This is a genomic window from Phyllobacterium sp. SB3, from assembly GCF_040009165.1.
Classification (GTDB): Bacteria; Pseudomonadota; Alphaproteobacteria; order Rhizobiales; family Rhizobiaceae; genus Phyllobacterium.
Window position 1 is genome coordinate 112761 of record NZ_JBDYKI010000005.1, and the last position, 114460, is coordinate 227220.

The following is a 114460-nucleotide window of genomic DNA, read 5'->3' on the forward strand; positions in this document are numbered from 1 at the left end:
CGACGCGGCGCGGCAAGCCTTCGATGACGGGCCGTGGTCGCGCATGCCTGCCTTTGAGCGTGGGCGCCTGCTGACGCGCCTCGGACTGCTGATTGAAAAGCATGGCGACGAACTGGCGGCGCTCGAAGCGCGCGATACGGGAAAACCTGTAAGACAGGGCCAGGCTGATGTTGCCGCGACCATACGCTATTATGAGTTTTATGGCGGTGCGGCAGACAAAATCCACGGCGATACGATCCCGTTTCTGGAGGGTTATACAGCGCTGACATTGCGCGAGCCGCATGGCGTTGTGGCTGGCATCATCCCATGGAATTATCCGATGCAAATCATGGCGCGTGTGGTTGGAGCTGCACTCGCCATGGGCAATACGCTCGTGATCAAACCCGCCGAGGATGCATCGCTATCAACGATCCGTATTGGCGAACTGGCCATCGAAGCAGGATTTCCTGATGGTGTGCTCAATATCATCACAGGTTATGGAAATGAGGCGGGGGCGGCGTTGTCGGCTCATCCCGGCGTTGACTATGTGACATTCACCGGCTCGCCGGTTACCGGCACGGCAATTCAGCAAGCCGCAGCCATCAATAATCGCGGTGTTACGATGGAACTGGGCGGAAAGTCTCCGCAGATTGTTTTTGCCGATGCGGATATTGAAAAAGCGCTGCCGGTCCTCGTCAATGCAATCATCCAAAATGGTGGGCAGACCTGTTCGGCAGGCAGCCGCATTCTCATTGAACGCTCCATTTATGATGAGGTCGCGGCGGCACTGGGTACAAGGTTCCGCGATCTTGTTGCCGGACCGCACGATGCAGATCTCGATCTTGGGCCGATGATCAATGCAGCGCAAAAGCGCCGGGTGGAAAACTATATTACTGCCGCCGCCGAAGCTGGCATAGAGGTCATTGCACGCGGTTCAATCCATGTGGATGCCCCGGTCTCAGGTTTTTATGTTGCCCCTGTTCTGTTTGGAGCGGTCGAGCCGTCAGCATCTTTGGCACAGGAAGAGGTTTTCGGCCCTGTACTTTCGCTGTTTTCATTCGACAGTGAGGAGGACGCAATCCGTCTCGCCAACAGCACGGAATATGGGCTTGTCGCAGGTGTTTGGACAAAGGACGGAGCAAGGCAACACCGCGTGGCTAAGCGGGTGCGTGCGGGTCAGGTCTATGTCAACGCCTATGGCGCTGGCGGAGGTGTGGAATTGCCGTTTGGTGGTTTCAAACGCTCTGGCCATGGCCGCGAAAAAGGCTTTGAGGCGCTTTACGATATGTCTGCAACCAAGACGATCGTTTTCCGCCACGATTAAAGCTCACAAACAAATCACGTAAAATGGAGGATGAAATATGGCCCGTTTGGCAGGCAAGACAGCGATCATTACCGGCGCAGCATCAGGGTTTGGCGAGGCAATGGCGCGTCGCTTTGCAGAAGAAGGTGCGAATGTCGTCGTGGCTGATCTCAATCTCGTCGGAGCGGAGGCCGTTGCGCAGTCCATCGGTGAAAATGCCCTTGCCGTGCATACGGATGTTACCCGTAAGGAAGAAATTGATGCGATGGTACAGGCCACCATGGAAAGGTTCGGCCGCATCGACATCATGGTCAATAATGCCGGTTATTCTCATCGCAACGGCTCGATGCTGGGTGTCGATGAAGATACCTATGAACTGATTGCAGCCATCAACATGAAGGCAATCTACTACACAGCTCTTGCTGTTGTTCCCATCATGGAGCGGCAGGGCAGCGGATCGATTATCACAACAGCATCAACCGCTGGTTTGCGCCCGCGTCCTGGCCTGACCTGGTACAATGCTTCAAAAGGCTGGGCGATCAGCGTTACAAAATCCATGGCCGTCGAGCTTGGTCCAAAGAATATCCGCGTCAATTGCCTTTGCCCTGCGGCAGGTGAAACGCCGATGCTGGGGCTTTTCCTCGGCGAAGACACGCCGGAGCGTAGGGCACAATTCAAGGCGACAATTCCTCTCGGCCGTCTTTCTGTTCCGCTCGATGTTGCCAATGCTGCGCTTTATCTAGCCTCTGACGAAGCCCAGTTTATCACCGGCGTTGCGCTCGAAGTGGATGGAGGACGTTGCATTTAAGCATTGGAGTATCTGCTGTTTTAGTGTATTAGCTAACTTAGCTAAGCTGGAGCAGTATTATGCGGGTAAACGTACATGCCGCCAAGACCAATCTGTCGAAACTCATTGAAGCGGCGCTGAACGGCGAAGAGGTTATCATTGCCAAGGGTGATAAGCCTGTGGTGAAGCTCGTTCCTATTCCAAAAAACCGCCTGAAGGCAGGCATGTTGTCGATTGGCGGTGAGCCTCCGGATTTTCTTGAACCTATGTCGGAAGAAGATCTCCGGCTTTGGGAAGGTGGCGAGTGAAGGCTCTGCTGATTGATACCCACGTTCTGGCTTGGTTCATGATAGGCGACAGGCGACTGCCAGCCTCACTTGTCAAAATGATCGAGCATGCTGATGAGATATATGTTTCCGCCATGAGCTTTTATGAAATGAGCCAGAAGGTGCGGATGGGTAAGTGGCCAGAAATGGAGCCATTTATAGAAAAAGTGCAGGAAGCTTTGGAGAAGAGCGGAGCCCATATCATTGCTGTGGGCGCTGAAATAAGTTTGCTTGCGGGAATGATGGATTGGACTCATCGTGATCCTTTTGATCGTATGCTCGCTGCCACCGCAATCCACCTCCAGTTGCCGTTGGTTTCCGCAGATTCTGCATTTGACGAACTTGCCGATTATAAGGGTTGGATTGGTCGCATTTGGTAAAGTATTAGATTCGGACCTGCGTTCACCTTGAATCGCCAGCCAGCAACTCTACATCTCTGATGTATTCCCCTTTTAATAAGCGCTGCCCGGCCAAGCTGCCGCTCTGGCGTTATGCTTTTTCAAGGAAATCATCATGACATCCAAACCTGTCTGGTTCATCACTGGCTGTTCAACCGGCTTTGGCCGTGAACTTGCCCAACACACTTTGACGCTTGGTTATCCAACTGTGGTAACCGCGCGTAACCCCGCACAAGTTGAAGACATTATAAAGGGCCATGAAGACAATGCACTTGTCCTCAAACTCGATGTCACCAAGCCGGATGAAGTTGCCGCTGCGGTCAATGCCGCCGAAGAGCGCTTCGGGCGGATAGATGTACTCGTCAATAATGCGGGCATTGGCTATTTCGGCTCGCTCGAAGAAAGCGAACTGAGCGAAGCCCGCAAGATGTTCGATATCAACATCTGGGGCCTCATGGATATGACCCGCGCCGTACTGCCGATCCTGCGCAAGCAGCGTTCGGGTATGGTGGTCAACATCTCATCAATCGGTGGATTGCGCGGCTTCCCGGCAGTGGGCTTTTATAACGCGACGAAGTTTGCAGTTGAAGGATTATCGGAATCACTTTCCAAGGAAGTGGCTCATCTTGGCATCAAGGTGCTGATCGTCGAGCCAAGCGGATTCCGCACGGATTGGGCCGGGCGTTCTGCCAACGAAGCGCCGGAAACGATTGAAGATTACCGCCCATCCGCAGGCGAGCGTATGCGCCAGATCCGCGAAGCCAGCGGCAACCAGCCGGGAGATCCGGTGAAGGCAGTTCAGGCGATCGTCCAAGCCGTTGAGGCAAAAGACCCGCCACTACGCCTTTTACTCGGTAAGATTGCCCTCGATGGCGGCCGCGAGAAAATCAAGGAAATGCAGCGCGATTTTGATGCATGGGCAGAAGTAAGCTCGGGCGCGGATTCACCCAAGCAATAATGCAGGAAGCTACGCGGATATTACGGCAGGTATCCGCGTGGTTCCGTTCACCATCTTGCTAAAACAATTTTCTCCGCCCAGCCTCCCATCGGTTTGTTTTATGCGCTATCATTCTGTCACCGCAATAAAATCTGGTGATTGATGCCCTCCGAAACTCCTGAAAAAAAACCCGCGCGGACCACAGCGACACGGCGGCGTACGCCCGCTTATGTCAAGGCAACCCGGGGAGTGAAAAACTGGCGTGAAGCAGCTGAATGGCTGGCCTGGCGGGACATCGAAGACATAGAATGCATTACCCCTGATCAGGCAGGCGTTGCTCGCGGCAAGATGATGCCGTCGAAGAAATTCACTTCCAACACATCGCTGGCACTGCCTTCCGCTGTTTTCATGGCAACGATTTCCGGTTCTTATCCGGAAGATGGCCATGGCTTTTCTTATCCGGAAGATGATGGCGACCTGAAGCTTATGCCCGATCTTTCAACCCTGTCGGAGGTTCCTTGGGAAAGCGACCGTACAGCTCAGGTCATCTGCGATCTTGTCAACAAGGACGGGCAGGCGGTCGAGTTCACGCCGCGCAATGTTCTGAAACGCGTTGTGGCTGCCTATCATAAAAAGGGCCTGAAGCCGGTCGTTGCTCCTGAAATCGAGTTCTATCTCGTCAAGAAAAATCCCGATCCGGACTATCCGCTCACACCGCCGGTTGGTCGCTCAGGCCGCGCTATTGGCGGCGGGCAGGGCTATTCGATTGCAGGCGTCAACGAGTTCGACGAACTGATCGATGATATCTATCACTTCTCCGAAAGTCAGGGACTAGAGATCGATACGCTGATCCATGAAGAGGGCGCAGCACAGCTGGAGATCAACCTGCGCCACGGTGATCCCGTTGAGCTTGCAGATCAGGTGTTTCTGTTCAAGCGCACAATCAGGGAAGCAGCGCTCAAGCACGATATGTATGCGACCTTCATGGCAAAGCCTATCCAAGGGCAGCCCGGGTCGGCCATGCATATCCATCAATCCATCGTAGACAAGAAGACAGGGCGCAATGTGTTTTCCAACCCTGATGGTACGGAGAGCGAAGCATTCCGGCACTTCATCGGCGGTATGCAAAAACACGTTCCGGCGTCGCTGGTCATGTTCGCTCCCTATGTGAACTCCTATCGCCGTTTGACGCCTGCCGCCTCGGCACCGGTCAATGTCAAATGGGGCTATGATAACCGTACCACCGCATTCCGTGTTCCTCGTTCAGACCCGGCAGCGCGGCGCGTGGAAAACCGTATTCCGTCTTCCGACGCCAACCCATATCTGGCACTGGCGGCATCGCTCGCATGTGGCTTGCTTGGTATGAACAATAAAATCGAACCTGATGCACCTGCTTCAACCACGGTCAATGATAACCTCATCGAACTACCGCGCGGTCTGATAGAAGCCACTTTGCTGTTTGAGCAGGACAGGGATTTGATTGCGATGCTGGGCGAATCCTTCGCCATTACCTACGCTGCAATCAAGCGCGCCGAGTTCGAAACCTTCATGGAGGTTATCAGCCCTTGGGAACGTGAATTTCTGCTGCTGAACGTCTGAGTTGGATAGCACCACTATCGTGCGTGGTTCGCCCTCCTGAGCTTGTCGAAGGGCGAACCACGCACAGGGCCTTTGCCGCAAAATAAGTGAACAAGATTGCAAAACGACATGGCATATCAATCCCCCATTTCGCCCGGCATATCATGGTACGAATCCACCATTGTCGATCGCACTGAATATCCTGCTCTGGATGGCTCGCGCAGCGCTGATGTCGTTATCATAGGCGGCGGATTTACGGGTCTTTCGGCAGCTGTTCATCTGGCATCGGCAGGTGTCGATGTTGTTCTGCTCGAAGCTTTCCGGTTTGGCGATGGTGCTTCCGGGCGCAATGGCGGCCAGCTTGGCACAGGTCAGCGGGCCTGGGCGGAAGAGCTTGAAGCGCAATATGGTTTCGCGCGGGCCAAGGCACTGTTCGATCTTGCTGAGGAAGCGAAAAGCCACCTTATGCAATTTGCTGAAACGCACAAAATCGACATTGAATATGTACCCGGCCAGATGTCGGTGGTGCACAAGAAGCGTTATCTGACAAGCTATCGCGAGCATGCGGAACTGATGACGACTCGGTTCAACTACCCGCATATTCATTACATGGAAGCGGACGAAACTGCCGAGCGTCTTGGCTCAACTCGGTATCTTGGCGGTCTCTACGACAAGGGCACGGGGCATATCCAACCGATGAAACTTGTTGTGGGCACTGCTCGTGCCGCGGCAAAAGCCGGTGCGCATCTTTATGAAAACACCAAGGCAACCGGCATCAAGTCTGAAAACGGCAAGGTGACAGTCACCACTGCCAGCGGCACTGTCACTGCGGCAAAAGCCTTGATTGCCGTCAATGCCTATGGCGGCAATCTCGAACCCGTCAGTGCATCGCATGTCATGCCGATACGCTCATTCATTGGCGCAACTGTGCCATTGGGAGATGACAGCCCGGTCCTGCCCGGAGGAGAGAGCGTCGATGATTCCCGTTTTGTCGTGCGTTATTTCCGCCGCTCGCAGGATGGCCGGCTTTTGTTCGGTGGACGTGAGGCCTATACGGCCGACAATCCGCTAGACATCAGCACCCATATCCGCCGCCAGATTGCGGAGATTTACCCCGCACTTGCCAATGTGGAAATGACGCAAGCCTGGGGTGGTTCTGTCGGCATCACCATGCCGCGCCAGCCATTCGTGCGTGAGGTCATGCCCAATGTCATTTCTGCCGGCGGCTATTCCGGCCATGGCGTGATGCTGTCGAACTTTGTCGGCAAGCTCTATGCCGAGACTGTAGCGGGTAATCGGGATCGGTTGAAACTTCTGGAAGATCTGAAAGTCCCGGCATTTCCGGGCGGACGCACATTCCGCGCGCCCATGCTGTTCCTGGCGCTTAGCTGGTACGCGCTGATGGACCGGATTTAAGCGGCGGACTGCAACCTTTTTACGACCGGCTGCACTTTCTCGTGTGCTTTTGCCAGCTCATAATTAGTCTGCAGATTCATCCAGAATCGTGCAGTGCTAACACCCGCCTGCTCCAAACGGATTGCCAAATCAGGACTAATGCCTGCGTGTCCGTTAATGACGCGTGACAAAGTTGTTCGCGAAATTCCGAGTCGCTGTGCTGCGTCCGTTACCTCAATGCCAAGCGGCAGCAATACATCTTCGCGAAGCAATTCACCGGGATGTGGATGGTTCTTCATCATGATGTCGATCCTTCAATGGTAATCTTTGTAGTCAACCAGCTCCACATCGGAGCCAACAAATCTGAAAGTTACACGCCAATTGCCATTAACCCAAACAGACCAGTGGCCTTTCATGTTGCCCTTGAGCGGGTGAAGTTTATACCCTGGATGGTTCAATTCATCGGGTGATAGTGCGGCATCCAGTGCTGCCAGAATACGTATCAACTTTGGAACTTGGGTGGCTTGCACGCCTCGAGTTGAGCCGGTCCGATAGAGCGTTTCGAGCCCTTTATGACGGAAGCTGATTATCATTGATCGTATGTAGCATGTAGCGATACGCGCTACAAGTAGCTATAGCTAAATCTTGCGCACAATCACGCTGCCGACAGAATATCCCGCCCCGAAAGAACAGATGACGCCGAGGCTGCCGGGGGCAAGATCATCGGAATATTTCGAGAATGCGATGATCGAACCTGCCGAGGAAGTATTTGCATAATCCTGCAAAATGTTCGGTTGTTCGCCGGGCTCTGGCTCGCGGCCAAGCACTTTGACGCCAATCAGATCATTCATGCCTTTGTTGGCCTGATGCAGCCACAGCCGCGATAGATGCGCCGGTGCGATATTCTCATCTGCAAGGTGGGTCAGGATCAGGTCGGAAACAATCGGCACGACCTGCTTGAAAACCTTACGGCCTTCCTGCTTGAAAAGCATGTCGCGGCGGTCCGTCATGTGACCTTCCCGCGTCCGGCGCAGAAAGCCATTATTGTTGCGGATATTATTGGAGAACTGGGTGAGGCAGCGCGTCGAGACGATCTCGAACCGGTCTTCCGCTGTGGCAAGGTCGTCGCGCTCGAGCAATACCGCCGTGCATACATCGCCAAAGATGAAATGGCAGTCGCGGTCGCGCCATTCGAGATGCGCCGAGCAGATTTCCGGATTGACCATCAGGATAGCGCGCGCCGATCCTGAACGGATCATGTCTGCTGCCGCCTGAATGCCGAAAGTGGCAGATGAACAGGCAACGTTCATGTCAAAGCCGAAACCCTCAATACCAAGTGCCTGCTGTACTTCAATGGCGATGGCAGGATAGGCGCGTTCATGGTTCGAGGCAGCGCAGATGACCGCATCAATCTCCGATGCGTCGCGGCCAGCTTTTTTCAGCGCCAATGTTGCCGCGTGCACGGCCATTTGTGCCATGACAGAAATGTCTTCGTCGCCGCGCTCCGGCAGAACTGGATGCATGATATCAGGATCGAGAATACCGGACTTGTTGAGGACATAGCGGTTTTCGATGCCCGAAGCGCGGACAATGAAATCCTCATTGGACATGGTCATCGCTTCGCGCGTGCCCGCGGCGATTTCGTCGGCGTGAATTTCGTTTTGCCGCGTTGCATAGGTGTTGAATGCCGCGACCAGTTCGGCATTGCTGATGGACTGGTCAGGCGTAAATACGCCAGTGCCGCTGATGACTACCTTATGCATGAACGTTTCCAGAGTTTCTCTTCTTTAGAAAAGCGATAGAGCAAAGAAGAATCAAATGGAACCCATGCTGTCATCAGAGGTTCACGCAGCAGTCCTAGCTTTTCCTTCTTTGATGAGGGGATTTTGCCATGACGATCACCAGCACAACCGATACAGGGCCCATAGGGGCCGACCACCCGCTCGGTAAACCCGGAAAACTGGGCAATCTGCCAAATTATGCGGTCGTAGCAATCCTGATCGGCGGCCTGTTCTATGTTGGCTGGTCACTGACGCAGGATTTGACCAGCTCCGTTGCAGTGCCATGGATACTTTTGGGCTTGGCTCTGGTCACGGCTCTTGGTTTTGAGTTTGTAAACGGCTTCCATGACACGGCCAATGCCGTGGCGACTGTCATCTATACCAATTCCCTGCCAGCTGAAATCGCCGTCATATGGTCCGGCTTTTTCAACTTCCTTGGCGTCTTAACTGCAAGCGGTGCAGTCGCCTTCGGTATTATCTCGCTCCTGCCTGTTGAACTCATCATGCAGGTCGGCTCAAGCGCGGGTCTGGCAATGGTGTTTTCGTTGCTGACAGCCGCTATTTTATGGAATCTCGGTACTTGGTACCTTGGCCTGCCATCATCCAGCTCGCACACACTTATCGGCTCTATCGTCGGCGTTGGTCTCGCCAATCAGTTCCTTGCGCCCGCCGGAACTGCAACGAGTGGTGTCGACTGGTCCAAGGCGACGGAAGTCGGCATGTCACTTCTGGTCTCGCCGATTGTGGGTTTCGGGGCTGCTGCCCTGCTGCTGTTGGCGATGAAGCTTTTCATCCGTAACAAGGCGCTCTACGAAGCGCCAAAGGGCAGCACACCACCGCCGTTCTGGATCAGAGCCTTGCTCATTTTCACATGCACCGGTGTTTCCTTTGCCCATGGCTCGAATGATGGTCAGAAAGGCATGGGCCTGATCATGTTGATCCTGATTGGCGTCGTTCCGACCGCCTTTGCCCTGAACCGCACACCGGATGTCAATTATCTCGAAGCTTACAAGTCCGCCTCTGTTGCCGCTGCCGATACGCTGCAGAAATATGAGAAACCTGGAATCATCGTGTCCGACTCCAGAAAAGTGGTTGGCGATGCGGTTCGCAACAAGACATGGAGCGACGAGACGACAGTTGGCCTGCGCCAACTTATCACCGATACGCATACGAATATTTCGCCCTATGGCTCAGTTGCCAACGTGCCTGACGGGATGGTCAGCAATACCCGCAACGATATGTATCTGACCGGTGAAGCATTGAAACTGATTGAAAAGAACAAGCTGCTGCCCGTTGAACAGGCCGATCTTGCGGCCATCAAGACCTATCACAAGGCTATTGATGACGCGACAAAGTTCATTCCCACATGGGTGAAGGTTGCCGTTGCGCTGGCGCTCGGGCTTGGAACCATGGTTGGCTGGAAGCGCATCGTTGTTACCGTAGGTGAAAAAATCGGCAAGACGCATCTGACCTATGGGCAGGGTGCTTCCGCCGAACTAGTGGCAATGGGGACGATCTTCACGGCTGACACGCTGGGCCTGCCGGTGTCCACGACGCATATTCTGTCATCCGGTGTGGCTGGCACAATGACCGCTAATGGCTCTGGCCTGCAAATGTCGACAGTCCGCAACCTGCTGATGGCGTGGGTGCTGACATTACCCGTATCCATCGGCCTGTCGTTCACGCTGTTTATAATTTTAAGGCAGCTGATTTAAAGACGGCACCGGTTATCTCCCTCTATACCCTCTCCGTCATCCTCGGTCCTCGGGTTAAACCCGAGGACCGAGGATGACGGAGAGGTGAGGTACTATCCGAAATCCTGAAAACAAAACCGCCCGCAATTGCTTGCGAGCGGTTCTGCGTGCCGTGCTGGTCCCAGACCGAAACCAGAGAAGGCCACAGCAAACCCTACTGCCTGGTGACAACGACCGGGATCAGAAGATCGCCCCAGTTGCCGTCGCCGCCATGGTGACGGGCAGAGCGAACCAGCTCCACGGAAACCCCGGCATCAACTGCCTTCATGACGGACTGGTTGAGGCGGTGCAGATCATTGGCAACCATACGAATGACAGCCTGCTGGTCCGCATTCATGGAGGAAGCCTGTTCCTCGGCCCGTTCTTTTACGCGTGAAATGGAAGCCATGATTGTTCTCCTCTCGTTATTTCTATTCGGCAGCCGGGCGGAATTGCGCGGTTTCCGTTGATTCCTTCATTGCAGTGGTCGATGACTGACCACCGGTGATGGCGAGCGAAACCGCATCGAAATAGCCGGTTCCGACTTCGCGCTGATGCTTTGTGGCTGTGTAGCCATTAACTTCAGCGGCAAATTCTGCCTCCTGCAGCTCCGAATAGGCGGACATCTGGCGGTCCTTGTAGCCACGTGCCAGCTCAAACATGCCGAAGTTCAACTGATGGAAGCCTGCCAGCGTGATGAACTGGAATTTGTAGCCCATTGCGCCCAATTCGCGCTGGAACTTGGCAATCGTTGCTTCATCCAGATGCTTCTTCCAGTTGAAGGAAGGCGAGCAATTATAGGCGAGCAGCTTGCCCGGATGTTCCTTGTGCACGCCCTCGGCAAAGCGCCTTGCCTGTTCCAGATCGGGCTTCGATGTCTCGCACCAGATAAGATCCGCGTGCGGCGCATAGGCCACGGCACGGGCGATACAGGAGTCGAGGCCGTTCTTGACCTGATAGAAGCCTTCCGTCGTGCGACCGGCATCATAATCAACGAATGGTTGGTCGCGCTCGTCGATATCCGAGGTCAAAAGCTTTGCAGCTTCCGCATCGGTGCGGGCAATAACCAGTGTTGGCGTTCCCATCACATCGGCAGCAAGTCGTGCCGCATTGAGGTTGCGGATATGTGCAGCCGTGGGGATCAAAACCTTGCCGCCAAGATGCCCGCACTTCTTTTCTGAGGCCAGCTGGTCTTCATAATGAACACCGGCTGCACCAGCTTCGATAAAGGCCTTCATGATCTCGAAAGCGTTGAGCGGTCCGCCGAATCCTGCTTCCGCATCCGCGATGATCGGTGCAAACCACGTGTCAACTGAAAGGCCCTTACCCTCAGCGGTTTCGATCTGGTCGGCACGCTGCAATGTCTTGTTGATGCGCTTGGCCAGCTCAGGGGCAGCATTTGCCGGATAAAGCGACTGGTCCGGATACATGGACGAGGCTGTATTGGCATCGGCGGCAACCTGCCAGCCGGAAAGGTAAATCGCTTTCAGTCCGGCGCGAACCATCTGCATGGCCTGATTGCCGGAAAGCGCGCCTAGCGCATTGACGAAATCTTCTTCGTGAATAAGCTTCCACAACCGGTTTGCGCCGTTCTCCGCAAGCGTATGTTTGATCTGGACCGAGCCGCGCAGCCGCTTTACGTCCTCAGTAGTGTAGGGACGCTCAATATTGTCATAGCGGCCAGCAGGCGCATTCGGTACAAGGTTGTAAAAATCAGTCATTGTCATCTCCAAAATATGTTTTCGCACTCGCGGCGGTCAGATCGGGAGGTGTTCATCGCCGTTTCTGTATGACTAAATTTACATTGCACTGCGATGAAAGCGAGAAATATTGCCATTTTATGTTGATTTATCGAGTTATCTTGTAAGATGATTTACAATGCGCAATTGTAAATCTGTAAAAGTTGTAATATCTCTTTTGAAGGCGTTCTAATGTAAATCTTGTCACAAGTGGTATTGTGCGTGGTTCGCCCTTCGACAAGCTCAGGATGCTAACCCATGAGGAAGGTGGTGTGCCGGAGACTTTAAAGACGGGGGGCTGCAGTTGAGCCTATGCGCGTCCCGATGCAAGCTAATGCAATAACCACTTTCCTGATGGTGAGCTTATCGAACCACGCACAGTTGAATTGCAAGTCCTAGGGGGCGATTGGAAACATTATGGCTGAAGGCAAAATCTTCGCAGGTCCGCGTATAAGGCGCATTCGCAACGAGCAGGGCTTGACCCAGACCTCCATGGCGGAAGCGCTTGGCATTTCGCCGTCCTATCTCAATCTGATCGAGCGCAATCAGCGCCCGCTCACCGTGCAACTGTTGCTGAAGCTTTCCTCCACCTACAAGATCGAACTGGACACGCTGCAACTTGAAACCGGCTCATCCATGGCGGCGCTCAAGGAAGTGTTTTCCGATCCACTGCTGAATGGTGAACTGCCGGGCGATCAGGAGTTGATCGAGATTTCCAACGCTGCGCCCAATGCCGCGACGGGGATGATCAAGCTTTATAGGGCTTATCGCGAGCAGCAGGAGCGCCTGTCTGATCTGTCCGAGCTTCTGGCGAAGGATGGGCATGCACCATCGCTTTCCGGCACACGGCTGCCGCTTAATGAAGTGCGTGAGGTGATGGAACGCCGCGCCAATTATTTCCCGCGCATCGAAGGAGAGGTCGACAGCTTCCTCAGTTTGATAAAGCCCGGCGATGATCTTTCCGGTGCTCTGAAAACCTGGCTCAAAAGCGAATATGGCACCACTGTCCGCATCCTGCCGGTCGCCACAATGCCCAATTGGCGCCGTCGTTATGACCGGCACTCGCAACGCCTGTTTCTCTCAGAGCGCCTGTCGCCTTTCGACCAGTTACGGGAATTGGCTATGGAAGTGGCATTAATTCGTATGCAGGTTGTTATCGCTGCCGAAATTCAGGATTTGAAGCTTTCTTCTGATGAAGCACGCCGCATTGCCCGTTTTGAGTTTGGCCGCTACGCCGCCCATGCGTTGATGATGCCCTATCAGGCATTCCAGACAGCCGCGACTCGCGCGCGCTATGATGTGGACGTGCTGCGCTCGCGTTTTTCGGTGTCTTATGAGCAGGCGGTAAACCGGCTTACGACGCTTGCCGCACCGGGAAACGGCATTCCTTTTTTCATGCTCGAAGTCGATCATGCGGGTAACCGTTTCCGCAGGGCAGGGGCGCAGGGCTTTCCGCAGTCGCGCTTCGGTGGCGATTGTCCCAAGCTTGCTGCATATGCCGCCTTTTCACAGCCCGGCCAGATATTGGTCGAGGCGGTGGAAATGCCGGATGGTGCCGAATTTCTAACCATTGCCCGCACGCTTGAGGGGCCGCAAGGCGCGTTCAATGAACGCCCGCGTCGCACGGCACTTCTTCTGGGGTGCGATATCGGCTTTGCCGACGAGACGGTCTATGGCTCAGCGCTCGGCAATCGCAGCATCAGCGCTGCACCGCTCGGCAAATTTGTCGGCGTTACGCCGGTCGGCCCCGCCTGCCGCCTGTGCGAACGTGCAGCCTGCCTCTCCCGTGCGGAGCCACCAGTCACCCGCCCGCTCGGCCTTGATGAAATGGTTACGGGCTTGAGCGCCTTTGATTTTCAGTAAAAGCACTTGTGAAATGCGCCTTCAAAGAGCAAATTGATCAATATTTGATTTGTGATTTTCTTTCGCGATGTTTTTAATGAAATTGGCATAGGGGGAATTAAATGTTCCGTTGGTTCCGTAGAAGACTAGGCTTCATATTTGATATCTACCGAGACCCAATTATATCGGAACGCGATATCCCAACCAGCTTGGGGCAGGGTTTCTTGTTTTGCCAGCTTAGACAAAGGCGTGGCGACCAAACCCGATATATGGTGCTAAAATCAAAGGGTGGCGACGGGACCATATATGTTTCTCTAGATCGCACCGGCATTGACCAGCTCACGGCGTTTTTGAGCGCTGTTCATTGAGGAGGCACATATCAACCCCTTGGCCTTAATCCCCGAAAAAGCGGCTGCTGTTTCTCAATCAATTGGGCCAGCCGCTCCACCAGCGTGCGGATTTCCGGGCGATGTCGGTCATCATTATGCATGACCAGCCATTGCCGATGGTAAAGCGGCTTTATTTCCTCTCCGGCACGCACCAGCGCAGGATCGGTATCGCCGACAAAGCATGGCAGCACGCCCCGCCCGGCGCCACTACGCAAAAGGTCGTGCAGCATGCGCGGTGTGTTTGCCCAGATCGTTACCCATAAATCCGTCTGGGCAAGCAGCCACCTGGCCGAGGGTGCGACCGCATCGTCTGCCCCGATACCCACCCAATTGCAGTCGCGCACCATGTTGAAGTGGCTGGCGCAATAAGGAGCATAGGCAACATTACCTATCGGGCGGGCAGCGAGGCTTGTGCTTTCCGGAAAAGAATTGCGGATGCCGATCTCCGCCTCGCGGTGTGCAAGATCGAGACGCACTTCCGCTGTCTTGAAGCAAAGGCGGAAGGGATCATCCGGTGTCCATAGCTGCGCCAGGTTGACTGCCATGAAATGTGACATCCAACTTCCTGCGGATATGCGCACCGTTGGCAATTCGTTGACGCCCTCATTCCACGCGCCGATGGATTGCGCTGCTTCATTCATGGCAAGCACGTGGGTTAAAAGTGCCTGCCCGTCCTTGGTCAGGGAATAACCGGTCTGCCTTCGCACAAAAAAGTTGCGACCCATCTGGCGTTCCAGTGCAAGCAGCCGCCGCCCGATTGTCGCCGGACTGGCGCCGGTCTTTTCCGATGCACCAGTTAGTCCGCCTTCGCGGGCCACATGCAGGAAGAGCTTCAGATCATCCCAATTCTCATTTTTCATTTTTGAAAAACCCGTTTCGTCGGAACGTGTAGATATCGGCCAATACTCTGCCCATTCTCTATTTTCATGCAATCCATTTTTTATTGGAGATAAATATGAGCAGTTATTTTTATCTGTTATGGGCAATTGCGCAGCAGCAGATCACTTCTGGCCAGAAGCGACGGATGCCGGAGGATGAGTTCTATGAGAAATATGGACGGTCGCCCGGGCGAATCTTGTCCCGGCTAAAGCGCTTTTTTAAGCTAGTACGTTCCTCCTTCCTTTCGGGCAAAAATACGTGACAACAAGGAGTTGCATCCAAAAAACATCATGCCAATGCAACTTTCCGCATGAGAGTTGCCTGATCCCAGTTGACGAAGTCATCGCAATCTAAAAAGGTAGGGGAAACTCACCTGTGCGGTGCGCCTTTGCAGGGTGCACAAAGATACAGCGGAACATCGATCTGGGAACAAGCGGCATTGTTGAGATGCCGGCAGCATGGAGAAAATAATGGGTATCAAAACTGTATTGTTGACCGCAACGCTTGCGCTGGGGCTGACAACTTCCGTGTGGGCGCAGGAACGCGTCGTCAACGTCTATAACTGGTCTGATTATATCGATCCGACCACCCTTGAAGATTTCACCAAGGAAACCGGTATCAAGGTCGTTTATGACACCTTCGACTCCAATGAAATTCTCGAAACCAAGCTTCTTGCAGGCGGAACCGGCTATGATGTCGTGGTTCCGACAGCATCCTTCCTGCAGCGCCAGATTGCTGCCGGTGTGTTCCAGAAGCTCGATAAGTCGAAGCTGCCGAACCTTTCCAACATGTGGGATGTCATCAGCGAGCGTATCCAGAAATATGATCCCGGCAACGAATATGCTGTTGACTGGATGTGGGGAACCACGGGCCTCGGCTACAATGTTGCCAAGGCCAAGGAAATTCTAGGCAATGATGAACCGCCGACATGGGATGCGCTGTTCAAGCCGGAAGTGGCGGCGAAGTTCAAGGATTGCGGCATTCATGTTCTCGATTCGGCTACGGATGTCATGCCGTCCGTTCTTGCCTATCTCGGCCTTGATCCTGACAGCAAGAATCCGGACGATCTCGCAAAGGCTGGTGAACTGCTTGAGAAGATTCGCCCGAACATCCGCAAGTTCCATTCGTCGGAATATATCAACGCGCTTGCCAATGGCGATATCTGCCTTGCACTCGGCTATTCCGGGGATATTTTCCAGGCGCGTGATCGTGCCGCTGAAGCCAAGGCCGGTGTGGAAGTCGGTTATGCCATTCCGGGCGCTGCCCAAATGTGGTTCGACGTTTTGGCAATTCCCGCCGACGCCCCGCATGTTGCCGAAGCACACGAACTCATCAACTACCTGATGCGTCCGGATGTTGTTGCCAAAGCTTCCAACGTGGTCTTCTATGCCAATGGCAACAAGGCGTCGCAGGAATTCGTCAGCAAGGAAATCATGGATGATCCGGCGATCTACCCGACACCTGAGGTTTTGTCGAAACTGTTCACCGTCACACCCTACGATACCAAGGTGCAACGCGTGGTAACGCGCTTGTGGACGAAAGTTGTAACAGGCCAGTAAATCACCAAAGACCCCGGCAGTCACTGCCGGGGTCTTTCAACAAAAGCGATGGAAAATCGGGGATATCATGAAGTCATTGGGAAGTTTTCGCCGCAAGTTCGCTCCGTGGAATGATCCGGAAGCAAAGCCCTTCATAGCTATCGAGAACGTTACCAAGAAGTTCGGCGACTTTACCGCCGTGGATGACCTTTCCCTGAATATCTATAACCGTGAATTTTTCGCGCTGCTCGGCGCATCGGGTTGCGGCAAGTCAACACTGCTGCGCATGCTAGCAGGCTTTGAAACACCCACATCGGGCCGCATCCTGATAGATGGTCAGGATATGAGCGGCATCCCGCCCTATAAGCGCCCGGTCAACATGATGTTCCAGTCTTACGCGCTTTTTCCGCACATGACTGTCGAGACGAATATCGCCTTCGGCCTGAAGCAGGACGGCATGCCGAAAAACGAAATTGAAGCGCGTGTCGCGGAGATGCTCAAGCTGGTCAAGCTTGAGCAGTTTGCCAAGCGCAAACCGCACCAGCTTTCCGGCGGTCAACGCCAGCGTGTTGCGCTGGCACGTTGTGTTGCCAAGCGCCCGAAAGTGCTGCTGCTGGATGAGCCGCTGGGTGCTCTCGACAAGAAGCTGCGCGAGGAAACCCAATTTGAATTGATGGACCTGCAAATGAAGCTGGGCCTGACATTCGTTGTCGTGACTCATGATCAGGAAGAGGCGATGACCATGTCGGATCGCATCGCGGTCATGGATAAGGGCAAGGTCAAGCAGGTCGCGACGCCAGCCGAAGTATATGAGGCTCCGAATTCGAAATTCGTTGCTGATTTCATCGGCAATGTGAACATGTTCGAAGGCACCGCCGCTGCGGTTGAAAATGGCAAGATCGACATAGATGTTACTGCCGACAAGATGACAATCCGCACCGATGCCACGCGTAATTGCTCTGTGGGACAGACCGTGGGTTTTGCCATCCGGCCGGAGAAAATCCGCCTCAGCCGCAAGGAGCCAGCAAATCCTGCCGTCAATGCGGCCTATGGGGAACTCTACGATATTGCCTATTTCGGGGACATGACGGTTTTCCATGTGCGGCTTGAAAATGGCCGTATCATCAAGGCTGCGAGCCTCAATGCTGTTCGCACAGTGGAAGATCCTCTGGGTTATGACGACATGGTTTGGGTCAACTTCGATACCGATGCCGGTATTCTTTTGACTGCGTGAGGAGGGCTATCCAATGCAAAAATTGATAGCCTCAGTTACAAGCCGGCTGGTAATCAGCATCCCTTATCTGTGGTTGCTGATTTTCTTCCTTGTCCCGTTTATCATCGTCTTCAAGATTTCACTGTCTGAAGTGGCAATGGCCATTCCGCCTTATACTCCCGTGCTGGATATAGCAGCGGGTGTTCGCTCTCTTTTCAACAGTATATCGCAGTTCTCATGGGATAATTACGTCTGGCTGGTGGAGGACCCGCTCTATTACAAAGCCTATATTTCAAGTCTGGTAATAGCGGCAGTTTCAACTCTCCTGACGTTGATAATTGGCTATCCGATTGCCTATGGCATGGCGCGCGCGCCTGCGACCATCCGGCCAACGCTGCTGATGCTGGTGATCCTGCCATTCTGGACGAGCTTCCTTATCCGGGTTTATGCATGGATCGGTATTCTCAAGCCTGAGGGGCTGCTCAATCAGTTCCTCATGTGGGCGAATATCATTGATACACCGCTCAATATTCTCAACACCAATACCGCGATCTTCATCGGTATTGTCTATTCTTACCTGCCGTTTCTTGTGCTGCCGATTTATTCGGCACTGGAAAAGATGGATTACTCGCTGGTTGAGGCTGCCGAAGATCTCGGCTGCCCGCCGCTCATGGCATTCTGGAAGATCACTTTCCCACTGTCCTTGCCCGGCGTCATTGCCGGCTGCTTCCTTGTCTTCATCCCTGCAACCGGCGAGTTCGTCATCCCTGATTTGTTGGGGGGCTCATCGACGCTGATGATCGGCAAGACCTTGTGGAGTGAATTCTTCTCCAATCGAGATTGGCCCGTCTCGTCCGCTGTTGCGGTTATACTGCTGTTGCTGCTGGTCGTGCCTATTGTGCTGTTCCAGCGGTCCGAAGCAAAAACCCAGGAAAGCGAGAAATGACATGAACACCACCTGGTCACGTTTCAACATCGCTTCACTGGTCTTGGGTTTTGCTTTTCTCTATTTGCCCATCGTCCTGCTGGTCATTTACTCTTTCAATGAGTCCCGTCTTGTTACCGTCTGGGCTGGTTTCTCGACCAAATGGTATGTGTCGCTTTTCAACAATCAGGCATTTATCGATGCCGCTTGGGTAACGATCCGCGTCGGTCTGATTTCTGCGACCTTTGCGACGATCCTCGGTACGCTCGGCGCATTGGCAATGACCCGCTACACCCGTTTTCGAGGTCGGACGCTATTCTCGGCCATGATCTATGCACCGCTGGTCATGCCGGAAGTCATTACCGGCCTGTCATTATTGTTGCTCTTTGTTGCAATCGGTCTCGACCGGGGCATTTTGACAGTTACACTTGCACACATCACCTTCTCGATGTGCTTTGTGGCGGTGGTTGTGCAGTCACGGCTTGTCACGTTTGATCGCTCGCTGGAAGAAGCTGCGATGGACCTTGGTGCCACGCCTGTTACGACTTTCTTCAAGGTAACATTGCCGATCATCCTGCCAGCGGTTGTTTCAGGCTGGATGCTGGCTTTCACCCTGTCGCTCGACGATCTGGTCATTTCCAGTTTCACCTCCGGGCCGGGCGCTACGACCTTGCCAATGCGCATCTATTCGCAGGTTCGTCTTGGCGTGACGCCGGAAATCAATGCCGCCTGTACGATCCTCATTGCCATTGTCGCTGTCGGGGTAATCATAGCTTCGATCGCCAACAAGCGGCGAGAGGTCAACCGCGCCCGCGACGAACAAGCCGCCGCGAGGAATTAACGCAGATCAGAATTGGTCTTATTGGATCATACTCTGTAACGCCGCCAAGAATAACGCGAGTTATCTCCCTCACGAGGGGGAGATAAGGTGGTCCTACTCCAAAATAACCTGCATCAACTCAATGCGGTTGCCGAAAGGATCATTTACGTACCTGCGAGAATAGCCATCCAATGGCTGATCTTCGTTCGTGGGGAAGCCACTAGCCTCAAGTAGCGCTGTCAGCGCATCCAGATCGTCAACGATAAAAGCCGGGTGTGCCTTCCGTGCTGGTTGGAAGCCGACCTCAACGCCGAGATGTATTTTAACGCCATTGGTTTCAAACCAGCATCCGCCTCTTGCAGCGAGTTGAGTTGGCTTTGGCACTTCGGGTATGCCGAGCAAGCCTGCGTAGAAACCGCGCGCAGCCTGTTCTTCGCCCGCAGGCATGGCAAGCTGTACATGGTCAATCCCGGTTATGGCCACGACAGGGTCTCTCCAGGCTACTGTGAAATGATTGGAGAAATGAACGGATTGTCCCACGAACCGCCGATAAAGAACCGCGTGTGATTAAATGTCGGTTCAGGCTTCGGTGCATCGGCGGGGGCACCTTCTGCGGCAGCGGGAGCAGGTACCGGCGCTGCGAAGTCACCCGTTAGCGCAAGGCTTTTGCTCATGAGCGTCACAATGCCCGCAAAAGTAAGCGTGCCGAGCTTGTTCTGTATCTGGGCGGTTTCCAGCGCCGCAACACCATCCATGATGTTGGCTTTCAGTTCCATCTTGTCGAGAGCGAGCCAGGCGTCGGTCTTTTCATTCAAGCTGAAAAATCTGTCTGTCTTGGCCTTGCTCAGAAGGCGGTTGAGGTCAAGACTGCGGATTTGACCATTGCCAAAACGCATGGAAAGGGTGCCTTTGGCGCTGCTCAAAGCCGAAGACCAGCGGGTTATCGGGCCCTTGAGCACCAGCGAAACAGTGCCTTTGCCGAGCTCAAAACGATTGCCCAGTCCCAAGAGTGAGGCAATTGATGCACTGTTCACGTCGGTCCCGTTCAGCCGCAACTCTCCGGTTGTGCCGCCATCCGGCTCATCAGCCAGCTGGAAGCTGCCTGCGATGGAGCCGTCAAAGGCGGTTGCATCGCCAATGTCGAATATCGCACGCCCATTGCGTATCTGCGCCGTGGCAGCAACGTTCGAAAGGCTCACATTTCCCGCGGTCGCCTTCTGGGTGGAAACCCGCAGGTCGAGGTTGAGCTGTTTCAGAAAAGGCGTGCTGATCACTGTATCGGTTTCAGCAGACCCATCCGGTATGGGCATGATTCCGGAAAACACCGAGCGCAGGTCCAGAGTCTCGAAAGCCAATGTCCCGTTGATCCCAAGTGGAGTGCCGTTGGCGGGGTTGTTGAGTGTTATCTCGATTACACCCTTAGCCGGATTGTCGTTCAGTGTCGTTGTGAGACTTTCCAGTTTTACCCGACTGGCTGAACCGGTAACCGAAGCGTCCAGTGTGAAGCTGCCGATGGGTGCGGCAGGAATTTCGGCCATTCTCGACCATTCTAGCGTACGTCGCAGGGAAGGCGATGTCAGAGACAGCGTGCCTTCGAAAAACTGGTCCTTGGCGATATTGGCCGATCCATTGAATGAAAGGGTCAGGGGCGTAGAACTCAGATTGATTTGTACCGGGCTTGCTCCGCCTGCCAGAAGCAGGAGCGCCTTGCTGGCAGAGCTGTCAATTTCCGTCTCTTCGCCGTGCCAGATAGCCTTGCCCTGAAAGCTCGCCACGCCAGATGTCTGCGGCCAGTCGAAAACGCCGCTTATACTGGAAATCTGTTCCTCTGCGCCATTGATCGGACGCTTGAACGTGACCATTGCATCTTCCAGCCGCACACGGCCGAACGGCTGCGACGATACCGTGCTCATGTCGGGCTTCGCAGGGTTGGCCTCAATAGCGGCCTTTGCCTCGCGCATGACATCGCCAATGCGGCCATCGCTCTTGGCAAGTGCCTCGCCTATATCGGAAAGACTCTTGATCGGTTCATCGAGGACGAAGCGCGGCCTGACGATCTTGGTCTCGGTAAATTCGATCTGTCCCATAAGCGCTGAGAGGAGGGAGAGATCAACCTCGATCCGTTCTGCCTGCATGAAAGGTGCGCCATCCGTAGCCCATGGGTTACGAATGGTTACGTCGCCCATCGAGGCGGTGAATGTCGGAAAAAACGAGATGTGAGGCGCTTGCTTCGCTTCAACGCCATAGCCAGTCCAGTTGCTGATTTCCTGAACCAGACGTGCACGGATGAGATCGGTACTGACAAGGCTGGGCAGGGCGACAAGTATCCCACCGGCGATAAGCGCCAACACCAGGATTGTCGCCAAAAGGTTTCTTGGCCTTAGCCAGGACATGAGCGTTTCCGATATTCACTATCGTTGTGTCAGAAACCAACGAACAATATTTGCACTGCCATTCACGGTTTAGCCATCATGGATAGCAATTCAAGTCGATATAGTGATTTTCGGGCAATTTTATTGCCTACAGGCGGGAATTAGGTGTGTTTTTAAGCTGTTCACAAGGTTTTGTATCATTGACCTGCTAAAGAAAACATTCTAACAAATCGAAGATTGATAGAATGTTGGAATGTCATGCAACAGCCTGTTGGCCGCAAGGAACTAGAAGACACTGCTGCGATTTTCAAAGCCTTGTCTGACCCTGCCCGTTTGCAAACACTCATTGTGTTGGCCGAGGGTGAGCGCAATGTCGGGCAGATTGCTGATATTGAACAGGATAAGATCGGCACAGTTTCAGCTCGCCTGAAGCTGTTGCTGCATGCCCGTCTGGTCAGACGACGCAAGGACGGTAAAAACGTGATCTATTCAATTTCGGATGACCACGTTTTGAAGCTCATCGAAAATGCTATCGAGCATGCCTGTGAGCAACATTAGGACAATGCTTTTTGAAAGGAATAATTATGAGCAATTGCACCGCCCCTCATCACCATAACCACGATCACAAACACGAAGCCGGTTGCGGTCACACTGCCATACGTCACGGCGACCATATTGATTATCTGCATGACGGCCATCTTCACCATCCTCACGGCGACCATATCGATGAACACGTCATCGAGGTCAGTGAGAAGAACCCTGCGGAATGCACGCCGGAGCACCGTTGCGCCGGTCATGATGCCTCTCACGTCCACGGACCGGATTGTGGCCATGAGGCCGTGCCACATGGCGATCACATTGATTATCTTGTCGATGGTCACCTGCATCATCCGCATGGGGATCACTGCGACGATCATGGACCTCTCGAAATCGTTGTTTGATGTTTGACGTTTTGCATGCCCAGCACTCTTTCCGGCTGTGCCGGATGGAGTGCTGGTTCGATGCGGTTTACGAGACGGCCATGGAAATAAGTAAGGGCTGCTCATGTGAACGCAGCGCATCAGTTTCGTCTAGCCAATTGCGATAGCGGACGCCTGCTGATTGCAACTGTTCGTCACGCGCCTTCATTGCCTCATAGACGAAGAATGGCTTGTTCCATTGCAGGCCGCACCGGTTGGCAGTCACGCGTAGCGGATTGAGAATCTCTTCAAGCGGCATCATGTTTGCACCGGCCGGCCGGTATGCCGACGCGGTATTTCCGGCAGTAACAACCAGAAGCAATGGCTTACCTTCCAACAGACGACCTTCATTTTCGTAGTTGATGTAAAACATGCGCGTCAGGACGGCGTTTTGCCACGCTTGGAAAATTGGCGGTGCGGCATACCATTGTATCGGGAACTGGAAGACAATCCGGTCCGCAGCCAAAAGCCGCTCGACCTCCCTGTCAGTGTCGATATTGTTATCCGGATAGGCCCCCTGAACATCGAATGTTTCAACGCCGGGCAAATCTGCAATGGCATTCGCCAAAGCCTTGTTGGCGCGGGATTGGTTGAAATCCGGATGAAAAATAAGAACAAGCGTTTTAGCCATGATGAACTCCTTTGCGGTCAGGAGATTGTCAGGCTTGCACTTATTCTTCCAATTGATGATTGATATATAGTGGTATTGATATGATCGATACTACTCGGCCAGTACACGCGTGGACGGAAATGTTATCTCGACCATCGTGCCGCGGCCCGGGCTGGAATCAATGTGAAAGTTGGCGCGGTTCGCCTCTGCCATTGCCTTGGTCAGTGGCAGACCGAGCCCGGTTCCGTCACTGCGCACATTCCCCGGCGTCGTGATTTGCTTGTAGGGACGCAATGCCTGCTCGACCTCCTGCCGCGTCATGCCAATTCCCGTATCCCGCACGCGCAGGAGCACGTCTCCACTTGCTTCATAGGTGGTGGAAACAATGACCTGCCCGCCCGGACCGGTAAAGCGGACTGCGTTCGACAGAAGGTTCAATGCGATCTGCGTGATCGAGCGATTGTCCGCCACGATGTCCGGCAGGCGGGAGGTCAGGCTGGAGCGGATGATGACACGTTCGCGATTGGCCTGCGGCTGCATGATCGCGACAGCTTCTGTCAGCGCATCGTTTAGCGATACCGCCTCGAAATTCATTTCGACGGCCCCGGCTTCGATCTTGGAAATGTCCAGAAGGTCATTGACCAGCGAGAGCACGTGATTGCCTGAACGGCTGATATCATGCAGGTAGTCGCGATAGCGCTCGCTGCCGATAGGGCCGAATTTCTCGTCGGCCATCAGTTCGGAGAAGCCGATAATGGCGTTGAGCGGCGTGCGGATTTCATGGCTGATGCGTGCCAGAAATTCGCTTTTCTGCGTGGATGTGCGTTCAGCCTCACGCTTGGCGCTGACAAGCTCTTCCTCGGCGCGCTTCCAGTGGGTGATATCGCGCAATACGACACAATACCCCTTGGAGGCATCCAGTTTGCCGATTGTCATGAACAGCGGAATAAATCGCCCCTGACTTTCGCGGCCGATAACTTCGCGTCCGTCATTGAGCAGGCTGGCGACGCCATTTTCAGAAAGGCTGTTGAGATAATCCATCGCCGCCCGCTGGCTCTCAATGGCAAACAGCAGCGAGAATGCCTTGCCGCTGACCTCATCCGGCTCATAACCGAACAGAGCTGAAGCCGAGTGGTTGACCGAGCGGATAGAACCGGCGGAATCGAGCAGGATAACGCCGTCCGTTGCAGTGTCGAGAATGGCGTTCAGCTCATCGATCCGCGTTTGAAGCAGCAGGCGTTCGCTTTCATCGAAATGATTGGCTGCCTTGGTCTGCGGCGAAAGAGCCAGAAGCAGAGCCCGCGATCCGTCGCCGTTTTCATCGTTCCAGCGAACAGCCTGCAGATGCGCCTCGACACGAAGCGTCGAGCCATCATTGCGGCGCAGGTTCATGCCGCTCTCGTCTTCGTCGGCTTCATCTTCCGGGCTGTCCGCAAATAACGTACTCAACCCGCCAGCGACATTGATGGCTTCAGCATCCCCATAGGCCGTCGCATCAAGCATGGCCTTGTTGGCGTAAAGAATTTGGCCTTCACGGTGGATCAGAACAGCCAGTGGCAAGGCGGCAAGGATCGTTGTGTCTACGCCCTGACGTACCTGCTCACGAATATCACTGGCAAAATCCTTTGAAGCCGCAGCCTCAGGCCCGGCCGCTTTCGGGGCAAATCCCGGTCCGACAATCTCGGCGTCCGGCACCTTGGCTTTGGTCGAGGTGGGGGCTTTGGTCGGGATGGGGGCTTTAGCTGGGATGGGTTGCGGCGTTTCACCCGCTACATTCGCTGGCTCCATAGCCGTGGCAGGCTCGGCAAGAACCTCCTTGCGCAGCCGCTCCGCAATCTCCCGAAACGCGTTGCGCTCGGCATCATTCAACCGGCCGTCATTCTGCAGGGAGCGCTGCGTCTTCAGCGCTACGACGTTGCTTGGCTCGGGCGGTGTGATGGCAAGGGCCGGAGTTTCACCCGCAAAACTGTCGCTCTCACTGGCCGGCGACACTTGAGTTGTGGGTTCAGGTTCGTCGGCTTCCACTGCCGCGCCAAAGGCATTGGGGATTTCTGTGACATCGCCCATCTTGGCGATGCCAAAGCCGCGAAAGCCCATAAATGCCCGTTCACGCGAGTAGATGGGCAACGCTGCAAGTTCGATAGGTACGCGCAGATTGGTGCCATCGATCGGCCAAAGTACGGAGCGCCCCGACCACGTATCGCGCCGCTCAAGCAGCCCCGCTATCTCGCCGTCCGCATCAAAGCCATATCCGGCTGCAACATCACGGAAAGACTTGCCGATAACATCGGCGGAAACCGGCCCGACTGCCGCGGAAAATTCCGGTGAAATCTCGCTGAAATTTGCCTGGGCATCCACTTTCCAGACAAACCGCGCAGTGGCATCGGTTGGTGTATATTGAAATGTCTGCGATAGAGGCTCATCAGGTTTGGCGAGAGGCTCTGCTTTTTCCTCCGCTGGAATGTCTGTGGAGACTGATGGCTGAAATGGCAGGCTCGCCTGCGGTACATCATTCACCTCAGCGCCCACAACGGGCACTGCGGGAATCACGTCTTCGGCGGCGGGCGTTTGCCTGTTGTCGTCGGGCTCAATTGCCAGCAACAGATGCAGGGCAGGGCTGTCTGTCAGCCGGGCTATGCCTGTTGGGATTGCGCCATGCGATGTAGTTACGGGACGCTTGACCAGACGGTTGCGCTCCAGCCGAACCTCGCGCACCAGATCCCCAAGATTCTTGTCGCTAAAGCCCAGCCGCGCAAATCGTTGCGACGCAGCAATCACTACGCCTGCACCATCGACTATGGCAGCATGAGTTGTCTCGTCACCAAAGTTCTTGATTGCCAGTGCAGCGATCTGTGCGTCGGAACTCATGCGGTCAGTGTTGGCAATGGAAAGCAAGATCGCCTGTTCGCCTCGCGGCAGCAAAAGATCACTGGCCTGAAAAGTCAGGATACGGCTGGTCAAACCGAAAGCAGTGCGAAGCGAGATGGTCCGTCCGTGCCCGATTGATGGAAAACCGTCGAGCGCTTTCAATTGGCGCTGTGCCTGAACGCCGAATACCATACCTGCATTCAATATGTCGTCTACTGTTGCATAGCCGAGCATGGACGCGCCTTGGCCATTGGCCCAGATGACGCGCGTAAGATCAGGTGAAATAACGACGAGCGCATCGCCATTGGCAAAGTGCTCGCGAATTTCATCGAGAACGGCAATGTCGATGAACGGATAGGTTCCAGACGCCATTATTGTTTAGCAGCTCCGCAGCGGACGCCGCATCCATGCGAAGTCCTTAATACTTTATTAATAATGGGCCTAAAGGCGCGCGTCCACAGTCAGTACCCTGTCTGGCAGCTCTTTCTATTGGTTTAGTTAACTTCAGCTGCCACTTTGTAATGGTCCCCATAATAATTTTCGAGCAAAATCAATGAGAAATGGTGCGTTGCAAGAAAAATGTTGCAATGCACAATAAATGCATCTATATACGGTCCATCAAACAACTTGCAGAGACAAACATCTGCACCAAGGAAGGGCCTTATTATGAGCAAGACTGCTAAACAGACTGCCGACGCATTTGCAATTCCTGCTTTCGATGCAACCGCTGTAACCGATCAGGTTCGCGAATTCACTGAAAAGGGCGTTGCCCAGTCCAAGGAAGCTTATGCCAAGATCAAGGATCAGGCTGAAGCTGCACAGAAGACACTTGAAACAACTTTCGAAACTGCACAGTCCAACAGCACTGCAATTTCGTTGAAGGCGCTGGCTGCCCTGCGCACCAACACAGAAGCTGGCTTTGCACACATCGAAGCTCTGTTCGGCGTAAAGTCGTTCGGCGAAGTTATCGAATTGCAGACTGCATTCGTTCGCAAGCAGGCTGAAGCAATCTCCGGCCAGGCCAAAGAGCTTCAGGCTGTTGCTTCCAAGGCAGTTGAAGAAATCTCCGCACCGGTCAAGTCCGCTGTAGAGAAGGCAATCAAGGACGTTAAAGTAGCCTAATAAGGCACTTACGTTAGATATTCTCCAGCGGCATTCCTCCTCCCAGCCGCCGGAGACGCGAGAACCGGCACCTCCTCCCGCCTCGTTCTCGCAATAATGGAAAAGGCCGGGTCCTCCCCCCGGCCTTTTTTCTTTTTCATAACAGGCTGCCGCGTTTTTTTGGGAATGTCGCTGCCTTTTGTTGCATCAGGTGCTTGCAAAAAGCGTCAATCCTCCGTATGTGACGCAAGTCAAAAATCTTGACGGTGTGCGGTCGTAGCTCAGTTGGTTAGAGCGCAGGATTGTGGCTCCTGAGGTCGGTGGTTCGAATCCACCCGTCCGTACCATTCACCACTTCCCAATATTGCTAAGCAACAATACCTCGCCCGATGATCGGGGCTGGTTGGGCGTTGCACATTTTTTGTGCCGCATAACGATCCCACGGCGCCCGCTTTCGAGAGCGCTTTAGTCCTCGCGATCCTGCCAATCACTGTGCAGCAATGCCGTTACATGTTCGATCGTTTGTCTTCCGTCAGCCATGCAGCGGCTGATAACTTCACCCACGTGCCGATACCCTAATTTACTCTGCATCGCCCGGGAGTTTTCGTTGCCGTCGAAGTAGCCATTGACCAATCTTGTCAGGCCTAACTCGGTAAAAGCGAACCGGATCTTTGCCTCAAATGCTTCGCGTCCATAGCCGCGCCCCTGATACTGGCTGACTATCCAAATGCCACCCCCACCTGTCCCTGCCTCCCAATCGATCTTATTGAGACTGACCCCACCGATTACTGTTCGCTCAGGCTTGAGTTCAATTGCAAATTCGTATGCACCCGGCCGACCGCCAGCATTTGAAATCTCCTGACATCTCCTGATCCAATTTTCGGCGTGTGACGTCAAATAGGGGTGAGGGACGAAAGCCAGCCACCTTGCGAGCTTGAGATCGTTCAAGCCTTGCGTAAGTTGTTCGATGTCGTCCTCACTCCAAGGTCGCAGAGTAAGGCGCGAAGTCTCGATTTTGATGCCCACGACGTTGCCGCCTCCTTCTCCCGAAATCATCGATAGACAGTTTTTAGCTGGATGATCTCGATTCACAAAGGCCCGGCCTGTTACCCCGCAACAATAGGATTGCGGGGTGTTCCTTCATTATATTCGCCCCACGCCTGTCTGAGAATCTGCACGGCAGATGTCAGGAAAATACCTGCCATAAGGGCTGCCACCGCCAAGTCGGGCCAAGCGGTTGACGTACCCCACACGCCGAATGCAGCGGCCATCACCACGACATTGCCGATGGCATCGTTGCGGGAGCAAAGCCAGACAGACCGGACATTCGCATCGCCGTCCTTGTAGGGCCTCAACAAGAGAACGGAACCCAGATTCGCTGCCAATGCCAAAAAGCCAATCGCACCCATTACCTCAGCACTTGGCAGGCCAAGGACAAACACTTGATAGAGGGTTGAGCCAAAGACCCAAAACGCCATGGCAAATAGCGAGAGACCCTTAAACAGCGCAGCCGTGGCACGGGTGCGCAAGCTTGCTCCAATAACGGCAAGGCTTAATCCGTATGTGACTGTATCGGCAAGAAAATCCAGAGCGTCAGCTTGCAACGCCTGCGAGCCTGCCAGCTGTCCCGCAATCATTTCTGTCAGAAACATTGCCCCATTGATACCGATTACCGTCCAGAGAACACGCTTGTAACGGGGGTCAACCCCGTCGAAAACAGGCACTCCACCGGAGCAGCAAGCATCCTTGATCTCTCCCGCGTTGCCAGCTTCGCCTTTTGGCAAAACCAGTGGGGGCGGCGCACAAGCGGTGTCAGTGTCGTGTTTGCAGCAGACTTCGGCCATAGGTGCTCCTTTTATTGAAGCAGCTTAATCCCTATAGTGTCTAGAGGTTCAAGGGGCTTTTCATGGATTTTTCGATAGGCGAACTGGCGCGGCGTACCGGGGTAAAGGTGCCCACAATCAGATATTATGAACAGATCGGTCTGCTGCTGCCGCCACCGCGTACGGAAGGGCAACAAAGACGCTACGACAAAAAGGGCATGGCGCGACTGGCCTTTATCAGGCACGCACGGGAACTCGGTTTCGATATCGAAGCCATTCGTGCCTTGCTTTCGTTGCAGGACAATCCAAATCAGTCATGCAGTGTTGCCGATCAAATAGCATCAGCGCGGTTGGATGAAGTAGAGGCACGAATTGCAAGGCTCAGCTCTTTGCGTACCGAATTGCAGAGAATGCTTGCAGAATGTGCATGCGGTCGGGTGGCGGAATGCCGTGTTATCGAGACCCTGGCCGACAATAGCCACCAGCACGGTCAATTGGATGAGAAGCATGCTGGCTCGTAAGTAGCCAATGCGCTTGTGGTGCGCGGCATCGCTTGCCTTGATGGCAGCACTCTATGCAGCTTTCATAGGTTGGCGGGCGCCCGGAACGCGATCATGATTCCGAGGCCCATCGTGCCCCCATAACTGCTCAGCTATTTTACTGGGGTATCGGTGTTTTCAGCTTTGTCGCGAGATCATCGATACTATCGGCAATGATGTCCCAATCCTGCGTTGGGTGGAGATCGGTTTTCTGGTCCGCGCCATGCTCATTTGCCCGTAAGATGAAAGCGGTACGCAATCCACATTGGCGGGCCGCAGCAAGATCATTGTTATGAGCCGCCACAAGGCATATTTCCTCCGGCCGCAACGCCAGAATATCTGCGGTTCTGAGATAAGCTTCGGGCATTGGCTTGTATATCCCTGCCACTTCCGCCCCGAGAATTGCATCCCAGGGCAGGCGGGAACGCTTTGCCATATCGATCATCAATCTAATATTTCCATTGGAAAGCGGCGCAACGATGAAGCGCTTTTTCAAACGTTGAATGCCCTGAACAGAATCCGGCCAAGGGTCGAGCCTGTGCCACGCCAGATTAAGCTCATCGAGTTCTGATCGCGGGATTGAGGTTGCATCAATGCCAAGCTCTATGAGCACCTTGTCGAGATTTTCGCGATGCAGAACATCCAGCCGCACAAAGGCGCGGCGACCGCTGTTTACCTCTTCCATTGCCGGGGCATAGTGGTTGCGCCAGCAATCGGCGAAATCGTCGGGATCAATGTCCTGACGATCATGGCGTGCCAAAAATGCCGCGGCATCCCGCGAAACGCCGCTGCGCCAGTCAACAACCGTCCCGAATACGTCGAAGACGATTGCCTTGACATCCTTGAATTGCTCAACGCTCATTCGTTTCCTCCGGGACGCGATTTTTCAAAGCTCGTTCCTGCCGCTCAATCCCGTGCGCTTTGCTATGAAACGGGCAATGGCCGGGCCTGTTATCAGCACGATGAGAAATCGCGCCGTTTGCATCGCCATGACAAAGGGCAAGTCCACATCGCTGGAGGCCGCGATAATCGCAATGGAATCAGCTCCGCCCGGACTTGTGGCGAGATAAGCCGTCAGCGGATCGATATCTGCAAAGTAGACCAGCAAAGCTGCAATGCCACCGCATATGGTTATAAGCGTCAGGATTGATGCAACGACACGGGGCAGGGCGCGCGCGGCGTGTACGAGGATCGGCCGGTTAAAGCGCGAACCGATGTTCCAGCCGATCAGCGCGTAGCTTGCCGCCAGCAACCACGGAGGGAGGACGATTGTCATAAGTCCGGTATTGTGCAGGATAATTCCGAGGATCATCGGCACCAGCATGGGGCCTGCCGGTACCCGCAACCTTACCGCGAGCCAGCTGCCCCCAATTATGAGAAGTAATGTTTGCCCGAAGCCGATCCAGTCCAAGGGTGGAAACCAGATAAATTCGGGTGCCATGGCAGTCGGTCCCGTCACCCAGATGCGCGAAACCAGCGAAGCGACCACGGCGACGAAAACAACCCGAAGATATTGCATGAAGGCGACAAGGCGTATGTCAGCGCCATAGGCTTCGGCCATCAGGGTCATCGCGGCAGCGGCGCCCGGTGAAGAACCCCAGACTGCGGTTGTGCCGGGTAGCACCTGCCAGCGCGCCAGCAACCATCCAAGCGTATTGCTGGCAAAGATCACAGACGCGATCACCGTGAGGAAAATCGGCCAGTCATGCACCATTTCGGTCAGCGTGGAAGGCTCGATACTGTGGGCAATGAGACAACCAATGACACCCTGCGAAACAACAAAAGGGCGTACCGGAACACGAATCGCACCATCGGCGGCTGCAACGGCAATCGCCGCGGCCATTGGCCCAAGCAGCAGCGCTGCGGGAAGCCGCATTGCCTGAAACACGACAAAGAAGAGCAATGATAGCGCGAGAAGGATCAGCCATTGCAACCCCGGAGAGCGGCTGCCCAAATTAATTCGCATTGTCTGTCAGTCCCGCAGCATGTTTAAAGCAGCAGAATAAGCCACTGACAGCCGCCGTCCACCCCTGAAGCGCTTTTGCATTAGACTAAATGAGACTTTAGTAATGGCTGAAGCAATGTTATATTGAGGCTTGGAGTGGGGCGAACTTTCGTCCGCCCCTTTCCTCATTTCGTAAAGTGAACCCGGATCACCAGCTGCCAGCCGGTCCGGGTTCTTTTTACGATGAGGGTAACGCTAAGTGGTTTTGGCCACATAAGCTTACCTCCAAGTTTGAGCGCAAGGCTGATGCCGCAGTCGAGGAAGCCAATTTCCTCGATGCACCGGCTGGCTCAATGCTTTCTGCTTCTGCCCTCAAAACTGAATGAACCTTGTCAATCCGCTTAATCGGCAGGGTTCGCAACGAATGCAGGGTTGTATTTGTTGGCGCACTTCAGTTGAGCAGTTGCGTCCAGCGTCGCTGCGGTAATCATACCGTTTGCGAGCTTTCCGGTTTCGTGGCAATGAAACGCCATGCGTATATTGCTGGTAGAAGACACGCACGATGTGGGAGAAGCGATCGCCAAGCGTTTCGAGGCGACCGGCCATGCCGTCGATTGGGAGACGAATGGGCGCAGCGCTGCGGAAATCATCGACTTCACCGAATATGCGCTGATTATCCTTGATGTCATGCTGCCGGGCATGGACGGCTTCGAAATTCTCAGATCCATCCGCAAGTCGGGCAATTCGGTTCCGGTACTCATTCTCACCGCAAGGTCGGAAATCGACGACCGCGTGAGTGCGCTGGATCTCGGTGCCGATGATTATCTCGTCAAGCCATTCGACTTTCGCGAGCTTGAAGCCCGCGCCCGTGTCTTGATGCGGCGCCATAGTGGCGGCGAAGCGACCAATCTCATCAAATGTGGTGATATCGCCGTGGATCGTGCCACGCGTTCCGTTCATGTCGGCAAGCGCGAGATACAGCTGAAACGCCGCGAGTTGACTCTGCTTGAAGTTCTGGTTGCAAGGCCGGGCCGGGTTTTCAGCAAGGACGAACTTCTCGACCAGCTATTCGGATTCGAAGAAGCGGCAAATGCCAATGCCATCGAGCTTTATGTCGGACGCCTGCGTAAGAAGCTTGAGGGTGCGCAGGCGCACATCGTTACGGTCCGTGGTCTGGGCTATCAGCTGGTATCCGGCGATGCATCCTGAGTTGCCGATAAATCCGCCCTCGCTATTTGCCCGCCTCGCGCGGCGCATTTCGCTGGTCCTCGGCATTGGCGTGGCTTTGCTGGTCAGTGCCGCCTGGTATTATGCCGATACCGCCGCCGACAAAGCCTATGACCGTCTGCTGGTCGGCGCAGCGTTGCAAATGGCTGAGAGCCTCGCTGTCGAAGATGGTAAGCTCAGCGTCCGCCTGCCTGCATCCGCATTCGAGTTGCTTGGTCTGGCAGACAGAGACCGCATTTTCTACCGCGTTATCGATACGAACGGTCAGACCGTGACAGGATATGACGACCTGCAAAGCCCGAGCGCGTCGGACAACAACAGCGATGCAATGCGTGTCGAAGAGGGCACCTATAAGGGCGAGGCTGTTCGCATCACCCGCGCCACAAGAGTTCTTGCGGATCCGGCTGTCACGGGCCGGGCATATGTCATCGTTGCGCAGACCAATGAGGCCAGATCAGCCTTGACGCGCGAACTCACCTTGCGCGCCACTATCCTGGTCATTGTCATGAGCCTGCTGGCGTTTGTGGGTGCCATGCTCGCTATCCGTTATGCACTGCAACCCGTCGAGCATCTTGGTAGAGCGGTTCGCCGTCGCGACCCTCATGATCTTACGCCGGTCTCGGTCAATGTCCCGCGTGAACTTGATCCATTCGTCGGATCAATCAACTACTTCATGGGTCGGCTCGGCGAGCGTGTTGACCTGCTGCAACGGTTCATCGCCGATGCTGCCCATCAGATTCGCACTCCGCTTACAGCTCTTACGGCGCAAATTGATCTACTCGGCGCTGGAAAACTGAGCAAGGCAGATCGCCAGCATTTTGCCCGCGTGAAGGAACGTACCGGAGAACTTTCACGCTTGACCAATCAGCTGCTCAGTCATGCCATGGTCATCCACCGTGCGGATTCAGTGCAGCTTGAGCCGATCAGCCTAGTTGATGTCGCACGCCGTGCATGGCGTGCCGCGGTTCCGGTCACCGTTGATCCCGATATCGTCGTATCTTTTGAAACGCCTGAGAATCGCCCGATGGTTCTGGGCGATGCCGTCAGTCTGCGAGAGGCCATCGTGAATGTTATCGACAATGCCCTGCGCCACGGCGCGGAGCATCGTCTGGAGGTAAGGGTCAGCGCGATCGACACTCAGGCTTTTGTCGAGGTGGAAGATGATGGACCGGGCATTCCGCCCGAAGATTGGGAAAAGGCGATGCAGCGTTTTTCCACATCGAAATCCCATGAAGGCAGTTCCGGTCTTGGCTTTGCCATTGCACAGGAAGTTGCCAAGGCCCATGGCGGAAGTCTGAGTTTCCGCCCGCGCAATGAGCGAGGCTTTGTTGTAGTTCTTACCTTGCCGCTTTATCAAAAAGAACCATCTGCCGCAGTCCGGTAGTTTGCTGCCACCGCAAAAAAGACAGGCCCCGAAGGGCCTGCAAGGTTCCGCAGGGGAACAGTTCTGCGGGGGAAGCTGATCCCGTCAAAACCTGACGTTGAGATCGGCCTTGATGGCGTTGTCATGTGACTGGCTGGAGAACTGCCCGGTATAGCTGAGGCCGATGGTTGTGGCCCTGCCGATGCCGATATCAAAGCCCGCCTCGATGATGGCCGCATCTTTTGCAATGCCGGCACCCTCAACCGTAAAGCCTGCGCCGCCGTTCAGGGCAAGGCTTGCCTCAGGTGTCACATCGCCAAAGCCATGGGTCCAGCCAAGCATGCCGCGTGCCGTCAGTGTGGTGCTTTCATTCAAGGTGAACTGGTGCGCGGCACGAAGGCCAAGCGTCGTGATGGTCAGGTCGGTGCTTGAACCTTCCCCGCTCAAATTACTGACAGCGCCATCTTCATTGAAGCTGTTCGTCTTGACGTGCACATGCCGTGCTGCGGCAAAGGGTTCGAGCGTGGCATAGGGGGTTACGATCTCATAGCCGAGTTCGCCGAACACCTGCACCGTCTGTGCATCATAGGAAGCCTCATGTTCGTTGTTGAGACTACCGAAGCGTGCTGTTCTTTTCGTGTCGATCTCATGCTGACCGAGATTGACGCCAAGGCGCAGGCCGAGTGCATCGATCTTCGTGCCGCCATAGACGCCGACCTGATAGCTGTCGACCGATGCCTTGCCATATCCTGTCTGCAGCGAGGTGCTGCCATAACCGGCAAGCAGGCCAAAGCGCCAATCATCGGCAACAATGCCGTCAAAGCCAGTGACAAGGCCGCCGGTATTGCGGCTGTAGCCGGAAGCATTGCCATCCCCGTCCGCATGCGCCCATGAGCCATAGGCTTCACCCCAGAATGCCGTGGTGGCAGGGGCAGGCTCAACGGCAGCAAAGGCTTCACTGTGCTTTGCCTTGCTCTCCGGACCATAGGCCAGTGGCGTGGTCACTGCCTGCTCTTTGCCTGCAACACCGCCAAAGGCATTGCGCACTCGCGACGTTGCCGCATCAGCGATGAAGTGGCTATCGGCCGCCAGAACACCGGAAAGCGTCGCATGGACTTCACCGGAGAGGGTATCGAAGTCGAGGGGATTGTCGCTGCTTGAGAACAGCACGCTGTTATAAAGCGCATTGCCTTGCTCCAAGCTCTCTACTGCTCCGGATACAGCTCTTTGATTATGGGTGTTGACGCCAACCGTCCAGGCCACATCCTTCCTGTCAAAGCCAAGCACGACCTTATTTGTGTCGCTATAGTCGAGTTCAGTCCAGACATAGTTGAAATTGCCGGCCGGATTAACCGTGTCGAACGTACCCTCGACCTTGGTTCCTGCGGTTACAATGTCATAGCGTTTGCTGAAGAAGCTCTTGATCTCGCCATCACTCAGCAGAGCCGTTTTGCCCTCAAGCCGTACATTGACAGCACCGCCGAGCAGGTTTGCCGTCCCTGCAACGGCAAGCTGATCGGCAAGGCTTTGATCGGCCTTGATCTCCACTTCGAAGCTACTGCCCTTCTCGAAGGTAGTGTCTTTGCTCACATTGAGCGTGCCTACTGAATTGCCCGGCGAGACAACACCGCCGCTTTTGGCAATAAGGCTATCAAGCGTACCACTTCCTGAAACAACACCCGCATCGCCAACACTGGTCGCGCCGCTATTGCCATTGACTGCAGCCCATCCGCCAATAACCGATGTATCGCCGGTTGACCCGCCAACGGCAACGTTCAAACGTCCACCCTTGTTGACGGTCGTTGCCGCAGCAATCCCCTCAACCGTAAACAACGCAGTGTCATTGACGAACGATGCAGAGGTAATCGAGCCTTCCTTGCCGATGACCAGCTCCCCGCCATCGACAATTGTATCACCCGAATAAGTGCTGTCGCCGGTCAATGTCAGTTGGCCAGTACCAAGCTTGGTCAGTCCGGATTCGTAAGATGAAGGATCGGCAAGTTTGGCAGTGAGATAGTTTGTTCTCAGCTCTGCACCATTGTATCCAGCTAACAAAATTTCCTTTGTTACAAGAATATCTGCTGCGACGACGATATCTGCTGCTTTCAAAAAGTTCGCGAGATCAGTGGCAACACTATCGGCGACAAATTTATATGTTGGTTGCGCTCCATAGCCCTCAAGGTATTGTCCATAGGTGCTTCGGGCTACCATGCGCGACCACACCGTAGTCGCAAGTGGATTACTCTTCACTGCGTCCAGCGCGGAAGCAAACTTCTGCTTTCTGATTGCTGCTTCCAGAGAGGTAAGAAGACTGCGTACTTGCGGAACAAGGATGTCCACTTCTATCTGAGCGTCTGCAGCCGAGTATCCATTCTCCCAGCCATTGGCTTTCTTTTTTTCCTGCCAATCAGCGACTTCTTTGAGCTCTTCCACCTTACGAGCAATTAGTGCCTTATCCGAAATATCGTTGGACCAGGTATCCTTGCCAATCACCTCGTCAGAAATAATGTCGTCTTTCGAAAGATTTACTACAAACCGATCCATAAACTGCGCTGAGCCATTCATGGCAGCTTTAAGGTCCAGCTGTCCCCAGCCAAAGGCTGTATCGGGTGTGCCTTTCGCACTTGAACCAATGTGCTCAGCGGTTGTCAGAAGGACGTCACGGACCTGCTTATTGTTGAGATAGGGATAGCGTTCGATCAACACCGCCAATGCTCCCGCAACCATCGGCGCTGCCATGGATGTACCCGTTAACTTATCGTAGCCCGGTGAATCGCTGCCGCTGCTCTGTTCATAAACGGCGCTATAGATCGACGTACCGGGAGCAGAAAGGCAGTAATATTTTGCCATGCCGCAGATGCTCGAACTGGCGGAAAGCTGAGCTGCTGAACTAAAGGCCGACAGGTTGGCGACTGTGACCCAATGACTCTCAATGTCCGGGTGGAAATAAGGCAACGCACCGAGCGCATCCGGTTCCGACCCGTATTTGTTGCCCGCTGATTTTACGTACAGAATGCCTGCGCGCGCCACACTCGCGGCAGCGCCCATAGTGCCATCGTTTGGTGCGGAGTTGAATTGCGTGATAACATCCACTTTCGTGGCCTTTGGGCCTGTGGCAGTTCCCATATTGCCGAGAAATCCAATTCCCCAGCTATTGTTTATGATACGAGCACCGCTTCCGATCAACGCGTTGAAACCGGCAGTGTAAGCATTCGCATCATTGCCAGCTACTACACCATCTTCAGGGCCAGCGTCGCTGTTGTGAGCCGCGATCAGTTTGGCATCGAAAGCAACACCGTGCATACCGGATCCATTTCGATTGGCCGCAACGATGCCTCCCACATGCGTTCCATGCCTATCAGGGCTAACCAAGCCAACGCCGTGCAGCGGGTCATTGCCGTTGAAGGAAAACGCGTCGCCTGCCTTGTAATAATCATTATAGGTATAGGCATAATTGCCTTCGGTATGTAATCCGGTAAGCTTGCCATCGCCAGCAAACTCCGGATGCTTTCCATAAACGCCGGTGTCATAAATTCCAACGCTAACATTTTTGCCTGTAAAGCCCATCGCATAGGCGTATTCCGCTTTCGCATCGCCAAGCCCCGTACTCGCGATGAATTCAAGATCAGTGCGCCATGTTGTTGCAGCCGCTTCCAGATCATCGGTCTTGCTGCCGTCAGCATTAAAATACTTGCCGTCTGCCAGTGCCGCGGCACCCGTAGCAACAAGAATCAACGCAATACACGCGGAGCTCTTCAATAACTTGCGAAAAACAGTGAGGCGGTTGTAGCGTGCGGAAACAGCCGCAGCTTCGGCATAAAAAGGCATAATAAAATTCCCCGACTTATAAAAAAATTCTTACAATATTCGGGTATTAAGAATGAAACTCTTTGCTCGCGTCAAGTGCCTAATTCCAGGGCTATTATTTTGCTGCACTTTTGAACATCAATGTTGCATGTGGCATATCTGCGAAGCCGGTTTAGGAAGTAAAATGATCAAGCGTCTGATGATTTCAATGGCTGGGATGTTGGCGGGTTCGCTCGCCTTTGCTGCGGATAACACAACGAGATTTCCGGCACCCCAGGCAGAATCTGGCAGGCTGACCATTTATTCCACAACCGACCTGGCCGCTATGAAGCCGTTGATTGAGGACTTTCAAACCATCTGGCCAGATGTATCGATCGATTATATCGAATATCTGACCAACGAATTGAATGCTCTTGCAGCGGAAGCCTGTCGCGAACAGAAGCCGCTGGGTGATCTGCTGCTTTCCTCGTCAGTGGATCAGCTTGTCAAGCTGGCCAATGATGGTTGTGCCACTGCGCATACCTCGCCGGAAACCGCGCGTGTTGCCGATTGGGCCAATTGGCGCGATGAGGTTTTCGGCTTCACCTATGAGCCAGCGGTCTTCGTTTATAATAGTGTCAAGGTTCCGCCGAAGGATGTGCCGCGAACTCATGTCGAGCTTGCCGATCTCTTGCGTGAGCAACTCGATACTTATCGCGGGCGTGTGGGAACTTACGATATCCGCCTGTCCGGAATTGGCTATCTGCTGGCGTTCAATGATGCGCGCCAGACCACCGCTGTGTTTGGGCGTCTTCTTGAAGGCATGGCACGTGCCTCGGCAATTGCCCGCTGCTGCACGGGTGAGATTTTGGAGGAGGTGGCCAAGGGCAATCTCTATATTGGTTACAATATGCTCGGCTCTTACGCCTATGAAGCAGCACGACGCTATCCGCAACTGCGCGTTGTTGTTCCGCGTGACTACACCCTCGTGTTGAGCCGGGGCGCACTCATTCCAAAGGGTGCAAGACGCGTCGATCTGGCCGCAAGATTTCTGGATTATCTGCTTTCGGAGCAGGGCCGTGCCGTAGCGAAAACCAATGCGTTTTATTTTACGGAAACCGGCAGTTTGCCGCCCGATGTGGATGGACCGCAGAATTTGAAAGAGTCCGGTATTGCCCAACCGATCCGCATCGGACCAGCACTTTTGGCAGTGCAGGACAGGGCACAACGCCAGCGTTTTATTGATGACTGGTCACAATCCCTGATTGAATTAAATGGGCCAGGCTGGACCCGGGAATGAACCTGCAAAATATTCTGACTAGCGGTAGTGAACTTGAGGCTTTTTAGGAGGCAATCGAACTGCCCATCGATCAGAAGCAACTGCCTTTGAAACAATAATCACAGAAATTGCGAGCAAAACGGTCGAATTTTGCAGCAGAATTGTAATCCTAGCGGGTAAAATGGTTGTGGTTACGCGAGTTCGGCTAAAATAGTGAGCCTTGGGAGCCGCCGGTGACTGGTGGTTTTTTGACGGGAGCAGGTTTCTCGATTTTGGGCTGTTGCGGCAAAGCGTCTCCGTCTTTTGCCATAGCTTGGACTTTGCCATCCTGAAATTGCAGCGTCAGATCATCGCCTTTTGTAATGGCTGCCGCCCGTTTGATTGGCGTGCCGGATGCGTCAAAAACAATAGCGAAACCACGCTCCAGAATGCTTGTGTGGGAAAGCGTTTTCATCAGCCTTTCCAGTTCACCACTGCGGCGTTTGGCGCGATCAAGCATCAGAGAAACTGCCTGAATTTGGCGGCGGTCGAGCTGTTGGAGATGCTGCCTGCCGCGCTCTGCGAGACGTGCGGTCTGCTCAATGGAAAGGCGCCCCGCACGTCTGTGGAAGAGTGCCCGCCGGTCACGAACATAAACCTGCAAGCCACGTGGCAGCCGGTTAGCCAACACGCTGATTTCACGACGCTTTTCACGAAAGCGCTGTTCGAGAAGTCGGGGCGACAACTGCCGTGCGGCACCGTCGAATTCGCCGCGTTTCTTTTGCGTATTTGCTTGCAGTGCACGGCCAAGACGAGCTGCCGTCTCATCGAAATGCCGTCTTGGCAACGCCAGTAATTGGTCTGCCGAGGGCAGGGCCCGCGCGAGCGCCCGTTGTGCCTGACGTCGACGATCAAGATAGCGCGACATGCCCGATGAAAGCCTTGCGCCCAGGGTTGCCAGATGCGCCAACAGGTCCGCTTTTACCGGCACAGCCATTTCTGCAGCGCCGGTTGGTGTGGGTGCACGAACATCCGCAGCCAGATCGATCAGCGTCCAGTCTGTCTCATGACCAACGGCTGAAATGACAGGGATGTGCGAGGCCGCGACTGCCCGCACGACGACCTCATCATTGAAACCCCACAGGTCTTCGAGACTGCCGCCACCGCGCGCAACGATCAAAACATCAGGCTGCGGGAACAAGCCATTATTTGCCAAGTTATTGAAACCATTGACTGCATTGGCAACTTCATTGCCGGAGGTTTCGCCCTGCACACGCACCGGCCACACAAGAACATGCAATGGAAACCGGTCAGTGATCCGGTGAATGATATCGCGAATGACTGCTCCAGTTGGCGATGTCACCACGCCGATAATCCGCGGCATATAGGGAAGAAGCTGCTTGGCTGAACTGTCGAAAAGCCCCTCCGCACCAAGCTTGCGTTTACGTTCTTCGAGTAGGGCCATTAGTGCGCCTGCACCGGCCGGTTCCATTTGTTCGATGACAATCTGATATTTCGACGAACCCGGATACGTGGTCAGTTTGCCCGTAGCGATGACTTCCATGCCTTCTTCGGGCTGGAAGCGGATGCGGCTCATCGAGCCTCGCCAGATCACTGCTTCAATGCGGGCTTTGTCATCTTTGAGAGAAAAATAAGCGTGGCCGGAAGAGTGCGGCCCCCGATAGCCGGAAATCTCGCCACGAACCCGAACATGTCCGAAAGTATCTTCAACGGTGCGTTTCAGCGCCCCGGAAATTTCCGACACGGTATATTCGGCAACATTGGATGCGGTTTCGAGCTTTTCAGTCATGTTCCATTCCTATCGGGATGACTGTGGAAATCAACCTTCCATAATCTCCGATTGCATTCTTATCAGCAGACGAATAACGCCTATAGGGGAAAGAGGGAACACAATATGCCTGCCGCTGCGGATATACAGAAAAAACGCCTGACTTTACGCCATTATTTGCTGTTGGGCGCTTTGATGATCGCAGTCGCCGCAGCGATTCTCCTGTTCATGGGGCGCAACCCCATATGCACCTGCGGTACTGTAAAACTTTGGGTGGGTGATACGAATTCCTCCGATAATTCACAGCACATCGCCGATTGGTACACGCTTTCACACATCATCCACGGCTTCCTGTTTTACGGCATCCTCTGGCTCGCAGCACGTAAAAGACCAATCGGCCAGCGCCTCCTTGGCGCTATTTTCGTAGAGGCGGCCTGGGAGATATTCGAGAATACCGAAATGGTTATCAACCGCTATCGTGAGGCAACCATAGCGCTGGGATATGTTGGTGATAGCGTTCTGAACTCAGTCAGCGATATTCTTTTTATGGTGCTGGGCTTCTTCTTCGCCGCCCGTGCCCCAATCTGGCTGACGATTGCTCTGGCTATCGCGTTCGAGCTGCTGGCAGGGTGGGTTATTCGCGATAACCTCACCCTTAATATTGTCATGCTGCTCTATCCGCTGGATGCCATCAAAGTCTGGCAGGGCGGGTTGTAATTACCAACCGGGCACGAGTTCCGTTGAACGGACCTGTCTCAAACGCTGGTTGATTGGTACGGGAACTGATGCCTGAGTCATGCTAACGGGGGTTGGCATGGACAGGTTGTCGAGGCTTTCAATAATGTGCTGTACGAGCGCATCAACGATTGCCGAAGGCTTGGTGTGGCCGCGCATGATGCCGATACCGAACTCGGGCAGGCGGCCGAAACCATCAGCCTCAGTCAGAACCCGCATGCCCGGTCGCAAGGCGCATTCCGGCAGGATCGATACGGCAAGCCCCGCCAAAACTGCGGCTGCAAGAACCGTAGCGGACCAGCTGGTAAACAGAATGCGGTAGTCGTGATGCATTGAATCCAGCACATCGACAGCCGCTGCGCGCCATATGCATGTGGGGCGTCCAACCGCCAGCGGCAGTACGACTTCTTCATGAACATTATGGTTTGCAGAAGTCACCCATAGTAGCTGTTCACTACGCACAACTTCCGAACGACGCTGTTCGTCACATTGTGTGACGAGTGCAATATCCAGTTGGCCTTTCCGGATCATTTCGTCGAGATTGACCGTGGGCTCGCAGACAACGGATAATTCGACACGTGGATTGGAGCGTGAAAAACGCGCCATGATCTCGGGCAGGAATCGGTCGGCGTAATCATCTGGTGTGCCGATACGAATATGCCCTTGCAGCTGTGCATCGTCAAACGCTGCAATGGTCTCGTTATTAAGCTGTAACATACGCCGTGCATAAGCGAGGAGGCGTTCACCGTCTTCGGTCAGCCGGTTTGTCCGGCCATCGCGTTCGAAAAGCGCCTTCGAAACCCGCTCTTCCAGACGTCGCATCTGCATTGATACAGCTGACTGCGTCTTGTTGACCTTGTCTGCTGCTTTCGTGAAGCTGCCCAAGTCGGCAATAGCGGTGAATGTTTGCAGTTGATCGAGATCAAGCGGTGCGCTCATGGCGGGTTCCCAAGGTTGATGACTCATCATTATTATTGAACGTTTACATTAAAAACATTCGTTTGAATAATCAATCATTATGTATCATTCTAAGGATGTTCAGGAAACGCGGGTGCTTTCGAGGCATTTAGCGTGATGCGCGAAAAATGGTTTTCGCGCGATTTAACTTCTGATCGCTGCCGTTCAAAAGGAGTACGGGCGATGACAACAACAACGAGAATGACTGAAGTAACCGGTTTCACCGGCACGATCGCATCGCTTGCGTCGCTGGCTGCCCGCTTTGTCAACCGAATGATTGTTGCCCGCCGGAACCGCAAAACGATTTTGAGCCTTGGCGAATGGAATGATGAAATGCTGCATGACATCGGTGTCACGCGTGCGGATCTTCATTCGGCCATTGGCACGTCACTACTGGACGATCCAAGCGAACGGCTTGGAGCACTTGCAGATGTACGCTCACGCGTTCGCGCTGCTACCCGGTAGTTCGATGATTTGACTGTTTAGCAGGCGCCCATTCACGCCGGAATCCCCTCCCGGCGCTCCGCCTGCCTCCTGCCCGGCCCAGTTTGCATATGCAATCTGGCCGGGCTTTTTCTTTTTTGGTTCGAGCTACCCGTGACGATCCATGCCGCGCTTATATTGATCAAAGATGGATTCGATACCCTTCTGATACTGTTCGCTTGTCTTTTGGCCAGTATCGAACATCTGGCCAAGAATATCCTTGAGGGGATTATCGGAGGGAGGGGGAGTGGCAGCTTCCGGCTCTGCTTCTTGTTCCGGTTGCGGGGCAGAGCGCTTTTGCGCAGCGCCACCAAGCATTTCCTCAAAGATTTTGCCAAAAGGATTATCGCCGAAAGGATTTTGCCCCGCATCTTTCGGTGTTTGGGTTCGTCCCGGAGTTTGAGACGCAGCGCCGCCGGGAAATCCGCCCTTCATTATCTCTTCGAAAATCTGTCCGAGCGGGTTATTGCCGGTAGAGCCACCTTGTCCCTGAGGTTGCTGCCCCCCGCCCAGCATTCCTTCAAGAATTTGACCCCAGGGATTGCTGCCGGGAGCAGTTTGCTGGTTACCGGTGGTTTGTCCACCGCCACCTTGCCGCATCATTTGTTCAATGAGATCGCCGATGACATTGCCTCCGCCAAGGCCTGACGCGGCAAATTGGCCCGTAGATTTCTTGTAAAGCCCACCCATCATCATCGATGCAATAACGGGAAGCATCTCTTTCAGAGTTGCAGATGCAAGTCCGGTCGTAGCGGCTGCATGATCGGCAACAGCTCGTGACAAGTCCTTTGAGCCAAAGAGGTGTCCAAGGATATTATTGCCGTCGGTGATACCGGATGGATTGAATGCTGCGGAGGGATTATCGAAATAGTTTGTATGCTGGCCAGACGAGAGCGCCTGCACGAAAGCCCCCATGCCCATAGGGTCTGCGGTGTTACGTTGCAGTCCCTGCGAGAATGCAGGCATCAGCGCTTCTATCGCAGCAAGCGTCTGTTGTTGGGAAAGATTGAACTGACGGGACAGGGCTTCAATGTTCTGGCCGCCCTGACCCTTTAGAAACATATCTACGAGATTCATAACGCCGTTCCTCCCTCACGCTGATTGTTAAAGGAAGACTACCGCCGTAGTAATGTGAACATCAACTGATTTGTACGCCTAGAAGAATCGCTTGAGATTTTCTCTTATTCGCTGCAGCGGATCGAGCGCCGCATCACCGGCTTCGAACTTACGATCAGTGATTTTCTCGTAGGCCTGAATGTAAACGTTGGTCGTTGCGTCGATCACATCTGCCGGGATTGTCGGAATGTCATCCTTGTAAGGATCGCAACGCTCGACAACCCAATTGCGGACGAAATCCTTGTCGAAGCTGACGGGCCGCTTGCCCGCTTCATAGCTGTCCGCAAACCAGTAACGACTGGAGTCAGGAGTGTGAATCTCATCTGCCAGAACAATGTTTCCCGCTTCATCGGTGCCAAACTCATATTTCGTGTCGGCAAGGATCAAGCCACGGCTGGCTGCAATTTCCTGCCCCCGGGCGAAGAGCTTCAAAGCATAGGATGAGATTGTTTCCCATTGCTCTTTGGTAAGTAGTTTCTGCTCGATGATATCTTCAGCAGTTAAAGGCTCATCATGCCCACCGTCAAATGCCTTGGACGTTGGAGTGATGATCGGCTCCGGCAGCTTTTCATTGTCAAGCATGCCATCCGGCAGGGCGAAGCCGTACATCTGGCGTTTGCCAGCCTTGTAGAGCGTCAGGATCGATGTACCTGTCGTTCCAGCAAGATAGCCGCGTACAATAATTTCAACAGGCAGGATCGTAAGCTTGCGGCAAAGCAAGACATTCGGGTCGGGGTATTCGATGACGTGGTTTGGGCAGATGTCTTGTGTCTGTTCGAACTGGAAACGTGCTGTCTGCGTTAATACCTGTCCCTTGAGTGGTATCGAGGCCAGAATGCGGTCAAATGCGCTAATGCGATCTGTGGCTATAATGATGCGCGTGCCGTCGGCAAGATCGTAATTTTCGCGGACCTTGCCTTTGTAATAATTCGGAAGCTCGGGAATATATGCTTCGGACAGCGCTTTGTGTTTTGCCATGGCTCGAAAATCCGCGTGAAATGAGATGGCCCCCGCATAACACATATAGCGCGCAACGGGAGTCCTAATTATCGGGATATGAACGTTTAGCGCCCGCCAGTCACATCAAGCAATGCGCCAGTCACATAGGACGAGGCATCGCTCAGGAGCCAGACAATTGATTCTCCAACTTCATCCGCCGTTCCCGCTCTGCCAAGCGGAGCGGTAACGCCTAGTCTCTGGGCCCTATCGGGTTGCCCGCCGCTTGCATGAATGTCAGTTTCGATCAGCCCGGGCCGCACGGCATTCACACGGATGCCTTCCGGTCCGGTCTCCTTTGCAAGCCCGAGGGTGAGGCTGTCCATTGCGCCTTTCGATCCGGCATAATCCACATACTCAAATGGGCCACCGATACGTGCTGCCGCCGACGACAGGAGCACGATGGAGCCGCCATTGCCGCCACGGGAGCGAGCAAGATAACGCACTGCTTCTCGGGCACAAAGATAAGCTCCAAGAACATTCACATCTAAGACGCGGCGTATGCGGTCACTGTCCATATCCATTAGCTTGGATGCGGGAGCGACAATACCTGCGTTGACGACAACACCGTCGAGCTTGCCGAGTTCTTTTGTCTGCTCGAACATCGAAATCACGTCGGCTTCGATGGCGACATCACCCTGAATGGCCTTGGCCTTACCACCTGACGCAATGACTGCCTTCACAACTTCGTCAGCAGCAGCCTTGTTGCCTATATAATTGACCCCGACCGACCAGCCTTTTTGACCAGCAAGGATTGCAGCAGAGCGACCTATTCCGCGGCTCGCACCCGTAATCAAAATAGTCTTGGTCATCGGAAATCCTTCGCGTTGTTAGTAGGCATACTCCAGGAAAGCCGGTTCAACGGAGCTTCCCCAAGCGGTGTTATATTGAGAAAGCATCTGTTCGGCGGATGTAGTTCCGCGTGCGACTACCTCTTCCAGCGATGAGAGATAGTGGGTTTCGTCAAAACCTTCGCTGTTGAGCATTGCGCGATTCTTCAGGCCAAGCTTCGAAATTGCCAACACATCGCGCGAAATTTCGTGAACAGAACGATTGTGCAGTTTGGCTTGCAAACCTTTCCCCGGAACCTCATCACGCAGTGCCTGAACCTCTTCATAGTTCCAGTCGCGGGTCAGTGCTTCGGCAGCATTAAGCGCCTCTGCATCATAAAGCAAACCAACCCAGAATGCCGGCAAAGCGCAGATACGCCGCCAAGGACCGCCATCAGCGCCGCGCATTTCAAGGAATCGCTTCAGACGCACTTCCGGAAAAAGCGTTGAAAGATGATTGGCCCAATCACCCATATTTGGGGTGCTTTCAGGAATGGAATCCTTCAGCGCGCCATTCATGAATTGGCGGAACGTGACGTGAGTGCAATCATGGTAACGCCCGTGGCGCATGACAAAATACATCGGGACATCCAGTGCCCACTCGACGTAATCGGCAAAACCAAAATTCTGGTTGAAAATAAAAGGCAGGACGCCAGAGCGATTATTATCAGTGTCACGCCAGATTTCCGAACGCCAAGAAAGCAGGCCATTCGGTTTGCCTTCCGTGAAAGGCGACATGGCGAATAGAGCAGTGGCGATAGATTGCAGCTTTACGGAAACCTGCATCTTGCGGCGCATATCGGTCTCGGAGGAAAAATCCAGATTCACCTGAATGGTGCAGGTGCGGTACATCATGTTCAAACCATCCTTGCCGACCTTCGGCATGTAGTTGGACATGATATTGTATCGGGACTTCGGCATGCGCGGCGTTTCGGCAAGTGTCCATTTCGGGCTGCCACCCAAACCTAGAAAACGAATGCCCAGTGGTTCGGCAATTTCGCGCACTTGAGCCAGATGCGCGTTGGACTCGCGGCAAGTCTGGTGGATGGAAAGCAGTGGTGCGCCGGAGAGTTCGAACTGTCCGCCCGGTTCAAGCGAAATCGCACCTTGGCCGGTCGGCTCGACAAGTCCGATTATATTGCCTTCGTCGACGATGGGTTCCCAACCGAGCTTGGATTGCATACCTTCCAGAATGGCACGAATGCCACGCGGTCCATCATAGGGCACCGGGCTGTTATGCTCAGTATAGAACGGGAATTTTTCGTGTTCCGTCCCGATACGCCAAGCTGATTCCGGCTTTGATCCTTGCGCGAGATATCCGGCCAGTTCTTCGGTGCTGGTGATCAATGTTTCGTCTGTGGTGTCCCGCGCCATGGCTGGTGCTTTCCGTTATTGAATATTGTTGGGCGTGATTGGCCATTTTTTGAATAAGAGCGCAAGCAAATTTCGCTGATGGATCGATCAACAGAAATTGCGTCTCACCAATCTCCGATTGTCGCCTGAATCAGGGCGAGAGCGGCAACGGCTGCTGTGTCCGCCCGTAAGATGCGTTGGCCAAGGGGAATTGCTGTCACAAAAGGCAAACTGCGCAGTTTCTGCCGCTCCTGATCCGAGAAGCCGCCTTCGGGTCCGATAAGCACACCCAAGGGCGTTTTAGGGAGAGATTGCAGCAAGGACAAAGGGTTATGCGTGTCATGCCCCTCATCGCAAAAAATCAATCTGCGTGCCGGGTCCCAATCGTCTAACAGCTTTTCCAATTTTAAAGGTTCACGCGTCGTCGGAATGGCCAAAACACCGCATTGTTCAGCGGCTTCAATTGCATTTGATTCGATCCGCTCAATTCCGATGCGCGCCACTTGCGTGTGCTGGGTTATCACCGGCTGCAAAATGCCAGCGCCCATCTCAACAGCTTTCTGCACAAGATAGTCGAGCCGCCCTTGCTTCAATGGTGCAAAACAATAGATCAAATCAGGTGTGACAGGCTGCTTGCGTGTCAATTCAATGGGCTCGAGATACAGCTTTTTCTTGCTCTCAAATCGTAGTGCGGCACGCCACTCGCCGTCTCGCCCGTTAAAAACGAGAATCTCGTCGCCATCCTTCATCCGCAGCACATTAGCCAGATAGTTCACAGCCTCCGGACCGGTATCCGCTCGGCTTCCCTGCTTCAGGTCATCTGTGACGTAAAGCCGTTGCATCTTATAATTGGCGCGCATCATAGGCTCCAGTGTCAGGCGAGGGGTGGCAGGCGGCGTTTTACCGGAGAAGATTTGACAATTGCAGTGTTTGTTTCAGCTTTTTCGGCCAAGCGGTCAAGGATGCTATCCAACTGCTGCATCGTGCGAAACTGTAGTTTGCCGATAAAACAGTCGTCACCCGTAACCTTGTCGCACTCCGTAATCTCCGGCGTTTCCTGAATGAGTTTTTCGACAATGTGAAGCATGCCAGGGAGAGGTCGCACCCGCACAATTGCAGTCAAGCTGTACCCCAAGGCTTGCGGATCGACGTCTACAGTGAAGGAGCGGATAACTTTTTTCTCCTCAAGCCGCCGCAGACGTTCAGATACGCTCGGCGATGACAGGCCGACCCTCTGGCTGAGTTCCTTTAATGATATCCTCGCATCATCGACAAGAATTTCTATGATGGTTCGGTCAAGTTCATCCAACATGGTTTCTCCCTAAGGCGATACGCCAGAATCACCTGTGTTAAAAAGGTAAAATACAACTAATACCCTTTCAAAACTATATCAAATCCACGAGGCGGCGCATAGTCTATCGCCAAATCACGGAGATCTGAAATGCAGAAAGATATTGTCAGGGGCAGTTTTGAGATGACAGCTGCCATGGTTATTTCAGGTACTATAGGCTGGTTTGTTCTCATGTCGGGCCAGCCGGTTTTCTCCGTGGTACTCTGGCGTTGCGTCATAGGCGCGGTGACATTGCTGGCTATTTGCGGCGCTTTGGGCTTACTTCGTCCGAACGTCATCTCATTGAAAATTCTGGGTTTGGCAACAATAGGTGGTATCGCAATCGTATTGAACTGGGTGCTGCTGTTCGCATCCTATTCGCGTGCATCCATCGCCATCGCTACTACTGTTTATAATGTCCAGCCCTTCATGCTCGTTGCCTTGGGCGCTTTGATTTTCAAGGAAAAGATTACCTTCACAAAGCTGGCATGGCTGGCACTGGCATTTGCCGGCATGCTGTTGATCGTGCAGGCCAAGCCGGGCGGTGCCTATAACGGTTCTGGTTACATGACTGGTATCGCCTTGGCACTTGGCGCGGCCTTTCTTTATGCCATTGCTGCTATTGTGGCCAAAAGATTGAAAGGAACGCCGCCCCACCTCATCGCGCTCATTCAGGTGAGCGTTGGTATTATTATGCTCGCGCCGCTGGCGGATTTTACCAATCTGCCGCAAAGCACCGGGCAATGGATGAGTATAATAACCATCGGGATCATACATACCGGACTGATGTACATTCTGCTTTACAGCGCGATACAGAGGCTTCCGACGCACATCACTGGTTCGCTTTCATTTATTTACCCCATCGCTGCCATTCTGGTCGATTATTTTGCTTTTGACCACGCGTTGCAGCCCAGTCAGTTGATTGGCTCGGCAATCATCCTCATAGCAGCAGCGGGGACAAGTCTTGGCTGGAGTTTCCGGCGGACAATAGCAGTGGATGCTAAAGTTTGAAGGCATCACTGTGTAGTGGTTCGAAGCCTGCTTGTAGTGCTCGCACCGTTGACGGCGGTGTGAGCACGGTAGCCCCGGACGTATCGATTATAGCTGGAGAGTAGCCTTTCCACGACCACAGAAAGGTTTCGCCCTTTTTGACAAGATAAGCGTTTGCCCCGCAAGCCAGCATGGTTCCGTCTGGCAGATTCTGGATGCTAGTTTCGAGCGGGTGATGTTTCTTGTTGCACTGTCGGTCAAGTCTTTCACCATGAAGTATCGCATCCATCGCTGGGGCAGGTGGCAACCCGGTTCCATTTCCTTCAGCCCAAGCCGCCTGAAATTCCTTGGCTCGCTGTCGTTGACAGTAGAAGCAGGGCCGATGCCCTGCACTAAGGGCGGTAGCTTCATCAAGAAAGAACAATTCCGTCCAGCTTCGACGTGCCATCACATCGCGCCGGACATCCTTGAACTGACAAACGCAGATGATCCACGCACGGGATGACCACCGCTTTTTAAGAAGAGTTTTTGTCGCCGGATCATGAATAATGCCCCTATTGCCCATCATCAAGCCGCGCTGGCTAATGGCGATTATGTCGCCAAAGGGTGTGACACGATTTTGCAGGGGCATCTTACGGCTTCCGGTTGTTGATTCTCCATGCTATCCGGGAACCAGAACAATGCACATAAGAGGCGTCATGCGGGTTCTTGTCGTTCAGAATTATCAGGATACCGGCCTTGGACAAGTAGGAACCGCATTGAATGAAGCGGGTGCATCAATTGATTTGCGCCAAGCCTATCTTGGCGAGGCTCTGCCCGAAACCCATTCTGATTACGATGCGATCGTTGTGCTTGGCGGCGATCAGAATGCATTGGCTGATGATGCTTATCCCTACCTTCCGCAGCTGGTAGCTCTGATCAAGGAGTTCGGTGATGCGGACAAGGCCGTTCTTGGTATTTGTCTCGGCAGCCAGCTGGTAGCCAGGGGTTATGGCGCCGAGAATATCCTTGGCAGACCGGCTGAGTTCGGTTGGAAAGATGTAATACGCACGGCGCAAGCTGCCTCCGATCCCGTGCTTTCGGCTGTCGCGACGCAGTTTCCGATTTTTCATTGGCACAGCGATACTTTTACCTTGCCAAGCCAAGCTATACATCTGGCCTCAAGCGAGATGACGCCCAATCAGGCATTCCGGATTGGACGCGCTGTATATGGCATCCAGTTTCATTTTGAGGCGGATACGGATTTGGTCGATGAGTGGAAAGATGTTTTTCACGACCAGATAGTCGAAAATTACCCTGACTGGCTTGCGAACTACGCTAATAACGTCGCCAAAGATGGTGCCATCGCAGATGCGGCGGGGCTCGCTCTGGCGCGGGCTTGGGTAGCGTTAATTTAAAGGGTGATACCCGACTTTAGTTGCAGCTCTGCAACAGGTGGATGCTGAATTGGTCTTACTACACTCAAATATGTGGAACGTGTCTTTGATTCACTAGTTGGTAACGAGTGTGGCCTGTAGTGGGCAGCTCACAACTGGCAGCAAGCCAGATCAAGTCTAGTAACGGAAACGCTGAGATGACCACCAAGAGTGCCGCCCTTTTGACCGCTTTCATGCTGTCAGCAATCCTGTTTATGGGCGTTGGGCTGTTTTCTGTTGATGCAGGTGCGCACAAAGTGTCGAGCGATGGCTACGGCGTCAGCACTTCATTCCGCTAATCACTCTTTCTAGACTGTCGCTTCAAGAAATGACTTGTTTGGGCCATCGATCATGATGGCACTCAGTCTTCCACTCGCGTAAGCGCCGGTATCCAGATTTACTCGGTTTGGTCTTATCTCAACCTCGGTTGCAGGCGTATGTCCGTGTACGATGACTTTGGAATAACGCCGCATATCATCGAGAAACTCTGATCTGATCCAAATCAGGTCTTCCGGATTTTGGTGGTCCAGCTCAACACCCGGGCGAATTCCGGCGTGGCAGAAGAAAAAATCGCCGAAGATCATTGATCGGGGCAAGCGTCGTACAAAATCCCAATGGGCAGTCGGGACGGCCTCTTTCAATGCTTCGCGCCCGGATGCAATCGATAAATCATTATTGAAGTCGATATTCACGCCATAGGAAAGAGCTGTCTGACGCCCCCCATAGCGGGCAAAAAGCCCATAAGTGTCGCCCGTATTAAGAAAATCGAGAAAACCGACATCGTGATTGCCTGCAAGAGCAAGTATCCGGTGATTCTTGCGTTGTCCATCAATCAGGAAGTCAATGACACCACGCGACTGGAGCCCCCGGTCTACATAATCGCCGAGATGCACCACAACCCAGTCAAAGGGCGGAGATTTCTGATTTTGTAGTTGGATCAGCCGATGCATTTCCTGCAACAAGTCGAGCCTGCCGTGGACATCGCCTATCGCATAGACCCGCAACTTGTCAGGGCCCCGAGCGTTTTTAAAATCAACTGTTTTCATATCCGTCATCGAAACTGTATTCGAAATCAAATCTTTGCATGGTTTGCGATTTTGACAAATATGATTGCACTAATTTCGAGGCTGGAACAGCATGACGCAGGCAAAGCTGCCGACCGGGATGTTATAGACTAAGCGAAAAGGCGGAATTGACGCCCGGGACCGCGACAGGGGAGGAACGATGTCCGGACTTGTTATGCCCAAGGCTGATGAAGCCACGATGTCCCGCCGAGCAGCCATTGTTGCCGCGTTGCAGGCAATCGTTCCGGGTGAAGGCGTCGTCGATGCCACAAACCAAATGCGAGTGTTCGAATCGGATGCGCTGACCGCCTATCGTCAGCTGCCGCTTGTTGTGGTGCTGCCACAGACTGTGACACAAGTTTCTCGCGTTCTCAAATATTGTCACGAGCATAATGTGAAAGTTGTTCCACGCGGTTCGGGTACATCTCTATCGGGCGGCGCCTTGCCGTTGGAAGATGCGGTGCTTCTGGTCATGTCCCGCTTCAATCGCATTCTTGAAATCGATTATCCAAACCGCGCTGCTATTGTGCAGCCCGGCGTCACCAATCTAGGTATTACCAAGGCCGTGGAACACGAGGGCTTTTATTATGCGCCAGATCCGTCGTCGCAAATTGCATGCTCCATTGGCGGTAATGTCGCGGAAAACTCCGGCGGCGTGCATTGCCTGAAGTACGGGCTGACTGCCAATAATGTACTGGGCCTTGAGATGGTATTGATCACGGGAGAGGTAATCAGGCTTGGCGGCAAACATCTCGATAGTGAAGGTTACGATTTTCTGGGTCTGATGACTGGCTCCGAAGGTTTGCTGGGCGTTGTCACCGAAGTCACGGTTCGTATCCTTCAAAAACCAACGACAGCGCGTGCTCTCATGGTGGGTTTTCCCACCAGCGAGGAGGCTGGCCAGTGTGTTGCCGAGGTTATTGCTGCGGGGATTATTCCGGGTGGTATGGAGATGATGGATCGTCCAGCCATTCATGCGGCGGAGGATTTCGTTCATGCAGGCTATCCGCTTGATGTTGAAGCTTTGCTCATCGTCGAACTGGACGGGCCTGCTGTCGAGGTGGATCATTTGATTAGTATGGTCGAAGCCATCGGCCGCAAGAATGGCGCGACAACTTGCGTTGTATCGCAAAGCGAAGAAGAACGTATGGCGTTTTGGGCCGGGCGCAAAGCTGCATTCCCTGCCGTTGGCCGTATTTCGCCGGACTATCTGTGCATGGATGGTACGATACCGCGCAAAGAGCTGCCAAAAGTGCTGGCCGGAATGCGAGAGCTTTCGAAAAAATATGGCCTGCGTGTTGCCAATGTCTTTCATGCGGGCGATGGCAATCTGCATCCGCTTATCCTTTACGATGCGAATATCCCCGAAGAACTACACAAGGCTGAAAGCTTCGGTGCTGACATATTACGGCTCTGCGTAAAGGTTGGTGGCGTACTGACCGGCGAGCATGGCGTTGGTGTCGAAAAGCGCGACCTTATGCCGGAAATGTTCAATGAGATCGACTTGAACCAGCAGGTAAGGGTCAAATGCGCGTTTGACGAAAAGCATCTGCTCAACCCTGGCAAGGTCTTTCCTCAACTGCATCGTTGCGCCGAGCTTGGCCGGATGCACGTTCATCGCGGCCAGGTACCATTTCCAGACATACCGAGATTTTGACCGATGCTTTTCAAAGCTCGCATTCTTGATGGCATTGCGCGTGCAGAGATAGATTTGGCGTTCCGGCGCTGGTCAAGTCCGGCTGTCAAAGAGGGGACACTTTTGCGAACTTCCGTTGGCGCTATCGTGATCGGAAAAGTCACACCAATTGAAATAGACGGATTAACTGCTGAAGAGGCGAAGCGTGCAGGTTTCAAGGACGTTACGGCACTCGTGAATGATCTGAGAACAGGCGAGGAGCGAACAGTCTTCCGAATCGAGTTAGCCGGCGTCGAACCAGATGATCGGATAGGCCGGCAGAACCAAGAACTCACAAAGGCCGAGGCTGCTGACTTGGTCGCATTGCTTGCACGCTGGGATAAAAACGCACCCACCGCTCACTATTATATGAGAATATTGCGATTGATTTGCGAACGCCCGGGTATTGCAGCGATCGACCTTGCGACATCGCTGGGGGTTGAGAAACTCAAATTCAAACGGGATGTTCGTAAGCTCAAAGAGCTTGGACTGACCATTAGTCTCGACATCGGTTACAGGCTTTCGCCAAAAGGCGAGAGAGTGCTTGAGGAAATACGATGACAGCATTCAATCCGTCAAAGGAATCTGAGGTTGTCGAGGCGGTACAATGGTCTATCGCGGAACAGGCACCTGTTGAAATTATTGGCCATGGTTCCAAACGCAATCTCGGGCGTCCATTGCAGACGGAGCACACGATAGCTTTGTCGGAATATTCAGGCGTCACTCTCTATGAGCCCGACGAGTTGGTACTGGCAGCGAAGGCTGGAACCCCAGTCGCCGAACTTGAAGCATTGCTCGCTGCCAACAATCAGGCATTCCAATTCGAGCCAATGGATTATGGGCCGTTGCTTGGCAAACCCGCCGGACAAGGCAGCCTTGGCGGTCTGCTCGCGACTAATCTATGCGGCCCCCGGCGCTTGAAGGCGGGCTCGTCGCGTGATCATGTTTTGGGAGTCCGTGTTGTTTCCGGTCGGGGAGAGCTGTTCAAATCCGGCGGTCGTGTCGTCAAGAACGTTACTGGCTACGATCTGTCAAAAGGCATGGCCAATTCGTGGGGTACGCTTGGCATAGCAACCGAAATTACCTTCAAGGTGCTGCCTGCGCCGGAAACCGAAACAACGCTTGTGCTGTGCGGTTTGGCAGACGATGAAGCTGCCCGGGCCATGGCGATTGCCATGGGGTCGAGCGGCGAGGTTGCTTCCGCAGCGCATTTGCCTGCCAACGTAGCGAGCCGTGTGATTGGCGGGGCCCTTGAAAGCGAGGCTTCGACCCTTTTGCGGTTGGAAGGCTTTGCACCCTCGGTGGCAGACCGTGCGGCCATGCTGATGAATTTGCTCGCGTCTGCCGGTGAAATTAATCAGTTGGCCGGTGAAACATCGCGAAAACTATGGCGCGAAATCCGGGATGTCACTCCGTTTGCGGATAGCACCGAACGACCGGTCTGGCGGGTGTCCATGATACCTATGGAGGCCTATAAGCTGGTAGCCTCCTTACGTATGGGAGCGGCAGTTGATGCTTTCTATGATTGGCAGGGTGGTCTGGTCTGGCTGCGGATGGAAGGCGACCCGGAAGCGGATGCTGTACGGGCGCTCGTCGCCAAGTATGGCGGAGGACATGCAACGCTCGTTCGTGCACCCATAGCAATACGCGCTGCCGTGCCCGTCTTCGAACCGCAATCTGCTCCCTTGGCAGCTTTGTCCAAGCGGCTGAAGCAGCAGTTCGATCCAAGCGGTATACTCAATCCCGGTCGCATGGTTGCAGGAGTATAGGATGCAAACAAATTTCACTCCCGAGCAACTGCTTGATCCCGGGGTTGCTGAGTCTGAAAAGATACTGCGCAAGTGCGTACATTGCGGGTTCTGTACCGCCACCTGCCCAACTTACGTTACTTTGGGTAATGAGCTTGATAGCCCACGAGGCCGCATATACCTGATCAAGGACATGCTTGAGAACGGTCGAGCGGCCGACGAGCAGATTGTCAAACACGTTGATCGTTGCCTGTCCTGTCTTGCCTGCATGACGACCTGTCCTTCAGGCGTCAATTACATGCATCTGGTGGATAACGCCCGCGCGCATATCGAGAAGACCTACAAGCGCCCGTTCATGAACCGCTTGACCCGTGCTCTGCTGGCGCTTGTACTACCTTATCCATCGCGCTTCCGATTGGCATTGACTGCGGCCAGATTTGGCAGGCCACTTGCGCCTCTTTTCAAGTCCGTTGCAGCTTTGAAACCGATGGCGGCGATGCTGGAGCTGGCTCCAAAATCGCTTGCCGCGAAATCTTCCTATGCCGAGGCGGGCACCCACACGACGAAAGTACCGAAAAAGGGTCGTGTTGCTATTCTTACGGGCTGTGCGCAACCCGTTCTTGACCCTGGTATAAACGAAGCAACAATCCGTCTGTTGACAAGACTTGGTATCGAGGTCGTCGTACCGAAAGGTGAGGGCTGTTGTGGGGCGCTAGTGCACCACATGGGCCGCGAGGAAGCTGCATTGGAAGACGCCCGCCGCAATGTCGATGTATGGACACGCGAGCTTGATAGTGGTGGCCTTGATGCGATTGTCATCACGGCATCCGGCTGCGGTACGACGATCAAAGACTATGGTTATATGCTGCGTCTCGATCCTGCCTATCAGGAAAAAGCGGCACGGGTTTCTGCCTTGGCCAAAGATATTACCGAGTATCTGACAATGTTGGATTTCCCGGCAACAGAACGATCAACTGGCCTTACGGTCGCGTATCATTCGGCTTGCTCAATGCAACACGGTCAAGGAATTACCCGCCAGCCAAAGAATTTGCTGAAGGCTGCAGGGTTCACCGTAAAAGATCCGGCGGAAGGTCATCTTTGTTGCGGTTCGGCTGGCACGTATAACATCATGCAACCAGAGATCGCGCGGACGCTGCGTGACCGCAAGGTCAAGAACATCGAAGCCACCGGAGCCAGTCTGATAGCAACCGGCAATATCGGCTGCATCACTCAGATCGCCAGCGGGTCGAAACTGCCGATTGTACACACGGTAGAACTGTTGGATTGGGCATATGGCGGACCGAAGCCGGCGAACATTCCTGCTGAGAGGCAAACACTCGCGGCCGCTGAATAAAAAAGGGCAGCGGCTCAGAATACTGCGCCACTGCCCATTTTCCGGCATCACCCCTGATACCGGCCCCCGCTAACTTTTATCGGACGATAACTTTCGTACCGACATTGACCCGCTCATAGAGATCGGTAACGTCCTCATTACGCATGCGGATGCAACCGCTTGATACCGATTGACCAATCGTCCACGGCGCATTGGTTCCGTGAATGCGATAAAGCGTTGAGCCAAGATAAAGCGCCCGTGCGCCAAGCGGGTTCTCGACACCGCCCTCCATGTGCGCGGGAAGAATGCGCCCTTTACGCTTCTCACGTTTGATCATTTCTGCGGGCGGATACCATGATGGCCATTCTGCCTTGCGGCTGATCGTATTGGTGCCTGACCAGCCGAAGCCTTCCTTACCGACACCAACACCATAGCGTTGCGCCGTTCCACCGGCTTCAACCAGATAGAGAAACCGTTGCGCGGTATCGATGACGATGGTTCCCGGCTGCTCGGTGCCATCATAAGCTACGCTTTGTGGGAGGAACTTCGGATCCATTGCGCGTTTCTTGGGTTGCACATCGGCAGTCGGTGCGCTTGGGCGCTGAAATGAAACCTCCCGCACGGCAGGACTAGGACTGACGTTTTTACGCATAGCCCGGCGATCGCGCTGCTTGGCACGGGGGGCAGGCTGCTCATCGAAGACGACATAACCGCGAGGATTGACCGGAGCGCCAACGGGCCGCTGGCGCAATTGCATGACCCACGGGGCCGATAGGTCTGGGCTCATCACTACCGGCGGGCGCGTGGCATAGCGCTCGCTGGCAATTGCTCCGGATGTGACGGTGAGGCTAAGGCAGGAAAGCAGAAGCAGGCGCGCAAACTTCATGGGAATCAGTCTCGTAACAAAAACTCTGCTGACAGGTTTTGTCAGTTTTCGGGTTGAGTTTGCCAGCAGCGGGGTAGAAAAAAGTGAATGAGAATCAACAAAGAGCGATTTTCGGCTGAAACCATTTGGTATGGTTACTGATCTGTGCTGAAAGCTGGTTAATCACCGGTAAAATTGAAAAGGACTTCCCATGGGCGAAGATATTCCGGCGAAAACGGGCCTGATAAAGGGTGATGACGGTATCACGCGCTGTTCGTGGCCCGGGGCGTTGCCTGAGTACATTCATTACCACGACCATGAATGGGGCAGGCCTGTCACAGACGATACGCGACTGTTCGAAAAAGTATGCCTCGAAGGTTTTCAATCCGGTCTGTCCTGGCTGACAATCCTGCGCAAGCGTGAGAATTTTCGCGAAGCGTTTGACGGTTTCGATTATCGGAAGATCGCGCGCTACACGGATAAGGATGTTGAAAGACTGCTGGGCAATGCGGGCATTATCCGACATCGCGGCAAGATTAATTCAGCTATCAACAATGCCAATCGCGCGCTGGAACTCGTCAAGGAAACGGGGTCGATTGCCGCGTATTTCTGGTCATTCGAGCCACCGGCAGAAGAACGTCCCAAAACGGTCGATTATGCAACCCTGATTGCCAATCCAACCTCTCCGACTTCTGTTCGGCTTTCCAAGGATTTGAAGAAGCGCGGCTGGAGTTTTGTTGGTCCGACGACGATGTATGCGCATATGCAGGCGATGGGTCTCGTCAACGATCATGTTGAAGGTTGCAAATGCCGTCAGGAAATTGAAGCCACACGTGCAAGTTTCAAAAGGCCCAAATGACGTTGATATCCTTGCCCTTGCGGGCTTGATGGTCTAGAGCCTTTTTTGCTTAGATAGATTCGTTCTGCCGGTGGGAATTTGTGGACAAGGTCGAGGGATTTAGCGAGACCGATGTTTATCCATCGGGCGATGCTGAGGCCCGATGGATTTGATCCAAATTTGCCCGGCCCTTCGGGTTTCCGGCTGTCGGCCAACCACTTTGTCATGCGGCTTCGTTCGATGGAACCACATCGACCTCGCCACCTTCCGCGTGGATTGTCTTGCCATCCGTGAAACAGAACTGTTTCTATTTAAACAAAAAAGGCTCTAGAGCAAAACCGCTTCGGCAATCAGCTTCATTTCAGGGTATCGGATCATTATCATGGCAACCAAGGCAGACAGGGTAAAAGCGCGGCTGCCGCGCGGTTTCGTGGACCGTACACCGGATGATCTGCGCGCCGCCGAAAAGATGATGGCGGAAATCCGTAAAGTCTATGAGCTTTATGGTTTCGAACCCGTCGAAACACCTCTGATTGAATATACCGATGCGCTTGGAAAATTCCTCCCCGATCAGGACCGCCCGAATGAAGGTGTGTTCTCGTTTCAGGATGATGACGAGCAATGGCTCTCGCTGCGCTATGATCTGACAGCGCCTCTGGCACGCTACGTTGCCGAGAATTATGAGAGCATCCCCAAGCCATATCGCAGCTACCGCGCCGGATGGGTTTTCCGCAACGAAAAGCCCGGCCCCGGTCGCTTCCGTCAGTTCATGCAATTCGACGCCGATACCGTTGGCGCACCGAATGTATCGGCCGATGCTGAGATGTGCATGATGATGGCTGATGTCATGGAAGCGCTTGGCATCAAGCGTGGTGACTATGTAATCCGCGTCAATAACCGCAAGGTTCTCGATGGTGTGCTTGAGGCGATTGGTCTTGGCGGTGAGGAAAATTCGGGCAGGCGTCTGACAGTGCTCCGCGCTATCGACAAGCTGGACAAGTTTGGTGTTGAAGGCGTTCGCGAACTGCTCGGTAAAGGCCGCAAAGACGAAAGTGGCGATTTCACCAAAGGTGCAAATCTGGACGAAGCCGCCATCAAAAAGGTTCTTGATTTCACTTCCGCCGGTGGCGAGACGGGCGGCGTGACCATTGCCAATCTGGAAAATGTTGTCACAGGAAATGACAAGGGTGTCGAAGGCGTCTCGGAACTGGGTATTATAGAGGCTCTTTGTTCAGCTGCAGGGTATGACGGTCGCATCAAGATTGATCCGTCAGTGGTTCGTGGTCTCGAATATTATACTGGTCCCGTATTCGAAGCCGAGCTTCTTGCTGAAATTCCCAACGAGGATGGTCAGATCGTGCGTTTCGGCTCCGTCGGTGGGGGTGGCCGTTATGATGGCCTCGTCTCGCGGTTCCGTTCAGAGCCAGTGCCTGCAACAGGCTTTTCCATCGGCGTTTCCCGTTTGATGACGGCACTCAAGAACCTTGGCAAGCTCGACACCTCTGACAATATCGGACCTGTCGTCGTCATGATTATGGACCGCGACACGGAAAGCCTTGGTCGCTATCAGAAAATGGTATCTGACTTGCGGCAGGCTGGTATCCGCGCCGAAATGTATCTCGGCGGTTCCGGTATGAAGCCGCAGATGAAATATGCTGATCGTCGGGGAGCACCTTGCGTCATTATTCAAGGATCGCAGGAACGCGATCTTGGCGAAGTGCAGATCAAGGATTTGATCGAAGGCGCACGTCTTTCTGCTGAAATCGAGGACAACATTACATGGCGCGAAAGCCGTCCGGCGCAAATTACTGCTAAAGAAAGCGATATCGTTGCCGAGGTACGCAAGATTCTAGATGCGCAGGCCGAAGATCGCGCCAACGCTGCAAAAGTTTCGTAACGTCCCATGGTTGCTTCCCGCGCTCCAGCCTTTAGCGAAAAACTTGCCGCGTTGATTGCAGGCAGGGATGCGGAGCTTGTTGATATCCCTGTTATCCAGCCCGCTGACCAATTTCTGGATATGGCCGGCGAAGATTTGCGCCGCCGAATTTTTCTGACAGAAAATGAGACGGGTCAAAGCCTTTGCCTCCGTCCTGAATTTACAATTCCGGTTTGCCGCAATCATATCGAATTGAATGCCGCTACACCAAAGCGCTATGCCTATCTGGGCGAAGTCTTCCGCCAGCGCCGCGAAGGAGGCAATGAGTTTTTTCAGGCCGGAATCGAGGATTTGGGGGACGCAAATCGCGCTCGCGCTGATGCGCGTTCTCTGGCTGACGCTTTTGCGTCCATCCGGCTCGCAGCGCCCCACACGCAGCTTGAAACTCTGCTCGGGGATCAGGCGATCTTCGAAGCGGTTTTGGCTGCTCTGGGTCTTCCACGTGGATGGCAGAAAAAGCTTGCCCGCGCTTTCGGCAATCCCGCTCAGCTTAAAAGCCTGTTAGAGGATTTGTCATCGGATCGGCAAAATGGAGATCTGCCGGGTCACCTGTCAAAGCTGGTGGCGAATGGGGATGAGACAGCTCTTGCCGCCGAGTTGGAAAAGGATATGCAATCGGCCGGAATTTCGCCGGGTGCAGGTCGTACACCTGTTGAGATCGCTCGTCGCCTGATTGACAAGGTTGCGCTCGCCTCTGTCCGTCTGCAACCAAAGACCTTTGCTGCACTTCGCGATTTTTTGGCAATTCGCATTCCTTTGCAATCGGCGGCTGGGCATCTGCTTCACTTCGCCCGGGCAAATGAGTTCGATCTTGGTCCAGCATTGGAACAGTTCGAGGCGCGTGCAGCTTCGGTTGTCGAAGCAGGTATTGGACACGAAACCATCATCTATGATGCTTCATTCGGACGCCCGCTCGATTATTATACCGGCTTGGTCTACGAAACTCGCGCAGTAAACAACGCGGATTTAGGCGCTATCGTTGGCGGTGGCCGTTATGATCGGCTTTTGACCATGCTTGGTGCCGTCGGTTCCATTCCGGGCGTTGGCTTCTCCATATGGCTTGACCGCCTCGAACAGATATCCGGAGAGGCACAATGACAATAACATTGGCTCTTCCCTCCAAAGGACGGCTCAAGGAACAGGCGCTTGCTGTGCTTGGCAAAGCCGGACTTGATGTAATCCTCCCCAATGATCAGCGCAATTACAGGGCGCAGGTTGCGGGTGAAAGCCAGATTGATATTCTTTTCCTTTCAGCATCTGAGATCGCCCGGGAGCTTGGTTATGGCAGCGTTGATCTGGGTGTAACTGGTGAAGACCTTATTCGAGAAACACTGTCGTCAGCGGATGATCGGGTGCAGATCGAAGCCCGGCTTGGTTTTGGCCATGCGGATGTGATCGTTGCCGTACCGGAAGTTTGGTATGATGTCTCAACCATGGCTGATCTTGATGATGTTGCTGCGGATTTTCGTCAGCGTCATGGCCGCCGTCTGCGCATCGCGACCAAGTATTGGCGATTGACGCAGCAATTTTTCTCGCAAATGCACGGCATCCAGGTTTACCGCATTGTCGAAAGCCTGGGAGCGACAGAGGGCGCTCCGGCATCCGGTTCAGCGGATATCATCGTGGATATTACATCGACGGGTTCGACGTTGCGCGCCAACCAGCTCAAGATTCTTGAGGATGGTGTTATTCTGAAATCCGAAGCCTGCCTGATTTCCTCGCGAACAGCGGTGGATTCCAAGGCCGTTGCTGATCTATCGCAGCGTATAAAGACGGCTTTGGACTCGCTCTGATCATATCAACTCTCTGTGATATGACCGCCGGAATGTAACCTTTTCGGTTCTTCCTTCGTATCTCCCTGCATGAGACCGAAATAATTCGGTATAATCACACAGGGAGCTTACCCATGATGACACGTCGAACCCTGTTCGGAAGTGCTTTTGCCGCGCTTGGTGCAGTCGTTGCCACGCGCTTCATAGCTATCCCCAAGGCTCAGGCTGAGGGTAAATTCGAAGTCGAGCATACCGATGCCGAATGGAAGAAGCTGCTCACGCCGGACCAATACGATGTGTTGCGTCAGGAAGGCACGGAAACTCCGTTCAGCAGCCCTCTGGATCACGAGAAGCGCAAGGGCACTTTCGCCTGCGCAGGCTGTGATCAGCCACTTTTCGAATCGGACAAGAAGTTCGACAGCGGCACTGGTTGGCCCAGTTTCTGGCAGCCGATCAAGGGAGCCGTGATTGAGAAATCAGACAGTTCGTTCGGGATGGTCCGGACAGCAGTGGAATGCCATCGCTGCGGTGGTCACCTCGGTCATGTCTTTGATGATGGTCCGCAACCAACCGGTCTTCGCTACTGCATGAATGGCGTCGCCATGAAATTCACGCCCGCTGCGGCCTAAACGCTCGAGGAAGAACAAATGAAACTTCGTTCCCTATTGCTTGCTACAACTCTTCTATTCGCACCTGCTACAGTTTTTGCGGAAAGCGTTACGATGGTGCCGCCGCCGGCCATGGATCAGACCGTATCAGCCAAGACCGAGAAAATCGTCCTTGCCGGTGGATGCTTTTGGGGTGTGCAGGGCGTTTACCAGCATATGAAGGGCGTCAACAACGCCGTTTCAGGTTATTCCGGAGGAAAGAAAGATACTGCCAATTATGAGCTGGTGAGCGGAGGCGATACAGGTCATGCGGAATCGGTTGAGATTACGTTCGATCCAAAGGTTGTCAGCCTTGGCAAGATTTTGCAGGTGTATTTTTCCGTCGCCCACAATCCCACGGAATTAAACCGTCAGGGCCCGGATACCGGTACGCAATATCGGTCAGCGGTTTTCACAACCAATGCGGATCAGGAAAAGGTGGTTAAGGCCTACATTGCCCAACTCGATAAGGCCAAGGTCTATTCCGATCCGATAGTTACCAAAGTTTCGTCGCTTGAGGGCTTTTACCCGGCGGAGGGCTATCATCAGGATTACCTGACGATAAATCCCACACAGCCTTATATCGTCTATAACGACCTGCCCAAGATCGAAAATCTTAGCAAGCTGTTTCTGCAGGAGTACAGGGAAAAGCCAGTTTTGGTAAGCGATGCCAAACCAACAAATTGATATGAGCTAAAACAAAAAAAGGCCGCTTGAAGCGGCCTTTTTGAATTTGTGGAGATCAACCGCGTTTTGCGTCGATTGAAAGAGCACCTGCTCCATGAGCAGCAAGAATGAAGAAGCCGCCGGTGATGGCGAGGTTCTTGAAGAATTGCGTGTCTTCGAATGGGTTGAAATGGCCTACATAAGCAGCGCCGAGCGTAAACAATCCAAGCAGGATTGCGGCATAGCGGGTTTGGAAGCCAACGAGGATTGCGAGCCCACCCAGAAGTTCCACCAGTCCGACGATAACAACTGTTACTTCCGGCAAAGGTAAACCCTTGGACGCGAAGTATCCTGCTGTACCGCTGATCGCGGTCAGCTTGCCGTAGCCCGCTGGGATAAAAAGGATCGAAAGCAGAATGCGACCGATCAGAACCAGAATGCCATTGTTAGACATAGGTATTTCTCCAAAAAAGTGACTGCGCGGTCAGTACGCGATGTGTACTGTTTACTAAAGTCACTTTTTCGACAACAGATTGTTCATCAAATCCACTGCTTATTCCGGAGCGATCATCCGCTCAGGACGCACAAGACGGTCATAATCTTCTGCTGATACGTGTCCGCTTGCGAGAGCCTCTTCGCGCAAGGTTGTACCGTTCTTGTGCGCAGTCTTGGCAATCTTCGCGGCATTATCGTAACCAATGGCCGGAGCCAGTGCAGTTACCAGCATGAGCGAACGTTCCAAGAGATCCCTGATGCGAACCTCGTCGGCCTCAATGCCTTCAACGCAATTATCGGCAAAAGATACCATCGAGTCGGCTAGCAGGCGAATAGACTGGAGCACATTCAAAGCGATGACGGGCTTGAACACGTTGAGTTCAAAATGGCCTTGACTGGCTGCAACGGTGACCGTTGTCTGGTTGCCGAATACCTGCGCGGCAACCATTGTCAGTGCTTCTGCCTGAGTTGGATTGACCTTGCCCGGCATGATCGAAGAACCAGGTTCGTTTTCTGGCAATTTCAACTCACCGAGACCCGAGCGTGGGCCTGATCCAAGGAAGCGGATATCATTGGCGATTTTGAAAAGGTCGGTCGCCAGCGCATTCAGGCTGCCATGGAAATTGGCCAGGGCACCGTGGCTTGCCAGTGCTTCGAACTTGTTTGGAGCAGTCTTGAAGGGCAAGCCGGTAATATCGGATACGGCTTCGGCAAAGCCCGTGTCGAAACCAACAGGAGCGTTCAGGCCTGTTCCTACTGCTGTGCCGCCCTGCGCCAGTAGAAAAACATCAGCGAGGCTCTCTTCAATCCGCTTGCGGGCATATTCGAGTGCAGCACGGTAACCGGAGAACTCCTGGCCGAGCGTTACGGGAGTAGCGTCCTGGGTATGCGTACGGCCAATCTTGATTACGTCTGCGAACGCCTTTTCCTTTTTGGCGAGCGCTTCCGTCAAATGAGTGAGGGCAGGGTAGAGGCGCTCGGTCGCTTCAACTGCGGTTGCAATGTGAATGGCTGTCGGAAATGTGTCATTCGACGACTGGCTCATGTTCACATGGTCGTTGGGGTGTACAGGCTTCTTCGAGCCCTTAGTGCCGCCAAGCATTTCGATGGCGCGGTTGGAAATAACCTCGTTGGCGTTCATGTTGGACTGCGTGCCGGAGCCTGTCTGCCAGACAACCAATGGAAAATGCTCGTCTAGTTTGCCTTCGATCACCTCTTCAGCTGCAACGGTAATTGCGCGGCCCGTCACCTCATCCAGCTTGCCAAGGGCCATGTTGGTTTCGGCTGCAGCGCGCTTCACGATGCCGAGCGCCCGAACCAGCGGAATCGGCATGCGCTCGCCGCCGATCTTGAAGTTGTGGAGGGAACGTTCGGTTTGCGCCCCCCAATATTTGTCGGCAGCCACTTCGATTGGACCAAACGTATCGGTTTCGGTGCGTGTAGAAGTCATCGTGTATTTTTCCTGTGACAGTTGGCGCAATGACTACTGCGAAGCGTTGCGGGAGGCAAGGTTTGAGCACGCAATGTTGGTCTGGATTTCGTAAGCTGCTAGGATAAAATCGATTATAGCAATCATGGGAGGACAGTCCGTGACAGCACATGAAGCAAGAAGCCTTCAAATTGCGATTCAACGCAATTGGCAGGATGTCTACCGATACGCGAGTCTGCCTGAGAATTTGCCGGAATGGGCGTCGGGTCTCACTTCCGGCTTGCAAAAATCCGGCAATGAATGGTTAGCCGATGGCCCGGCAGGCAGGTTACGCCTTCGCTTTGCTCCAGAGAACGAGTTCGGTGTACTTGACCATTGGGTCATCACTGAAACCGGGGAGAATGTTTATATACCCCTACGGGTGGTTGCCAATGGCGATGCCTCGGAGGTGATATTCACCCTGTTTCGCCTGCCGGGTATGGACGATGAAAAGTTTACCGCAGATGCTGCATGGGTTATGCGCGATTTGCAGAAACTGCGGGATTTACTGGAAGCACAATTGGTAGAGTGATGATATGACTGGCAGCTCAGGTTACGACAAACAGATCAATTATATCGAGTTTAACGTTGACGATATTTCACGCACAAAACATTTCTACGGCGCAGCATTCGGTTGGACTTTTACCGATTACGGCCCGGACTATTGCGAATTCAACGATGGTAATCTGAAAGGCGGCTTTGCCCGTTCAGAAGGTGTAAAAGCTGGTGGGCCATTGGTTATTCTTTTTGCCGATGATCTCGCGGATACGCTGGCGCGTGTCAAAATGGCAGGCGGCGAAATAGTCAAAGAAATATTCGATTTTCCGGGCGGCCAACGGTTCCATTTCCGTGATCCGGAAGGCTACGAACTAGCAGTATGGTCAGACAAGTAGGAGAGGCGGCTGTCCAAGACAGCCGCCATTGAATCAGGCGTCGCGAGCGGCCTTCAAAGCATTTCCCCACCAGACAAGCTGATCGAGCTGCGCACCGGCTGCTTCATTCAAATGAGGATAGTCGCCCAGCGTCTTCTCTGCCTTAACGACAGTTAAATACTCAGGGAAAGAGATATGAACGCCGGTTTTGACCGACGCCGCACCCATTTCAACGAAGATCAGACGCAGATGTTCGACAGCGCGGGCACCGCCGACACCGCCATAACCAACAAAAGCCACGGGCTTCTGAATGAATTCGCCAAGATCGATGGCGTTCTTCAGGACGGCAGTCGGGGCGTGGTTGTATTCGGCTACCGTGAAGATGTAAGCGTCGAACGAGCGCAGCTTCTTCTTCCAACGTTCAGCCGTTTCTGTCTCGGCAGTCGTGCTGCGTTCTTCACCGAAGAAATGCATTGGGTAATTCAGAAGGTCGACAATCTCGACTTCGACATCAGCACGCTGTCCAGCAACGTCTGCAATCCATTTGGCAGGAAACTCGGCGAATCGGCCAATACGCGTGCTGCCGACGATAACGCCGATTTTTAGTTTTGCCATTTTCAGAAATCCTTGTCTTGGGGTGGTAACTATTTGTGACCGGAGCTATATAAGTGACTGTTAAAAGCCGAAGCAAGGAGGCACTTTTTTGAAACCGAAGCACTTTGAGGTAACTCCTGCCTGTGGTGCAGTCCATCAGATACTCTCCCGGGTGGGGGATAAGTGGACTGTATTGGTCGTCAACTACTTGGGCACGGGATCAATGCGTTTCAACGAATTGAAACGCACGATCAACGGCATTTCACAAAAGATGCTGACGAGTACGCTGCGTGGTTTGGAGCGTGATGGATTCGTAACGCGAACGGTGTTCCCTACAATTCCACCACGTGTCGATTATGAACTCACTGATCTTGGCCGTGAGTTGCTAGAGCCTGTGCGCGGCCTTGCCGATTTCGCCATTCAGAACGAAGTTCGAATTGCCACTGCGCGTGCAAAATTCGACTCCACAAATGGTGCAGAAATAGTGGCACCATTCGCCCAAGCGGCCGAATAATATCGAAGTTGACATGTATCCATATATCTGGTTTTCTAGATATATGGATACAGAAAAAGCACTTGATGCCTTTGGAGCAATTTCACAGCGGTCGCGTCTTGATATACTTCGGCTGCTGGTAAAAGCTGGCGAAGACGGCATGGCCGCCGGCGATATCGCCAATGCCATTCAGGGTAAACAAAATACGACATCAACCAATCTGATGATCCTGACGCGCTCTGGCCTCATTGCCGCGTCGCGGGAAGGCAGAAGCGTCATCTATCGCGCCGACTATTCAGGCATAGGGGCACTGCTGGCATTCTTACTGGAAGATTGTTGTGGTGGTCGCCCCGAAATCTGCGGGCCACTCTTACAAACCCTATCCGATAATACGCGACGATCCTGCTGTTGATCTTTTGATGGCTCCTCAAGTTTTCAGGTTTTTTCCATGCCTATAATAATTTACCACAATCCAGCATGCGGCACATCACGCAACGTACTGGAAATAATTCGTCAGAGCGGTGAAGAGCCGGAAATCATCAACTATCTGAAAACACCACCCACGCGCGAGAAGTTGCTTGAACTCATCGCGGCAATGGGAGGAAATGTTCGTGATATTCTACGGGAAAAGGGTACGCCGTATTCGGAATTGAATCTCAGCGATGCCAAATGGAGTGACGACGAGCTAGTCGATTTCATCGTTGCCCACCCGATACTCATGAATCGTCCAATCGTTGTTACTACCAGCGCTACAAAGCTTTGCCGCCCTTCAGAGACAGTGCGGTCATTGCTTGATGCTGCGGAAAGGAGGCAGGGTGATGAATGACCTGCCCAATATTGCCGCCAACCAGTTTCGTCCAATTGAAAGATCGAAACTAGCATCTGCATTCTCCAGCCATCCTCCCCGCATTATGATACTTTACGGATCGCTACGCGAGCGTTCCTACAGCAGATTTCTCGCACAAGAAGCCGAGCGGTTGCTGAGCGCACTTGGTGCCGAAGCGCGGATTTTTGATCCTGCCGGGTTGCCCTTGCCGGATGGTGCGCCAGCAGACCATTCGAAGGTTGCCGAGCTTAGAGAATTGTCCCTATGGTCCGAGGGCCAAATATGGATTAGTCCCGAACGCCACGGCTCGATGTCAGGGGTGCTGAAATCGCAAGTTGATTGGATACCTTTAGCAGTTGGTTCGATACGACCGACACAGGGGCGAACCTTGGCAGTCATGCAGGTGTCGGGCGGCTCTCAATCATTCAACGCCGTGAACCAGATGAGAGTGCTTGGTCGGTGGATGCGAATGATCACAATTCCAAATCAGTCATCTATTGCCAAAGCCTATCAGGAGTTCGACGAACAGGGCCGTATGAAACCTTCGTCTTATTATGATCGTGTAGTAGATGTCATTGAGGAGCTTGTGAAGTTTACACTGATCAGCCGCGATGCCTCTTCCTATCTTACGGACCGCTACAGTGAACGTAAGGAAAAGGCAGTAGCGTTGGAAGAGCGTGTGAGCTTGAAGTCCATCTGATCCATTATTGCGGACAACAAAAAAGGCGGGTCGAACCCGCCTTTTCCATAACTGTAAGGGTAGGGCTTCTTAGAAGTCCATACCGCCCATGCCGCCCATTCCGCCGCCTGGCATCTGTGGAGCGCCGCCATTGTCCTTCTTGGGAGCTTCGGCGATCATGGCTTCAGTGGTGACAAGCAGACCAGCAACCGATGCTGCGTCTTGCAAAGCAGTACGAACAACCTTGACCGGATCAACAATGCCGAGAGCGATCAGATCGCCATACTCACCGTTGGCTGCGTTGTAGCCGTAGGTCTCTTTCTTGTTGTCAAGGATTTTGCCAACAACGATAGAAGCTTCATCACCTGCGTTTGTTGCGATCTGGCGAGCCGGAGCCTGCAGAGCACGACGAACGATGTTGATGCCTGCGTCCTGATCAGAGTTTGCACCCTTGAGAGTCAGGTTTGCAGAAGCGCGGAGAAGAGCAACGCCACCGCCAGGAACGATACCTTCTTCAACAGCAGCGCGAGTTGCGTTGAGAGCGTCGTCGACGCGGTCCTTCTTTTCCTTCACTTCAACTTCAGTTGCACCGCCGACGCGGATAACTGCAACACCGCCAGCGAGCTTGGCAAGACGTTCCTGCAGCTTCTCACGGTCGTAGTCGGAAGTTGTTTCGTCGATCTGCTGCTTGATCTGGCCGACGCGGGCGTTGATTTCGCCCTTCTTGCCATGACCGTCAACGATCGTGGTGTTTTCCTTGGTGATCGACACCTTCTTGGCGCGACCGAGCATGTCGAGCGTAACGCTTTCGAGCTTGATGCCGAGATCTTCGGAAATAACCTGACCGCCGGTAAGGATAGCGATGTCTTCGAGCATTGCCTTGCGGCGATCACCGAAGCCAGGAGCCTTGACAGCAGCAATCTTCAGGCCGCCGCGCAGCTTGTTGACAACGAGCGTAGCAAGAGCTTCGCCTTCTACGTCTTCAGAAATGATGACGAGTGGCTTGGAAGTCTGAACGACAGCTTCGAGAACTGGCAAAAGAGCCTGAAGGTTCGAAAGCTTCTTTTCATGAAGAAGAATGTATGCGTCTTCGAGATCAGCAACCATCTTTTCAGGGTTGGTTACGAAGTATGGCGATAGATAGCCACGGTCGAACTGCATGCCTTCAACGACTTCAAGTTCAGTTTCGGCGGTCTTGGCTTCTTCAACGGTGATAACACCTTCGTTGCCGACCTTCTGCATTGCCTTGGCAATCATTTCGCCGATTTCAATCTCGCCATTGGCAGAGATCGTGCCAACCTGCGCAACTTCTTCCGAAGTCTTGATCTTCTTGGCGCTCTTGCCGAGCTGCTTGACGACTTCTGCAACAGCAAGATCGATGCCGCGCTTCAGATCCATAGGATTCATGCCGGCAGCAACAGCCTTGCCGCCTTCCTGAACGATAGCCTGGGCAAGAACAGTAGCGGTCGTGGTGCCGTCACCAGCAATGTCGTTCGTCTTTGAAGCGACTTCACGGACCATCTGTGCGCCCATGTTTTCGAACTTGTCTTCAAGTTCGATTTCCTTGGCAACAGTTACACCGTCCTTGGTGATGCGCGGAGCGCCGAAGGACTTGTCAATAACAACGTTACGGCCTTTCGGGCCGAGCGTTACCTTGACAGCGTCTGCAAGGATGTTGACGCCGCGCAGCATGCGCTCGCGCGCGTCGCGGCCGAATTTTACTTCTTTAGAAGCCATTTTTATCTCTCCTGGGATTTAACCCGGTTTGATCGGAATATTATTGGGTGACGGTGATTAGCCGAGGATACCGAGAATGTCGGATTCCTTCATGATCAGCAGGTCTTCGCCGCCGATCTTGACTTCCGTACCGGACCACTTGCCGAACAGGATATGATCGCCTGCCTTGACATCGAGTGGTACGAGCTTGCCAGCTTCGTCACGAGCGCCTGTGCCTACGGAGACGATTTCGCCTTCCTGTGGCTTTTCCTTGGCAGTATCCGGAATGATGATGCCGCCTGCAGTCTTTGCTTCCGATTCAACGCGGCGTACTACGACGCGGTCGTGAAGCGGGCGGAACTTGGTCTTGGCCATGGTTAGAACCCTTGATGGTTGGTGTCAAAACGGTTCGCAAACGGCTAAGCCATTCGCGTTATTAGCACTCGCTATTGGTGAGTGCTAACTGGAGCCGGAGATAGTGGGAGGGGTCGGAAGAGTCAAGTGAAGCTTTGGTGAAAACTTTCTGGCAGATGCTGAAAAACCTGATGGTGCCAGAGTAAAATTTCCAACAAATCACACGTTCGCATGGAAATGTGATGGGAGGATGTCAGGGCAGACGTATTTCAGGAACTACGCCGCAACATCCTGTTCATTCTCCAGCGTCGGCAGGTGAGCCTCTCCCCATGCTTTCAGGGAGTTAATTACAGGCTCCAGACTGCGGCCGCGATCTGACAAGGAGTATTCCACTTTTGGTGGAACCTGCGCGTAGACTTTGCGCACGATAAGTCCGTCTTCTTCCAGTTCACGAAGTTGATTGGTCAGCATACGCTGAGTCACATTGTTTATTTTGCGCCGAATTTCATTGAAGCGCAGTGTCCCGGCCATCAACTGATAAAGGATCACGCCTTTCCACTTGCCATCGATGAGATCGAGAACACGCTCTACCCTGCAGCCGGGTGAAGCATTTGGTTTGGGGTGTCGAATGCGAGCCATTATAGTATCCTTTTTGACACTATATACAGAAAATGTGCGTTCTTGCACATTTAAACCTTTGCGCGCAGATAAGCCAGACCCTTTCAATATGGAGCAAAACAATGCGTGCAGTTGCCTATTTCGAACCACTGGCCGTCTCGGCGGAAAACTCTCTCGTCGATGTCGACTTGCCCAAGCCTGAGGCGACAGGCCGGGATATTCTGGTGGAGGTGAAGGCCATTTCGGTTAATCCCGTCGATACCAAGATCCGTAAGGGTGTGAAGCCGGACGAGGGCAAAGCAAAAGTGCTTGGCTGGGATGCCTCTGGCATCGTTGCAGCAGTTGGACCAGATGTGACCTTCTTTAAACCCGGCGATGAAGTGTTTTATGCAGGCGCGGTAGACCGTTCGGGTACGAATGCCGAATTCCATCTTGTCGATGAGCGGATTGTCGGAAAGAAGCCAGCTTCGCTGAATTTTGCTTCTGCAGCGGCTTTGCCACTGACTTCAATTACAGCATGGGAAACACTCTTTGATCGGCTTGATGTAAAATCACCAGTAGTCGGCGGAGTTAACGCGATTCTCATTGTCGGCGGGGCAGGTGGTGTCGGCTCGATTGCCGTGCAACTTGCACGGCAGCTTACAGACCTCACCGTAATTGCCACAGCCTCACGCCCCGAAACGCAGGCATGGGTTAGCGATCTTGGAGCACATCACGTACTTGATCACTCCAAGCCACTGGCAGCACAAGTTGAAGCGCTAGGGATTGGTGCACCGGCATTTGTGTTCTCGACCACCAATACAATCGATCACTTAAGCGAACTAGTTGAGTTGATTGCCCCTCAAGGCCGGTTTGCCCTGATTGATGATCCGAAATCCCTCGATGCGGTTGTCTTCAAACGAAAGAGCATCTCACTGCACTGGGAAATGATGTTTACGCGTTCGCTATTCAAAACCGCTGACATGGAAGCGCAGCATCGCCTGCTCAACGAAGTATCAGAGCTGGTTGACAAGGGCACGATCAAGACAACGTTCAGCGATGATTTCGGGCCGATTAATGCAGTCAATCTCAAGCGAGCCCACGCTCTGATCGAGAGCGGAACTGCCAAAGGCAAGATCGTGCTGTCGGGCTTTTAGCTTGGCAGATCAATCTTCACCATGATCCTCGCAAACATGGTGAGCCATATCGACAAGCATGTCACTGACGTGCTTGTCAGCAAGCTCATAAAAGATTTGCTTTGCTTGCCGGTTGCCGCGCACCAGTCGCGCGCCGCGTAGCAAGCGCAGATGATGGCTGACCAGCGATTGCGAAAGGTCAAGCGTTGCCGCTATGTCGCCAACCGATCGCGGGGCCTCAAGACAGAAAAACAGAATACGTAACCTTGTCGGGTCGCCAAGCAGTTTGAATGTTTCTGCCAGAATGGTCGTGTCGAATTGGGATGGCACCGCTATTTTACTCAATGCTTGTGGCCCTCGTGGCCATGGTCATGGGCCGCATGATCGTGGTCACCGTGACCGCTATGATCGTGATCTGCATGATCGTGTTCTCCGGTAGGCTCATTGCCAAGAGAACAATCGCCAATAGCATCTGCAAAATCGATGGCGATGGTTGAGTGCTCAATCTCAAACTTTTTGACCAGTTCCGCTTCAACGGCTTTTACCACCAGGCGAGGATCTGCACCATCTTTGGGGCGGACATGCAGCGTTGCCAAAGCCTTGCCTGAGGTAATCATCCAGACGTGAACATGACGTACTCCGGCGAGATTCGGAATGGTTTTCATTAAGTGCTGCTCGATTTCTTCCGGTGCAGCATTCTCGGGCGCGCCTTCAAGCAGGATGTGCAGTGAGTTGCGCAGAAGAGCCCATGCACTGCGGAGAATCAGCAGACATACGAATACCGAAAGGATCGGGTCGATTGGCGTCCAGCCTGTATAGTAGATGATAATCGCCGCGCTAATGGCAGCAACGGAGCCGAGCAGATCACCAAGAACATGCAGGATCGCGCCCTTTATGTTGACATGATCCTTATCGCCACGTGTCAAAATCCGGAAGACGCCAATATTTATCAGCAGCCCTATCGTTGCGACGATGAACATTGGTCCGGCAAGCACTTCACCAGGATTGCGAAAACGCTCGAAGGCTTCGATAGCTATCCAGACGAGAATGGCAAAAAGCGCAATTGCATTGATCAGGCCCGCGATGACTTCAAACCGTAGATATCCAAACGTCCTTCGCTCGTCGGCTGCACGTTTGCCAAAACGGAATGCTGCATAGGCGAGTGCAAGCGCTCCCGCATCCGTAAGCATATGGCCCGCATCGGCAATCAGCGCCAAGGAACCGGATAACAGTCCCCCAATCACCTCGACGATCATGAACGTGAAAGTAATCAGGAAAGCGATTAGAACTTTGCGTTGATTGTCGGCAGTAATCTTCGGGCTATGATCATGTCCGTGATCGTGCCCATGTGCGCCGTGAGAGTGTGCCATATGAACCTCATTGAATAGTAACATATCAATATCTATTCATATGTTTGTTGTCAATCAACCCAAACAGCTTTTGGTTGTGATCCCGAGTGACACTTTTCGTGCAATCAGGTAAGCGATGTTGCAACTCAATAACCGGCACGGAGAAAGATCGGCATGACCGACATGGTACACTTGGCAAGTCTTGACGACTTGATGGATCGTTACGACGTGCTTCTTTGCGATGTCTGGGGTGTTTTGCATAATGGTGTCGATTCTTTTGTCGCCGCGTCAAAAGCGTTGGCTCGTGCCAGATCTGCAGGTCTGACAGTGATTCTTATAACCAATGCGCCACGCCGCTTTGACAGTGTAGCCGCGCAAATTCACGGGTTGGGCGTTCCCGAGGATGCCTATGATCGCATCGTGACCTCTGGTGACGTTACCCGGGAGTTGATCCGCAATTCACCACGCCGGATTTTCCATCTTGGGCCGGAGCGTGACGAAACGCTTTATGAAGGGCTGGATGTCGAGCTTGTCGAAGAGCGAGAGGCCGATGTCGTCGTGTGCACCGGGTACTTTGACGATGAGACGGAAACGCCAGCTGATTATGCGGAAATGCTGACGCGCTTTCGTTCACGCGATCTGCCGTTCATCTGTGCCAATCCTGATATCGTGGTAGAGCGTGGTGATCGCCTGATCTGGTGTGCTGGCGCGCTCGCCCGGGATTATGGCCAGCTCGGTGGCCGAATGTTGATTGCCGGTAAGCCACATCGCCCGATTTACGAAGCCTCCATAGCTGCGGCGGAAGAAGTTCGCGGCAAACCTGTTGATCTCAGCCGTGTCATAGCCATAGGTGATGGTATGCTGACAGACGTTAAAGGTGCCGATCTTTTTGGCATTGATGTTCTTTATATATCCGGTGGTATTCACGCAGGCGATTATGTCGACGGCGGTGTGCACGACGTTGAAAAGCTGTTGGCTTTCTTGAAAAAACACGGGAGCAATCCCGTTGCCACTATGCCTGCTCTGGCCTGAGGACAAGGTTCATGACAATTCTGCGTTTGACCGACCCTTCGCAGTTACCCGTCCATTTGAGGGGCGCCGTTGTTGCCATAGGCAACTTTGACGGCGTGCATCGCGGCCATCAGGCTGTTCTCGGACGGGCTCTGGAGGCCGCGCAGGCAACAGGCAAGCCATCATTGGTATTGACGTTTGAGCCTCATCCGCGGAGCGTTTTTGTGCCCGACCAACCCGTGGACAGGCTGACACCAGCTGCAGAAAAAGCCAGCATTCTTGAGGCTTTGGGTTTCGATGCTGTGGTGGAATGCCATTTCACGCGTGAGTTCTCACAACTGACAGCCGATGATTTCGTCGATCAGATTCTTGTTGGAGCTCTGGGCGCCAGCCGCATCGTTACGGGCTTTGATTTTCATTTCGGGAAAAATCGCCAGGGCGGCCCCGCTTTCCTGATGGAGGCTGGTGACAAGCGCGGCTTTCACGTTACGCTTGTTGATGCTTTCCGGGATGAGGGCGGACAGGCGGTCTCGTCGAGCCGTATCCGTTCGCTCTTCGGAGATGGTGAAGTTGTGGAAGCGGCCGGGCTTCTGGGTTATCGCCACCGCATTCGTGCCGAAGTGGTCCATGGCAAGCAGCTTGGCCGGACAATTGGTTATCCTACCGCCAATATGGTTCTGCCACCGGAAACACATTTGAAACATGGCATTTATGCAGTTCGCTTTCGCCGCGCTGATGGAACTCTTTATGACGGGGTTGCAAGTTTTGGCCGGAGGCCAACCGTTGACACCAATGGTGAGCCACTGTTGGAAACCTATGTCTTTGATTTTTCGGGCGATCTTTACGGAGAGAACTGCGCGGTATCCTTTTTTGCCTACCTCCGTGGGGAAGAAAAATTTGATGGCCTTGAGCCAATGATGCTTCAGATTCGAAGGGATGAAGAAGAGGCGCGGGGGCTTTTGCAGGGTGTTAAGCCGCTCTCGCCACTGGATGATACGATTAATTTTGTCTGAAATGGCAAATCGTTTACCATAAGAATAAATCCAATTTTATCTATCATTCCGTAGCTTGACCTGGAATTGCCGTCTCCCAAGGCAAATTTCGGAGTTTAGATATGTCTGTACGTTTAATTGGCGCCCTTGCCGGCGCAGTTTTTTTCGCGTTTCCCGCAATAGTCCTTGCCGATGAATATTACAGTGACCCTGAAACGACGACCAGTAGCCCAAGAGGCGATCACTGGTGGTCTGGAGACTGGTATTTAACTCTGGGAGCAAAGGGCTTTGTCGCTCCGCGCTATGATGGGGCAAGCGATTATCGCTTGCTTGCCGCGCCGGTTATTTCACTTGGCCGTGCAGGAAAAAGCGAGAAGTTCTCGTCTCTGAATGACAATGCCTCCTTTGGCTTTATCGATACAGGCGTGTTTCGCGCAGGTTTGACAGGCAAGCTGGTCTCCGGCCGTGACGATGACGATTCCCGTGATTTGAAGGGATTGCATGATACCGATTGGGGTGTTGAGGTCGGTGGTTTTGCCGAATTCTACCCAACTGATAATGTTCGCGGTCGTGTTGAAGTACGTCGCGGTATTGGTGCTCATGATGGCGTCGTTGCAGATTTTGCCGTGGACGCCTTCACAGATATCACCCCAACCGTTCGTGTGTCCGCCGGTCCGCGCGCAACAGTAGCCACCAAGGACTATTTCCGGGAATACTACGGCGTTAATCCTGCCGAGTCCGCTGCGTCGGGTTTGAAGGAGTACCGGCCCGGAGGTGGTTTGAAATCGCTCGGAATAGGCGGCCAGATAACCTGGAAGACTACGGATAAGATCACGACAAGCGCCTATGCCGAATACAGCCGTTTGATGGGCCCGGCTGCCGATTCGAGCCTTGTCAAAGAACGAGGATCGGCCAATCAGGCAACATTCGGCCTTCAGGCGACCTACCGTTTCGACTTCTCGCTTTAGCTATTAAGGCAGACGCATGTGAAGTTTATTGCGTCTGCCCCTTTATTCTCGCGAGCGTGATTGCTAAAAGCGCGGTCATGAAAACCGTTTGCGGGGCTTTTCCCAAGTCCGTACCGATTCAGATACGAATTACTGGCCCGGCCTTCACCTGACCTGAAGCTACCTGCTTCGTGGTGTTGAAGGTCCGGGCGGCGCATTTGCGCTCTATTCTCGATTTCTTCAAGTCCTTGCTCGCAGCGATAACGCGCGAGCCCAAGAAAAGCCGAAAAAAATGAACGATACGTCCAAGCCAATCGACTACTCAAAAACCCTTTATCTGCCCCAGACGGATTTTCCGATGCGCGCTGGCCTGCCAGCCAAGGAGCCGGAATTCGTCCAGCGATGGCAGGATATGGACCTTTATAAAAAGCTGCGTGAGGATGGTAAGGATCGTCCACTCTACGTGCTGCATGATGGTCCTCCCTATGCCAATGGTAACATCCACATTGGCCATGCCCTGAACAAAATCCTCAAGGATGTCATCACGCGTTCTTTCCAGATGCGCGGCTATAACTCCAATTATGTCCCGGGCTGGGATTGCCATGGTCTGCCCATCGAATGGAAGATTGAGGAACAGTACCGCGCCAAGGGTAAAGACAAGGATCAGGTGCCGATCAACGAGTTCCGCAAGGAATGCCGTGAATTTGCTGCAAACTGGATCAAGGTGCAGTCGGTTGAATTCAAGCGCCTCGGTATTGAGGGTGATTTCGAGAATCCCTACACGACAATGGCATTCCATGCTGAAAGCAGGATCGCTGGGGAGCTGTTGAAGTTCGCCATGTCGGATCAGCTATATCGTGGCTCCAAGCCTGTCATGTGGTCGGTCGTTGAGCGGACTGCTCTCGCTGAAGCTGAAGTTGAATATGCGGATGTTGAAAGTGATACAATCTGGGTGAAATTCCCGGTAGTGACCGGACCTCAAGACCTCTTGTCGGCAGCGGTTGTCATCTGGACGACTACTCCTTGGACCATTCCGGGAAATCGAGCAGTCAACTACTCACCGCGCGTTGCCTATGGACTCTACAAGGTTGAAACGGCAGAGAATGATTTTGGCCCGCAACCCGGCGAGTTTTTGATTTTCGCAGATGCCTTGGCAGAAGATTCTGCAACAAAAGCGAAACTGACATTCAATCGCATCAGGACTGTAACGGCTGATGAGTTTACGAGCATCACGCTCGATCATCCATTCAAAGGCTTTGGCGGCGGCTATGAGTTTGTTGTACCGATGCTTGCCGGTGATCATGTAACCGACGATGCCGGTACAGGCTTTGTGCACACTGCGCCCGGTCATGGCCGCGAGGATTTTGATGCCTGGATGGATGCGCGCAACGATATCGAAGCGCGCGGTATTTCCTCGGCGATCCCGTTCACGGTCGACGATGCTGGCTATTACACCAAGGATGCACCGGGTTTTGGCCCGGATCGTGAAGGCGGCCCGGCGCGCGTCATCGACGATAATGGCAAGAAGGGCGATGCCAACAAGGCCGTAATCGAAGAACTGATCAATCGGAGCATGTTGTTTGCCCGCGGCCGTATAAAGCACTCTTATCCGCATTCATGGCGCTCTAAAAAACCGGTCATCTTTCGTAATACGCCGCAATGGTTCGTCTATATGGACAAGCAATTGTCTAGTGATCGAGTCGATCTTACAGGCAAGCACATTACCGATAGTACAAAATATCTCGTTGCCGATACATTGAGAAATAGAGCTTTAAAAGCCATTGACGAAACCCGTTTCGTCCCGGCCGGTGGACAAAACCGTCTACGCGCAATGATCGAAGATCGTCCTGATTGGGTGCTTTCCCGTCAACGTGCATGGGGTGTGCCGATCTGCGTGTTTGCCGATGAGGCCGGAAATGTGCTCAAGGACGATGCCGTTAATGCGCGCATCCTTGAAGCCTTTGAAAAAGAAGGTGCCGACGCGTGGTTTGCGGAAGGCGCGCGCGAACGGTTTCTTGGCGAAAAATCCAACGAACCTTGGACACAAGTGCGCGACATTCTCGATGTCTGGTTCGATTCAGGCTCGACGCATGTCTTTACGCTTGAAGACCGGCCTGATCTGAAATGGCCGGCCGATGTCTATCTTGAAGGTTCCGACCAGCATCGCGGCTGGTTCCATTCATCCCTGCTTGAAAGCTGCGGTACGCGTGGCCGTGCGCCTTATAATACACTCGTCACCCATGGCTTCACCATGGATGAAGAGGGGCGCAAGATGTCAAAGTCGCTCGGCAACACTGTCACACCTCAGGACGTGATCAAGGATTCCGGGGCAGATATTCTCCGCCTTTGGGTCATGACCACCGACTATTGGGAAGATCAGCGTCTGGGCAAAAACATCATCCAGACGAATATCGATGCCTATCGCAAACTTCGGAATACTATTCGCTGGATGCTGGGCACTTTGGCACATGACGAAGGTGACGATGTTGCCTATGCGGATATGCCGGAACTTGAACAGCTGATGTTGCACCGCCTGGCCGAACTGGATGAGCTTGTACGTTCGGGCTACGATGCATTCGAGTTCAAACGCATCACACGCGCGTTGATCGATTTTCTGAATGTGGAGCTATCGGCATTCTATTTCGATATTCGAAAAGATGCGCTTTATTGCGATGCACCGTCCAGCATCAAGCGTAAAGCATCACTGCAAGTCGTGAGGCATTTATTTGACCGTATCGTTACGTGGCTGGCTCCAATGCTGCCATTTACAACGGAAGAAGCTTGGCTCGATCTGCATAAGAATGCGGTTTCTGTTCATCTGGAACAGTTTCGGGATACGCCGAAAGAATGGAAGAACGATGCGCTGGCTGCAAAGTGGCGCAAGGTGCGCGATGTTCGCCGGGTTGTCACCGGCGCGCTGGAATTGGAACGTGCCAAGAAAACGCTGGGCTCATCGCTTGAAGCCGCCCCGCTGGTTTTCATCAGAGATCTTGAGCTGCTTGCCGCAGTTAAAGACCTCGATATGGCAGAGATTTGCATCACCAGTGCTATAACCATCAAGGATGGAACAGCACCAGCGAATGCGTTCATTGCGGATGATGTCAAGGGCGTTGCAGTCGTGTCAGAGCGGGCAACTGGCACAAAATGTGCACGTTCGTGGCGCTATACGCATGATGTCGGTTCGGATTCTGCCTATCCTGATGTCTCCGCGCGGGACGCAGCAGCGCTGCATGAACTGGCGAAGCTTGGCAAACTTGACGTCTGAATAAAAACTGCGGGTTATCCCTTGTGATAATCCGCTGTTTTATTAACAAGAAAGAGCCTCGACTTGCTTAATGCTACGGGCCTCATGTAAAAGGCTGCCATTGAGTTGCCTGAATTTAGAGGCAGGGCATAGATCAAGCGTATTTTTGGCGGGCATCAGTGCTCAGGCTTGGGTGGAAGTGGCGAGTATGAATTTGAACGGACGCATTACGGTTCTAAGTGCATTGTTTGCATCGCTGGCAATTGCCGGTTGTGCATCTTCGCCCACCTATGGCACAGACAAGTCATCCGGCGCGCAGTTGCTTGACGACGTATCGAATATTGCTTCGTTCAGTAAAAAGAAAAGTACGATTGCTTACAACCCCAGGCCTGAACTTGTTCGCCCGGCTTCAGGTACCTCGGAAGGCGCACAGTTGCCGCAGCCGCAGGGAAATGTTGTTGCCGATAATAGTGCGAACTGGCCGGAATCGCCGGAACAGCGGCGCAAACGTATCCGCGACACAGCAACCGCCAACCAGAACAATCCCAATTTTGTCCCGGAAGTCGAAAACGATATACCTGCTGCGAAATCTTCGGGACCATCCGAATACGGCGCAAATAATGATAGGGCACCAAAGGTAGTTCCCGGTGGTCGGGGTCAGACCAATCAAGGTAGTGAGTTCCGTGCCCGTAAGCTTGCATCCACAGCAGGATCGCCAACGACGCGTAGATATCTGAGCGAGCCACCACTGGAATATCGGGCTCCGGCAACTACCGCTGCAACAAACGATCTTGGTCAGGATGAGGCCAAGAAAGAGCGTGAGCGGAAAGCCGCCGCCCGGAAGGATAAGGGTTTCAGTTTCAAAAACCTTATTCCCTGGAACTGATTTCCGAAAAACTGCCTATCCCTTACCCGTTGTAATGGTTACCCTTTGAGATGTGGTCATCGAAGCTCTGTGCCAAAAATTTGGAACAGAAGTATCTGTGCTTCGTTGATCACCGATCAAAGGTTCATCTTTACGTTAGCCGAGGGTTTTCCAATTGTTCGTTTTCAGATTGACCGGACGAATTATTCTTGTCCTCATTTCGATTCTGGTTTTTGTGTGGGGCGGGTTTGCCCTTTGGTATCAGCTTCCCCTTGGCGCCCTTGCCACGATAGGTTGCCTTGTCATCTGGACGGCAATTGCATTTTCCGTACTTTGGCTGGAGATAAAGGGACGATCGCTTCGCGCATTGATCGTTCTCATTCCAGTAACAGTTGCCCTGTTTTACTGGTGGAACACAATTACCCCATCTCTCACGCGAATCTGGTCGGATGATGTTGCCCAAACTGTCACCGGGACTTTAAACGGCAATCAGGTGACCTTGTCGAATGTGCGGAATTTCGAATGGCGGTCGCGCGAGGATTTCACTCCCCGCTGGGAGGTTAGGAATTACGATCTGGAAGATCTAGCGTCTGTCGATGTGTTTCTTTCATATTGGTCCAATCCCGCCATTGCCCATACGCTTGTCAGCTTTGGTTTCAACGATGGTCAGCACGTGGTGTTTTCTGCTGAAATCCGAAAAGAACGCCATGAAGAATTTTCTGAGATTGGAGGCTTCTTCAAAGAATTCGAGCTTGCCATGATTGCGGCGGATGAACGCGACATTGTTCGATTGCGAACCAACATACGCAAAGAAGATGTTTATCGTTATCGCATCAGAATGGCACCGGAGATGCGGCAGGCTTTGTTTCTGTCATATATCGATAATGCCAATCATCTGGCGCAGAAGGCCAACTTCTACAACACTATAACTGCAAATTGCACCACCGTAATTTTTGATATGGTTCGTGCGATCACGCCGGATTTGCCGATTGATTACCGCGTTGTTCTGTCCGGCTATCTGCCGGGTTATCTGTACGATCTTGGCGCAATAGATAATCAAAAGCCCTTGGAAGAAGTCGAGAAATCCGCGTCAATCAATCAACGCGCTATCAATGCCGATAGGGACCCTGATTTTTCGGCAAAAATACGCATCGAAAACTAGGTCAGAGCCGTTTGGTCCGGAAAAACTCTTTAAGCAAGGCCTCTGAGTCTGCCTCGCTGAATCCGGAATAAACTTCCGGAACGTGATGGCAGGTTGGTTGCGAGAAAAACCGTGCACCATTTTCCACGCCGCCACCTTTAATATCCTGGGCGCCATAATAGAGGCGGCGAATGCGCGCAAAGGAGATTGCGGCCGCGCACATGGTGCAGGGTTCAAGTGTGACATAGAGGTCGCATCCCGGGAGACGCTCATCGGCAAGTGCCTGACAGGCTTCCCTTATCACCAGTATCTCTGCATGAGCAGTCGGGTCGTTTAGCTCCCGCGTCCGGTTTCCTGCCGCTGCAATTATCGTCCTGTCTTTGACCAGCACGGCACCGATTGGCACTTCGCCTCGCGCTGCAGCTGCATGCGCTTGTGCTAAAGCTATGCTCATCGGATCAGTTTTTTGGTTCACAGGCAGCTCATTATCCAGAATTTACTCGCAAGCACACTCCATAGCTGGTAGTGAGCCCTGCTGAAAGGCAAACATTCCATGACAAGTTCAAAAGATGACGGCAAGGGCAGCAAACGCCCCTTTGAAAAGCGCAGCTTCGACAAGCACAACAATGATGGTCCGAAAGGACCACGCAAGTTCGAAGGCGCTGCTCCAGCAAAACGCGGCTTTGATGCTCGCAAGGAAGAAGCACAGCCGGAGGAAGGCGAGCGCATAGCCAAGCGTCTGGCCCGTGCGGGTATTGCCTCTCGCCGCGAAGCCGAGACCATGATTGCGGCAGGTCGGGTGTCGGTTAATGGCAAGCGCCTGGCAAGCCCGGCCGTCAACGTCGTACGCAATGACCGTATTGAAGTAGACGGCAAGCCACTGCCTGAAAAAGAACGGACCCGCCTGTGGCTTTATCACAAGCCTGCCGGTCTTGTGACTACCAATCGCGATCCTGAAGGCCGTCAGACCGTTTTCGAGTCCCTGCCAAAAGATATGCCGCGTGTTTTGTCTGTCGGTCGCCTTGACATCAACACCGAAGGCTTGCTGCTGCTGACCAATGATGGTGGTCTGTCGCGTGCTCTTGAATTGCCTTCAACTGGTTGGCTGCGACGTTACCGGGTACGCGCTCATGGAAGCATTACTCAGGAAAAGCTCGATACATTGAAAGACGGTATTGCCGTCGATGGTGTGTTCTACGGTGCAATTGATGCGCATCTGGAACGCGAGCAGGGCTCCAACGTCTGGATCATGATGGGGCTGCGCGAAGGCAAGAACCGCGAAGTCAAAAATGTGCTTGGAGCATTGGGCCTTTCCGTAAACCGCCTCATCCGGATTTCCTACGGCCCGTTCCAGCTGAGTGATTTGCCGGAAGGCTCCGTTCGCGAAATGAATGGCCGTACACTGCGCGATCAGCTTGGTGAACGCCTCATCGAGGAGTCCGGTGCTGATTTCGATGCGCCGATCATTAATGTGTTTTCCAATGAAGCTGTCAAAGGCGAAGCAGTGCAGCAGCCAAGCGAGCGTCCGGCGCCAGCTCAACGCTCGGAATGGATCTCCAGTGCACCGGTAGAGAAACGGCGCGCGCCTCGCAAATCCAAAGACGAACAGCGCGAAGAAAACCTGTCACGATGGACTACAGATCGCAGCGACCGGCCAGCGACAGCCCGAACCAGCCGTGATGAACGGCCTGCGCGTGGCCCACGCGAAGAACGTCCAGCCCGCTCAGCACGCGATGGCGATCAGAAACCACGGGGAATAACCTCAAAAGCTGATCGGGAACGCAAGGAAGATGAAGCCATGGCGCCGCGTAGTTCGCGCTCAGCCAATGTTTGGATGGCTCCGGGTGCGCGTCCGATGGGCAAGGCGAGAGCAAAGGCCGTGGAAGCTCGCGAAGCACGCGGCCGGTCTGACAGTGCCGATAGGCCAAAGCGTTTTGGTGAAGGTGCAGGGCGTGCGGCACGTGCGGCCAGTGACCGTCCAGCTTCTTCGGATCGGCCGCGCGAAGATCGTGAAAGATCAAGCGGACCTCGTACGCCCGGTGGTTATTCCGGCGATAAGCCGCGTAGCTATTCTCCGCGTCCGCCGCGTGAGGGCGGCGATAATGCAGAGCGTCCAAAGCGTTCATTCGGATCGGATCGGCCGGAGGGTTCCCGCAATGCCCCGCGTCCACCACGGGTTGGCAAGCGCGAGCGTGCAGAACTGAAAGAGCGGGAAGCTCGCGGCGATGCACCGGCTCAGAGCGACCGCCCAAACCGTTCGGAACGACCTTATGGTGCCAGCGGTAAGCCAACGCGCGCACCGGCTAGGCAGGATGGCCGGGGTAGTGGCGATCGTCCTTATGGTGGTCCAAAGGATGCGCCTCGCGGCGCTCCCCGCAATGGTCCGGGAGGCGGAAGCAAACCACCTCGTGGCAAGCCTAGGGGCTAAGGTTTCGCATGCGGATTGTTGGCGGAAAATTTCGCGGACGCAGCCTGGCGACCCCTGAAACAAACGCGATCCGGCCCACTACCGACCGGACGCGAGAAAGCCTGTTCAATATATTGGTGCACAATTATCCGGAAAAGTTCGAGGCATCACGTGTCCTCGACCTTTTTGCAGGCACCGGCGCACTCGGGCTCGAAGCGATATCACGCGGTGCGCGCTATGGGATATTCATTGAAGAGTCTGCGCAAGGGCGCGGCTTGATCCGTACAAATATTGAAGCATTTGGGCTCATGGGAGCTACCAAGGTATTTAGCCGTGATGCGACAAAGCTAGGCGATATCGGCAATATGGAGCCTTTTGATCTGGTATTTGCCGATCCACCCTATGGCAAGGGCTTGGGAGAAATGGCGTTCAAAGCTGCATTGGATGGCGGTTGGCTCAAGCCGGATGCGCTGCTGGTGCTCGAAGAAGAAGCCGATGCGGCAATTGACCTTGATCCACGCTTAGAAATTGTCGAAGAGCGCCCCTATGGCGGCACAATCATAAGGCTTGTCACATTGAAGTCGTAATGACTTGGGAAGTCGTAAGTCCATCATTGTAGCGGCATTTGCAAAACAGAACTGGATTGATTTGAATGCTTCTTGCTAAAGGCCGTACCCTCGCGGCATTTGTCTTGTCCGGCGTATTTGTCGCCTCGATTTCAACCTTTCCGGTACGTGCGGAAACAAAAGTACCCGCTACGGAGGCATCGCTCAAAACCGATGTTTCTTCATTCCATCTGGATAACGGACTTGAAGTGGTCGTCATCCCGGATCACCGCGCTCCTGTTGTTACTCATATGCTGTGGTATCACGTCGGTTCCGCCGACGAAGAGCCCGGCAAGTCCGGTATTGCCCATTTCTTTGAGCACCTGATGTTCAAAGCCACCAAAACCTACCCTGCAAGTGAGTTCTCCCGCAAGGTTGCCGAGATTGGCGGTCAGGAAAACGCCTTCACATCATATGATTACACTGCTTTTTATCAGCAGCTTGCCCCGCAGGCGCTCGAAATGGCAATGACTTACGAAGCGGACCGTATGGAGAATCTCATTCTCAACGATGAGGTGGTCAAGATAGAACGTGATGTGGTGCTTGAGGAGCGCCGCTCACGCGTGGACAGCAATCCATCCTCGTTGCTTTCAGAAGAAGTGAACGCCACGCTTTATCAGAACCATCCCTATCGCATGCCCGTAATCGGTTGGCTGCACGAGATGGAAAAGCTAAACCTGACGGACGCCTTGGCATTCTATCAAAAGTACTACACGCCTAATAATGCAACCTTGGTTGTATCTGGCGACATTGATACCGCGACAGTCAAAACCCTCGCTGAAAAGACCTATGGCAAAGTTCCCCGCCGCGCTGAACCCGGTAAGCGCGAGCGCCCGCAGGAGCCTGAACAGAACACCAAACGCACAGTTTCACTCGCTGACCCGCGTGTTTCGCAGCCAAGCTTCCAGAAAATGTGGCTTGCTCCATCTTATACCAATGCAAAGCCCGGTGAAGCTGAAGCTTTGGACCTGCTCAGCGAAATCCTTGGCGGTTCATCACGCAGCCGCATCTACCAGACGCTGGTTGTAAAAGATGGTTCGGCAGCCAATGCCGGTGCCTATTATCAGGGCTCATCGCTCGATGATGGCAGTTTTGGTGTTTACGGTTCGCCGCGGGGCGATGCAACTTTGAAAGATGTGGAGAATGGCATCGATGCACAGGTCGCCCGTATCGTCAAAGATGGCGTAACTGAAGATGAGTTGGAAAAAGCCAGAAACCGCTTCTTGAAAAGCGTCATCTTTGCGCGGGACAGTCAAACTGGCATGGCTCGCATTTATGGGTCGACACTTTCCACAGGGCAAACCATCAAAGACATCGATGAATGGCCTGATCGCATCAAGGCGGTGAAAGTTCAGGACATTCAGGAAGTGGCTAAACAATACCTTGTCGATAGCCGTTCGGTGACAAGTTATCTGATGCCGGAAGCGGGTACACCCGACCAAAAGACTGAACATCAGAGTCAGAGTTCAGGCGAACCCGAAGGCGGAGCGCCAGCGCAGGGAGTTGTCCAATGACTGCATCAATCATGAAGCGGTTTGCCGCTGCGCTTGTACTCGTTGTCTTTACCATCGCGCCCGCCTATGCCGTCGAAATCAAGGAGGTTGTATCTCCAAAAGGTATTCGGGCTTGGCTTGTACAGGACGATTTCGTTCCGCTGATCTCCATGCGCTTCTCTTTTAAGGGTGGCTCTGCTCAGGACCCCTCTGGTAAAGACGGGATAGCTAATCTTATGACCGGCCTTTTCGATGAAGGGGCAGGTGATCTGGATTCTGAAGCATTTCAACAGCAGCTCGATGATGTGGGAGCTGAGATGAGTTTCAGCGCCGATGACGACTCCATATCGGGCACAGTCCGCATGCTTTCGGACAAGCGCGATGCAGCTGTCGATCTGCTTGCGTTGGCGGTCAACAAGCCACGCTTTGACCAGGCTCCCATTGACCGTATCCGCCAGCAGGTCGTTGCCGGAATAAAAGCATCGGAGCGTGATCCCAACACAATTGCGGGGCGCAAATTTGCCGAAGCGCTCTACGGAAAGCACCCATACGGGCGTCAGTCAGAAGGTAAAGTCGATACCTTGAGCAGCATCACGCATGATGATCTTGCGACGTTCCACAAGCGCAATTTTGCCAGAGACAATCTGATTATAGGTGTGGTCGGTTCGATCAGCCCAGAAGACCTTGCCACCTTGCTCGACAAGGTTTTTGGTGATCTTCCCGAGAAAGCTCAACTGGAGCCTGTCGATGAAGCAAAACTGGGTTTTGATCAAACAACACGAGTTGATTATGTGCTGCCACAGACATCGATTTCCATGGTTTATCCGGGAGTGCGCCGCCAGGACCCGGACTTCTTCCCAGTCTTCATCATGAATCATATTCTTGGTGGGGGTACGTTCTCATCGCGCATCTATAATGAGGTGCGCGAAAAGCGTGGCCTTGCTTATTCTGCGGGTTCGACCCTTGCGACAAAGGATCATATGTCCGCGCTGATCATATCGACAGCAACGCGTGCCGATCGCTCCAACGAAACATTGCAAATTCTGAAAGATGAAGTTGCCCGCATGGCGAAGGACGGCCCGACTGAAGACGAACTTGTTGAGGCGAAGAAATATCTGGTTGGTTCCTACGCGGTCAACAATCTGGACTCCTCATCAGCCGTGGCCAGCACGCTGGTCGGCCTACAGGATCAGAAGCTTGGGCGTGACTATATCGACAAGCGTTCAGACCTCATCAACGCGGTTACGCTTGAGCAGGTGAAGGCGGCAGCACAGAAACTGCTTTTGACAAGTCCAGCTGTATTGATCGTTGGGCCGCCGCAGTCCTGAGTTTACTCTGCAGGCGTTGGTACAGGTTTGGCATCCATCTCGTCGTCGATAACTGTATCAATGCGCTGAGCTTCGCGTGTCGGTTTGACAAGAGGTTCAGGCGTGACCGGGCGTGTAAGGAGAAGATCATTGCCTGCAGACAAGCCTTCGGCCGCCTGCAGGTGCAGCCGATCTTCGTCTCTTTGGCGAATGTCCTGCATGATTTCATAGGCAAGCTCTTCCGTAACGCCAAGCTCCTCAAGCGCACGCCTTCCAAATACAAGACCGGATTCGAACGTCTCACGTAATTCATAGTGCACGCCGCGAGCCCGCAGTTTCAGTGTATGTACCCGATCATAAGACCGAACAAACAGCTTGATATCGGGATACTCAGCCTGAATCATTTCAACGATTTGGTTGGTCGTTTCTTTCTGGTGGGTGGTAACGGCCACAATCTTTGCTCGCCTTATACCCGCTGCTTCAAGCACTTCCTTCCTTGTGCCATCGCCAAAGTAAATGCGGAAGCCGAATTTGCTGGCAGCACGAATGCGATCAGCTGATGCATCGATAACCGTCACGTCGCTACCGCCAGCCAGAAGTATTTGCGCGGCGATCTGTCCGTAACGTGAGAAGCCAATCATCATGACATCCGCGCCGGCACCGTCAAAATCTTCGTCGATTTCGTCCTTCTTGTTGTTGTGGTCCACCAGAAAACGGTTTCCAAGGGCAACAGACAAGGGCATTACCGCCATGGAGAGGGTTGTAACGGCGACGAGTTCAGAGGCCGTCGAATCGGTCATCAGACCAGCTGCCGCAGCAGCCGAAAAGAGCACAAACCCGAATTCACCACCTTGTGGCAGGAAGAATGCAACGCGGATCGCATCATTGTGACTATTGCGAAAGAGCCGGGCCAGCACATAAACCACCAAGGCTTTGATTGCCATGAATGCTGGCACTGCCAGGAGAATTGCCTGCCAATTCTGCAGGATGACATCAAGGTCCAGCGATAGTCCGACAGCCATGAAGAACAGGCCGAGAAACACACCGCGAAACGGTTCGATGTCCGCTTCAAGCTCGTGCCGGTAGGATGACTCGGCCAGCAGCACACCGGCAATAAATGCGCCCATGGCCATGGACAGCCCGGCATATTGCATCAATGTCGCGGCACCCAAAACAACAAATAAGGCCGCAGCAATCATCACCTCCCGTGCGCCCGTATTGGCGATGAACCGGAAGAGTGGATTAAGCAGGTAGCGCCCCACAGCAATGATCGCACCCACGCAAATGACAGCGATAAGAAACTTACCCAGCGGGTCCGCTTCATGGGTGGCTGAACCTGGTGCAAGAACAGGTATCATTGCGAGAAGCGGAACAATTGCCAGATCTTGAAACAACAGAATTGCGAATGAGGTTTGGCCGTGCGGCATCGTCGTCTCGCCGCGTTCCTCCAGAATCTGCATGGCAAAGGCGGTCGAAGAGAGCGCAAGGCCGAACCCTGTAATAAGCGCGGCCTGCCAACTCATGAGGGCGAAAGCCATTATCAGGCCCGTCAGCGCAGCACCGGTAATAATTACCTGTGCTGCACCGAGACCAAAGATTGCTTGTCGCAATGTCCAAAGGCGTGATGGCTTGAGTTCAAGCCCAATGACGAAAAGCAGGAAAACCACACCGAGTTCGGAAAAATGCAGGACCTGTTCTCCGTCGGTAATGAGGTTGGCAAGCGGCCCGATCAGAAGTCCGGCCGCGAGATAACCCAACACGGTTCCAAGACCGAGACGCTTGAAAAGTGGGGCGGCAATGATCGCTCCGGCGAGGAGTGCAAGTGCCTGAAAGTAGAGGTTGCCGCTCTGTGAAAGCATATGCTCGTAATCCGGACCTGAAAAATTGTTGCGTGTGTTTGCCTTGATAGACCCTGATTTGCACCATATAGGGTGGGAGTACATCATCTGACTTTTGTCAGATAAGTCCTCGCATCCTATCATGCAATCAACCTTAGAGATGAATATGGTCGAGCCGGTAAATTCCCGCGAATTTGTAGACAATGCCACAGCGCTTGTAGAAGCCGCAAGGCGTGCGGGAGCAGATGCAGCTGATGCTGTTGTAATACGCTCTCGATCCACTGCTGTCAGTGTCCGTCTGGGAAAAGTTGAGTCAACTGAATCTTCCGAAAGTGATGAATTCTCCCTGCGGGTGTTTGTCGGGCGCAAGATTGCGAGCATCTCCGCAAATGCGGGTTCTGATCCCAAGGTTCTGGCGGAACGGGCCGTTGCAATGGCCAAGGTTTCACCTGATGATGCCTATGAAGGACTTGCTGCAACAGACCAGCTTGTACGCAATATTCGCGATCTTCAGCTTTATGATCCGACCACCGTCGATGCAGCACAACTGACCGAAGCTGCACTTGCCGCTGAAGAAGCCGCTCTATCGGTTGAAGGGGTCACCAATTCCGGCGGCGGCTCTGCTTCTGCCGGCATGGGCGGTCTCGTATTGGTTACATCAGGCGGATTTGCCGGACATTATACAGGCTCGCGGTTTTCCCGTTCTGTCAGTGCGATAGCCGGAACCGGGACCGGTATGGAACGCGATTATGATTTTTCATCGCGCATCTACTTTGATGAGCTGGAAGACCCTTCCGAAATAGGCCGCTCTGCCGGAGCACGAGCGGTCAAAAGATTGAATGCCCGTCAGGCAAAAACTGGCCGCGTCAATGTGGTGTACGATCCGCGCGTAGCACGTGGCATAGCAAGCCATTTGGCCAGCGCGATCAACGGTGCATCGGTTGCGCGCAAGACCAGTTTTCTCAAAGATCGCATGGGTAAGAAAATCCTTGGCGACACCATCAATGTTACGGACGATCCTCTGCGTGTTCGAGGTTCTGCCTCGCGGCCCTTCGACGGAGAAGGTCTTGAAGGTATTCCGTTGAACATGATCGAAAATGGTGTGCTGCAGCACTGGTTCCTTTCAACGTCAACCGGCAAAGAACTTGGGCTTTCCAGCAATGGACGCGGCAACCGTTCGGGGTCGACCGTTGTGCCGTCATCGACCAACTTCGCCATAGAGCCGGGTGAAAAGACTCCAGAAGAGTTGATCCAGGCTGTTGGGACCGGGTTTTATGTAACCGAATTATTCGGGCAGGGCGTTGATATGATAACCGGCGAGTATAGCCGCGGGGCCAGCGGTTATTGGATCGAGAATGGCGAATTATCTTATCCTGTCAGTGAAGTCACATTGGCCTCGAATTTGAAGGAAATGTTCCTCAACCTGACTGTTGCCAATGATATCGATCGCAATTTCGGCGTCGCCAGTCCTACACTGCTTATTGAAGGCATGACACTTGCTGGAAAATAGCCAAAATAGAGCAGATCTTGACCTGATAATTGAGGCCGCTGCGGGAGCCGGTAAGATAGCACTGTCTTTCTACGGGCAATCACCACAGATCTGGCTCAAGACGGGCAATTCTCCAGTTACCGAAGCAGACCTTGCGGCGGACAAGTATCTCAAGGACGTTTTGCTGACGGCGCGGCCGGATTATGGCTGGATATCCGAAGAAACGCTTGACGAGCGTACTGCTTCGCCAAGACAGCGGTTTTTCGTCGTTGATCCGATCGACGGAACGCGAGCTTTCATTGAAGGCATCGATGTTTGGTGCGTAAGTGTCGCCGTCATCGAAAATGGCCGACCCGTTGCCGGTGTTCTTGAATGCCCTGCCCGCAATGAAACAATAAGTGCGCTGCCCGGTGGGGGAGCGGATCAGAACGGCAGTACGATCCACGTTCAGGCGGAAAACCGTCCTTTCAAGGTTGCGGCCCCCGGTGGTTATCTGAACAAGCTGCCGGAGTATTTCCTTGGCTCCATCGAGCGCGCGCCGCACATTGCTTCTTTGGCATACAGGCTGGCGATGGTGGCGCGCGGTGACCTTGCCGGAACGATTGTAAGGCCGAATTCTCACGATTGGGATCTTGCAGCCGCCGATCTCATTTTATCTGAAGCTGGCGGCAATGTCTTGACAGCGGATGGCAAAGCACTCACCTACGGCTTGCGCAATACACAGACTGGAGACTACCGCCACGGTGCTTTGGTTGCGGCAAGTGGTCTACTAATGGATAATATGCTGAACATTGTAGCGGGCACCGCCTTCGGCTAAATAGTCTAGCCTTCCCAATCTGACTAAAATCTGGACAAGTAATTATGAGCGAAGAAACATCGGATCCAAAACAACTGCTGCATCTGGTTTTTGGTGGTGAGCTTAAGAAGCTCGGCGGGGTTGAGTTCCGCGATCTCAACAATCTGGATATTGTTGGCATCTATCCAAACTTCGAGACGGCCCAGCGTGCCTGGAAATCCAAGGCGCAACAGACGGTTGACAATGCGCATATGCGCTATTTCATCGTTCACATGCACAAGCTGCTTGACCCGGCGACGGGTAAATCAGGTTGATCGTGTGACACCACAAGACAATGAAATGCCAGCCAGCGAAATTACAGTGACCTCCAAATCTTCACCTAAGAAGAAAAAGGGTCTGCTGAAGCGCTTCTGGCGGTCTGTTCGTGGGCCTCTGGCGAATTCACCGGCTGTTCGATCAATGATCGTCTGGTTGATCACGCAGTTTTTCCGGCTGGTGAATGCCACAAATCCCCGTCTTGCAGGCTCATCGGACGTCGAGGACATGAAGCGCGGCGGCGAGCCTTTCATCGCTGTGGCCTGGCACGGCCAGCATTTGATGGCTCCATTTTTGATGCCGCGCAATGTACGGTTTGTTGCAATGTTTTCGCGCAGCAAGGATGCGGAGTTGAATGCCCGTGTCGCTGAACGCTTTGGCGTCGAGATAATTCGTGGTTCTGGAGGCAGGGATCGCGCTAAAGGTACGGAAAAAGGCGGTGCCCGCGCTTTGCTTGCCCTAAAAAAGGCATTGAAGGATGGCAAGACCGCAGCGATGATTGCTGATATTCCCCATGGTACGCCTCGCCAGTCAGGCATAGGTGTTGTTCTGCTTGCAAAATTGTCGGGCCGTCCAATTCTCCCTATTTGTTATCTGACCTCACGCCGGAAAGTTCTCGAAAAGAGCTGGGATAAGACAACTATTCCATTGCCATTCGGCAAATCAGGATTGATTGTCGGCGACCCGATTTTTGTTCCTCAGGACGCTGACGATGCCATGCTTGAAGCCAAACGCGTTGAACTGACAGACAGCCTGAATGCGAATACGCTCCGCGTGCATCAACTTGTGGATGACGCAGCATGAGTGAGAAATGGGCAAGACTCGCACTCGGCACCTATCGCTGGGCCGGTGCCATAATCTTCCCGGTGGTTGGCGCCTATGTGGCGTTTCGTGCCAGCAAGGGAAAGGAAGAGCGCGGTCGTCAGGGCGAGCGCTATGGCGTTGCCAGCGTGGCGCGTCCATCGGGCCCGCTGGTCTGGGTTCACGCTGCAAGCGTCGGCGAAACATCTGCCGTTACTCCTCTGGTTGAAGCCATTGTGGAAATGGGAATCCATGTCGTCTTGACGACAGGAACGGTTACCTCCGCCAAGATGGTTCAGGACCGTCTCGGTGATCGTGTTATTCACCAATATGTACCGCTTGATCTCAAGCCTGCGGTTGATCGCTTCCTAACCCATTGGCAACCTGATCTGGCAGTAATATGCGAGTCGGAAATCTGGCCGATGACCATTCTCGAACTTGGAACCCGGCGCGTTCCACAGGTTCTCGTTAACGGACGTTTGTCAGATCGGTCGTTTACCGCATGGCACAAGCGCGCATCGATTGCAGAAGCACTGTTTGAAAACCTTGCCCATGTCGTGGCGCAGTCCGATGTTGATGGTGAGCGGTTCCGCACCCTTGGTGCCCGTCCTGTAACCGTTTCGGGTAATCTGAAGGTCGATACGGCTATTCCTCCGGTCGATAATTCACAGTTGGCCACACTTCAGGGAATGATTGGATCACGCAAGACGTGGGCGGCCATCTCTACCCATCAGGGCGAAGAGGAAATCGTTTCGCAGGTACACCAGATGCTCAAGGCGAGGCATCGTGATTTGCTGACGATTTTGGTGCCTCGGCATCCGGATCGCGCCGCAGAAGTAGCGGCTCAGATAGAGGCCATGGGGATGAAGGTTGCGCTACGCAGCCGAAATGATCCAATCGAGCCGGAAACCGATATATTCATCGGCGATACGATTGGTGATATGGGGCTGTATTTGCGAATGGCCGAGATTGCGTTTGTTGGCCGCTCGTTGACTGCGCAAGGCGGTCAGAATCCACTGGAACCCGCCATGCTGAAATCCGCGATCCTTTCCGGCCGGAATGTTCAGAATTTTCGGGACTCCTATCAGCGCCTGATAAAGAATGGTGCCGCCAAGCTTGTACGCGACAAGGACATGCTGGCAGGGGCGGTAAACTATCTGTTCAACAACCCGGCTGAGCGGCAGGTCATGATTGATGCCGGACTGAAGACAGTGGAAGATATGCGCGGTTCCTTGTCCCGCACCATGACGGCTCTCGAACCTTTCTTGCAACCTCTGGTGCTGCAGGCACGGCTATCCAATCGTGAAAGCGCCTGGAAATGACGTCTGAAGCGCCTCCATTCTGGTGGGAAAAGCCGGATTGGCGTGCGCAAGCCTTAAGCCCGCTGGCGAAGATATACGGCGCAATTGCCGGTCGCCGCATCCGGCGGGCCAATCCTCCGTCAGTGGCGGTTCCTGTCCTTTGCGTCGGGAATTTCACCGTGGGTGGCGCAGGTAAAACCCCGACATCCATTGCTCTCGCCAAAGCGGCAATTGCAGCCGGCCTGAAGCCGGGGATCGTGTCCCGTGGCTATGGCGGTGCATTCTCCGGCCTGCATAAGGTTGATCCAGTTCACGACAGCGCCCGCCATGTTGGTGATGAGCCGCTGCTGCTGGCGCGTCATGCTCCTGTTGTCGTCTGTGCTGATCGTGTGGCGGGCGCGAGAGCGCTGGTTCAGAGTGGGTGTGACTTCATCATCATGGATGATGGCTTTCAGAGCGCCCGGCTGCATTTTGATTATGCACTTCTGGTCGTTGATGCTGGTCGCGGTATCGGTAATGGCAAAGTGCTCCCCGCGGGGCCATTGCGTGCACCTTTGACCGATCAACTGGTTCGCACCGATGCCCTGCTGAGGATTGGCACTGCTAACGGTGCCGACCAGGTGGTTCGCAGTGCGGCGAGGGCGGCAAAACCAATATATGAATCCGTGCTTCAACCAAAAGATATGGCCGACCTTGGACAGGGACGCTTATTCGCGTTTGCAGGCATTGGCGATCCATCCAAGTTTTTCAGGACCTTGAATGAAGCCTCATTGGATGTCGCCCAAACCAGATCGTTCCCGGATCACCATCCTTATACGGATGAGGATGCCGTCGATTTGATGAAGGAAGCGGCCAAGGACCATCTTACTTTGATTACGACCGCAAAGGACCATGTAAGGCTGCTTGACGGCAGCGCGCTGGCTAGAAAACTTGCCGGGCAAACACTTGTCCTGGAGGTCGATCTGTTTTTCAATCATCCGCAAACGGCACAGAATATTATCCGTGACACGAGAGAGCGCGCAAAAGCGCGCATACTGAAAAATCTATAGGGTGCTGCGGCTTCTGAACCGTGGATGCGATTCGACAAGAGGTATGTCGAGATTGTTTCCACTGGTTGTACTATACTGACGATCATTACTGAATATCAGTCGACCATATTGACGTATTTGTACGTCCAGTGAAATGCGGGGAACCGAATGACTGGCGGGAATTTCGATTTCATATAACACCGGAAAATGACCAACCCGGTTGAGGGTGAATTTTGTTGCCCCTATTTCCGGCATTTTTGAACTGACGCCGCTGGTTGCATCGTGGGCGGTGATAAAAACTGTGGCGCTCGGTGACAGTCGAGCATAGGGCGGTCCTTTCAGATAACCGCGAACAGTTCGAGTCGGACCACTGTAAGCTGGCGCGGCATTATCAGTCGTACACCCGCTGACAGCAAGACCAGCACCCAAGAGCGAGAGCAGAATTGCGCGACGATCAAACATGTTCAGCCCTTGCTTCTTTGTCGTAACTCTGGATTCTCCTGAAGTTCCCGGTTGAATGAAGTGTGGGCGTCGACATAAGGTTCCTGACGGGCGACGCTCCAATATTTAAGCTCGTCAATGGCGATTTTTTCCGAAGTAACGGCACACAACACATAAGAACCCGGCGACAGAACCTGAAAATCGCCGTCGAGATAGCGTATTTTGGCTTCGCGCGAGCCGGGGCCTTCAAATCGGTTCATTACATCTGTTCCAGTTTAATCAATCGCCGCTATTTACGGCCTTAGGACTTTCGGGGTCAAGCTCCGGTTACCGCCTGCCGAACAACCGTTCAATATCAGTCAGTTTCAATTCAATATAGGTAGGGCGCCCGTGATTGCAGGTGCCGGATCCCGGCGTTGCTTCCATCTGCCGGAGCAATGCATTCATCTCATCGGGTTTAAGCCGTCTGCCCGCCCTGACGGAACCATGACACGCCATGGTTGCGGCTACGTGATCGAGAATGGCTTTCAAGCCGTCGGAAGTATCATGTTCGGCAATCTCATCCGCCAGATCGCGTATCAACTGTTGTGTGTCGATTTCCCCCAGCATGGATGGCGTTTCACGCACTGCGATGGCGCCCGGCCCAAACGATTCGATGCCAAGTCCGAATCGCTGAAGCGTTTCTGCGTGAGCAACGAGCCGTCCCACATCATCTTCGGGGAGGTCGACAATTTCCGGTATGAGCAGCATCTGTGCGGGCAGTGGCCGCGAATGAAGTGCATTCTTCAGCGCCTCGTAGACAAGGCGTTCATGCGCAGCATGCTGGTCGACAATGACAAGACTATCGTCAGTCTGGGCGACGATATAATTCGCGTGGACTTGGGCCCGGGCCGCGCCAAGAGGCATGGAAAGCAATTCCGGTGCAGGACTGCTTGTGCTGGCACGAGCATCGGCACTCAGTGCATGCGCACCATCATAGAGAAATTCCTGCACAGCTTCAGCAAGCCCATGACCGTCGCTTGCAGCGACCGGAACTGTCTCGAATGGACGGAATGGTGATTGTTGGGTCGAATAGTTCTGATTGCTGGAATGGATATTTCCGTTATCCCATGTTTGCGTTGCTGAGCGAGGTTCAACACCGCCGGGACGGAACGATTGCAGCATCGCCTCTGCGCCAGTGGTTGCAGCGCGTATGCCGGATTGCCCTAGTGCTTGCCGGATTGCCCCGACAATCAGGCCGCGTACAAGACCGGGATCACGAAAGCGCACGTCGGCTTTTGCCGGATGGACGTTCACATCAACGAGTTCAGGATCAAGATTGAGGAACAGCACGGCGACGGGGTGACGGTCGCGGGACATGACATCCGCATAGGCACCACGGATTGCGCCCCATATTTGCTTGTCGCGAACCGGACGTCCATTCACATAAGCAAACTGGTGCAGACTATTGGCGCGATTGAAGGCTGGAATGCCGGCAAAACCAGTCAGCCTTACACCGTCACGCATGGCATCTATGCCAATCGCATTCTCCGGGAACTCTTTTCCCAGCACTTGCGAAATACGTTCCAGCATTCCCTCCGACCCAACGCCGGTCGCGGCCATTTCAAGGGGTGTGCGGTCGCTGCCATTAATTGAAAAGCGAATATGCGGAAAGGCGATTGCCGTTCGCTTCACGACATCGCTGATAGCAGTTGCCTCGGCGCGGTCGGTCTTCATGAATTTCAGTCGGGCAGGTGTGGAAAAGAAGAGGTCGCGAACCTCAACAATCGTGCCGCCATTCATACCTGTCGGGCGCGGACCATCCATTCTCCCGCCATTGACGGCAATCTCAAATCCGGAATCCGCATCTGCTGTGCGTGACTTCAGTGAAAGTCGCGAGATAGAGCCTATGGAAGGCAGTGCCTCACCACGAAAACCAAGAGCTTGGATATCGTGCACATTATCGGTCAATTTGGACGTGCAATGCCGTGATACCGCCAACGCAAGCTCATCTGAAGGAATACCCGAGCCATTGTCGGTTATGCGGATCAAATTCTTGCCACCACCTGCGGTGACGATATCGATACGGGTTGCGCCAGCATCGATGGCATTTTCAACCAGTTCTTTAACCACGCTTGCGGGTCGTTCAATGACTTCGCCCGCTGCGATCTGGTTGATGATGGTTTCGGTGAGCTGTTTGATGGCCATTGCAAAGATATAGTGGATTCGACCGATGACTGAAATGTGCAAATCATGCGTGTCGCTCATCATCCAAGCAAATATTAGCAACGCCATCATCTGGCCACCGGCACAGATTTGATGATAGGTCTTGAGACCTATTCGAGGAGAAGACCCCAATGGCAAATTCCAAGCCGTCCTTTGTCTGGACCGATCCCTTTCTGCTGGAAGATCAGTTGACAGAGGATGAAAGGATGATTCGCGACAGTGCGCGCGCGTTTGCCCAAGGCGAGCTTTTGCCTCGCATCGAAGAAGCCTATCTGCAGGAAAAGACTGATCCTGAATTGTTCAGGCTTATGGGCGAAGCGGGTTTGCTTGGCGTTACACTGCCAGAGGAATACGGCACCGCAGGCGCATCCTATGTTGCATACGGGCTTGTTGCACGCGAGGTAGAGCGTGTGGATAGTGGTTACCGCTCCATGATGAGCGTGCAGTCGTCGCTGGTGATGTATCCGATCTATGCCTATGGCTCGGAAGAGCAACGCAAAAAATATCTGCCAAAGCTCGCCTCTGGCGAATGGATTGGTTGCTTTGGATTGACAGAACCGGATGCAGGTTCTGATCCGGCAGGCATGAAGACGCGCGCCACCAAGGTTGCCGATGGCTATAGCATTTCCGGGTCAAAGATGTGGATTTCCAATTCCCCGATTGCTGATGTGTTCGTTGTCTGGGCCAAGTCCGACGCACATGACGGCCAGATCAAGGGCTTCGTGCTTGAAAAAGGCATGAAGGGTCTTTCCGCGCCAAAGATTGATGGCAAGCTGTCGCTTCGTGCTTCGATTACAGGTGAAATCGTCATGGATGGTGTCATTGTCGGCGAAGAACATATTCTGCCAAATGTGGCCGGGCTCAAAGGCCCGTTCGGCTGCCTCAACCGTGCCCGCTACGGTATTTCCTGGGGTGTTCTGGGCGCGGCTGAAGATTGCTGGCAGCGCACTGTGCAATATGGTCTGGACCGCAAGCAATTCGGGCGTCCCCTTGCCGCAACACAGCTTTTCCAGAAGAAGTTTGCCGATATGCAGACAGAAATCACCCTGGGTTTGCAGGCTTCATTGCGCGTTGGCCGTCTCATGGATGAGGACAAGATGGCGCCCGAGATGATCAGTCTCGTCAAACGCAACAATTGCGGCAAGGCGCTGGATATCGCCCGCGTTGCCCGCGACATGCACGGCGGAAATGGCATCCAGATTGGCTACCATGTGATGCGTCACTCGCAAAATCTTGAAACTGTGAATACCTATGAAGGCACACACGATGTACATGCCCTCATCCTTGGGCGGGCACAGACAGGCATTCAGGCGTTCTTCTAATTATAACGCTGAGGGCTTGAAGTTGAAGATTATTGTTCGAAGCTGTTCGTAAGCTTGAGGATTATCTTTTACTGTTTTGAATGGCGCACACCGCTTGATGGCCCGAACAGCGCTTTCGGCGAGTTGTCTGCCTAGAGTGTCTTTTCCGGATTTCAGAATAATCGGATCGCCGAGTAGCGATCCATCCTTTCCGACATTCGCCGTTACCTTTGTTTCGGGCAAAATATCACCCTGTTTGTAGGCAGGAAGAGCCCAGCAAGCTTGAATCTCGTTCATCATGTGATCTTCGATAGTGCCGCCGCTTGCCGGCTTCACCGGGGAGTCGTTTTCAAATAACTTGTCGAGATCGTCCATCAGCTTTTTGTTGGACTGGATAGGCTTCTTACCGTCATCAGCGGATGATGGTTTGTCCCCAGCGCTGACTGGGTTAACAGCCAGCGCCACCGAATAGACAAACGTAAGCGCAACGCCTGCCTTGCGCACCAATCAGCCCTTTTGCTGCTGCACAATCCCGTAAATATTGGTGGAGCGGGCACCGGAACGGCAATAGGCAAGAACCGGACCTTCAGCCTTTTCAAGAGCCGAGGCCATTGCGTCGACATCATCCTGTGTCAGCTGTCCGGAGACAACTGGTACGTAATAAACAGGGATGCCTGCCTTTTCCGCGACCTTTGCAATCTCGGCAAAGTCGGGCTGGTCCGGTGTCTCTCCATCCGGGCGGTTGCAAATAAGCGCGCCATAGCCAGCGGCCACGATATCGCGCACATCGTCCGGTGAAATTTGGCCAGTCACGGCGTAGCGATCGTCAATCTGACGGATATCCATTTTCATGTCCTTGGAAGCGTGGATGTTGACGGCAACATACATCAAACGATGCGCTTTGCCAGATCAAAGCGGTGTGACTATCGGGGGCTTGCTCATTTGCACAAATCGTCATTAGCTCTTTGTGGAGGAGCAATCTGAATGATCGACAAGCTGGAATTCTTTATTGCATTGGCTCGCCACAAGCATTTCGGGCGGGCGGCTGAAGAATGCGGCGTTACGCAGCCGACACTTTCGGCGGCAATTCGCCAGCTTGAGAACACGCTTGGAGCTGTTCTCGTTCAGCGCGGTTCGCGCTTCAACGGCTTGACGTCGGAAGGGCAACGCGTGCTCGAGTGGGCACGGCGGATTGTCGGTGATACGAGAACCATGCGGGAAGAAATCCGTGCAGCACATTCCGGTCTTGCCGGGCACCTGAAGATTGCGGCCATACCAACCGCACTGGCGATGGTTTCCAAGCTCACGACGCCTTTCAGGGAAAAACATCCTGATGTTACCTTTTCCGTTACATCGCGAACGTCACTGGAAGTCCTGACGCTGCTCAGTAATTTCGAGATAGATGCTGGTATCAGCTATCTCGATAATGAACCTCTGGGACGTGTCACGTCAGTTCCTCTCTATGCCGAGCGCTACCAGTTGATCACTGCCGCTGGCAATACATACTCGGACAGGACATCGGTCACATGGGCAGAGGTGGGCCAACTGCCACTTTGCCTCCTAACAAAAGACATGCAGAATCGCCGTCTCATAAACAAGCATTTGCACGAAGCAGGTGTCGAGGTTAGCCCGACGCTTGAATCGAATTCAATGATCGTACTGTTCTCCCATATACGGACCGGCAAATGGGTGAGCATCATGCCCCTCAATCTCTCCGAGACATTGGGGTTTGCGGAGCCGATTAGATCCATCCCCATTGTTGAACCGGATGCGCGCCATTTGGTGGGGCTGGTTACGGCCGATCGCGAACCTCACACGCCGCTCGTTTCTGCATTATTGCATGAGGCACGGGCGCTAGCCCTAACAATGGATGTTTCTTGATAGGAATTTTCTATCGAGTGACGAGTCTGCACTATTGATTATATATCAGTTTTTTGATCTGTTCTAAGTCACGAGGAGAAATAAAGGGAGGGCGCTGCACAAAATGCAGAGCGCAAGTACCGACGTCGCCGCAAGAGCGATAGGCATTATCGATCAATTCAAAGGCAAAGAAGGGCCGTTATTGCCTATCTTGCATGAGTTGCAGGGTGAGTTTGGCTATGTGCCACAGGAAACCCTGCCTTTGATTGCGCAGGCTCTCAATATTTCCCGCGCTGAAGTGCACGGTGTATTTTCTTTCTATCATGATTATCGCGATCATCCGGCGGGTCGGCATGTCCTGAAGCTTTGCCGTGCCGAAGCTTGTCAGTCGATGGGTGGCGATGCATTGGCTGATCGAGCCCGTCAATTGCTCGGCATTGACTGGCATGGCACGACCGCGGATGGCGCGGTGACACTGGAACCTGTCTATTGCCTTGGCCTTTGCGCCTGCGCTCCGGCGGCAATGCTGGATGGCGAGGTTATTGGCCGTCTCGATGCCGAGCAGCTTGAGGAAATTGCTGCTGAGGTGCGCTTATGAGTGTCACCTTCTATGTCCCGCGTGATTCCGGTGCATTGGCACTTGGAGCGGAAAAAGTCGCCCAAACCCTTGAAAACGAAATCACTGCCCGCAACCTTGACGCAAAAATCGTGCGCAATGGTTCGCGTGGCATGTATTGGCTGGAACCGATGGTCGAGGTGGAAACACCGAATGGCCGTGTGGCCTATGGGCCGGTCAAAGCTTCGGACGTTGCCGCATTGCTTGATGGCGGTCTGGCTGAGGGCAGGGTGCATCCACTTTGGCTCGGTCTGACCGATCATCTCCCCTTTCTTGCAAAGCAGACCCGCCTGACATTTGCCCGCTGCGGCATCACCGATCCCGTCTCTCTTGATGATTATCGCGCCTATGATGGCTTGAAAGGTCTCCAGAACGCTCTTGCATTATCGCGGGCTGAAATCGTGGCTCAAGTTACTGATTCCGGCCTTCGCGGACGCGGCGGCGCAGGTTTCCCGACGGGCATCAAGTGGAAGACGGTTCTCGATACGGCAGCTCCGCAAAAATATATCGTCTGCAATGCGGATGAAGGCGATAGCGGTACCTTTGCCGATCGTATGATCATGGAAGGCGATCCCTTCGTTCTTATCGAAGGCATGACGATTGCAGGTATCGCGGTTGAGGCAACCAAGGGGTATATCTACATCCGTTCTGAATATCCGCATGCCATTGCTGTAATGAACGAGGCTATCGAGGTTGCGCGCAACGCCGGCATTCTGGGTACTTCGGTGCTTGGTTCTAATTATGCGTTTGATATGGAAGTACGTGTCGGCGCCGGTGCCTATGTCTGCGGCGAAGAAACGGCCTTGCTTGAAAGCCTTGAGGGCCGTCGTGGTATCGTCCGGGCCAAGCCGCCGCTACCGGCGCACAAGGGATTGTTCGGTAAACCCACAGTCATCAACAATGTGATTTCACTGGCCTCCGTGCCAGTCATCATGGATCGCGGTGCGGCCTTCTATAAAGATTTCGGCATGGGTCGCTCGCGCGGGACCATTCCGCTGCAAATCGCCGGTAACGTCAAGCATGGCGGCCTTTTCGAAGCTGCATTCGGTCTCACCCTTGGCGAGATTGTCGATGATATCGGTGGTGGTACAGCGACCGGACGCCCGGTAAAAGCTGTACAGGTTGGCGGCCCGCTAGGCGCTTATTTTCCTCGCTCGCTATTCGACACCCCATTCGACTACGAGGCTTTTGCAGCCAAGGACGGTCTGATCGGGCATGCCGGGCTTGTTGTTTTCGATGATAGCGTCGACATGCTGAAGCAGGCGCGCTTTGCGATGGAGTTCTGTGCCGTGGAATCCTGCGGCAAGTGCACGCCGTGCCGCATTGGCTCGACACGCGGCGTTGAGGTCGTGGACCGCCTTTCAGCCAATATCGAGCCCGAAAAGCAGATCGCAGTTCTTACCGATCTCTGCAACACGATGAAGTTCGGCTCACTTTGTGCTTTGGGAGGTTTTACACCCTATCCCGTCATGAGCGCCCTCACGCATTTTCCTGAAGATTTCCGCCCGGCACCGCTTGCCGTTGCGGCGGAATAGGAGTTCACCATGTCACTGGTTCATGAGATCGATTACGGCACACCGGCTTCCCTCTCGGAGAAGATGGTCACACTGACCATTGACGGCAATGAGGTGACGGTTCCCGAAGGGACCTCCCTGATGCGTGCCGCCATGGAAGCTGGCATTCAGGTGCCGAAACTTTGCGCGACGGATATGGTCGATGCATTCGGGTCATGCCGTCTCTGCCTGATCGAGATCGAAGGCCGCAATGGTACTCCCGCCTCCTGCACCACACCCGCGATGGAAGGTCTGGTCGTTCATACACAGACCAAGCGTCTGAAGGATATCCGTAAAGGCGTGATGGAGCTTTATATCTCCGATCATCCTCTTGATTGCCTGACCTGTGCTGCCAATGGCGATTGCGAATTACAGGATATGGCTGGTGCTGTTGGCCTGCGGGATGTGCGTTATGGATACGAAGGCGATAACCACGTCTTTGCAAAGAAGGAAGGCATTTCCAACGACCGCTGGATGCCAAAGGATGAATCCAATCCTTATTTCACATACGACCCGGCAAAATGCATTGTGTGCTCGCGCTGCGTGCGTGCCTGCGAAGAAGTGCAGGGCACATTCGCGCTGACCATAGAAGGTCGTGGTTTTTCCAGCCGTGTGTCACCCGGCATGCATGAACACTTCCTCGACAGTGAGTGCGTTTCCTGCGGTGCCTGTGTGCAGGCTTGCCCTACCGCCACACTGACGGAAAAGTCGGTTATCCAGATCGGGCAGCCGGAACATTCCAAAGTTACGACCTGCGCCTATTGTGGTGTCGGCTGCTCGTTCAAAGCGGAAATGCGCGGCGAAGAACTCGTCCGTATGGTGCCGTATAAGGATGGCAAGGCCAATCGCGGTCATTCCTGCGTTAAGGGCCGTTTTGCTTACGGCTATTCGACCCATAAGGATCGTATTCTCAACCCAATGGTCCGTGAGAAAATCACCGATCCGTGGCGTGAGGTAAGCTGGGAAGAGGCCTATAAACATGTGGCCAATGAGTTCCGCCGCATCCAATATCAGTATGGGCGCAATTCCGTTGGCGGTATCACATCATCGCGCTGCACCAATGAAGAGACATTCCTCGTTCAGAAACTGATCCGCGCCGGTTTCGGCAACAATAACGTCGATACTTGCGCCCGTGTCTGCCACTCGCCAACCGGCTATGGTCTGAAGACCACTTTCGGCACGTCTGCCGGTACGCAGGATTTCGACAGCGTTGAACATACGGACGTGGTTATGGTCATCGGGGCAAATCCGACCGATGGTCATCCCGTCTTTGCATCGCGTCTGAAGAAGCGTTTACGCAAGGGCGCGAAGCTGATCGTGGTCGATCCACGCCGGATTGATCTGGTGCGCTCGCCCCATATTGCAGCAGCACAGCATTTGCAGTTGCGCCCCGGTACAAATGTGGCCGTTGTAACGTCATTGGCTCATGTAATCGTTACCGAGGGCCTGTTCGACGAAAAGTTCATTCGAGAACGCTGCGATTGGGAAGAATTCCAGGATTGGGCGTCATTCGTTTCCAGCCCGGAACACAGCCCTGAAGCCATTGAAGAGCTGACAGGAGTTAATCCGCAAACTTTGCGCGAGGCTGCACGCCTATTTGCAACCGGCGGCAATGGCGCAATCTATTACGGACTTGGTGTAACAGAACACAGTCAGGGTTCTACCACGGTCATGGCAATCGCCAATCTTGCGATGGCAACCGGCAATATTGGTCGTAAGGGCGTTGGCGTTAATCCATTGCGCGGCCAGAACAATGTGCAGGGTTCCTGCGATATGGGTTCATTCCCGCACGAACTTCCCGGCTATCGCCACGTCTCCGATGAATCGACGCGAGACATTTTCGATAAGCTCTGGGGCGTCAAAATTCAGGATGAGCCGGGCCTGCGCATTCCGAACATGCTGGATGCTGCCGTCGATGGCACGTTCAAAGGTATCTACATTCAGGGCGAAGACATTCTGCAATCGGACCCGGATACGAAGCACGTTGCTGCCGGGCTCGAAGCGATGGAATGCGTCGTTGTCCACGACTTGTTTCTCAACGAAACAGCAAACTACGCCCACGTATTCCTGCCTGGTTCTACATTCCTGGAGAAGGATGGCACCTTCACCAATGCCGAGCGCCGCATCAATCGCGTGCGCAAGGTCATGAGCCCACTCAACGGTTATGCGGATTGGGAGGTTACACAAAATCTTGCCAAGGCAATGGGCCTCAACTGGAACTATACGCATCCATCGCAGGTCATGGATGAGATTGCCCTGACCACTCCGAGCTTTGCAGGCGTGACTTATGACCTTCTTGAAAAGGAAGGTTCTGTCCAATGGCCGTGCAATGAAAAGGCACCTCTTGGAACGCCGATCATGCACATTAATGGCTTCGCACGCGGCAAGGGCAAGTTCATCCGTACGGAATATGTAGCAACGGACGAGCGTACCGGACCACGGTTCCCGCTCCTGCTCACAACCGGCCGTATCCTTTCCCAATATAACGTCGGCGCGCAGACCCGCCGTACGGATAATGTCATGTGGCATGAAGAGGATCGTCTGGAAATTCATGCGCATGACGCTGAAAATCGCGGTATCCGCGATGGCGATTGGGTGAAGATCAATAGTCGCTCCGGTGAAACCACACTGCGGGCGCTCATCACGGATCGGGTTTCGCCCGGCGTAGTCTACACCACATTCCATCATCCGACGACGCAGGCAAACGTCATCACTACCGACTTCTCCGATTGGGCGACGAACTGTCCGGAATATAAAGTCACGGCAGTGCAGGTAGGTGCGTCCAACGGTCCGAGCGATTGGCAGGTTCAGTATGATGAGCAGGCCCGTCAAAGCCGCCGCATCAAAGTACTCGACGCGGCGGAATAGAGGTGGAGCAACGCCCCGCACGCCAGCCTGTACCGCGGATTACCCGCCGCCTGAAAGGTGTGGCTGATAGCTACGCGAGAAGCGACAGGGCTGTCCCAGAAGAGACACCTGTTGCCTTCAGCTATAATGGTACGACCCATGCCGTCATGATGGCGACGCCATCTGACATGGAAGATTTTGCGGTTGGCTTCAGCCTCTCTGAGGGTATCATTTCGAGCCTCGAAGAGATTGATGAGATCAATGTTGAGGATCATGCGGAAGGCATAGACATTCAGATCAGGCTCGCGGGTGAGGCGGGGCAGGAGTTGAGTGACCGCAAGCGCCGCATGGCAGGCCCCGTTGGTTGCGGCCTTTGCGGTATTGAATCCATCGAGCAGGCTTTAAAACCTGTCTCCTCGGTCGAGAGTGTGAAGCTGGAACTCACTCCGGATGATATTGCGCAAGCCGTCAGCCTGCTCTCGGAATTACAGCCACTTCACAAAGAGACAGGTGCAGTACATGCCGCCGGATTTTATCAGCCGGGACAAGGCATCCTTGTTGCGCGCGAAGATGTCGGAAGACATAACGCCCTCGACAAACTGGCAGGAAGCCTTTGCCGCTCTGGCATTGATGGAAGCACTGGCGCAATTGTCATAACCAGCCGCGTTTCCATTGAGATGGTTCAAAAGGCCGCGATCATTGGGGCTTCAGTGCTCATAGCGGTTTCCGCCCCGACAGCGCTGGCGATCCGAACAGCGCATGCTGCTGGCCTGACTCTGGTGGCGCTGGTTCGCGGAGACGAATTTGATGTATTCACGCGCCCGGAACGTATTCCGGTTGCAGCGGCGCAAATCAAGCCTTCGAAAGATGACAAGCCACAAAGGCCGCATCTCAATCCTGATCCGGCAGCGTCTACCCTGATTCAAAGTCCAACTGTAAGACTGGTGCAATATGGATAGTGAAAGCCATAAATCCACCGCGACGAAACTGGTCTATATGGCCAATCAGATCGCAACTTTTTTCCATTCACAGCCGAAAGACGAGGCAGCAGCAGCTGTAGCCGATCACATCAATCATTTTTGGGAACCGCGCATGCGTCAGCAGTTCTTCGACATATTGGAACAGCAGGATAACGGGCTGGATCCATTGGTTGTCGAGGCTGCAAAGCAGATACGCAAGCCGGGTCCTGTTCCAGTCTGATCCAACTATCCATCTTGTTTTGAATGCAAACCTTGGGAGGGGCATCGCATGTCAGCAATTGACCAAACTGCAGGAGGTTCAACAGGAACCCCCGGCATTCTCGACCGCGAGCGGATCGTCGCTAAAGCGGGTTTTAACCGTTGGCTGGTTCCACCGGCCGCGCTGGCGATTCACCTGTGTATCGGCATGGCCTATGGCTTCAGCGTTTTCTGGTTGCCCTTGTCCCGTTCCATTGGGATAGAACAGTCAGTTGCCTGCGCCGATCTCAATCTCGTCACCGCATTGTTCACCACCAGTTGCGACTGGCGGGTGAGTGATCTTGGTTGGATATATACTCTGTTTTTCGTTCTGCTAGGCTGTTCTGCGGCTATCTGGGGCGGCTGGCTGGAGCGGGCAGGTCCCCGCAAGGCTGGTGTGGTCTCTGCACTATGCTGGTGTGGCGGCATGGTCATCGCGGCTATAGGGATCATGACACATCAATTGTGGCTGATGTGGCTTGGTGCGGGCGTTATCGGCGGTATTGGTCTGGGCCTTGGCTATATTTCCCCGGTCTCGACCCTGATCAAATGGTTTCCGGACCGGCGCGGCATGGCAACAGGCATGGCGATCATGGGCTTTGGCGGCGGTGCAATGATTGGTGCCCCACTCGCCAATCTTCTCATGAATTACTTCAAGACGCCGGAATCCGTTGGCGTCTGGCAGACGCTGCTTGTCATGGCCGCTGGCTACTTCGTTTTCATGATTTGCGGTGCATTCGGCTATCGTATCCCGCCTGCAAACTGGCGTCCTGAAGGCTGGTCACCACCTGCCAACAGCAAGGCCATGATTACCACGCGGCACGTTCACTTACGTGATGCCCACAAGACCAAACAGTTCTGGCTTATCTGGGCCGTGCTCTGCCTGAATGTTTCGGCAGGTATCGGCGTTATCGGCATGGCCTCGCCCATGTTGCAGGAAATCTTTGCGGGCAAGCTGATCGGCTTTCCGGATGTGAGTTTCACGCAGCTTGATGCATCGCAGAAAACTGCGGTAGCAGCTATTGCGGCTGGTTTCACAGGCCTGCTCTCGCTGTTCAACATCGGTGGCCGCTTTTTCTGGGCGTCGCTGTCTGATCGGCTTGGCCGCAAGGCAACGTATTTCACCTTCTTTGCTCTCGGCATCGCGCTTTATGCCTTGGCACCAACAGCAGCGCATATGGGCAGCCAAGCCCTGTTCGTTGCCATTTTCTGCGTGATCCTGTCGATGTATGGCGGCGGTTTTGCAACCATCCCGGCCTATCTGGCGGATATTTTCGGTACGCAGTTTGTCGGTGCCATTCATGGCCGCCTGCTGACTGCCTGGGCGACAGCAGGTATCGTTGGTCCTGTGGTAGTCAATTACATTCGCGAGTTTCAGATCAATGCGGGTGTGCCGCGAGATCAGGTCTATGACCGGACGATGTATATTCTGGCGGGCATGCTGGCTCTTGGATTGATCGCCAATCTGTTCGTGCGTCCTCTGGCAGACAAATGGTTCATGTCGGATGCGGAAGTCGCTGCATTGCAGGCCAAAATCAAGGTTGCTGATGCGGGCGCCAGCGGATCGTTCGGCATTGGCCATGGCGGACTTGACGCAAAAGCAGCGTTGGCTTGGGCGGCAGTCGGTATTCCAATTCTTTGGGGTGTTTGGGTCACCATCAAGCAGGCAATTATCCTGTTCCAATAAACATTTCACACAAGAACAAGAAAGGCCCCGTTTAGGGGCCTTTTTGTTGGAAATTGCGTTGAGATTACAACCGGAAATCGCATGCTCTGTTGACAAGTCATGATGAAGTTTAAAGAGTGCCCTCCATCAGGATCAGCAGTGGCGTTGGGAGGACGATATGTCTATGCGCGCAAGGTTTGGGCTTCTTGCTCTTCTCCTCACATTCTTTACCGCCATTTTACCGGCGGGAGCCGCGGAAGTTAATCGCGATATCGTCACGACCAAGGATAGCGATTATTTCGGTTTCGATCTGCGTACCGAAGAAGATGTCACGCTGGACCAATGTGAGACTGTTTGTCTTGCTGATCAGGCCTGTAAAGCGTTCACCTACAACCCCAAGGTGAAATGGTGCTTCCTCAAGTCCGATTTCAAAGAGCTGAAGAGTTTTCCTGGCGTGTTCGCCGGAAAGGTCGTTGAAACGACTGCCGAGCCGGATATCGGTGTCGCTCCCAAGGTGCAGTTCGTATCGGACCAGTTCATCAGCGATGCACGTGAGGTTAAATCCAATCTCCGTTTGAGTGAATCGGACAAGATGCTCGGCTTTGGCAAGCTGCTTGATATGGCAAGAAATGAGGCATCCAATGGATCAATAACACCGGCGATTGCCAACTACATGGCTGCACTGGCACTCGCACCCGGAAATGGCGACGTCTGGCTGGAACTTGCAAAGGCGGGAAATGTCGGGTCCGACAGTTACAGGGGTGGCCAGTCTGCATTGGCAGCCTTTAACGCCTATCAATTGTCCCGTACCACGCAAAGCCGTGCCGAAGCGCTTTCTGTGCTGGGAACATCTCTTGAGATTGCACAAAACTATCGAGCTGCCATCAATGCCTACAAGGCGAGTCTCGAACTCGTCGAGGCCAAGACAGTACGAACAGCTTACAACGATCTGAAAGGGCGTCAGGGCTTCCGCGTCATCAACCATACGATTGATGTCGACAGCGCAACAGCCCGCGCATGCGTTCAGTTCTCAGAACCATTGGTAAAAATGGGCACTGACTACGCGCCTTTCGTTACGCTGAACGGTGCGCCTGCGAAGAGTGTGGAAGCGAAAGGCAGTGAAATCTGCGTTGAAGGCCTGACACATGGCGAGCGCTACAAGGTAGCGATGCGCGCAGGTCTTCCATCATCAGTGGGTGAATCTCTGGAAGGTCAGGTGGACCTCGATATCTATGTCAAGGACCGCTCGGCTATGGTCCGCTTTACCGGCGACAGCTTCGTCCTGCCAAGCACGGCACGTCGCGGTATTCCTATCGTTTCGGTCAATACGAGAAGCGCCAAGCTGAAACTCTACCGCATCGGGGATCGCGGCATTGCGCCTCTGCTTACAAGTTCGCAGTTCTTGACGCAGCTTGAGGGTTATAGTGCTCAACGCTTGCAGGATGAAGCTGGCGAGGCCGTATGGGAAGGCACGATTGATATTCAGCCCGACCTCAACAAGGATGTTGTAACCAGCTTCCCCGTGGATGAAGCACTGCCGCAGCGTAAGCCGGGTGTCTATGTGCTGACTGCCGTATCGGCTGAGTCAAAACAGGATGACTGGGCAGCACAGGCAACCCAATGGTTTGTTGTCTCCGACATTGGCCTGTCCACATACACGGGCACAGATGGCCTTAATGTTTTTGTGCGTTCGCTGGCCAGCGCTCAACCGCTGATAGGCGTCGAACTTCAGCTTCTTGCCAAGAACAATGAAATCCTCGGAACAGCAGTTACCGATACGGATGGTCGCGCAATATTCAGCGCAGGCTTGATGCGCGGAACTGCCGCGATGGTTCCTGCCGTAATCACCGCCAAGAATGGCGACGCGGATTACGTGTTCCTTGACATGACCCGTGCCGGATTCGATCTCTCGGATCGCGGTGTTACCGGACGTGCAGCGCCCGGTGCCATCGATATTCTGGCATGGACAGAACGTGGCATTTACCGGGCAGGTGAGACGGTCCATGTCTCAGCACTTGCGCGCGACAACGCTGCAAACGCTGTCGAGAAATTACCACTCACTTTCATATTCAGGCGCCCGGATGGTGTCGAAGACCGCAGGATGGTCAGTGATGGCGAGAATCTCGGTGGGCATAATCTCGATCTTGAGCTGCAGGCCAACGCCATGCGCGGCACCTGGACCATGCAGATATTCACCGACCCCAAGGGATCGTCGATTGCCGAAAAGCAATTCATGGTCGAAGACTTTGTGCCGGACCGGATCGAATTTGATCTGACAACCGAAGCCAAGTCGTTGGAGATTGGAAAGCCTGCACAGGTGACGATTGACGGGCGCTATCTTTATGGCGCACCGGCAGCTGGTTTGTTTGCCGAGGGCGATGTCGTTATCAAGCCAACGCGGGAACGGGATGATTTCAAAGGTTATTTCTTCGGTCTGGCAGATGAGCAGGTAAGCGAACCTACTTCTGTTCCGATTGAAGCAGCAGATGCATTGGACGAAGATGGCAAGGCGACTTTTGATGTAACCGTTGCGGATGCGCCTTCGACAACGCAATTGCTGAATGCAAATGTCGTTGTCCGTTTGAAAGAAGCGGGCGGCCGCGCTGTCGAGCGTTCATTGACACTGCCTATCAAGTCCGAAAGCTCAATGATCGGCATCAAGCCGGAGTTCTCCGGTGATCTTGGCGAGAATTCCATCGGCAAGTTCAATGTTATTACGCTTGATGCAAACGGTCAGAAGCAGGCGACGCAAGGCCTGTCATGGAAGTTGCTGAGCGTCGAGCGGAATTACCAGTGGTATCGCGATGGCAGCTCGTGGAAATACGAGCCTATCCTGTCTACCAAGCAGGTTGCCAACGGCACCGTCGACGTTACGACCGATGGTGGTGCCATCTCGGTTCCGGTCACTTGGGGCCGCTTCCGGCTGGAAGTTGAAACTGCCGCTACCGATGGTCCGACATCAAGCGTTGAATTCGACGCGGGTTATTATGTCGAAGCGACTTCTACTGAAACGCCTGATGGCTTGGAAATTGCGCTCGACAAGGAGCAATATGCTCCCGGTGACACGGCCAAACTCAAAGTTTCGTCGCGCTTTGCAGGCGAGCTTCTTGTTACGGTCGGCGCTGAAAGCCTTTTGACGACAGCAAAGGCCAGCATCGGTGTGGAAGGCGGCGAGATTGATATCCCCGTGACTGCTGATTGGGGCGCTGGAGCTTACGTCACGGCTACGCTGTTCCGGCCCGGCGATGCGCAGGAAACACATATGCCCATGCGTGCTATCGGCATCAAATGGCTGAATGTTAATCCCGGTGATCGCAAACTTGCCATCAAGCTTGAGGCGCCAGAAAAAACCGAACCACGCCAACCATTGAATATTGCTGTGCAGGTTGCAGGTGCTGGCGCAAATGAAAACGCATTTGTCACTATTGCTGCGGTCGATGTAGGCATTTTGAATCTGACGCGCTACGAAGCGCCCGATCCTGACACGTGGTACTTTGGTCAGCGTCAGCTTGGTCTCGAAATTCGTGATCTTTACGGTCGTTTGATTGACGGCTCGCAGGGTACTACAGGCAAGCTGCGTACGGGTGGCGACGGCGCGCAGATGCCGATACAAGGCAACCCGCCGACCGAAAAGCTTGTCGCCTTCTTCTCCGGCCCGGTAAAGCTGGATGCGGAGGGCAAGGCCAATGTCAGTTTCGACATTCCGCAATTCAACGGTACCGCGCGGGTCATGGCGGTTGCTTGGTCCAAGTCCGGTGTTGGCCATGCCACTTCGGATGTGATCATTCGCGATCCCGTGGTTGTTACGGCAAGCCTGCCGAAGTTCCTTACCCCCGGCGACAAGGCTTCCCTGCGGTTGGATATCGCAAATACGGATGCTCCTGCCGGTGAATATCAGGTACAGGTCACCAGCAATCCCGCCGTTGAGGTAGAGCAGCCCGGTGCATCACAGGCGATTAACCTGACCGCTGGCGGCAAGTTCGACCTTACATTGCCGCTTGTCGGTGTTCATCCCGGCGATGGCGTTGTCTCGGTGAAATTATCGAACACTACAGGACTATCACTTGAGCAGACGCTTAATCTTCCGATTCGCCCAGCAACCCTGCCAATGACTGTTCGCAAGCCGATCAAGCTTGCACCTAACGCCAGCGTCAAAATTGACAGTGAATTGCTGGCGGGCAGTATTCTTCAGGGAGCCTCTGTAAGCCTCAATGTCACAAGATCGGCGGCATTCGATATTCCAGCGCTGCTGATGACGCTGGATCGTTATCCCTATGGATGTGCCGAGCAGACCACCAGCCGTGCTTTGCCGCTGCTCTATATGAGTGAACTCGCAAAGAAATCCGGCATGGCTGAAGACGGCGAAGTGCAGAAGCGCGTGCAGGAGGCGATTTACCGCGTTCTCGCCTATCAGTCTTCATCGGGTAGCTTTGGCTTGTGGAGCCCGGGGTCCGGCGATCTTTGGCTCGATGCCTATGTCACCGACTTCCTCACCCGTGCACGCGAACAGAAATATGAAGTGCCGGAGCAGGCATTGGTACAGGCGTTGGATAATCTTCAGAACTCGTTGAGCTATGATGTTAATATCAAAGATCAGGGAAATGAGATTGCCTATGCGCTCTATGTGCTGGCACGTAATCGCAA

Annotated in this window: 109 protein-coding genes and 1 tRNA gene (2 of these 110 only partly in view); 68 read left to right on the top strand and 42 right to left on the bottom strand. The window is 53.7% G+C overall.

Translation table 11 applies throughout. The features are described 5' to 3' along the window. The 7 genes from ABKW30_RS19335 to ABKW30_RS19365 all read left to right on the top strand — a co-directional run. Positions 1–1303, top strand: the 3' portion of a protein-coding gene (locus ABKW30_RS19335) for an aldehyde dehydrogenase family protein (RefSeq protein ID WP_348600555.1). It extends 173 nt beyond the left edge of the window; 1303 of the gene's 1476 nt are visible here — the last part of the coding sequence; its start codon lies beyond the left edge, outside the window; the stop codon is at positions 1301–1303. A 37-nt stretch (positions 1304–1340) separates the two neighbouring features. Beyond that, positions 1341–2090, top strand: coding sequence for an SDR family oxidoreductase (locus ABKW30_RS19340; RefSeq protein ID WP_348600556.1), 750 nt, complete (start codon positions 1341–1343; stop codon positions 2088–2090). A 59-nt stretch (positions 2091–2149) separates the two neighbouring features. Continuing rightward, positions 2150–2377, top strand: a complete 228-nt coding sequence (locus tag ABKW30_RS19345) for a type II toxin-antitoxin system Phd/YefM family antitoxin (protein ID WP_348600557.1) — start codon at positions 2150–2152, stop codon at positions 2375–2377. Beyond that, positions 2374–2775 (top strand): type II toxin-antitoxin system VapC family toxin, encoded by a 402-nt coding sequence (locus tag ABKW30_RS19350; protein WP_348600558.1) that lies wholly within the window; start codon positions 2374–2376, stop codon positions 2773–2775. The genes ABKW30_RS19345 and ABKW30_RS19350 overlap by 4 nt, the downstream gene beginning before the upstream one ends. Before the next feature lie 133 nt (positions 2776–2908). Continuing rightward, positions 2909–3751 carry an oxidoreductase gene (locus ABKW30_RS19355; RefSeq protein WP_348600559.1) on the top strand — a complete coding sequence of 281 codons (843 nt, stop codon included), beginning with the start codon at positions 2909–2911 and terminating at the stop codon, positions 3749–3751. A gap of 141 nt (positions 3752–3892) precedes the next feature. Further along, positions 3893–5329, top strand: a complete 1437-nt coding sequence (locus ABKW30_RS19360) for a glutamine synthetase family protein (RefSeq protein ID WP_348600560.1) — start codon at positions 3893–3895, stop codon at positions 5327–5329. Positions 5330–5437: 108 nt separating this feature from the next. Beyond that, a complete protein-coding gene (locus ABKW30_RS19365; protein WP_348600561.1) occupies positions 5438–6724 on the top strand; it encodes an FAD-binding oxidoreductase in 1287 nt (428 codons plus the stop codon). Here ABKW30_RS19365 and ABKW30_RS19370 read toward each other — a convergent pair. Genes ABKW30_RS19370 through ABKW30_RS19380 form a run of 3 tightly spaced genes read right to left on the bottom strand, consistent with a single transcriptional unit; the run spans position 6721 to position 8466 of the window. Continuing rightward, positions 6721–7005 carry a HigA family addiction module antitoxin gene (locus ABKW30_RS19370; protein ID WP_348600562.1) on the bottom strand — a complete coding sequence of 95 codons (285 nt, stop codon included), beginning with the start codon at positions 7003–7005 and terminating at the stop codon, positions 6721–6723. The genes ABKW30_RS19365 and ABKW30_RS19370 overlap by 4 nt on opposite strands. Positions 7006–7017: 12 nt before the next feature. Next, positions 7018–7296: a type II toxin-antitoxin system RelE/ParE family toxin gene (locus ABKW30_RS19375; protein ID WP_348600563.1), complete on the bottom strand. Its 279-nt coding sequence runs from the start codon at positions 7294–7296 to the stop codon at positions 7018–7020. 45 nt (positions 7297–7341) lie between these two features. After that, positions 7342–8466 carry a beta-ketoacyl-ACP synthase III gene (locus ABKW30_RS19380; protein WP_348600564.1) on the bottom strand — a complete coding sequence of 375 codons (1125 nt, stop codon included), beginning with the start codon at positions 8464–8466 and terminating at the stop codon, positions 7342–7344. 128 nt (positions 8467–8594) lie between these two features. Between ABKW30_RS19380 and ABKW30_RS19385 the strand changes: the two genes are divergently transcribed. Further along, positions 8595–10199 carry an inorganic phosphate transporter gene (locus ABKW30_RS19385; RefSeq protein WP_348600565.1) on the top strand — a complete coding sequence of 535 codons (1605 nt, stop codon included), beginning with the start codon at positions 8595–8597 and terminating at the stop codon, positions 10197–10199. Between the two features lie 193 nt (positions 10200–10392). On the opposite strand, the gene ABKW30_RS19390 is transcribed toward ABKW30_RS19385, so the two are convergent. Further along, positions 10393–10626: a hypothetical protein gene (locus ABKW30_RS19390; protein ID WP_008122808.1), complete on the bottom strand. Its 234-nt coding sequence runs from the start codon at positions 10624–10626 to the stop codon at positions 10393–10395. A gap of 22 nt (positions 10627–10648) precedes the next feature. After that, positions 10649–11938 carry an isocitrate lyase gene (gene aceA / locus ABKW30_RS19395; protein WP_348600566.1) on the bottom strand — a complete coding sequence of 430 codons (1290 nt, stop codon included), beginning with the start codon at positions 11936–11938 and terminating at the stop codon, positions 10649–10651. Between the two features lie 435 nt (positions 11939–12373). On the opposite strand from aceA, the gene ABKW30_RS19400 reads away from it, so the two are divergent. Next, positions 12374–13819, top strand: coding sequence for a short-chain fatty acyl-CoA regulator family protein (locus ABKW30_RS19400; RefSeq protein ID WP_348600567.1), 1446 nt, complete (start codon positions 12374–12376; stop codon positions 13817–13819). Positions 13820–14177: 358 nt separating this feature from the next. Here the strand turns inward: ABKW30_RS19400 and ABKW30_RS19405 are convergent, their stop codons facing one another. Next, positions 14178–15047, bottom strand: coding sequence for a LysR family transcriptional regulator (locus tag ABKW30_RS19405; protein ID WP_348600568.1), 870 nt, complete (start codon positions 15045–15047; stop codon positions 14178–14180). Between the two features lie 95 nt (positions 15048–15142). Between ABKW30_RS19405 and ABKW30_RS19410 the strand changes: the two genes are divergently transcribed. The 5 genes from ABKW30_RS19410 (at position 15143) to ABKW30_RS19430 (ending at position 19583) form a co-directional block, all read left to right on the top strand. Continuing rightward, positions 15143–15328, top strand: coding sequence for a hypothetical protein (locus ABKW30_RS19410; protein ID WP_348600569.1), 186 nt, complete (start codon positions 15143–15145; stop codon positions 15326–15328). Between the two features lie 208 nt (positions 15329–15536). Beyond that, the gene (locus ABKW30_RS19415) at positions 15537–16625 is read left to right on the top strand and encodes a polyamine ABC transporter substrate-binding protein (protein WP_348600570.1); all 1089 of its coding nucleotides are present in this window, start codon (positions 15537–15539) and stop codon (positions 16623–16625) included. A 67-nt stretch (positions 16626–16692) separates the two neighbouring features. Beyond that, positions 16693–17838, top strand: coding sequence for an ABC transporter ATP-binding protein (locus ABKW30_RS19420; RefSeq protein ID WP_348600571.1), 1146 nt, complete (start codon positions 16693–16695; stop codon positions 17836–17838). A gap of 13 nt (positions 17839–17851) precedes the next feature. After that, positions 17852–18763, top strand: coding sequence for an ABC transporter permease subunit (locus ABKW30_RS19425; protein ID WP_348600572.1), 912 nt, complete (start codon positions 17852–17854; stop codon positions 18761–18763). Position 18764: 1 nt separating this feature from the next. Continuing rightward, a complete protein-coding gene (locus tag ABKW30_RS19430; RefSeq protein ID WP_348600573.1) occupies positions 18765–19583 on the top strand; it encodes an ABC transporter permease subunit in 819 nt (272 codons plus the stop codon). 93 nt (positions 19584–19676) lie between these two features. On the opposite strand, the gene ABKW30_RS19435 is transcribed toward ABKW30_RS19430, so the two are convergent. Together ABKW30_RS19435 and ABKW30_RS19440 are read right to left on the bottom strand one after the other, a co-directional pair. After that, positions 19677–20045 carry a VOC family protein gene (locus tag ABKW30_RS19435; protein WP_348600574.1) on the bottom strand — a complete coding sequence of 123 codons (369 nt, stop codon included), beginning with the start codon at positions 20043–20045 and terminating at the stop codon, positions 19677–19679. A 17-nt stretch (positions 20046–20062) separates the two neighbouring features. Further along, positions 20063–21955 carry an AsmA-like C-terminal region-containing protein gene (locus ABKW30_RS19440; protein WP_348600575.1) on the bottom strand — a complete coding sequence of 631 codons (1893 nt, stop codon included), beginning with the start codon at positions 21953–21955 and terminating at the stop codon, positions 20063–20065. Between the two features lie 237 nt (positions 21956–22192). Here ABKW30_RS19440 and ABKW30_RS19445 point away from each other — a divergent pair, with 237 nt between their 5' ends. Continuing rightward, on the top strand, positions 22193–22492 hold the full coding sequence (locus ABKW30_RS19445; RefSeq protein WP_348600576.1) for a metalloregulator ArsR/SmtB family transcription factor: 300 nt from the start codon (positions 22193–22195) through the stop codon (positions 22490–22492). Here ABKW30_RS19445 and ABKW30_RS19450 read toward each other — a convergent pair. The 3 genes from ABKW30_RS19450 to ABKW30_RS19460 all read right to left on the bottom strand — a co-directional run bounded on the left by ABKW30_RS19450 (position 22489) and on the right by ABKW30_RS19460 (position 26743). Beyond that, positions 22489–22851, bottom strand: coding sequence for a hypothetical protein (locus ABKW30_RS19450; protein WP_348600577.1), 363 nt, complete (start codon positions 22849–22851; stop codon positions 22489–22491). The genes ABKW30_RS19445 and ABKW30_RS19450 overlap by 4 nt on opposite strands. Positions 22852–22942: 91 nt before the next feature. After that, a complete protein-coding gene (locus tag ABKW30_RS19455; RefSeq protein WP_348600578.1) occupies positions 22943–23524 on the bottom strand; it encodes an NAD(P)H-dependent oxidoreductase in 582 nt (193 codons plus the stop codon). 90 nt (positions 23525–23614) lie between these two features. Continuing rightward, positions 23615–26743, bottom strand: a complete 3129-nt coding sequence (locus ABKW30_RS19460; protein ID WP_348600579.1) for a PAS domain S-box protein — start codon at positions 26741–26743, stop codon at positions 23615–23617. Between the two features lie 294 nt (positions 26744–27037). On the opposite strand from ABKW30_RS19460, the gene ABKW30_RS19465 reads away from it, so the two are divergent. After that, a complete protein-coding gene (locus tag ABKW30_RS19465; RefSeq protein WP_348600580.1) occupies positions 27038–27493 on the top strand; it encodes a phasin in 456 nt (151 codons plus the stop codon). Positions 27494–27742: 249 nt separating this feature from the next. Beyond that, positions 27743–27819, top strand: a tRNA-His gene (locus tag ABKW30_RS19470). Positions 27820–27937: 118 nt separating this feature from the next. Here ABKW30_RS19470 and ABKW30_RS19475 read toward each other — a convergent pair. Together ABKW30_RS19475 and ABKW30_RS19480 are read right to left on the bottom strand one after the other, a co-directional pair. Next, on the bottom strand, positions 27938–28498 hold the full coding sequence (locus tag ABKW30_RS19475; RefSeq protein WP_348600581.1) for a GNAT family protein: 561 nt from the start codon (positions 28496–28498) through the stop codon (positions 27938–27940). An 80-nt stretch (positions 28499–28578) separates the two neighbouring features. After that, positions 28579–29316, bottom strand: a complete 738-nt coding sequence (locus ABKW30_RS19480; RefSeq protein ID WP_348600582.1) for a cation transporter — start codon at positions 29314–29316, stop codon at positions 28579–28581. A gap of 62 nt (positions 29317–29378) precedes the next feature. Between ABKW30_RS19480 and ABKW30_RS19485 the strand changes: the two genes are divergently transcribed. Continuing rightward, complete coding sequence (locus tag ABKW30_RS19485; protein WP_348600583.1) at positions 29379–29816, top strand: helix-turn-helix domain-containing protein; 438 nt, start codon at positions 29379–29381, stop codon at positions 29814–29816. Between the two features lie 136 nt (positions 29817–29952). Here the strand turns inward: ABKW30_RS19485 and ABKW30_RS19490 are convergent, their stop codons facing one another. Both ABKW30_RS19490 and ABKW30_RS19495 read right to left on the bottom strand, forming a co-directional pair. Further along, the gene (locus tag ABKW30_RS19490; RefSeq protein WP_348600584.1) at positions 29953–30696 is read right to left on the bottom strand and encodes a haloacid dehalogenase type II; all 744 of its coding nucleotides are present in this window, start codon (positions 30694–30696) and stop codon (positions 29953–29955) included. A 24-nt stretch (positions 30697–30720) separates the two neighbouring features. Continuing rightward, positions 30721–31800: an AbrB family transcriptional regulator gene (locus tag ABKW30_RS19495; protein ID WP_348600585.1), complete on the bottom strand. Its 1080-nt coding sequence runs from the start codon at positions 31798–31800 to the stop codon at positions 30721–30723. A gap of 510 nt (positions 31801–32310) precedes the next feature. Between ABKW30_RS19495 and ABKW30_RS19500 the strand changes: the two genes are divergently transcribed. After that, positions 32311–32988, top strand: a complete 678-nt coding sequence (locus tag ABKW30_RS19500; protein WP_348600586.1) for a response regulator transcription factor — start codon at positions 32311–32313, stop codon at positions 32986–32988. Next, a complete protein-coding gene (locus ABKW30_RS19505; protein ID WP_348600587.1) occupies positions 32978–34390 on the top strand; it encodes a sensor histidine kinase in 1413 nt (470 codons plus the stop codon). The genes ABKW30_RS19500 and ABKW30_RS19505 overlap by 11 nt, the downstream gene beginning before the upstream one ends. Positions 34391–34474: 84 nt before the next feature. Here ABKW30_RS19505 and ABKW30_RS19510 read toward each other — a convergent pair whose 3' ends face one another. Then, positions 34475–38197, bottom strand: a complete 3723-nt coding sequence (locus ABKW30_RS19510; RefSeq protein ID WP_348600588.1) for an autotransporter domain-containing protein — start codon at positions 38195–38197, stop codon at positions 34475–34477. Positions 38198–38360: 163 nt separating this feature from the next. On the opposite strand from ABKW30_RS19510, the gene ABKW30_RS19515 reads away from it, so the two are divergent. Next, positions 38361–39455 carry an ABC transporter substrate-binding protein gene (locus ABKW30_RS19515; protein WP_348600589.1) on the top strand — a complete coding sequence of 365 codons (1095 nt, stop codon included), beginning with the start codon at positions 38361–38363 and terminating at the stop codon, positions 39453–39455. Positions 39456–39639: 184 nt separating this feature from the next. On the opposite strand, the gene xseA is transcribed toward ABKW30_RS19515, so the two are convergent. Continuing rightward, positions 39640–41223: an exodeoxyribonuclease VII large subunit gene (xseA, locus tag ABKW30_RS19520; RefSeq protein ID WP_348600590.1), complete on the bottom strand. Its 1584-nt coding sequence runs from the start codon at positions 41221–41223 to the stop codon at positions 39640–39642. A 105-nt stretch (positions 41224–41328) separates the two neighbouring features. Between xseA and ABKW30_RS19525 the strand changes: the two genes are divergently transcribed. Further along, complete coding sequence (locus ABKW30_RS19525; protein WP_348600591.1) at positions 41329–41919, top strand: DUF2585 domain-containing protein; 591 nt, start codon at positions 41329–41331, stop codon at positions 41917–41919. On the opposite strand, the gene ABKW30_RS19530 is transcribed toward ABKW30_RS19525, so the two are convergent. Further along, complete coding sequence (locus ABKW30_RS19530; protein WP_348600592.1) at positions 41920–42876, bottom strand: LysR substrate-binding domain-containing protein; 957 nt, start codon at positions 42874–42876, stop codon at positions 41920–41922. 201 nt (positions 42877–43077) lie between these two features. Here ABKW30_RS19530 and ABKW30_RS19535 point away from each other — a divergent pair, with 201 nt between their 5' ends. Further along, positions 43078–43359 carry a DUF1127 domain-containing protein gene (locus tag ABKW30_RS19535; protein WP_348600593.1) on the top strand — a complete coding sequence of 94 codons (282 nt, stop codon included), beginning with the start codon at positions 43078–43080 and terminating at the stop codon, positions 43357–43359. Between the two features lie 126 nt (positions 43360–43485). Here the strand turns inward: ABKW30_RS19535 and ABKW30_RS19540 are convergent, their stop codons facing one another. From ABKW30_RS19540 to ABKW30_RS19565, 6 genes are all read right to left on the bottom strand, one after another. Then, positions 43486–44454 carry a DUF937 domain-containing protein gene (locus ABKW30_RS19540; RefSeq protein ID WP_348600594.1) on the bottom strand — a complete coding sequence of 323 codons (969 nt, stop codon included), beginning with the start codon at positions 44452–44454 and terminating at the stop codon, positions 43486–43488. A 78-nt stretch (positions 44455–44532) separates the two neighbouring features. Then, positions 44533–45471 (bottom strand): phosphoribosylaminoimidazolesuccinocarboxamide synthase, encoded by a 939-nt coding sequence (locus ABKW30_RS19545; protein ID WP_348600595.1) that lies wholly within the window; start codon positions 45469–45471, stop codon positions 44533–44535. Between the two features lie 86 nt (positions 45472–45557). Then, positions 45558–46301, bottom strand: a complete 744-nt coding sequence (locus ABKW30_RS19550) for an SDR family oxidoreductase (RefSeq protein ID WP_348600596.1) — start codon at positions 46299–46301, stop codon at positions 45558–45560. 18 nt (positions 46302–46319) lie between these two features. Further along, entirely contained in the window at positions 46320–47693 is a 1374-nt protein-coding gene (locus ABKW30_RS19555; RefSeq protein WP_348600597.1) for a glutamate--cysteine ligase, read from the bottom strand. 104 nt (positions 47694–47797) lie between these two features. Next, positions 47798–48532, bottom strand: a complete 735-nt coding sequence (locus ABKW30_RS19560) for a 16S rRNA (uracil(1498)-N(3))-methyltransferase (protein WP_348600823.1) — start codon at positions 48530–48532, stop codon at positions 47798–47800. Positions 48533–48546: 14 nt separating this feature from the next. Beyond that, a complete protein-coding gene (locus tag ABKW30_RS19565) occupies positions 48547–48984 on the bottom strand; it encodes an Lrp/AsnC family transcriptional regulator (protein WP_348600598.1) in 438 nt (145 codons plus the stop codon). A gap of 129 nt (positions 48985–49113) precedes the next feature. Here ABKW30_RS19565 and ABKW30_RS19570 point away from each other — a divergent pair, with 129 nt between their 5' ends. Further along, positions 49114–50013, top strand: coding sequence for a DMT family transporter (locus ABKW30_RS19570; protein ID WP_348600599.1), 900 nt, complete (start codon positions 49114–49116; stop codon positions 50011–50013). Here ABKW30_RS19570 and ABKW30_RS19575 read toward each other — a convergent pair. Beyond that, on the bottom strand, positions 50003–50623 hold the full coding sequence (locus ABKW30_RS19575; protein WP_348600600.1) for a hypothetical protein: 621 nt from the start codon (positions 50621–50623) through the stop codon (positions 50003–50005). The genes ABKW30_RS19570 and ABKW30_RS19575 overlap by 11 nt on opposite strands. Before the next feature lie 67 nt (positions 50624–50690). Between ABKW30_RS19575 and ABKW30_RS19580 the strand changes: the two genes are divergently transcribed. Both ABKW30_RS19580 and ABKW30_RS19585 read left to right on the top strand, forming a co-directional pair. After that, on the top strand, positions 50691–51389 hold the full coding sequence (locus ABKW30_RS19580; RefSeq protein ID WP_348600824.1) for a type 1 glutamine amidotransferase: 699 nt from the start codon (positions 50691–50693) through the stop codon (positions 51387–51389). Between the two features lie 176 nt (positions 51390–51565). After that, the gene (locus ABKW30_RS19585) at positions 51566–51706 is read left to right on the top strand and encodes a hypothetical protein (RefSeq protein WP_008125545.1); all 141 of its coding nucleotides are present in this window, start codon (positions 51566–51568) and stop codon (positions 51704–51706) included. Between the two features lie 9 nt (positions 51707–51715). Here the strand turns inward: ABKW30_RS19585 and ABKW30_RS19590 are convergent, their stop codons facing one another. Further along, complete coding sequence (locus ABKW30_RS19590) at positions 51716–52453, bottom strand: metallophosphoesterase family protein (RefSeq protein ID WP_348600601.1); 738 nt, start codon at positions 52451–52453, stop codon at positions 51716–51718. Positions 52454–52631: 178 nt separating this feature from the next. Between ABKW30_RS19590 and ABKW30_RS19595 the strand changes: the two genes are divergently transcribed. The 4 genes from ABKW30_RS19595 to glcF are packed head-to-tail and all read left to right on the top strand — an operon-like array spanning position 52632 to position 57248. After that, positions 52632–54128 (top strand): FAD-linked oxidase C-terminal domain-containing protein, encoded by a 1497-nt coding sequence (locus ABKW30_RS19595; protein ID WP_348600602.1) that lies wholly within the window; start codon positions 52632–52634, stop codon positions 54126–54128. A 3-nt stretch (positions 54129–54131) separates the two neighbouring features. Beyond that, complete coding sequence (locus tag ABKW30_RS19600) at positions 54132–54707, top strand: ASCH domain-containing protein (protein ID WP_348600603.1); 576 nt, start codon at positions 54132–54134, stop codon at positions 54705–54707. Continuing rightward, a complete protein-coding gene (glcE, locus tag ABKW30_RS19605) occupies positions 54704–55915 on the top strand; it encodes a glycolate oxidase subunit GlcE (RefSeq protein WP_348600604.1) in 1212 nt (403 codons plus the stop codon). The genes ABKW30_RS19600 and glcE overlap by 4 nt, the downstream gene beginning before the upstream one ends. A 1-nt stretch (position 55916) precedes the next feature. Further along, positions 55917–57248 carry a glycolate oxidase subunit GlcF gene (gene glcF, locus ABKW30_RS19610; protein ID WP_348600605.1) on the top strand — a complete coding sequence of 444 codons (1332 nt, stop codon included), beginning with the start codon at positions 55917–55919 and terminating at the stop codon, positions 57246–57248. A 76-nt stretch (positions 57249–57324) separates the two neighbouring features. On the opposite strand, the gene ABKW30_RS19615 is transcribed toward glcF, so the two are convergent. Further along, the gene (locus ABKW30_RS19615) at positions 57325–58113 is read right to left on the bottom strand and encodes a L,D-transpeptidase (protein WP_348600606.1); all 789 of its coding nucleotides are present in this window, start codon (positions 58111–58113) and stop codon (positions 57325–57327) included. 190 nt (positions 58114–58303) lie between these two features. Here ABKW30_RS19615 and ABKW30_RS19620 point away from each other — a divergent pair, with 190 nt between their 5' ends. The 6 genes from ABKW30_RS19620 (at position 58304) to msrA (ending at position 63972) form a co-directional block, all read left to right on the top strand. Continuing rightward, complete coding sequence (locus tag ABKW30_RS19620) at positions 58304–58951, top strand: DNA-3-methyladenine glycosylase I (protein WP_348600607.1); 648 nt, start codon at positions 58304–58306, stop codon at positions 58949–58951. A 361-nt stretch (positions 58952–59312) separates the two neighbouring features. Beyond that, positions 59313–60827 carry a histidine--tRNA ligase gene (hisS, locus tag ABKW30_RS19625; protein WP_348600608.1) on the top strand — a complete coding sequence of 505 codons (1515 nt, stop codon included), beginning with the start codon at positions 59313–59315 and terminating at the stop codon, positions 60825–60827. A gap of 6 nt (positions 60828–60833) precedes the next feature. Next, on the top strand, positions 60834–61964 hold the full coding sequence (locus tag ABKW30_RS19630; RefSeq protein ID WP_348600609.1) for an ATP phosphoribosyltransferase regulatory subunit: 1131 nt from the start codon (positions 60834–60836) through the stop codon (positions 61962–61964). After that, positions 61961–62659 (top strand): ATP phosphoribosyltransferase, encoded by a 699-nt coding sequence (gene hisG / locus ABKW30_RS19635; RefSeq protein WP_348600610.1) that lies wholly within the window; start codon positions 61961–61963, stop codon positions 62657–62659. Before ABKW30_RS19630 ends, hisG begins: the two co-directional genes overlap by 4 nt. Before the next feature lie 113 nt (positions 62660–62772). Then, positions 62773–63267 carry a peptide-methionine (R)-S-oxide reductase MsrB gene (gene msrB / locus ABKW30_RS19640; RefSeq protein WP_348600611.1) on the top strand — a complete coding sequence of 165 codons (495 nt, stop codon included), beginning with the start codon at positions 62773–62775 and terminating at the stop codon, positions 63265–63267. Between the two features lie 18 nt (positions 63268–63285). Then, complete coding sequence (gene msrA / locus ABKW30_RS19645) at positions 63286–63972, top strand: peptide-methionine (S)-S-oxide reductase MsrA (RefSeq protein WP_348600612.1); 687 nt, start codon at positions 63286–63288, stop codon at positions 63970–63972. A gap of 55 nt (positions 63973–64027) precedes the next feature. Here the strand turns inward: msrA and ABKW30_RS19650 are convergent, their stop codons facing one another. Together ABKW30_RS19650 and fumC are read right to left on the bottom strand one after the other, a co-directional pair. Further along, positions 64028–64405, bottom strand: coding sequence for a DoxX family protein (locus ABKW30_RS19650; RefSeq protein ID WP_348600613.1), 378 nt, complete (start codon positions 64403–64405; stop codon positions 64028–64030). Between the two features lie 99 nt (positions 64406–64504). Then, complete coding sequence (gene fumC / locus ABKW30_RS19655) at positions 64505–65896, bottom strand: class II fumarate hydratase (RefSeq protein WP_348600614.1); 1392 nt, start codon at positions 65894–65896, stop codon at positions 64505–64507. Between the two features lie 139 nt (positions 65897–66035). On the opposite strand from fumC, the gene ABKW30_RS19660 reads away from it, so the two are divergent. After that, positions 66036–66446 (top strand): SRPBCC family protein, encoded by a 411-nt coding sequence (locus ABKW30_RS19660; RefSeq protein ID WP_348600615.1) that lies wholly within the window; start codon positions 66036–66038, stop codon positions 66444–66446. Positions 66447–66450: 4 nt separating this feature from the next. Continuing rightward, positions 66451–66807, top strand: coding sequence for a VOC family protein (locus ABKW30_RS19665; protein ID WP_348600616.1), 357 nt, complete (start codon positions 66451–66453; stop codon positions 66805–66807). A 33-nt stretch (positions 66808–66840) separates the two neighbouring features. Here the strand turns inward: ABKW30_RS19665 and ABKW30_RS19670 are convergent, their stop codons facing one another. After that, positions 66841–67401: an NAD(P)H-dependent oxidoreductase gene (locus ABKW30_RS19670; RefSeq protein ID WP_348600617.1), complete on the bottom strand. Its 561-nt coding sequence runs from the start codon at positions 67399–67401 to the stop codon at positions 66841–66843. Positions 67402–67489: 88 nt separating this feature from the next. On the opposite strand from ABKW30_RS19670, the gene ABKW30_RS19675 reads away from it, so the two are divergent. Genes ABKW30_RS19675 through arsH form a run of 4 tightly spaced genes read left to right on the top strand, consistent with a single transcriptional unit; the run spans position 67490 to position 69399 of the window. After that, positions 67490–67894: a helix-turn-helix domain-containing protein gene (locus tag ABKW30_RS19675; protein ID WP_348600618.1), complete on the top strand. Its 405-nt coding sequence runs from the start codon at positions 67490–67492 to the stop codon at positions 67892–67894. Positions 67895–67937: 43 nt separating this feature from the next. Next, entirely contained in the window at positions 67938–68285 is a 348-nt protein-coding gene (locus ABKW30_RS19680) for a helix-turn-helix transcriptional regulator (RefSeq protein WP_348600619.1), read from the top strand. A 36-nt stretch (positions 68286–68321) separates the two neighbouring features. After that, positions 68322–68699, top strand: a complete 378-nt coding sequence (gene arsC, locus ABKW30_RS19685; RefSeq protein ID WP_348600620.1) for an arsenate reductase (glutaredoxin) — start codon at positions 68322–68324, stop codon at positions 68697–68699. After that, on the top strand, positions 68692–69399 hold the full coding sequence (arsH, locus tag ABKW30_RS19690; RefSeq protein WP_348600621.1) for an arsenical resistance protein ArsH: 708 nt from the start codon (positions 68692–68694) through the stop codon (positions 69397–69399). The genes arsC and arsH overlap by 8 nt, the downstream gene beginning before the upstream one ends. A 69-nt stretch (positions 69400–69468) precedes the next feature. Here arsH and groL read toward each other — a convergent pair whose 3' ends face one another. The 3 genes from groL to ABKW30_RS19705 form a co-directional block, all read right to left on the bottom strand. Then, complete coding sequence (gene groL, locus ABKW30_RS19695; protein ID WP_348600622.1) at positions 69469–71115, bottom strand: chaperonin GroEL; 1647 nt, start codon at positions 71113–71115, stop codon at positions 69469–69471. A gap of 57 nt (positions 71116–71172) precedes the next feature. After that, positions 71173–71469, bottom strand: coding sequence for a co-chaperone GroES (groES, locus tag ABKW30_RS19700; protein WP_348600623.1), 297 nt, complete (start codon positions 71467–71469; stop codon positions 71173–71175). Between the two features lie 255 nt (positions 71470–71724). Beyond that, positions 71725–72087, bottom strand: a complete 363-nt coding sequence (locus tag ABKW30_RS19705) for a helix-turn-helix domain-containing protein (RefSeq protein WP_348600624.1) — start codon at positions 72085–72087, stop codon at positions 71725–71727. A gap of 101 nt (positions 72088–72188) precedes the next feature. Here ABKW30_RS19705 and ABKW30_RS19710 point away from each other — a divergent pair, with 101 nt between their 5' ends. Continuing rightward, entirely contained in the window at positions 72189–73202 is a 1014-nt protein-coding gene (locus ABKW30_RS19710) for a zinc-binding alcohol dehydrogenase family protein (protein WP_348600625.1), read from the top strand. 9 nt (positions 73203–73211) lie between these two features. Here the strand turns inward: ABKW30_RS19710 and ABKW30_RS19715 are convergent, their stop codons facing one another. Together ABKW30_RS19715 and ABKW30_RS19720 are read right to left on the bottom strand one after the other, a co-directional pair. Continuing rightward, on the bottom strand, positions 73212–73526 hold the full coding sequence (locus ABKW30_RS19715) for a metalloregulator ArsR/SmtB family transcription factor (protein WP_348600626.1): 315 nt from the start codon (positions 73524–73526) through the stop codon (positions 73212–73214). Continuing rightward, the gene (locus ABKW30_RS19720; RefSeq protein WP_348600627.1) at positions 73523–74551 is read right to left on the bottom strand and encodes a cation diffusion facilitator family transporter; all 1029 of its coding nucleotides are present in this window, start codon (positions 74549–74551) and stop codon (positions 73523–73525) included. Before ABKW30_RS19720 ends, ABKW30_RS19715 begins: the two co-directional genes overlap by 4 nt. Before the next feature lie 153 nt (positions 74552–74704). Here ABKW30_RS19720 and ABKW30_RS19725 point away from each other — a divergent pair, with 153 nt between their 5' ends. From ABKW30_RS19725 to ABKW30_RS19750, 6 genes are all read left to right on the top strand, one after another. After that, the gene (locus ABKW30_RS19725) at positions 74705–75562 is read left to right on the top strand and encodes a TIGR01459 family HAD-type hydrolase (RefSeq protein WP_348600628.1); all 858 of its coding nucleotides are present in this window, start codon (positions 74705–74707) and stop codon (positions 75560–75562) included. Between the two features lie 11 nt (positions 75563–75573). Then, entirely contained in the window at positions 75574–76554 is a 981-nt protein-coding gene (locus ABKW30_RS19730; RefSeq protein WP_348600629.1) for a bifunctional riboflavin kinase/FAD synthetase, read from the top strand. 101 nt (positions 76555–76655) lie between these two features. After that, positions 76656–77501 (top strand): MipA/OmpV family protein, encoded by an 846-nt coding sequence (locus ABKW30_RS19735; RefSeq protein ID WP_348600630.1) that lies wholly within the window; start codon positions 76656–76658, stop codon positions 77499–77501. 271 nt (positions 77502–77772) lie between these two features. Next, positions 77773–80745 (top strand): isoleucine--tRNA ligase, encoded by a 2973-nt coding sequence (gene ileS, locus ABKW30_RS19740; protein WP_348600631.1) that lies wholly within the window; start codon positions 77773–77775, stop codon positions 80743–80745. 187 nt (positions 80746–80932) lie between these two features. Beyond that, a complete protein-coding gene (locus tag ABKW30_RS19745; protein ID WP_348600632.1) occupies positions 80933–81610 on the top strand; it encodes a hypothetical protein in 678 nt (225 codons plus the stop codon). Positions 81611–81764: 154 nt separating this feature from the next. After that, complete coding sequence (locus ABKW30_RS19750; RefSeq protein WP_348600633.1) at positions 81765–82751, top strand: DUF4105 domain-containing protein; 987 nt, start codon at positions 81765–81767, stop codon at positions 82749–82751. A 1-nt stretch (position 82752) separates the two neighbouring features. Here ABKW30_RS19750 and ABKW30_RS19755 read toward each other — a convergent pair whose 3' ends face one another. Further along, on the bottom strand, positions 82753–83205 hold the full coding sequence (locus ABKW30_RS19755) for a nucleoside deaminase (protein WP_348600634.1): 453 nt from the start codon (positions 83203–83205) through the stop codon (positions 82753–82755). A 78-nt stretch (positions 83206–83283) separates the two neighbouring features. On the opposite strand from ABKW30_RS19755, the gene ABKW30_RS19760 reads away from it, so the two are divergent. The 4 genes from ABKW30_RS19760 to ABKW30_RS19775 all read left to right on the top strand — a co-directional run bounded on the left by ABKW30_RS19760 (position 83284) and on the right by ABKW30_RS19775 (position 88563). Continuing rightward, a complete protein-coding gene (locus ABKW30_RS19760) occupies positions 83284–85158 on the top strand; it encodes a pseudouridine synthase (protein WP_348600635.1) in 1875 nt (624 codons plus the stop codon). Positions 85159–85166: 8 nt separating this feature from the next. Then, positions 85167–85724, top strand: coding sequence for a 16S rRNA (guanine(966)-N(2))-methyltransferase RsmD (gene rsmD, locus ABKW30_RS19765; RefSeq protein WP_348600636.1), 558 nt, complete (start codon positions 85167–85169; stop codon positions 85722–85724). A 65-nt stretch (positions 85725–85789) separates the two neighbouring features. Further along, complete coding sequence (locus ABKW30_RS19770; protein ID WP_348600637.1) at positions 85790–87256, top strand: pitrilysin family protein; 1467 nt, start codon at positions 85790–85792, stop codon at positions 87254–87256. A gap of 11 nt (positions 87257–87267) precedes the next feature. Then, complete coding sequence (locus ABKW30_RS19775) at positions 87268–88563, top strand: pitrilysin family protein (protein ID WP_348600825.1); 1296 nt, start codon at positions 87268–87270, stop codon at positions 88561–88563. A 2-nt stretch (positions 88564–88565) separates the two neighbouring features. Here ABKW30_RS19775 and ABKW30_RS19780 read toward each other — a convergent pair whose 3' ends face one another. Next, positions 88566–90401 carry a monovalent cation:proton antiporter-2 (CPA2) family protein gene (locus tag ABKW30_RS19780; protein WP_348600638.1) on the bottom strand — a complete coding sequence of 612 codons (1836 nt, stop codon included), beginning with the start codon at positions 90399–90401 and terminating at the stop codon, positions 88566–88568. Positions 90402–90546: 145 nt separating this feature from the next. Between ABKW30_RS19780 and ABKW30_RS19785 the strand changes: the two genes are divergently transcribed. From ABKW30_RS19785 to lpxK, 6 genes are read left to right on the top strand one after another with little or no spacing between them, the layout of a single operon-like run. Continuing rightward, a complete protein-coding gene (locus ABKW30_RS19785) occupies positions 90547–91890 on the top strand; it encodes a TldD/PmbA family protein (protein WP_348600639.1) in 1344 nt (447 codons plus the stop codon). Then, complete coding sequence (locus ABKW30_RS19790; RefSeq protein WP_348600640.1) at positions 91877–92686, top strand: 3'(2'),5'-bisphosphate nucleotidase CysQ; 810 nt, start codon at positions 91877–91879, stop codon at positions 92684–92686. The genes ABKW30_RS19785 and ABKW30_RS19790 overlap by 14 nt, the downstream gene beginning before the upstream one ends. 44 nt (positions 92687–92730) lie before the next feature. Continuing rightward, a complete protein-coding gene (locus ABKW30_RS19795) occupies positions 92731–92979 on the top strand; it encodes a DUF4170 domain-containing protein (RefSeq protein WP_348600641.1) in 249 nt (82 codons plus the stop codon). Positions 92980–93004: 25 nt separating this feature from the next. After that, positions 93005–93784 carry a lysophospholipid acyltransferase family protein gene (locus ABKW30_RS19800; protein WP_348600642.1) on the top strand — a complete coding sequence of 260 codons (780 nt, stop codon included), beginning with the start codon at positions 93005–93007 and terminating at the stop codon, positions 93782–93784. Further along, entirely contained in the window at positions 93781–95103 is a 1323-nt protein-coding gene (waaA, locus tag ABKW30_RS19805; protein ID WP_348600643.1) for a lipid IV(A) 3-deoxy-D-manno-octulosonic acid transferase, read from the top strand. Before ABKW30_RS19800 ends, waaA begins: the two co-directional genes overlap by 4 nt. Beyond that, entirely contained in the window at positions 95100–96131 is a 1032-nt protein-coding gene (gene lpxK, locus ABKW30_RS19810; RefSeq protein WP_348600644.1) for a tetraacyldisaccharide 4'-kinase, read from the top strand. Before waaA ends, lpxK begins: the two co-directional genes overlap by 4 nt. Here lpxK and ABKW30_RS19815 read toward each other — a convergent pair. The 3 genes from ABKW30_RS19815 to mutL all read right to left on the bottom strand — a co-directional run bounded on the left by ABKW30_RS19815 (position 96126) and on the right by mutL (position 98738). After that, positions 96126–96572 carry a hypothetical protein gene (locus ABKW30_RS19815; RefSeq protein ID WP_348600645.1) on the bottom strand — a complete coding sequence of 149 codons (447 nt, stop codon included), beginning with the start codon at positions 96570–96572 and terminating at the stop codon, positions 96126–96128. The genes lpxK and ABKW30_RS19815 overlap by 6 nt on opposite strands. Positions 96573–96574: 2 nt before the next feature. Further along, positions 96575–96811: a DUF2093 domain-containing protein gene (locus ABKW30_RS19820; protein WP_348600646.1), complete on the bottom strand. Its 237-nt coding sequence runs from the start codon at positions 96809–96811 to the stop codon at positions 96575–96577. A gap of 67 nt (positions 96812–96878) precedes the next feature. Further along, complete coding sequence (mutL, locus tag ABKW30_RS19825) at positions 96879–98738, bottom strand: DNA mismatch repair endonuclease MutL (protein ID WP_348600826.1); 1860 nt, start codon at positions 98736–98738, stop codon at positions 96879–96881. 149 nt (positions 98739–98887) lie between these two features. Between mutL and ABKW30_RS19830 the strand changes: the two genes are divergently transcribed. After that, entirely contained in the window at positions 98888–100078 is a 1191-nt protein-coding gene (locus tag ABKW30_RS19830) for an acyl-CoA dehydrogenase (RefSeq protein ID WP_348600647.1), read from the top strand. Here the strand turns inward: ABKW30_RS19830 and ABKW30_RS19835 are convergent, their stop codons facing one another. Next, positions 100079–100432 carry a cell envelope integrity protein TolA gene (locus ABKW30_RS19835; protein WP_348600648.1) on the bottom strand — a complete coding sequence of 118 codons (354 nt, stop codon included), beginning with the start codon at positions 100430–100432 and terminating at the stop codon, positions 100079–100081. Between the two features lie 132 nt (positions 100433–100564). Continuing rightward, positions 100565–100903, bottom strand: coding sequence for a TIGR01244 family sulfur transferase (locus ABKW30_RS19840; RefSeq protein WP_348600649.1), 339 nt, complete (start codon positions 100901–100903; stop codon positions 100565–100567). 138 nt (positions 100904–101041) lie between these two features. Here ABKW30_RS19840 and ABKW30_RS19845 point away from each other — a divergent pair, with 138 nt between their 5' ends. The 8 genes from ABKW30_RS19845 to ABKW30_RS19880 form a co-directional block, all read left to right on the top strand. Then, positions 101042–101938 carry a LysR family transcriptional regulator gene (locus ABKW30_RS19845; RefSeq protein WP_348600650.1) on the top strand — a complete coding sequence of 299 codons (897 nt, stop codon included), beginning with the start codon at positions 101042–101044 and terminating at the stop codon, positions 101936–101938. Positions 101939–102041: 103 nt separating this feature from the next. Then, positions 102042–102515: a formate dehydrogenase subunit gamma gene (locus tag ABKW30_RS19850; RefSeq protein WP_348600651.1), complete on the top strand. Its 474-nt coding sequence runs from the start codon at positions 102042–102044 to the stop codon at positions 102513–102515. Beyond that, positions 102512–104068, top strand: a complete 1557-nt coding sequence (locus tag ABKW30_RS19855) for an NADH-quinone oxidoreductase subunit NuoF (protein ID WP_348600652.1) — start codon at positions 102512–102514, stop codon at positions 104066–104068. The genes ABKW30_RS19850 and ABKW30_RS19855 overlap by 4 nt, the downstream gene beginning before the upstream one ends. 9 nt (positions 104069–104077) lie before the next feature. After that, positions 104078–106954, top strand: a complete 2877-nt coding sequence (gene fdhF / locus ABKW30_RS19860) for a formate dehydrogenase subunit alpha (RefSeq protein WP_348600653.1) — start codon at positions 104078–104080, stop codon at positions 106952–106954. 38 nt (positions 106955–106992) lie between these two features. After that, positions 106993–107892 (top strand): formate dehydrogenase accessory sulfurtransferase FdhD, encoded by a 900-nt coding sequence (gene fdhD / locus ABKW30_RS19865; RefSeq protein ID WP_348600827.1) that lies wholly within the window; start codon positions 106993–106995, stop codon positions 107890–107892. Continuing rightward, complete coding sequence (locus tag ABKW30_RS19870; RefSeq protein WP_348600654.1) at positions 107885–108133, top strand: formate dehydrogenase subunit delta; 249 nt, start codon at positions 107885–107887, stop codon at positions 108131–108133. Before fdhD ends, ABKW30_RS19870 begins: the two co-directional genes overlap by 8 nt. 48 nt (positions 108134–108181) lie before the next feature. Continuing rightward, complete coding sequence (locus tag ABKW30_RS19875) at positions 108182–109837, top strand: OFA family MFS transporter (RefSeq protein ID WP_348600655.1); 1656 nt, start codon at positions 108182–108184, stop codon at positions 109835–109837. A 163-nt stretch (positions 109838–110000) separates the two neighbouring features. Further along, positions 110001–114460: the 5' portion of an alpha-2-macroglobulin family protein gene (locus tag ABKW30_RS19880; RefSeq protein WP_348600828.1), read on the top strand. It continues 985 nt past the right edge of the window; 4460 of the gene's 5445 nt are visible here — the first part of the coding sequence; the start codon lies at positions 110001–110003; its stop codon lies beyond the right edge, outside the window.

Coding starts and splice junctions, on each gene's coding strand:
- ABKW30_RS19340 (WP_348600556.1), top strand. CDS start 1,341: ATGGCCCGTTTGGCAGGCAAGACAGCGATCATTACCGGCGCAGCATCA.
- ABKW30_RS19345 (WP_348600557.1), top strand. CDS start 2,150: ATGCGGGTAAACGTACATGCCGCCAAGACCAATCTGTCGAAACTCATT.
- ABKW30_RS19355 (WP_348600559.1), top strand. CDS start 2,909: ATGACATCCAAACCTGTCTGGTTCATCACTGGCTGTTCAACCGGCTTT.
- ABKW30_RS19360 (WP_348600560.1), top strand. CDS start 3,893: ATGCCCTCCGAAACTCCTGAAAAAAAACCCGCGCGGACCACAGCGACA.
- ABKW30_RS19365 (WP_348600561.1), top strand. CDS start 5,438: ATGGCATATCAATCCCCCATTTCGCCCGGCATATCATGGTACGAATCC.
- ABKW30_RS19370 (WP_348600562.1), bottom strand. CDS start 7,005: ATGATGAAGAACCATCCACATCCCGGTGAATTGCTTCGCGAAGATGTA.
- ABKW30_RS19375 (WP_348600563.1), bottom strand. CDS start 7,296: ATGATAATCAGCTTCCGTCATAAAGGGCTCGAAACGCTCTATCGGACC.
- ABKW30_RS19380 (WP_348600564.1), bottom strand. CDS start 8,466: ATGCATAAGGTAGTCATCAGCGGCACTGGCGTATTTACGCCTGACCAG.
- ABKW30_RS19385 (WP_348600565.1), top strand. CDS start 8,595: ATGACGATCACCAGCACAACCGATACAGGGCCCATAGGGGCCGACCAC.
- ABKW30_RS19390 (WP_008122808.1), bottom strand. CDS start 10,626: ATGGCTTCCATTTCACGCGTAAAAGAACGGGCCGAGGAACAGGCTTCC.
- aceA (WP_348600566.1), bottom strand. CDS start 11,938: ATGACTGATTTTTACAACCTTGTACCGAATGCGCCTGCTGGCCGCTAT.
- ABKW30_RS19400 (WP_348600567.1), top strand. CDS start 12,374: ATGGCTGAAGGCAAAATCTTCGCAGGTCCGCGTATAAGGCGCATTCGC.
- ABKW30_RS19405 (WP_348600568.1), bottom strand. CDS start 15,047: ATGAAAAATGAGAATTGGGATGATCTGAAGCTCTTCCTGCATGTGGCC.
- ABKW30_RS19410 (WP_348600569.1), top strand. CDS start 15,143: ATGAGCAGTTATTTTTATCTGTTATGGGCAATTGCGCAGCAGCAGATC.
- ABKW30_RS19415 (WP_348600570.1), top strand. CDS start 15,537: ATGGGTATCAAAACTGTATTGTTGACCGCAACGCTTGCGCTGGGGCTG.
- ABKW30_RS19420 (WP_348600571.1), top strand. CDS start 16,693: ATGAAGTCATTGGGAAGTTTTCGCCGCAAGTTCGCTCCGTGGAATGAT.
- ABKW30_RS19425 (WP_348600572.1), top strand. CDS start 17,852: ATGCAAAAATTGATAGCCTCAGTTACAAGCCGGCTGGTAATCAGCATC.
- ABKW30_RS19430 (WP_348600573.1), top strand. CDS start 18,765: ATGAACACCACCTGGTCACGTTTCAACATCGCTTCACTGGTCTTGGGT.
- ABKW30_RS19440 (WP_348600575.1), bottom strand. CDS start 21,955: ATGTCCTGGCTAAGGCCAAGAAACCTTTTGGCGACAATCCTGGTGTTG.
- ABKW30_RS19445 (WP_348600576.1), top strand. CDS start 22,193: ATGCAACAGCCTGTTGGCCGCAAGGAACTAGAAGACACTGCTGCGATT.
- ABKW30_RS19450 (WP_348600577.1), bottom strand. CDS start 22,851: ATGATCGTCGCAGTGATCCCCATGCGGATGATGCAGGTGACCATCGAC.
- ABKW30_RS19455 (WP_348600578.1), bottom strand. CDS start 23,524: ATGGCTAAAACGCTTGTTCTTATTTTTCATCCGGATTTCAACCAATCC.
- ABKW30_RS19460 (WP_348600579.1), bottom strand. CDS start 26,743: ATGGCGTCTGGAACCTATCCGTTCATCGACATTGCCGTTCTCGATGAA.
- ABKW30_RS19465 (WP_348600580.1), top strand. CDS start 27,038: ATGAGCAAGACTGCTAAACAGACTGCCGACGCATTTGCAATTCCTGCT.
- ABKW30_RS19480 (WP_348600582.1), bottom strand. CDS start 29,316: ATGGCCGAAGTCTGCTGCAAACACGACACTGACACCGCTTGTGCGCCG.
- ABKW30_RS19485 (WP_348600583.1), top strand. CDS start 29,379: ATGGATTTTTCGATAGGCGAACTGGCGCGGCGTACCGGGGTAAAGGTG.
- ABKW30_RS19490 (WP_348600584.1), bottom strand. CDS start 30,696: ATGAGCGTTGAGCAATTCAAGGATGTCAAGGCAATCGTCTTCGACGTA.
- ABKW30_RS19495 (WP_348600585.1), bottom strand. CDS start 31,800: ATGCGAATTAATTTGGGCAGCCGCTCTCCGGGGTTGCAATGGCTGATC.
- ABKW30_RS19500 (WP_348600586.1), top strand. CDS start 32,311: ATGCGTATATTGCTGGTAGAAGACACGCACGATGTGGGAGAAGCGATC.
- ABKW30_RS19505 (WP_348600587.1), top strand. CDS start 32,978: ATGCATCCTGAGTTGCCGATAAATCCGCCCTCGCTATTTGCCCGCCTC.
- ABKW30_RS19510 (WP_348600588.1), bottom strand. CDS start 38,197: ATGCCTTTTTATGCCGAAGCTGCGGCTGTTTCCGCACGCTACAACCGC.
- ABKW30_RS19515 (WP_348600589.1), top strand. CDS start 38,361: ATGATCAAGCGTCTGATGATTTCAATGGCTGGGATGTTGGCGGGTTCG.
- xseA (WP_348600590.1), bottom strand. CDS start 41,223: ATGACTGAAAAGCTCGAAACCGCATCCAATGTTGCCGAATATACCGTG.
- ABKW30_RS19525 (WP_348600591.1), top strand. CDS start 41,329: ATGCCTGCCGCTGCGGATATACAGAAAAAACGCCTGACTTTACGCCAT.
- ABKW30_RS19530 (WP_348600592.1), bottom strand. CDS start 42,876: ATGAGCGCACCGCTTGATCTCGATCAACTGCAAACATTCACCGCTATT.
- ABKW30_RS19535 (WP_348600593.1), top strand. CDS start 43,078: ATGACAACAACAACGAGAATGACTGAAGTAACCGGTTTCACCGGCACG.
- ABKW30_RS19540 (WP_348600594.1), bottom strand. CDS start 44,454: ATGAATCTCGTAGATATGTTTCTAAAGGGTCAGGGCGGCCAGAACATT.
- ABKW30_RS19545 (WP_348600595.1), bottom strand. CDS start 45,471: ATGGCAAAACACAAAGCGCTGTCCGAAGCATATATTCCCGAGCTTCCG.
- ABKW30_RS19550 (WP_348600596.1), bottom strand. CDS start 46,301: ATGACCAAGACTATTTTGATTACGGGTGCGAGCCGCGGAATAGGTCGC.
- ABKW30_RS19555 (WP_348600597.1), bottom strand. CDS start 47,693: ATGGCGCGGGACACCACAGACGAAACATTGATCACCAGCACCGAAGAA.
- ABKW30_RS19560 (WP_348600823.1), bottom strand. CDS start 48,532: ATGCGCGCCAATTATAAGATGCAACGGCTTTACGTCACAGATGACCTG.
- ABKW30_RS19565 (WP_348600598.1), bottom strand. CDS start 48,984: ATGTTGGATGAACTTGACCGAACCATCATAGAAATTCTTGTCGATGAT.
- ABKW30_RS19570 (WP_348600599.1), top strand. CDS start 49,114: ATGCAGAAAGATATTGTCAGGGGCAGTTTTGAGATGACAGCTGCCATG.
- ABKW30_RS19575 (WP_348600600.1), bottom strand. CDS start 50,623: ATGCCCCTGCAAAATCGTGTCACACCCTTTGGCGACATAATCGCCATT.
- ABKW30_RS19580 (WP_348600824.1), top strand. CDS start 50,691: ATGCGGGTTCTTGTCGTTCAGAATTATCAGGATACCGGCCTTGGACAA.
- ABKW30_RS19585 (WP_008125545.1), top strand. CDS start 51,566: ATGACCACCAAGAGTGCCGCCCTTTTGACCGCTTTCATGCTGTCAGCA.
- ABKW30_RS19590 (WP_348600601.1), bottom strand. CDS start 52,453: ATGAAAACAGTTGATTTTAAAAACGCTCGGGGCCCTGACAAGTTGCGG.
- ABKW30_RS19595 (WP_348600602.1), top strand. CDS start 52,632: ATGTCCGGACTTGTTATGCCCAAGGCTGATGAAGCCACGATGTCCCGC.
- ABKW30_RS19600 (WP_348600603.1), top strand. CDS start 54,132: ATGCTTTTCAAAGCTCGCATTCTTGATGGCATTGCGCGTGCAGAGATA.
- glcE (WP_348600604.1), top strand. CDS start 54,704: ATGACAGCATTCAATCCGTCAAAGGAATCTGAGGTTGTCGAGGCGGTA.
- glcF (WP_348600605.1), top strand. CDS start 55,917: ATGCAAACAAATTTCACTCCCGAGCAACTGCTTGATCCCGGGGTTGCT.
- ABKW30_RS19615 (WP_348600606.1), bottom strand. CDS start 58,113: ATGAAGTTTGCGCGCCTGCTTCTGCTTTCCTGCCTTAGCCTCACCGTC.
- ABKW30_RS19620 (WP_348600607.1), top strand. CDS start 58,304: ATGGGCGAAGATATTCCGGCGAAAACGGGCCTGATAAAGGGTGATGAC.
- hisS (WP_348600608.1), top strand. CDS start 59,313: ATGGCAACCAAGGCAGACAGGGTAAAAGCGCGGCTGCCGCGCGGTTTC.
- ABKW30_RS19630 (WP_348600609.1), top strand. CDS start 60,834: ATGGTTGCTTCCCGCGCTCCAGCCTTTAGCGAAAAACTTGCCGCGTTG.
- hisG (WP_348600610.1), top strand. CDS start 61,961: ATGACAATAACATTGGCTCTTCCCTCCAAAGGACGGCTCAAGGAACAG.
- msrB (WP_348600611.1), top strand. CDS start 62,773: ATGATGACACGTCGAACCCTGTTCGGAAGTGCTTTTGCCGCGCTTGGT.
- msrA (WP_348600612.1), top strand. CDS start 63,286: ATGAAACTTCGTTCCCTATTGCTTGCTACAACTCTTCTATTCGCACCT.
- ABKW30_RS19650 (WP_348600613.1), bottom strand. CDS start 64,405: ATGTCTAACAATGGCATTCTGGTTCTGATCGGTCGCATTCTGCTTTCG.
- fumC (WP_348600614.1), bottom strand. CDS start 65,896: ATGACTTCTACACGCACCGAAACCGATACGTTTGGTCCAATCGAAGTG.
- ABKW30_RS19665 (WP_348600616.1), top strand. CDS start 66,451: ATGACTGGCAGCTCAGGTTACGACAAACAGATCAATTATATCGAGTTT.
- ABKW30_RS19670 (WP_348600617.1), bottom strand. CDS start 67,401: ATGGCAAAACTAAAAATCGGCGTTATCGTCGGCAGCACGCGTATTGGC.
- ABKW30_RS19680 (WP_348600619.1), top strand. CDS start 67,938: ATGGATACAGAAAAAGCACTTGATGCCTTTGGAGCAATTTCACAGCGG.
- arsC (WP_348600620.1), top strand. CDS start 68,322: ATGCCTATAATAATTTACCACAATCCAGCATGCGGCACATCACGCAAC.
- arsH (WP_348600621.1), top strand. CDS start 68,692: ATGAATGACCTGCCCAATATTGCCGCCAACCAGTTTCGTCCAATTGAA.
- groL (WP_348600622.1), bottom strand. CDS start 71,115: ATGGCTTCTAAAGAAGTAAAATTCGGCCGCGACGCGCGCGAGCGCATG.
- groES (WP_348600623.1), bottom strand. CDS start 71,469: ATGGCCAAGACCAAGTTCCGCCCGCTTCACGACCGCGTCGTAGTACGC.
- ABKW30_RS19705 (WP_348600624.1), bottom strand. CDS start 72,087: ATGGCTCGCATTCGACACCCCAAACCAAATGCTTCACCCGGCTGCAGG.
- ABKW30_RS19710 (WP_348600625.1), top strand. CDS start 72,189: ATGCGTGCAGTTGCCTATTTCGAACCACTGGCCGTCTCGGCGGAAAAC.
- ABKW30_RS19720 (WP_348600627.1), bottom strand. CDS start 74,551: ATGGCACACTCTCACGGCGCACATGGGCACGATCACGGACATGATCAT.
- ABKW30_RS19725 (WP_348600628.1), top strand. CDS start 74,705: ATGACCGACATGGTACACTTGGCAAGTCTTGACGACTTGATGGATCGT.
- ABKW30_RS19730 (WP_348600629.1), top strand. CDS start 75,574: ATGACAATTCTGCGTTTGACCGACCCTTCGCAGTTACCCGTCCATTTG.
- ABKW30_RS19735 (WP_348600630.1), top strand. CDS start 76,656: ATGTCTGTACGTTTAATTGGCGCCCTTGCCGGCGCAGTTTTTTTCGCG.
- ileS (WP_348600631.1), top strand. CDS start 77,773: ATGAACGATACGTCCAAGCCAATCGACTACTCAAAAACCCTTTATCTG.
- ABKW30_RS19745 (WP_348600632.1), top strand. CDS start 80,933: ATGAATTTGAACGGACGCATTACGGTTCTAAGTGCATTGTTTGCATCG.
- ABKW30_RS19760 (WP_348600635.1), top strand. CDS start 83,284: ATGACAAGTTCAAAAGATGACGGCAAGGGCAGCAAACGCCCCTTTGAA.
- rsmD (WP_348600636.1), top strand. CDS start 85,167: ATGCGGATTGTTGGCGGAAAATTTCGCGGACGCAGCCTGGCGACCCCT.
- ABKW30_RS19770 (WP_348600637.1), top strand. CDS start 85,790: ATGCTTCTTGCTAAAGGCCGTACCCTCGCGGCATTTGTCTTGTCCGGC.
- ABKW30_RS19775 (WP_348600825.1), top strand. CDS start 87,268: ATGAAGCGGTTTGCCGCTGCGCTTGTACTCGTTGTCTTTACCATCGCG.
- ABKW30_RS19780 (WP_348600638.1), bottom strand. CDS start 90,401: ATGCTTTCACAGAGCGGCAACCTCTACTTTCAGGCACTTGCACTCCTC.
- ABKW30_RS19785 (WP_348600639.1), top strand. CDS start 90,547: ATGGTCGAGCCGGTAAATTCCCGCGAATTTGTAGACAATGCCACAGCG.
- ABKW30_RS19795 (WP_348600641.1), top strand. CDS start 92,731: ATGAGCGAAGAAACATCGGATCCAAAACAACTGCTGCATCTGGTTTTT.
- ABKW30_RS19800 (WP_348600642.1), top strand. CDS start 93,005: ATGCCAGCCAGCGAAATTACAGTGACCTCCAAATCTTCACCTAAGAAG.
- waaA (WP_348600643.1), top strand. CDS start 93,781: ATGAGTGAGAAATGGGCAAGACTCGCACTCGGCACCTATCGCTGGGCC.
- lpxK (WP_348600644.1), top strand. CDS start 95,100: ATGACGTCTGAAGCGCCTCCATTCTGGTGGGAAAAGCCGGATTGGCGT.
- ABKW30_RS19815 (WP_348600645.1), bottom strand. CDS start 96,572: ATGTTTGATCGTCGCGCAATTCTGCTCTCGCTCTTGGGTGCTGGTCTT.
- ABKW30_RS19820 (WP_348600646.1), bottom strand. CDS start 96,811: ATGAACCGATTTGAAGGCCCCGGCTCGCGCGAAGCCAAAATACGCTAT.
- mutL (WP_348600826.1), bottom strand. CDS start 98,738: ATGGCCATCAAACAGCTCACCGAAACCATCATCAACCAGATCGCAGCG.
- ABKW30_RS19830 (WP_348600647.1), top strand. CDS start 98,888: ATGGCAAATTCCAAGCCGTCCTTTGTCTGGACCGATCCCTTTCTGCTG.
- ABKW30_RS19835 (WP_348600648.1), bottom strand. CDS start 100,432: ATGGACGATCTCGACAAGTTATTTGAAAACGACTCCCCGGTGAAGCCG.
- ABKW30_RS19840 (WP_348600649.1), bottom strand. CDS start 100,903: ATGGATATCCGTCAGATTGACGATCGCTACGCCGTGACTGGCCAAATT.
- ABKW30_RS19845 (WP_348600650.1), top strand. CDS start 101,042: ATGATCGACAAGCTGGAATTCTTTATTGCATTGGCTCGCCACAAGCAT.
- ABKW30_RS19850 (WP_348600651.1), top strand. CDS start 102,042: ATGCAGAGCGCAAGTACCGACGTCGCCGCAAGAGCGATAGGCATTATC.
- ABKW30_RS19855 (WP_348600652.1), top strand. CDS start 102,512: ATGAGTGTCACCTTCTATGTCCCGCGTGATTCCGGTGCATTGGCACTT.
- fdhF (WP_348600653.1), top strand. CDS start 104,078: ATGTCACTGGTTCATGAGATCGATTACGGCACACCGGCTTCCCTCTCG.
- ABKW30_RS19870 (WP_348600654.1), top strand. CDS start 107,885: ATGGATAGTGAAAGCCATAAATCCACCGCGACGAAACTGGTCTATATG.
- ABKW30_RS19875 (WP_348600655.1), top strand. CDS start 108,182: ATGTCAGCAATTGACCAAACTGCAGGAGGTTCAACAGGAACCCCCGGC.